Origin of the sequence: uncultured Alistipes sp. (assembly GCF_902388705.1) — a bacterium.
Taxonomy (GTDB): Bacteria; Bacteroidota; Bacteroidia; order Bacteroidales; family Rikenellaceae; genus Alistipes.
Genome location: NZ_CABMQJ010000006.1, coordinates 1 through 115,343, shown reverse-complemented (window position 1 = coordinate 115,343; position 115,343 = coordinate 1). Strand labels below are relative to the sequence as shown.

Genomic DNA, 115,343 nt, shown 5'->3' with positions numbered 1-115,343 from the left:
TTGCTGCATCGCAAGAACAGTACCGTTGCAGGGAAATGCCTGCTGCCGTAGCGTCGGCTCTCCCGGTTTCGGTTGTCCGGAGCCTTGTTTGGGAGCGGACGGCTCCGCTGAAAACAGATTCGGAAAAAGCTGCCGGGACATTTGTCCGCGCAACCTTTTCCGAATGCTGCATTTACTGCGGTTTCCCGCTTCGTATGTTTCCGCGGCGGCGGGTGTGTGTGCCGTCCGCTTTCCGCCCGCCGGAAAATCCCGGGAGCGCCTTGGCTTTTAGTCCTCGAACTTCGCCGCGAGGAACTCGCGGTTCAGGCGTGCGATATGCGCGATGGAAACCGACTTGGGACACTCCGCCTGGCAGGCACCCGTGTTGGTGCAGTTGCCGAAGCCCAGTTCGTCCATCTTGGCTACCATTGCCTTGGCACGGCGCGCACCCTCCACGCGGCCCTGCGGCAGCTTGGCGAGCGACGATACGCGCGCTGCGACGAACAGCATGGCCGAGCCGTTCTTGCAGGTTGCGGCACAGGCCCCGCAGCCGATGCAGGCGGCAGCGTCCATCGACTCTTCGGCGTCGGCCTGCGCGATAGGAATCGCATTGGCGTCGGGCACCGAGTTCGTGCGTACCGAGATGAAGCCGCCGGCCTGAAGAATCTGGTCGTAAGCCGAGCGGTTCACCACGAGGTCCTTGATGACGGGGAAAGCCGCCGAACGCCACGGTTCGATGGTGATTGTCGCGCCGTCCTTGAACTTGCGCATGTAAATCTGGCAGGTCGTGGCCGCCTGGCCGGGGCCGTGCGCATGGCCGTCGATGTGCAGCGAGCACATGCCGCAGATACCCTCGCGGCAGTCGTGGTCGAATGCCACGGGCTCTTTGCCCTGGTGGATGAGGTCATTGTTCAGGATGTCGAGCATCTCGAGGAACGAGGTGTCGGCCGAGATGTTTTCGACTTTGTACGTTTCGAAACCACCCTTTGCTTTGGCGTCCTTTTGACGCCATATCTTTAATGTAAAATTCATAATTCCAAATTGTTATTAAAGTGATACAACGTCAAAATCAGTCTTTGTAGTTACGCTGTGCCGGATGTACGAACTCGAAGTTCAGCGGCTCTTTGGTCAGCTCCGGAGCCTCGTCCATGCCCTTGTACTCCCATACGGCGGCATATACGAAGTGTTCGTCGTCACGCTTGGCTTCGCCCTCTTCGGTCTGGTGCTCCGAACGGAAGTGGCCGCCGCAGGACTCCTCGCGGTTGAGTGCGTCGCGTGCCATCAGTTCGCCCAGTTCGAGGAAGTCGGCCAGGCGCAGCGCTTTTTCCAGTTCGACGTTGAAGTCCTTCTCCTGTCCTACGACCTTTACGTCTTTCCAGAACTCCTTGCGCAGGGCCTGAATCTCGACGATAGCCTTCTCGAGCGACTCCTTGGTGCGGGCCATGCCGACGTTGTCCCACATGATGTGGCCGAGCTTCTTGTGGATGTCGTCCACCGACTGCTTGCCGTTGATTGAGAGCAGTTTGGCAATCTTCTCCCGGACACCCTTTTCAGCCTCGTCGAACGCCTTGGTGTCGGTCTTGACTTTCGGCGCCTGGATTTTGTGCGAGAGGTAGTCGCCGATGGTGTAGGGCAGTACGAAGTAGCCGTCCGCCAGGCCCTGCATCAGGGCCGAAGCGCCGAGGCGGTTGGCGCCGTGGTCGGAGAAGTTGGCCTCGCCGATGGCATACAGGCCGGGGATGGTGGTCATCAGGTTGTAGTCGACCCAGATACCGCCCATGGTATAGTGCACGGCGGGGAAAATCTGCATCGGCTGTTCGTAGGGGCTTACGTCGGTAATCTCCTCGTACATGTCGAACAGGTTGCCGTAGCGCTGTTTGATGATGTCCTTGCCCAGACGCTCGATGGCGGTCTTGAAGTCGAGGAACACGGCCAGTCCGGTTTCGTTTACGCCGAAGCCAGCGTCGCAGCGCTCCTTGGCGGCGCGCGAAGCCACGTCGCGCGGCACGAGGTTGCCGAATGCCGGGTAGCGGCGCTCCAGGTAGTAGTCGCGGTCTTCCTCGGCGATGTCCGACGGTTTCTTGGCGCCCGAGCGGAGGGCTTTCACGTCCTCGAGTTTCTTGGGAACCCAGATACGGCCGTCGTTGCGCAGCGACTCCGACATGAGCGTCAGTTTCGACTGCTGGTCGCCGTGAACCGGGATGCAGGTCGGGTGAATCTGCGTGAAGCAGGGGTTGGCGAAGCCGGCACCCTTGCGGTAGCACTGGAATGCGGCCGAGCCGTTCGATGCCATGGCGTTGGTCGAAAGGAAGAACACGTTGCCGTAGCCGCCCGTGGCGATTACGACGGCGTGTGCGCCGTGGCGCTCGATTTCACCGGTCACAAGGTTGCGGGCGATGATACCCTTGGCTTCGCCGTCCTCGATGACGATGTCGAGCATCTCGTGGCGCGGGTAGCTCTTCACCGTGCCGGCTGCAATCTCCTTGTTGAGCACCGAGTAGGCGCCCAGCAGGAGCTGCTGGCCCGTCTGGCCGCGGGCGTAGAACGTACGCGATACCTGCGCGCCGCCGAACGAACGGTTGGCCAGCAGGCCGCCGTACTCGCGGGCGAAAGGTACGCCCTGTGCCACGCACTGGTCGATGATCAGGTTGGCGACTTCGGCCAGGCGGTATACGTTGGCCTCGCGGGCGCGGTAGTCGCCGCCCTTGATGGTGTCGTAGAACAGGCGGTATACCGAGTCGTTGTCGTTCTGGTAGTTCTTCGCAGCGTTGATACCGCCCTGTGCGGCAATCGAGTGCGCGCGGCGGGGCGAATCCTGAATGCAGAATACCTTTACGTTATATCCGAGTTCGCCGAGCGAAGCGGCTGCGGAAGCACCGCCCAGGCCGGTTCCGACGATGATGATGTCGAGCTTGCGTTTGTTCGCGGGGCTTACGACCTTGATAGCTGCCTTGTGGTTGCTCCACTTTTCTGCGAGAGCGCCGGCAGGAATTTTAGCATCTAATTTAAAAGCCATATCTGTTGTGTGTTTATTGTTGAATTTTAATCTTCATTTTCTGCGCCTGCAATACGGACGGGCCGTGTGCCTGCGCGGGCGAAAATGTCCTGCGACCGGAATTTAGCAGGCTCCTGCGCAGCAGGGGCAAATGCTCTGGATGAAGTAAACTACCACGACGGCAGCGAAGCCGAGGAAGATGAGGGTCGCTACGATGTTGGCGATGCATTTCAGGCGGGGATACCACGTGTCGTTGGCCCAGCCTACGGTCTGGAACATCGACCATACGCCGTGCGTGAGGTGGAACCAGAGGGCGAAGAACCATACGAGGTAGATTACCACGTAGTACCACTGCGAGAACGTGTAGGCGATCAGCGAAGCGCCGTCGGCGGGGCCGAAGCCCAGCGAGTTGACGTGTCCGCCCATGATCTCCACGAGCTGCATTTTAGCCCAGAAGTTGAAGAGGTGGAGCACCATGCCGCCCAGGATGATGAAGCCCAGCACGAGCATGTTCTTCGAAGCCCATTTGACGCCCGGCTCCACGACCGTTACGGCGTAGCGCTGCGAGCCGCGGGCCTTGCGGTTTTCGAGCGTGAGAATCACGGCGTAGATGAAGTGTACGATGACACCTGCCGCCAGTACGGCGGTGCCGGCCAGCGCATACCAGTTGGCGCCCAGGAACTCGCAGATCATGTTGTACGCCTCGGGCGAGATGATCGCCGTGATGTTCATGGACATGTGGAAGAGGATAAAGAGCACGAGGAAGCACCCCGTCACGCTCATTATTAACTTCTTGCCGAGCGAGGAATTAGATAAAAAACAGCTCATAATGATTTAAATTTGTTTATATTTGTTAGTGATTTGTGTTCCCGGACGCAAAGATAGCCATTGTTTGCAGAATAACAATAAAAACAGCCGGGAATTTTATGCCTGAACGGATGGATTTTAGGACGAAAAAAGAACTGCGCGCGGAGATGAAAAAACGCAGCCTTTCGCTGGCTCCCGGAGAGCGTGCCGCGGCGTCGGAACGCATCTTCGGCCGTGTCGGCGGGCTGGCGTCCTTTGCGGATGCCCGGTGCGTGGCGCTTTTCTGCGCCCTGCCCGACGAACCCGCGACCGATGCCGCGCTGGTGCGGTGGAGCGCCGTGAAACGGATCGTCTTACCGCGTGTCGAGGGCGATACGATGCGGTTCTGCGACTACGATCCGGCCGCACTCGGCGCAGGGGCTTTCGGGATTGCCGAGCCGGGTAGCGCTGCTGCGGCCTGCGACCCGACGGAGATTGACCTCGTGGTCGTTCCCGGTACGGCGTTTACGCGCGCCGGGGCCCGGATGGGGCGGGGCCGTGGGTACTACGACAGATACCTTTCGCAGCCCGGATTCCGGGCCGTGAAGATCGGGGTCTGCTATGCCCACCAACTGGTCGGGGAGTTGCCCGTGGAGCCGCACGACGTCTTTATGGATTATGTGATTACCAACGAATGAGTGAGATATGGATGTGAAGGAATTTATCGACGCTTACAGGGAGGCTTTCGGCGAAATGCCGGAATTGCCGCTGCTGTTCCGCTATACCGGCGAGCCGCTGCGTCCGGTCGAAAAGGTCGGAGGATGTTTTTTCAAGGCCCTTGCGGAAGCCCGCCGGGGTATGCCCGTGAGCCTGAACGCCGGGAATATCGGTTGCGGGGGCGGAAAGTTCTATACGGGGTTCAGCCCCATGCCGGAGTTTGTGCCGCAGTTCGTGTCGCTCAAGGAGTGTTATAAGCGCACGCCCGAGATGGTTATGGAGTTCATCGCTTCGCTCGACCTGCATCCTGCGCCGAAAGCGTGGCTCGAGTTCGTACGCGCGGATACGGCCGGGACGTTCGACGGCGCGGAAGGGGTGCTTTTTTTCGCGACGCCCGACGTGCTTGCGGGGCTGGCTTCATGGGCTGCGTTCGACAACAATGCGCCGGACGCCGTGGCGTCGCCTTTCGGCTCGGGGTGCAGTTCGGTCGTGGCGCAGGCCGTGCAGGAGAACCGCAACGGCGGCCGGAGATGCTTCCTCGGACTGTTCGATCCGTCGGTACGTCCGTGGGTGGAGGCGGGCGTATTGAGTTTTGTCGTTCCGATGTCGCGTTTCCGTGAGATGTGCGGCACGATGCATGCAAGTTGTCTGTTCGATACCCATGCATGGAAAAAAGTTCGGGACCGTATTAATAAAATCAGTTTATGAGCAAAAGGAGAGCGGCACTGGTACTTGCCGGCGGCGGAGCGCGCGGTGTGGCCCATATCGGGGCCATCGAGGAGTTGGAAAGTCAGGGATTCGAGGTGCATGCGGTGGCAGGGACCTCGATGGGGGCACTGGTCGGGGGCATGTACGCCTCGGGGCACCTCGAACCGTTCAAGGAGTGGATGTGCGCGCTGGATAAATATAAGGTATTCAGCCTGGTCGATTTTGCGTTGAGCACCGAGGGCCTCGTCAAGGGCAACCGGGTGATACAGGCGATGAAAGAGTTGGTGCCCGACGTGAATATCGAGCAGATGCCGACCCCGTTTGCGGCCGTTGCGGCCGATTTGCTGACGGGGCGCGAAGTGGTGCTCGATAGCGGGGGGCTGTACGATGCCATCCGGGCTTCGATCTCCATTCCCTCGGTGTTCCAGCCCGTCCGCAAGGACGACATGGTGCTGGTCGACGGCGGTACGGTCAATCCGCTGCCGCTCAACCGTGTGCGGCGCGAGCCGGGCGACGTGCTGATTGCCGTGGACGTAAGCGCCCCGTTCGCAGCCGACGGAACGACGAAAAAGTCCCTGAACTATTACAAGGTGCTCACCGCTTCGTCGGAGATTATGCAGCAGCATATCGCACGCCTGATGTGCAAACTCTACAAGCCCGACCTGCTGATCGAACTTCCGGCGGACAGTTTCGGGATTTTCGAATTTTACCGCTCCGGGGAGATTGTCGAAGCAGGGCGGATGGCGGCGCGCGCCGCCTTGGAGCAGAGCCTGGCCGTCGAGGCGGGATAGGCCTGTTTTATCCGGAATAAGAAGGGGCTGTGGTATGATTTTTGCCGGAAGGAAAAAAGATTGCGACGGCCCGTTTTTTTTGAAGAATTCAAAAGTAGTGACGCAACTTCACACAGATTTGAGGGGCCGCCGCAATATTTTAGACGCAAGGGAGATTCGGGTTGGGAAATACCTGTATCCCCGGATAATGCTTTCCGGAAATCTCTACACGACAAAGATAGATAAAGTTTCCGAAAAACCAACGCCATTGTCTGAATATGCCATTCGTGCGCCTAAAATACTGAAAAGCCCTGCGTATTTGTAACGGTGGGCTGTCTTTTTTTCGCATGAAGGGCGGCTGTATGCCCGTTTTGCCGGATTTTCCGGAGCCCTGGCGCGAAAAATCCCCGGCTGGAAACAGCCGGGGATTTTCGTGTGAGGCAGTGTGTTTCATTACCGCCTGTTCCTGCAGCAAAAGTAAGCCGGGCCACGGTGGCTGCGTCTGCCGAGCGGCACGCCGATGCCCAGTGTGACGTTCATCACGCTTTGCTTGATCGGAATGAACTGCGGCGTGTGCTTCACCGTCACGACATCCGTGGCGATGTAGAAGTTGAGCCAGCTGGGATTCAGGTTCAGCGCCAGCCCCATGGCTCCTCCGCGGTTGTCGATCACCGAGTAGCTTCCCGTAACCGTGAACCAGTGGATGGGGTGGAAATTGACCGAGCCGGTGATGTTGTGCAGGGTCTTGTACTCCCAGACGCGGGCCGTGTACAGGAGGCCGAGGCCGATTTTGCGGCGCCATACCTTGTATTCGAGTCCGGCGTTGACCGACGCGCGCAGCATGCGCGACACGCTCCTGGCCTCGCCCTTGTAGAACTCCAGCACATCGATGTCGAAATTGGGCGACTCCGTGCCGTCCTCCGTGACCGTGACGCCTGTGAACGACAGTTCTTTCGACGAAAAGCCCGTGGCGTTCTTGCCTTTGCTCCAGCTGATGAAGCCCAGGTCGTTCACCGCCAGCGACGCCTGCAGGTTGGGCAGGATGTCGTACGTCGCGCCCAGGTCGACGGCAAAGCCGTAACCGGCGGGCGAGGTAGGTTTGAGCGAGATGTCGTCCATCTTGTAAATCTCTTCGCCGGCGTCGTTGAGCTTGGTCTTGATGTCGAGCCCTGCTGCCGTGATGTCGAGTCCTCCTGCGGCCTCGATCAGCCAGCGGTCTTCGTTGTGCGACACGTTGAATTTGTCGAAGTACATCCGGGCCCGGGCCGCTCCGACGAGGAATTTGGCCCGTACGCCGATATAGAGTTTGTCGTTGAGCAGCGGAAACGAGTAGTTGAAACCCGCTTCAAGGTAGCTGTCGGCCGTGATGCCGATGTCGCTGATGTCGCTGCTCGTGCCGCGTTTGAGGAATTCGAAAAGCGAGTAGGGCAGGGTGGCATCGGTGCTCACGCGTGCGTTGAGGTCGAATGACCAGAAATTCTTGTGGTTGCGGGTGAAAGCGCCGAATCCGATGATATTCACACGCGTGTCCAGTCCCAGCAGGTTGTCGGCCTTGAGTCCCGAAAGGGCCTTGGCGGTCGATACCGAGCTGTCCAGCAGCGTGACGAGTTTCCCGTTGCGGGGATAGAGTATCTTGTCGATTGCCAGGTTGCCGCCCGTGCCGATGTCCAGTCCGCCCAGTCCGGGGATGTTGACGTAGCCGCGCAGCGGGGCGAAAGCCGGGTTGAGCTGGCTGCGCAGGGTGTTTCCCTCGATGAAATAGTTCGTGGGGTTTTGCGCCGCGACGCCGTATACCGCTAACAGTGCAGCGAGGATGGAAATTATCTTTTTCATGTGCGTTGCAGGGTTAGAGGTTGAGTTTCAGTCCGCCGCGCTTGATGAGGCGCAGGCTGATTACGATTTGCTGGTCGGGCGTGAAATCCGTTCCGGGGAAATATTTGTCCAGCGTGACGGGCATGACGATGTCCGTACCGTCGATAATCTGCCGCAGGTCGCTTTCGAAAAGCTGCGTTCCGGTGATTGTGTTCGTCTTGCCCGGTTCGACCCTGACCGAGAACCGTACGTCGGTAGATGCGAAGTAGGGGTCTATTTCCAGGCTTATGGGCAGGGCGCTGGTGATTTCTCCGTAGATATGCAGCGTGTTTTTGGCGTTCGCCGTGCCTTCGGGGTCGAGGTTCTCCGCGAGCATGTCCACCACGTCGCTGCCGATGTCGATTTTGCCGATGTCGTATTTCACGTCGTCGACCTTCAGTTCGGTCAGGTAGCCCTGCGCCTGGTTCTTGACCTCGGCCTTTATCTGGTCTTTAATGGCCTCGAGCAAAGCTGTTTCGTTGAGGAACAACTCCTTGAATGTCTTTTTAAACAGCGCTTCGTCCTTGTCGGAGATGTGCGAAAGTGCGGGAATGTCGAGGAACGGCTCCCTGTATTTGGCCCAGATCAGGTCGGTGATTTGCGTGAGCTTGGCCTCGCTCGCGGCCATCTCGTCGAGCAGTTCGTCGAGCAGCGTGTCGGTATAGGCCGAGCCGGGCAGGAGTTGTTTGAGGTCTATTTCTGCACGTGCCGTCGGCAGCCAGATTTTAGCCTCGTCGAAGAGGGCCTTGATGTCGATGCCACCCTCGTTCAACTCGTTCATGCTGACGTAGACCGTGGCCAGCGGCAGGCGGAATTCGGACTCTTCGTCGCCGATGGTGACGTCGTCCGTGTTTATATCCGACAGGTCGTAGGCGTTGTCAATGCACGAAATGGCGAATACGGCTGGAAGGAACAATAGCAGAAATTTTCTCATAGGCTTGGATTAGTTTGCATTAAGTCACAAATATATGCCGTTACGACGAATAAAACAAAAAATCAGACATTTTCGTTGATTTTACAGGTCAATTCAGCCCGCCGCGGCAGCCTCGGCAAGCCTCCGGTGCGGATGCGGCGGGTTTTGCGAAATATTTGTTACATTTGCGTTGCGATAAGTTATGGCCGAAACGGAAAAAAACAAACTCAAGGAGCAGGTGGCGATGCTGCCTCTGGCGCCGGGCGTCTACCAGTTCTTGGACCGTTCGGGTACGATTATCTATGTCGGCAAGGCCAAGAGCCTGCGCAAACGGGTCTCCTCCTATTTCGTGCAGAGCAAGGAGCACAGTGCCAAGGTGCGTGTGCTGGTGCGGCAGATCGCCGATATCCGCCATATCGTCGTGAACAGCGAAACCGACGCCCTGCTGCTGGAGAACTCGCTGATCAAGACCCTGCAGCCGCGCTACAACATCCTGCTCAAGGATGACAAAACCTATCCGTGGATTGTGGTGCGCCGCGAGCATTTCCCCCGTGTGCAGTCGACGCGCCAGCTGACGCGCGACGGCTCGCAGTATTTCGGCCCTTACAGTTCGGTGATGATGCAGCACAGCGTGCTGGATTTCGTCCGCGAGGTGGTGCCGCTGCGCACCTGCAAGCTCAACCTCGACCCCGGGCAGATTGCCAAAGGGAAATACTCCGTCTGCCTGCAGTATCATCTGGGCAACTGCAAGGGCCCCTGTGTGGGATTGCAGAGCGAGGAAGAGTACGGGCAGTTGGTCGACATGGTCGTTTCGGTGCTCAAGGGCGATTTGCGTCCCGTGCGCACTTACCTCGAGGGTGAGATGGCACATGCCGCCGCCGGATTGAAGTTCGAGCTGGCACAGCGCTACAAACAACGCCTCGACGCGTTGGACAACTACGCGGGCAAGTCGGTAATCGTGAGTGCGAAGATTGTCGACGTGGACGTTTTTTCGCTCTTGCCAGACGACGATGTGGCCTACTGCAACTTCGTGCGCATCCGTCACGGATCGATCGTGGGAATTTATACCGTGAAACTCAAGACGGGCGTGGGAGGCGACCAGCGCGACATGCTGACGCTCGCCATCCAGCATATCGTCGAGCATATCGCCGGGACGCTGGCCAAAGAGGTCGTCGTGCCGTTCCTGCCCTCGACGACGCTGCTGTTCGACGGCGTGACGTTCACGGTGCCCAAACGCGGCGAGAAACTCGAACTGCTCGAATTCTCGCAGAAGAGCGCCCGCATCTACCGCGCCGAGCAGCTCAAGAACCTCGAAATCAAGAATCCCGAACGATATACCGAGCGGTTGATGAATGCCCTGCAAAAGGAGCTGCGCCTCGACCGCCAGCCGCGGCATATCGAATGTTTCGACAACTCCAATCTGCAGGGCGCGCACCCGGTAGCTTCGTGCGTGGTGTTCCGCGACGGGAAACCCGCACGCAAGGAGTACCGCCATTTCAACATCAAGACCGTGGAGGGGCCCGACGATTACGCTTCGATGCGCGAGGTCGTCTTTCGGCGTTACAGCCGTCTGCAACAGGAGGGTGCCGGGCTGCCCGACCTTATCATTGCCGACGGCGGAAAAGGGCAGATGGGCGTCATTCACGAGGTGCTGGAGTATCTCGGACTGGATATACCGATTGCCGGACTGGCCAAAAACGATCGTCACCGCACCTCCGAACTGCTCTGCGGCTTCCCGCCCGTTTTGGTCGGCATCCGTCCCACTTCGCCCCTTTTCCATTTTCTGGCGCACATTCAGGAAGAGGTGCACCGTTTTGCCATCGCATTCCACCGCCAGAAACGCAGCAAGGCATTTATCCACAGCGAACTGGAGCAGATCGAAGGCATCGGCGACAAGACGATCCGCACGCTCCTGCAGCATTTCCGCACCGTAGCCAAGGTCAAAGCCGCTCCGGTCGAAGAGCTGATTGCGCTGGTCGGTGCCGCCAAAGCGAAAAAAATAAGGACTTTTTTTGAAAAATAACCGGATTCTTTGAAAATTGGGAAGAATCCACTATATTTGCCATCCCGATTCTACGGAAGAGGCTTGCCCGGATGGCGGAATCGGTAGACGCGTTGGTCTCAAACACCAATGACAGCAATGTCGTGCCGGTTCGACCCCGGCTCCGGGTACTTTTGAAAAATCCCAAATGATTAATACATAACCATTTGGGATTTTTGTTTTGTCTTGTGTGTCCGCAATATGTCCGCATTTCTTATGATGACAGGAAAAATAAATGCATTTTTCATCTTTTTTTCGTTATCTTTGGAGCGAATCATATAAAGAATAGTGCGGAAATACAAATGGAACATAGGTGCGGCATTGCTGCTGGTACTCTTTGCATGGTACTGGAGTTCTGTTACGCTGTTTCCCCATGCCCACAACATTGACGGGCATATCTATGTTCACTCGCACCCTTTCTCCGGCTCCTCGAACAATCCCGGCCACAGCCATACCCCGCAGCAGTTTCAGCTGATCGCACACTTGTCGCTACTGGTAATGATGGCGGCGACGCTCGTTGCATTCGCCTTACGGCTGTTGGGGGTTTCCTTCATTTTCAAAACGCAAAAACCGGCCGTCCGGCAGGACGCTCCGATCCAAATTTACGGGCTGCGCGCGCCTCCCGCTTGCTGATACACATTCCATTCTGAACGGGACGGGCTTGTTGCCCGCACCTGTTGTCATGTATATGTATCAGTAATCATCAAAAAAAGGATTTTTCCATGAAAGCAAGAATATTGGGAGCATTTCTCATGCTCCTGTTCCCCGCGGTATGTTCCGCTGGGGAGGAATCCGCCGTGAAGCCCAAAAAGCAGAGCGACGCGAACATCACCGGCCATGTCGTCGATGCCAAAACCCACGAACACCTGTCCTTTGCGACCATCGCCGTCAAAGGCACGACCATAGGCATCGCTACCGATGCTACGGGACACTATTTCCTGAAAAACCTACCGCAGGGCCGCTTTACGCTCGTCGCCTCGTCCGTGGGTTACAGGAGTGCCGAGCAGACGGTCGAGATCATTCACGACAAGACCATCGAGGTCAATTTCGAACTGACTGAAGAGGCGCTTTCGGTCGAAGAGGTCGTCGTATCGGCCAGCCGGACGGAGACCAACAAGAAAACGTCGCCGACCATCGTATCGGTAACTTCGGCCAAACTCTTCGAATCGACCGCCTCGTGCAACATGGCCGAAACGATGAATTTCCAGTCGGGACTGCGCGTCGAAACCAACTGCGGCAACTGCGGAACGACCCAGCTGCGCATAAACGGACTCGAAGGGCAGTATTCGCAGGTGCTGCTCGACAGCCGCCCGATCTTCAGTTCGCTGGCATCGGTCTACGGACTGGAGCAACTGCCCGTCGCAATGATCGAGCGGGTCGAGGTGATCCGCGGAGGCGGCTCGGCGCTGTTCGGGGCGAATGCCATCGGCGGTGTGGTCAATATCATCACCAAGGAACCGCTGCGCAACTCTGTCACGCTCTCCAATACGACCAATATCTTCGAGGGCGGCACGGCCGACTTAAATACCTCGCTCAACGGCTCATTCGTCTCCGACGACTACAAAATGGGCGTTTACCTGTTCGGCATGATTAAGGACCGCGATTCGTATGACCGCAACGGGGACGGATTCTCGGACATCCCGAAACTCAACTCCGAGACGGCCGGATTCCGGGCCTATTACAAAACTTCGCCCTATACGCGGCTGACGGCGGAATACCACCATATCCACGAGTTTCGCCGCGGGGGCAACGAGTTCGACCAGCCGCCCCACATGGCCGATATCGCCGAACAGCTGAACCACAAGATCGACGGCGGCGGATTGAAATTCGACTGGTTCAGTCCGAACAACCGCCACCGGATGGGCATCTATACTTCGGCGCAAAACATCGACCGTGACAGCTATTTCGGTACGGACAAGAATCCCGACGCCTATGGCGCTACGGACGACAAGACGTTCGTGGCGGGAGCCCAATATACCTACTCTTTCCATAAACTGCTATTCCTGCCCTCGGAACTGACGGCGGGCGTCGAGTACAACTACAATACGCTGAACGATAAATACCTCGGCTTTGGGCGCGACTTCGAGCAGACCACCCACAGCACGGGCTTCTTTTTCCAGAACGAATGGCGGAGCGAGAAACTCAATTTCCTGATTGGCGGCCGCGTGGACAAGCATAACATGATGAAGAACGTCGTCTTCTCGCCGCGCGTAAATGTGCGTTACAGCCCGACGGAAAAGATCGGCCTGCGGGCCAGCTATTCGAGCGGTTACCGCGCGCCGCAGGCCTACAACGAGGACCTGCACATCGACGCCTTGGACAACAAGGTGGCGATCATTCGACTCGCCCCGGACCTCAAACCCGAATACTCGCACAGCCTGAGTGCATCGGTGGACCTGTATCATAATTTCGGGCGTGTGCAGGCCAACCTGCTCGTCGAAGGATTCTACACGATGCTCGAGGACGTGTTCACGCTCGAGAAAATCGGCGAGGATAGCCAGGGCAACATCATCAAGGAGCGCCGCAACGCTTCGGGAGCCACTGTGGCCGGCGTGGGAGCCGAAGCCAAGGCGGGCATTCCGGGACGGTTCGAACTGCAACTGGGCTACACCTTCCAGCGCAGCCGTTACGATGAACCCGAAAAGTGGTCGGACGATGTGGCGCCCCAGCGGCGGATGTTCCGTTCTCCGGATCATTACGGTTACCTCACGGCGAACGTCAATCTCACGCGCGATTTTACGGCTTCGGTGTTCGGCAACTACACGGGTCGGATGCTCGTGCAGCACAATGCGGGGTATATCGAGAGGGATATGGAGCGTCTGACGCCCGATTTCTGGGATATGGGCCTGCGGCTGTCGTACAATTTCCGGCTCACAAAACAACTGCGGCTGGAACTGAACGCCGGGGTGAAAAACCTTTTCGACAGTTTTCAGAAAGACCTTGATTTCGGCCAGAATAAGGATGCTGCCTATATTTACGGCCCGGCAGCTCCGCGCACTTACTTTATCGGCGCAAAATTCGCGCTCTAACCAAGATGTAGTGTGTTATTCGGATGCAGGGACTGGCCCTGCATCCGAATTTGTATTTAGAGCTTGAAGGTCTGCGAACCAGTAGGAATAAGTCTTTGTCGTTCCGTCGTCGAGGCGGATGTCGTAGTTTTGCGAAAAAGGCCGTCCCAGCAGGAACGGCACGGGCTGTCGGAAGATCGGACCGTCGTAACAAAATGTGTGATACTCACCGTTTTCCCCGTTGGGGTCTACCCCGGCAGGCAGGGAGGCGATAAAGCCGTGGTCGATCTCCCGGCCGATGGCGTCGGCGCCGAGTCCGTCGGCCATCGTGGTTACGATGACAGTCCGAAGTCCCGATGCGAGAAAATCGCGCATGACGGCTTCGGAAGAGTGTCCCCAAAGCGGCTCGACGACCGCGATGCCATGCGGTGCAAGCTGCTCCTCCCGGTAACGGCGCACATCGTGCAGAAAAATATCGCCGAAAATAAAGTGGGTCACGCCCTCGGCTTTGAAAAGCTCCACGGCGCGGGACATTGCCGAACTGTAGTCCTCCATATTGCCTTTGGGCGTCAGGCCCACGATATAAAGGGGAATACCGATGCTTGCGGCCTGCGCTTCCAGTAGTGCCGTCGGAATACCGTGCATTGTCGAACGGCGTGTGTCGCGGTTTATGGTGGTCAGCAGGGCCGTGATCTCATAGCGGCCGGACTGCACGGCCCGCAGCAGCGCATGGGCGGAGTCCTTGCCTCCGCTCCAGTTGAAAACGGCCTTTATCCGTTCCATATTACATTTTCCGCATTGTGGAAGAACCCGCAGACAAGCGTCAGGTATTCGGGCAGGCGGCCATCTTTACCCCATTGCAGTTCGATGCCAAACAGTTCGGAGGTCGTTCGCGCGATGTCGAAACCGCACGCTTCGAGCGAAGGTCGGACCAACTCCGGGTGGCGGCAGGGTTTTCCCGAGGGGCGCGTGCAGTCGCCCTCGGGGCAGTAGAGGCAGGTGCCGACATAGGCGAACGAACGACCGCCGTACTGCCGCTCCATTTCGAGCAAACGCCGTTCGAGGCGCCGGCGCTCGGGAAGAATAAGTTGCTTTGCCTCCGAAAACGGAATGTCACGCTCCGCCGGAACGATCTTCGTGGCGGTAATCAACGCCGTGGCATAGCCCGAAAGGTACGCTTCGACGCTGAACCCGAACGGCGGACAACCCCAGCTGCGGCCGTAATTGGGGCACGAACGGCAGTATCCCCCGATGCGCTCCGCATCGCGGAAGCAGGCGATGTAGTCGGCGGCGGGCAGCGTGGCCGTAAAATCTTCGGCGGTATACGGGAGTGAAAAATCCATGTGACAAAATTAGTCGTTTCTTCCGACTTCGGATGCCCTGCTGTGAAAAAAATCACAGTCCGGGGTTGCTTTTCAAAATAAACCGCTATCTTTACCTCCAGATTTGGTTTCCCGCTCTTCCGGGCGAAGAGGGGAATGAAAAGGGAATCGGGTGCAAATCCCGGACAGTCCCGCTGCTGTGAAGCTCCGCAGAAAGTTCCGAATATCTCAGCCACTGGCCGCAAGACCGGGAAGGCTTCGGAACAGGAGTCAGTCAGAAGACCTGCCAGGTCGATTCGATGTCAAAGGACCCCGAGGAATGGGCGTTTGATTTCGTTGTATATCCGGATTTGTAATAACCAAAAGGCGCGGCAGCGTGTAGACGCGTTACTGCCATAACAAGTCAAAGAGATTAGTAGATAGTTGGCTGCGCCTTTTTTTAATACGACAGTTATGAATATCTTACTGTATGGAGTTTCGGCCGATATGGCCGGAGAGATTGCCGGGCGATATGGGCTAAAGGTGGTAAATTCACCCGATAAATTCGAAGCGTCGGGTACAATAGTACTTGTTCCGCCGATCGGCACTCCGCGGTACCTGCTGGCGTTCTACAACGCCATGCTACGCCACGAGGACGATGTCGATGCGGTCATTATCTGCGGCATTGAGTCGTGTGGAGCGGCCAGTACGGTGCAGTATTGTACGCCGCCGGGAAAATTCTTTTCGCTGAACAACGACGTGGGCGAAGAAGAATTGAAAAAGGAGTTGTGTCTGCTTCTCGACTCGCTGTTCGCCGAGGGCAACCAGATCAATTTATAGGCATCGACCGCTGACTATTCGAGCCGCTGGTAGTAGTATAACTCCCGGTCGTCCGCGGCCAGCACCTCGGGGCGCATGATCGCGATCAGGTCGTGCAGGACGACATCGGGCTGCGCCACGCCCGACTCCCAGTAGTCGTTGCCTCCGGCGGGGTTCATCCGCTTGTTGCAGTTGTAGACCGCGCCGCTTCGTACGCACCGCGTCGCGGCGAATTTCGGATACTGCGCTTTCAGTTCCCCGAGCGACGAGGCGCTGCCTGCATTGAGCCATATATCGGCCGCCGAGGTCAGCAGATAGGCCTCTTCGAGGTCGATCGGCAGCGAACGGTTCGAAGTATTCTTCTTATAGATATAGTCCCCTCCGGCATCGGCGATGAGCCGTGCGACGTAACTCTCGGTCGAAGCCATGAACCACGACCCGGCATAGGGCGTGTTTATCATCACGTTGGGATTTTTCGAAGTCGCTGCCGCGACTTTTGCCCGGAGCGCATCGTAGCGTTCGGGGATCGGACCGAAGACCGCTTCGCCTTTTTCGCGGCTGTCGGTGATCTCCGCGACGGCCACCAGCCATTCGGCCTTGCCGAGCGGCGATTCCTCCAGATATTCGCCGATGTAGCAGAACGGAATGCCCATTTCGAGCAGTTTCGACTCCATGCCGCTGGCGCCGCTCACGCCGAACAACAGCACCAGATCGGGCTGCTGTGCGAGCAGAACTTCGTAGTCGATATTGCCGTCGAAACCGATGTCCGCCACAGCCTCGGGATGGGTCGTGACGTATTGGTTCGAAATGTAGTTTCTTCCGGAAACCCCTACGACGCGGTCTGCCTGTGCGAGTGCATCTAACATCGCCACATAGGTCGAGGAAAGGCAGACGATCCGCCGGGCTCCGGCTTCGACGACCTGTCCTGCAAATTCCGCCGGGGCTTTTTCGCCGTTGCGGGCGATAAAGAGCGTGGTCTGGGTGTTCTCGGCGCCCTGCCAAGGGTTGAAAACCCGGAGGATCGTGCTTTGCCGTCCTTCGGCGCCGACGACCTCGAAGCCCGAAGCGTAGGAAGGCGTATAGACCGGCATGTCGAAATCTTCCAGGGAAATGGTCGAGCCGAGGTTGCAAGCCACCAGCAAGACGATTACCGCTGTAAAGAATGCTGAATAGAGATGGTATAAAAAGGTTTTCATTTTTAAGACTCCGTTTTATTGGTTCCGGTTTTATTTTGCTTCCTGCATATCTTTCGGCCACGAAATTTCCACAGCCAGCCGGCATTGGAACGTTTCGCCCGAAAGCATCTCTTTCATCCGAAGATAATGTTTCGCCTGCGCATCTTCAGGTATCGCAGCAGCGCCGTCCCTGAGCAGTGCGCGGAAAAGATCGAGCGACTCGGTCTCTGTGCTGCTCAGGTTGAACAGTACCGGACTTTCGCCGGTGCGAGTAAGCGATAGCCAGATTGCGTCGCCGTCAGCCGTCAATGCGTATCTTCCCTCTTGCAGCAGTTCGTAATCGGTGAATTGGCCCAGTGTAGGTTCAGATTTACCGCGCATAAGTGCATATTCGCAGGCGGCTGTATGTCGCAGGAACAACTCGTCGTTGCGCCGGATGATCGTCTTGTCGTCGTCCGTTCCTCCCGAAATAAACAGGCAGAAATAGAAATCTGTCACCTCGATCGCGATCTCCGCACTTTGATTATAGACAAGGTCGGTAACGGTAATTGTCGTGGTCCCTTTCGAACGCCCCGTTACGGTAATCCCTCCCTGCTCATCGACAGCCGCCGTAGCAATATCCGGATCGACGGCGACGGCGGAATATTGCCTGCTTCCCGTGACATCCATCGATTCGGTCATGCCGAGCCGGATCTCACAGCAGGGAGCCGCCCACAAATGCTCTTCAGAACCCAGGCACCCCTTGCAGGTGCATCCCGAAAGGATGGCGGCAGTTGAACATATTGTCAGCAGGACGAGAAGGATGGAAAATCGTTTCATCAGAAGCGTTTTATTAAATGGTGCGACGAACAAACTGCCGAAAACCTGTTTGGGGAGCCGGAGGTAAATCGTTGTATGGCAGACAACGGTAAACTAATCTCTAAAATCTCCGGCTCCCGCGAACAAGTTGTAAAGAACGGCGGCGGGATTAATTACAGGACTGTTTGCAATGGTTCTCCGTGATTAAAAGGGCCCGCCGCCGTATGCCGCTATTTCCGTTTACCCCATTTAGGTCTTATTTCGAGGAAAATCTCGAAGTTGATCCCCGGCATCGGGCGCTGGAGTACCGACTGATACTCCTCGTTGAAAATGTTTTTCACGAGCGCCTTGACCGAAAAGTCCGCCCAGCGCGCTCCGAAGCGCTTTCCCAGCGTAACGTCGCTCATGAGATAGGGCGATATGCCGTAAATCTTGGTTTTAGTTTCGTTGCTCGATGTCGTGAAACGCTCGCTGTAATAACACCATTTGTAACCCAGCGACCATGTTCTCCAGTCCAGTTGCCCATTGAGCGCAGCCGAAAATTCCGGAACGTAGACGAGCTGTTTGCCGATAGAAGCGTCGCCCCAGCTGACCGGATCGCCGTGGTTGATGGAGGGTGTCCACGAGAAGTTCCCGTTCAGTTGCAGGTGCCAGTCGGTCGCTACGATCCAATCGAGGTTGCCTTTCAGTTCGATGCCATAGGCATGAACCCGCTTGATGTTGGACGGCGACCAGAACCCTTTGAAGGTCGGCAGCCAGACGATCCAGTCGTCTATATAGGAGTCGAACCATGTGACTTCGCCGTGCAGCGAATAGTTGTTTTTGCGTCCGACGGTGAATTCCACGCCGCCGTCATAGGTGAATCCGTGCTCTTTTTTCAGCTCCGGGTTGCCGCCGGGCAGGAAATAGAGGTCGTTCAGCGTCGGGAACCGGTAATTGCGCGAGATGGATGCCTTGGCGATGATGTTTCCTCGCTTCGAGAGGACGACATCGGCGAAAAATGCCGGAATTATGGGGGTCCATGCCGAACCGTACATCTGTTCGCGCAGCGTCAGCGCCAGACCCAGCCGCTCCCATGGCCGCCATTTGACCGACACGCAGCCCTCCAGTTCGATGCGGCCCTCGTCGTAACCTACGGCTGCGAGTTTCGCATCGCCCTCTTCCGGCGGTATCTGCCCGAGGTGCTGGGCACTCAGGGAGTCGAGCACGTTCTTGTCCGTCGTATGTACCAGGTGCTGATGCGCGGAGAGCGTACCCGTGATGAGCAGTTTGCGGCCGATCGAATATTCGCCTTCCGCTTGTGCATAGAACGTGTTTATCCTGCTGCGCGAACGGATCATCTTCTCCCATCGTCCGTTACCCAGGTCTTTTTCGTAGTCGTAGGCCATCCAGGTGTGGATATATCCGGCTTTAACCCCCGTTTTCCAATTTTTGCGCACATGGTCCCAGGAAAGGACGCTGCGCAGGGTTTGCTCGCGCTGCTTGTTGGAATAATCGGCATTTTCCCGGTAGTCGACATCTAGCATGGGCAGGCCGCGGCTCGAATTGAGATACCAGACGTTCAGCCCGAACCGGTTTCCGTCGCCGCGGTTGTAATAAACCTCCTGCAACAGGTGCAGGTCGCGGAAATCGCCGCTTTTGTTCCGTTCCACCGGATTATATTGGCTGATGATGTTGTGGTCATCGTCGTATACGTTCAGTTTCTTGTGGTAATTCTTGTATTTAAAGTCGTTGGGTGACGAGGAGAAAACGACGCGTGTCGAGGACTGCCAGTGCTCGTCGCCGTAGGTGAAACGGAGGTATTCGTCGAAAGTTTTGAACATACCGATGCCCTGGACATATTGCAGGTTGCAGCCCTGCGCGTCGGCCGGCCTGGTCGAGAGCAGCACCGCGCCGCCCAGGCCGCCGCCCGTGATGTTTACGGACGACGTTCCGTGCAGCAGTGACGCATCATCGATGAAATAGGACGGGATCATCGAAAAATCGACCATGCCCAGCATCGGGGAGTTGATCTTCATGCCGTTCCATGTCACCTGCGTATGCGAAGGCGAGGTTCCGCGGAACGAGACGGTCGAAAGCGTGGCGCGTCCGTACTCCTTGACATAGATCGACGTTCCGAATTTCAGGGCGTCGGCCATCTGCGAGGCGATGTTGTCGTGCAGGACGCGCGTTGCGATGGTCGTTTCCTGCGTGCCGATCTTTTTCATCGGACGCGTACCGACCACATCGACCTGTTCGATGCCGATTTTCCAGCCGTAACGCCGGGTCGAGTCGCGTTCGACGCGGTTTTGCGCCGCTGCGCTGAGCGGCATAGACATATAGCAGCACAGTAGGAAAAGCATTTTTAAGAGCCGGTCGCTTCTCATTGCGCTATGTATTTGCCGTCGTTCATATCCTTCCATGTCGGGTTGTAGCCGCACTCCGTGACACTCCATGTCTCTTCGGAAAGTTGCGGGACGACGGCCGCAAAGAACGAAAAGTCCTTCAGCGCTGCGAGGTTGCCGATCCGGACCGAGCGGGCCTGCTGCAACTGTCGAAAATCGAGGCCGGTGGTCACCGAGGTCTTGTAGGCGGTGTTGGTATGGCCGATCTCCAGGTTTCCCGTTACGGTAGCGAGTTCGGGACAGGCGATGCTCGGCACTTTGGTCGTGGCGGCCGTCCAGGTCGAGAACAGGGCGTTGCCGTTCACCGTTTTGAGTTTCGGGAGCGAGAATCCGCCCGTACACCCTACCGGCATAAGCATCAGCGCATAATCGTCCGCCGTGCTTTCCGCGATGGGTTCCCCGTTTCCGACGGTTTCCAGCACCGGAAAATCGATCGCCGAGAGGTAGCTGGCATTGGTGTACATGGAGAGTTGTATGCCGACGCTTTTGAGTTTCGGGAAACTTGCGGACGAACCGGTGTCCATACGGCCCAGGCTTCGGCACAGCAACGTCCTCCGAACCTCGGTCAGGGCAGGCATTTCCAGGCGCAGGCCGGTAGCGGAGTTGCCGCCGCAGCTTTCCAGCGTCAGATCGTCGCAGGTTTCGATCGGAAGTGAGAGTTCCGTCAGCATGGGGAATCCGGCGATATGGAAGGACCGGACCGATTTGAATCCTGTAAGGGCGAAGGGCAGTTTTGCCGGCGACGGCGTGAACCCTGTCCCGTTGATTGAGAGCCCTCCTTCGAAATTGTCCGACCCGGCGATCGTTTTGAGGTTGCTGAGCGTCGTTGCCTGGAGGGTTACGATGCTTTCCGGGCCGAAGGTATAGCCGCTGAGGTCGAGCGTGTTTTCAAGCGACGACAGGTTGCTCATATAGAGGTTGCCATCGATCCGAGTAAGTTTCGGAAAGGCGGTCTTCAGACTGGTGAACGCAACCAACCGGTCCAGGTAGAGCGTTCCGGTGAGCGAAACGAGTTCCGGACATTCGAATTTGCGGACCTGAGTGGTGCCCTGGAACTGGAGCGAACCGGCCGTCGTCAGCACGGGCAGCGATATTTCGGTCATTGCCGAACAGGACGTGAGGGATATGTCGCCGAGTGTCGTGGCTTCCGGAAGTGTGAATGCATTGGCTTTGGGCAGAGCTTCGTAAGTGACGTTTCCGGCCCGGGCAAGCACGGGGAAGATAATTCCCGTGTTGGACAGGCTGCTGAAATAGCTTAGCGACAGGTTGCCGGCGATGGTTCGCAGCGCCGGGAAGTAAAAATAATCGCACGGGGCACTTGGCGTTTTCGAGGTCGAGCCCGAGAGCGTCATGCCGCCGTCGATCTGTGCGAGCAGGTCGGCGGTCATGAGAACCAGCGCATTGGAGCGAACTTCAAGTGTGCCGCCGACACGTTCGAGAGCGGGCATTTCGACGGATTCGAGCGCTTTGCTCACCAGCGTTATGTTGCCTGTCGCGGTTTTGAGCGCCGGCAGGGAAAAGTCGGTCAGCGAAGTGTTCTCTTCCGAAAGGACGATGTTCCCGCGCACCTCTTTCAGTTTCGAGAGGCCCGAGCTTTTCCCGGCCAGCATTTTGCCGGCATAGACGGCTCCGATCGTGAGGTTGTTGCCGACCGAAACGATATGCTCCAGCCCGCCGAGATCCGTGACCGGATCATCGCTCCGGCGTGTTCCGATGGACAGGTTGCCGTCGATGGCGCTGATGCCTGTCTGTCCGAAATTGGTTACTTCCTGCTGCGTGTCGAGGGTGACGTTTCCGGCCGAAACGACATCTGCGTATTCGACCGAATAGAGATAGGCCCGGTCCGTCTTGTTGTAGGAGGTGACCAGGAATTGCCGGTCCAGTTCCCACTCCGTGACGGTCGCCGGGGCGGGTTGTATCGAAGCGTTCTCGGCTATCTCGCAGGTCGCAACCGCATTCGTGAGCGACACGTTGTAGGGAACGGTCACCGTGATCCGGTCTTGCGAGATCGTGGCGTTGTAGGTTACGCCGTCCTTGGTCAGCGCGAACGAGGCGATGTAGTTGTCTTTGCCGGAGAATATTTCGGGATCGGAGTCCTCTTTGCAGCCTGTTGCGGCAAATGCTGCGAAGAGCAGGAGCCATAATTTTTTCATAGGTGTCATTTCTTGCCCTGATTGATGTTTTCATCCGTAAACCCGAATACCTCGGTCGAGTTCTCGCCCAGCCATCCGGCCTTGACGTTCACCCCGGTCTGGACCTTGATGAAGTCGATGTATTCCAGTTCTGCGGGTGTACCGTCTGCTTTCACGGCGTTCGATATCTTGAAATAGGTTTTGCAGGCCCCGGCTCCGGCGTTTTCATCGTTCGAGAGTCGGTCGTCGCCGAAATTGTCGGCATAGCCCCAGTCGTAGGAGTCGTTGACCCAGTAGGAGCCGTTGCCCGACTGGTCGTAGGTCCGGCTCTTGAGGCAGGGACCGTAAAGCACGTAGCTGTCGGCATCGATCCAGTTGGGATAGTAGTACGACTGCGTGTGGAACTGCTCCAGGTAGTCGATGCAGCCTTTGGCTCCGCGGTTGTCCTTCCATTGGACGTCCGCACCCGGATAGGTCGGCCGGTAATAGGTCACGGCGTAATCCTGGATGGTCTCTTCCTTGCCGTATTCCGAGCCTTTGAGTTCGTACCATTCGTCGTCAGGCAGCCTGTTGCCGTTGGTGTCCTGCATCACCCAGACGATGCCGGGTTCGGACGACCCTTTGAACTGGTTGCCCAGGATCGAGAAGTTGTGACCCTCGCGATAACCCTCTTCGGAGTTTTCGATGCTGTGGTCGAAGCCTACGACGATGTAGCCGCCCCAGCCGCCCAGCGATACCCAGATGCCCCTTTCCAGGCGCGACTCGGCATAGGCCACGGCGGCTTCGGGTGTCGTTTCGTCGCCCGTGAATCCGCCCGTAGCAAGTTCGTTGATGAACTGTCCGGGAGCCGGCGTATATTCGAACACCTTCGTCCAGTTCACGCTGCTCGAAGCCGTCGCCGAACGTTTGTAGGTCCCCTCTTCCGGATGGCACTCGACCGTAAATTCCAGCGTCGCCTGCTGGCGGCCCGTGCCGGCGGCATAACGGCCGATCTTGGCTTCCGGCTCGTCGGAGAGGTCCGAAACGGTGAATACGATCGTTTTTGTACCCTCTTCCGTCGGCGTGTAGGTATACATGAGGTCGGTTCCCACTTCTTGTCCGTCGATCGTCCAGGAGCAGGTCGGCTGGTTCGCATTCCAGATGTAAGGCCGGAGCGTAAGCGTCCTGCCGAGGGCCACTGTGCGCTTTGTTCCGTCATATATGTTGCCGATGGGTGCGACCGTTGCCGAAATTGCAAGGGCGTTTACGACCTCGATATCGACTGTTTTCCGGTCGGAACCGTCTTCGTTTTTTGTCGAGAGCGTCAGCTCGTAGTGTCCCAGTTTCTCTTCGCAGAACAGGTATGTGGGTTCCGTACCCACGACCCGCGCCTTTGTTTCCCCTTCGGCGCGCAGGGTCCATTCGAACTCGGATACCTCCTTGGCCCGGACGTCGGGCGTGAATTCGTATTCGCGTTTGCGGACGACCTCGACCTGCTCGTCGATCCGGATCGTCGGAGGCGTCAGTTCCAATACCTCGACGAGTAACTCTTCGGTCGATGTGCCGTTGCGGTTGGTGACCTCGAGCGTGAGGTAATAGCCCGCTTCGTCCTCTTCATTGAGGCTGTCGAACGTGTATTCCAGGGTCGGCTGGGTCGAAATGATCCGGCCGGTAGCCTGGAGCCGCCAGGAGTATACGGCATTCTCCACATACCGGTAACTCGGGGCGATGGTCAGTTTTCGCCCTACTTTCGTCGTATAAATTCCATATTCGTCCGGGTCGGAGCCGAGCGTGATCTGCGGGGGCATCGGCTTTGTTTGCGTAACGACCTCGTCTTTGTTGCACCCGGATGCCATGATCGCTGCCAGCAAAACGGGAAACAGGATTTTTTTCATATCAATCGTTTTTGTCAGCGCCAGCAAAACGCTCCCGGAATGATGCCGACCCGGAACGAGTCGAGCAGCTCCCCTTCGGCCGAGTAACGGTAGACGATCCCCGGCTGGACGTAATCGATGGCGTCTGCAATGTAAACATCCGAATTGACCGGGTTGACGGTCAATCCGTAATAAAGGGTTCTGTTGTATTTCAGGAACGGTTTGACCGGAAAGCGTTCCGCCGTGACGGGTAGCTGCCAGACGGCCTTGTTGATGAAGTAGAGCGTGTCGCGTGTGCCGTTGAGCTGCACTTCGGAGGGCCAGTCGCCGAATTTGAATTTGAACTGCTTCTCGATTTTGCGCGTCTCCGCGTCGATGCAGTAGAGCGACGGGGCTTCATGTCCGTAGGGGCTTCCCTCGTAACCACCGTCGGTTACGGTCCATATCTTATTGTACTTGTCCATGACCAGCGACGTGGGTTGGATGCCGACGGTGATCTGGTCGCAGACCTGATCCGTCTCGGTGTCGATCACCAGTATTCGGTTCTGGTAGGACCAGCAGTTCGTGAAGACGTACTTGCCGTACTGCACCATCTGCTCCGTGGACCCGGTTTCGAAGGTCATGTCCGTTTCGATATACCCCGTGATCCGGTATTCTTTGGGATTGACGATGTAGATGCGCGGGTCCCAGATTTGCGTCACATAGGCTTTCTCGTCGCTCAGAAAATGGATGTAGCGGGGCGATGTGAAGCCGGTTATACGGCCCACCTCCTTGAATGTGTTGATGTCGATGGCGAAGATAACGCCCGAATTGTTCACGACGACCCAGCCGATGCCGTCGCGGATGATCATCGACTGCGCGACATCGCCCAACAGCATACCGTTCGCCCGGGCGAATATTTCGTTCTCGACGCGTTTGTTCACCGGGTCGTAGTAAGACAGCGAGGCGTTTCCATACATGAAATTCCCCTCGTTGGTGATGAACAGTCCCTTGCCGGTCACTTCGCCGTCTTCGCCGTCGATGCTCATGTCGAAATCCACCATGTCCAACGGACCGTAGCCGTCCATGCACGACACGCCTGCCAAGAGCAGCATCAATACGGCAGCGAACTTCACCAATGTTTTTTCGAACATTTCACGACTTATTTATTGATCCATTCTTCCGAGAACCGGTAGGCGAAATCGACGCCTGCCGGACTGGCCTTTTTCTGGTAGAAGCTATCGACCTCCTGGGCTGTGTTGAGCGACACGTCGTAGACATGGATAGCGCTCTGCGTGTAGGTCGATTTACCTACCCAGAGTTGTTCGGTGGTCGGATGCACGCCCATGTAGCCGTAGATGATGTCGCCGCCCGAACGGTCGGTGTCCAATTCCGGCGTGATGTAATCCCAGTTCACGCGCCCCGTCTGGTAGTTGTAGCGCATGGCTTTGGTCTCGCTGAATGCCTCTGTTCCGATAAAATAGAGATAAGGCTGCGTGAAGCTCGCGCACATCTGGATGGTCGGCGATGCCGTGCCGGTGCGGAGTTTTATGATCTCGGGCAGGTCCAGTTCGCCTGTGACTGCACCGTCGGGACCTATTATTACGACCTTGGCCGGGGTTGTGAACGCGGCGCTGCCCGTCATACCAGAATTGCCGTCGAATTCTCCGGTGAAAACAGCATAGATGTTTCCGTCGGCGGCCTTGGCGAGGTCTTTTACCTGCCGGTTTTCGTAGGTGTGAGTTGCGATGACGGCATCGGTTTGGGGATCGATGACGATCACCGAGTTGCCGCGGCCGGCATAGACCTTACCCCGTGAAACGACCATGCGTGCTTTGGTGGCCCCGGTTTTGGTGAACAGGCCGTAACTGCCTTCGATGTCGGTTTGCGAAATGGTATTGTTCGTCAGGTTTACGACCCGGATTCCCGAATAGGTCTCCATTGGGATCGAATACTGGATGTAGGCCTTCGTAGGGCTGACCACCACGATATGCTGGGGCCAGCACTCCGAACTGCTGTGTCCGTAGGCATCGTAGAAGGGAAAATTCTTTTTCACGAGCCGTTTCATCGTATGGGCGTCGCAAATCACGAACCGTCCGTCACCACCGTAAGCCGATCCTTCGTAGCCTTTGGCGCCGTTCTGCGTGATCAGGTAGACCCGGTCATTGGCCATATACATATCCTGCACGACGTTGCCGATTTCGCTTTGGTTTGCATCCTCGTAAAAATGCTGATGATAGCGCATATGCTGGTCGAAATAGAGCAGCGTGCCGTTTTCGGAGGTCATATTTCCCTCCATCAGCACGAAAGACCCTTCGGGATGCGTGAAGTCGAGCACATAAATCGGCTGTTCGTAGACCGTGGCGCCGTCCGCCTCGAATGCGGCCGTGTTCTCCAGCTCCATGCCCGTCGTATATTCGGCGGGCGGGGCGATCGTGAGTTTGCGGCGTTCGATACCCAAGTCGACATTCCATCCGGCCGGGGCCGAAACCGTCTTCACTTCGGATATCCAGCCTTCCGCCGTCAGCGGATACTCCAGCTTTTCGCCGTATTTCATGCAAAGCGGTTCGGTTGCGGCTTTTCCCGCCGTGCCTGTTTCCACCCGGAGCGTGCCGCCGTTGCGTTTGGTGATCTCCGTGGTCAGCCGGTGTACCTTGCTCGCCGTGAAGGCTTTGCCTGGTTTGGTTTCGGCATAGATGCTGCCGTCGGCAAAACGATAGGTGACGTAAACCTCCGCTGCTGAACAGTCTGCCGGAAAAATCACGGCGGCAGCAAACACCCGCGAATCGTCGCTTGCCGCAGGGAGCGCAACGCCGTCCGTGTCGAAAGAGAGGGTTACGGAGTTGCCGCCTGCGAAATTATCGAGCGTCTGTCCGGTAAATGTCGCCGTTCCGGCCAGCAGCGTTCCGTCGGTTGCGGTCAGGGTTACGGAGATCAATTTCTCGGTGACATCCGTCGACCAGGGATTGAACCAGATAAAGGAGGTGGCGTGGCCGAGCGTAAACCGGCCCTCTGCCTCGACCGTCGCATAACCGAAATCGCCGTTTCCACCCAAACTGAGTTCATAAGCCGCGGTTTGCTTTTGATTTTCCGGAATTACGGCATTGGCGCCTTCTCCGGTCAGGTTGTAGTAAACCGGATACGGCGCGTCGGGAAGCGTCGTGAATCCGAATTCCGCGGTGGTTCCGGCATCCGAAGTTTCAGTACTCTTGATGCCGCCGGCCCAGATATAGTCGCCGGGGCTCCACCGGAAATGAATGTCGGCGCCGTCTGCGGGGACGAACTGCGTGCGGGTCGTGGCACCGGATGTTCCGATCAGGGTCGTCCGGCTTCCGGTCGCGATCGCACCGGTGTACTCTTCGATTCCCGATGAACACCCTGCCAGCAATAGGCCGCAAAATAGCGGTAAAAAACGTTTCATAGCGAATTTGTTTGTAATACGGGGAAACGCCAGGACCGTTTCAGGGTCCTGACGTTTTGTCCGTATCGATTGTTTGACAACCTATTCCACGTCGTAAACGAATTGGAAATTGTTGAATGCAGCCGTAGCCAGCTTGTTCCAGGAGGAATCCTCGTAAGCTCCGGGACCGCCGTTGTTCGGGTCGTCCGACTTGGGCAGATGCACCACACGCGTCGCGGCGTCCTTACCGGCGATTACGTTCCACGAACCGCCGAAAGCGATCGTTCCGTAATCGTCCTGCAGGGTCGGGGGCGTCGTCGAGCGACACGTAATGTCGCCCAGCAGCGGACAGCCGCCCGTCCCGTAACCCGTGAAGCTGTAAGCCTTGATCGCGCTCATGCCTTTGCCGAAAGATACTTTGGCCAGTTTCACACAGTCGGCGAAAGCGTTCTGCTCGATCGTTTCTGTGGCGTCGGGGAAGATCATTTCGGTCAGCATCGCGCAGCCTCCGAAGGCATAGCCTCCGATGGTCTTGACACCCGTTCCGAGCGTTACCGAGGTCAGCGATTTGCAGTTTTGGAAAGCATTGCCGCCGATTGAAGTTACCGAGGCGGGTATCGTGACCGAGGTAAGCGGGCATCCCGTGAACATCGAGCCGGCGATGGCCTGTACTCCTTCGTCGAAGGTCACCGAAGCCAGCGACGCACAGCTGTTGAAGGCGCTCGTTCCGTAGGTGATGTTCGCCAAGATGCGAACTGATGTAAACCCGGTTCCCCTGAAGGCGTTGTTGGCGACGGCCGTAACGTTCGCGGGCAGTACGATGGCGGTCAGATTCACATTTCCGTTGAATACGGCCGGGAACGTTGCGCTTTCGTAAACCGCCTCGCTCATATCTACGGTAGCCGGGGCCGAGAGGCCTTTGACAGCGGCCGCTACGGCAGTTGCCTGGGCCGACGTCATCAGCGTATTGTCGCCCGCCGTCTTCACGAAGAGCGAAGCGAACGATGCGGGCACATCCGTACTCCACGAGTCCGATGCCGATGCGCGGTAATAAACGCCTTCGCTCAGGTAGTCGTCGCCGAGCGCTTCGAATGTGTAGCCGCTGCATACCGAAGTCCAGCTGTTGTATGCGCTAACGTCGGGAACATGCACGGTCTTGCTGCCCTGCACCGATGTGCCTGCGCCGGAGAAACTGTCGGACACGATGGCCGGAACCGTTGTCGGTTCGGCATAGATGTCGGCCAGCAGCACCGCGTTTGCAAAGGCTTTCGACCCGATTGTGGTGAGCGCATTGCCCACGATGGTCAGGGTGGTGAGTTTCGACCAGTCTGCGAACGAACCGACGCCGATTTGCGTGATGGTCTTGGGAACGGTCAGCCGTTCGACCGTTGCGTTGCCGGCAAAGGCGTTGTCGCCGATGGCGGTGATGCCCGCACCGAACGTGATCTTGGCGATGGCCGGATTGTTCTTGAATGCGCCGTCTCCCAGCGTGGTCAGTTGGTCGGGCAGGACGAGCGACGTAAGGGCGCAGTCGGCGAAGGCCGATGCGCCGACGGTTTCCACGCCGCTGCCCAGCGATACCGATGCCAGCATGGAACAGCCGTCGAATGCGTTGGCGCCGATCTCCGTAACCGAGTTCGGAACGGTTATGCCTGCCAGCTTCACGCATCCGGAGAATAACCCTGCGGGTATGGAGGTCATGCCGCTGAGGGATACAGAGGTCATAGACGTACAGTCGGCGAATACCCGCTCTCCGATCGCAGTCGCCGAAACGGATGCTTTCGTAAGACCGCTGGCGGCAAAGGCTTCGTCGCCGATGGTTTTCACGCTGCCGAGCGAAATGTCGGCCAGGGCCGTACAGCCGTTGAACGCTTTGTCACCGATGGTCTTTACGCCCGACGGCATATTTATCGCCGCCAGCGCCGCACAACTTTCGAATGTTTCAGCGCCGATTTCCGCCACTCCGGCCGGAATGACGGCCTCGGTCAAGGCCGTACAGCCTTTGAACGCTCCGGCCGCCACGGCGGTCGTATTGTCGAAGAATTTGATAACGCCGAGTTTGTCGTTTCCGGCGAATACAGCCGGAAATTCTGCGGCGGCGTATTTAGCCGAACGCAGGTCGAGCGTCACGGGAGCCTGTTGTGCCGACACTTTCGATACAATCGTGGCGAGTGCCTCCGAAGAGATCGTTGCATTGTCACCGATGGTCCGAACATAAAGGGCCTGGAACGACTGCGGCATCGAGGTCGTCCACTCCTCCTCGCGCGATGCGCGATACCAGACGCCGTCGGTCAGCTCCTGGTTGCTGATGTCCTCGAAAATATAGCCGTTCGTCCCGGAAAGTTCCGCCCACGCCTTTTCGTAGGCGTCGAACGATGCGGCGGGGATGTAAACGTATTTTTTACCTTCGACGGTTCCGCCCACGCTGCCGAAAGCATTGGCGCTGAGTACCGGCGGCGTAACGGCATGGCTGGTGATCGAAGCGACCTTGTTTCCGCCGTTCGAAATGAAGGCGTTACGACCGATGGATTTCACCTTGTCGCCCAGTTCGATGGAGGTCAGGCCCCTGCAGTCCCAATATGCGTATTCGTGTACCTCCTCGATGTTGATCGCGACTTTGGTGAACGAGTTGCATCCGCCGAACGTACGTGCCCCGATCGTTTCGAGCGATGCGGGCAGCGTCACGTCCTGCAGCAGCGCGCATTGGTAGAATACGTCGTCGCCCAGTGTTTTCAGCCCTTCCGGCAGTGTAACCGAGGTCAGGTTGCTGCATTGATAGAATGTCTTGTCGTCGATTTCGGTTATTCCGGCCGGGATAACCACTTCCTCGAGTGCTTTGCAGCCGTTGAAGGCGTTGGGTCCAAGCGTTGTAAGCCCTTTCGGGAGTGTGATGTCCTTCAGCACTGTACAATTCTGGAACGAATAGCCTATAATCGTCGTTACAGTCGAGGGAATTTCGACCGAGGCGAGCGCGGAGCATCCGTAGAATGCGTATTGCGGAATCTCTGCCACTCCTTCGGGCAGTGCGACGGCGGTCAGCGCTTTGCAGTTATAGAAAATACTGCGGCCGATCTCCGTGACGGTCGACGGAATATGGATCTGCTCCAGTTTCGTGCATCCATAGAATGCGTTTTCCACAAGGGCTGTCATGCCTTCGGGAAGCCCGATTTTTTTCAGTCCCGAGCAGTTATAGAAAGCCGAGGAATAGGACCCGCTGCTTGCGAGGGTCTGGATATTACGGGGCAGTACGATATCCTGCAGGGATGAATTGCGGCTGAATATGTCCGGGAACTCCGTGGTAGCGAATTCGGTATCGTCCAGATCGACGATGGCGTTGCCCGACATCTTGTTAGAAATTGCCCGGATATCCTCTTTCGTGAGCGTAGCATCGCCCAATGTTATAGCTTTTACCGACTTGAACGATGCCGGAAGTTCACTGCTCCACCCTTCCGGCGTGAAGTAATGCACGCCTTCGCTGACGCAGTCGGCGGCGGCAATGGCATTGGTCAGGCGTAGTGTCGAACCGGCTGTCAGCTCTTTGCCGGCCTTACTCGTCAGGTAACGACTTCCGTCGGCAAAAGTGTAGATCACCGAAATAACAGTTTCCGACAAATCCGCCGGATAGACGACCATCGCGGCAAATACCTGCTGGTCGCTGCCTTGGGTCGGAAGGCTGACGCCTGCTTCGCCGAAGGAAAGTGTAATAGTCGACGAGCCGTTGCAGGCTCCGAGTTTTTCGCCGTCGAAGGCCGCTTCGCCCGCGATCGCACTGCCGTCGCTTGTGCTGACCGTGATCGAGACGAGTTTCGAGGTCACATCGGCGGAATAGGCGTTGAACCAGATATACGATGTGTAGTGGTTCAGCGAAAAGACGCCCTCGGTATCGGTTCGGGCATATCCGAAATCGCCGTTCGCGCCCAGGTCCACGACCCCGGCCGCAGCCTGTGTCTGTTCGGCAGGGATCGATGCCGTTGCCGGAGTTGTTCCCGTTCGGTTGTAATACACCTCGTAGGGAGCCAATCCCGAGAGCGACCCGAACGTGAACGTCGCCGTACGGCCCGCTTCCTGCGCGGCGTCGCTTTTCGTATCGTTCACCCAGATATAATCGCCCTCGCCCCACAGGAACGGGATCGAATTTCCGTCGGCATCGCCGAGTCCCGTGCGTGTCGTGGCGGCGTTCGATACGCCGGTCAGTACGACCTGTTGTCCCGAATCCGGAACGACCGGTTTGATGTCGTTCTCGATACCCGAATCTTTGGAGCATCCTGTTGCTGCGAGAGCGGCGAACAGGGCTATGCTGTATAAATAGTGTGTTCTCATTTATTACTGTTGTTTTCCGTTCGACCTTATTCTACCACTCTTCCCAGTTGCTGTCGCCTGCACCGGAATCTTCGAGTATGGCATCGGTAGCCGTTACTTCGACTACGGCGATAACGGTTGCTGTAGCGCCTACGGCAACGACCGATACCTTACCTTCGCGTTCGGCATAAGTGTTTTCCGCTACCGGTGCCGTGATCGTCAGTACGTCGCCGTCGAGCGTTGCGCGCCATCCGTCGGGCTTTGCGATCGAATAATTCAATACGCCGTGCTGAGTTACGGCAAGCGCCTTGCTCGTGCCGTATTCCAGGACGAGCGCCGTTTTCTCGATCACGAAATTGATCTCTTTGGCTTTGGGAATACGGATTTCGGTGTCGTCGTTCAACGTGAAGATCACTTCGTCGTCGGTCTCCTGGACATTCTTGAAGAATGAATCCCCGTCTGCGCCGGTCGCTTTTACGGGTTTGCCGTCGGTTCCCGTGATACGTGTCCCGCCGACGGTCCAGTAGCCTTCCGCATCGACATCCAGTTTCGGCGACGCTCCGTCTTTTCCGGCGACAGGGATCTTGTTGCCCGAGCCGTCCGTGATCCAGTTTCCTTTACCGCCTAAGGTCCAGTAATATACGCCTTCGAAAAGATCGATGCCGACAACCGGGGCATTCGTACCGTTCTTGCCGTTGTTGACCGTGATGGTCTCACCGCCGCTGAACGTGATGGTGTACCCGTCATCGGTTTTGACGATGTTCGTAATGAACTTATCGGTGTCTACCGCATTGATGATGGTCTGCAACGAACTGATCTGCGATTTGATCTGTGCCAGTTCCTCTTTGATTTTTTCGATCTCCTTTCGGAGTTCCGAGTCGTCGTAATCGTCCGAGCAACTCCAGCTGACTGCCGCAAAGCAGGTTGCGAGTGCCAATAATGTAAAAAGTTTTTTCATGTTCTATTATTTTGAGTTAATATTTCTGCACAATAAAAAAGCGTTCCCCAACGAATTTATTCCGTTGGCGAACGCTTGAATGAATAAGGTCTTTCGATGTAAATTCAAGGGCTGGATCAGCCCCCCCCCTTACATACTCGATAAACTCATGTGTCATGCTTTCCTGTCGTTTTTCCGGTTACAGAAATACACGGCGGACAGGAATACAGAAATCGACAGAAAATAGTGCGCGGAAAACTACCTCATGTGACTCCGACCCGAAACCCGCGGGTGTAAATCATCGTTAAGGCAGGTCTTCTGACTCGTCCCGTTCATCACGCCTTCCCAGTGATAATCACCAGTGGCAAAGAGTGTGATAAACTTACTCTCCCGAAGGAGGGGACTTACAGCAGCGAGTACTGTTCCGGATTTACACCGGATTCCCTTTTCATCCCGCTCGGTGACCCGAACAGGAACCATAACGGGTGCAAAGATAGACGTTTTTCTTGTTATTGCAATAACAGAAGGTGAAAAATAGTTGTTTTTATAATTTACACGACGTTTATTGTTTTTTCGGAGGTTTCATAACAGCTTGTCTTGCTTTATATTGGTCGCTTTGTCTATACCAGAAAGTCGCTTCTTCCCGCCATTCCTTCCTGTCGCGGAATAAATACCCGGCATAGAGTGTTGTTGCGAGTGTAATGATTGTAAGCCCAGTAATAACTTTTAACACGATAGGCGGCTGTTTGAGATAATATATCTGATTTTGCATTTCGCAGATCGTGCGCCGGGAGAGTTTTTCAAATTCCGAGGTGTCGACCTCGGTTTTTAATTTCATCACGTATTCCTTGAGGCCGGATAGTTCGCTTGACGTTTGCTGCTGTTTCTCCTGGAGTTGTGTTTGCTGCGAACAGATATGCTCGAAGAGCGGTTTTAGTTTTGATAGATCGGGCGGCGGCGTTTGGATGACGGGCCGGAAATTCAGCTGCCCGAAACGGTTGGTTAGAGTCGCAACCTGATCGGCCGTGCGGTCTGCTGCTGCTACTGTTTTGTCGATTTTATGTAATAGCTCCCTATTGTCGCTGGGCTTTCCGGTGGCTGAAATCTCGTTTTTGATAGTTTTGATAATTGTTTCTTTCAATTCTTCGTACATCTCGTACGAAATACTATTGATATTTTCTTTCATTCTGGTAGTGCGTTTTAAAGCCTGAATTTGGGTTTATGGGTTTTCTGTTCGCGCAATCTTTGCTTGTGTTCCATTGCGGCTATGGCCATTGCTTCGGCTGCGGCGCTGAGCAGGGCCGTAATACGGGCGATATACGCTTCGGGGCTTTCACCCTCCTTGCGTTGCATTTGTGCCGCCGATACGCCGATGGGTGAGTCGGTCGGGGCAAGCGGCACGGTTCCGACGTTCCCGCCGAAGTTTAGCGAATAGGGGTTTTCCGTCCCTCTGCTCTCTCCTCCAGTGTTGCCGAACAGCCCCATGAATGCGGATCGGTGGTTTCTGGCCGCAGTGGATAGATTCCCTACGAGCTTTTCTCGCTGTTGTATTTGCGAAAAGCGGCGGTCGAGTTTCGAAAAACTGAATGTCTTGTCGATCTTCGAGCCGGAAAATTCGAAGCCGTTCTTGCTGAACAGTACGCCTTGTTTCCGGTCGGTCGATCCGCAATACTTGTAACGGATGCCGATACCTTGTTCCCGCAGCCGTTTCTCCAGGTCGTTCCAACTTTTGCATTTGGGAAGACAGCCTTTGATGGCGTCGTAGATCTCGTATTTTGTTTTGTCGGGCTCGCGCAGCCGTTCCCTGCGTACCTCATCTTTGTTCGGGGCGATATAAAGCCCATATTTCGCAGTCAACGCCCGGCAAACTTTCGCGTTCCGGATTTTGATATTCTTATCCGAAATGGTCTGCCCGTTATTTCCTACCCGGTTATAGACCAGATGACAATGCGGATGTTGTTGATCGAGGTGGCGGACGAGCAGATGTTGCGTATCGGTAATGCCCATTTGCTGAATATACTCTTCCGCAATTTGTGTCATCAGGGCATCCGTCATCCGCCCGGCATCTTTCGGTGAAAAAGACAAGGAGATATGCCCGACGGTATTTTTCAGCCGGGGATTGAGCAGGGCTTGGTCTTTGAAATCCTCAGCCATGCGTTTTGCATCCGGGGGCATAATGCCTTCGGCTTTCAGTATCCGGGAATCCTCTTTCATCACATAGCCTACCGTCGCTGCAAAGGACGAGGCCGATATTACCTTACCGATCATCACGCAAATGTTTCAGTAACCGCCGTACTTCTTGCAGTACCGACGTAATTTGACTCTCCAGCCGTTCGATCCCTTTGGCGTGTGCCAGCTTGGTCAGTTGATTCAGGTTGCCGGATAGCCCTTTTAACAGATCGAATACCGGGCGGTGTTCTTTCCTTACCCGCTCCTTCACTCACCCATAGGCGATGAGTTGCCGCACGACCTCGACAGGTCGCTGTCCCGATTCCCGGATCAGGGCTTTGAGCTGGAAATGCAGCGCCGTATTGTAACGGATGGTGAGGCGATATTCCTGCCGTTGTGCTTTGTTCATAACAGGGCGTCCGCCTTGCTTGTTATATGTTTTTTCTGTGGTTTTCATCATTTGTAGTTTTAGGTGAAAAGGATAATAATTCGAGTATTCAGACCAGCGGGATCGACTGCCGACCAACGGTAACGGCAGCGGTTTTTGGCTGACAAAAACACAAACTTGCCCTATCCTTATAACTTTACTCCCCGTTTGCGTTCGGGGGCAACGCTCGCCGGCAACCGTTGGGTTTGTGTCCGGTGCGATTTTGCCTGCAAATAGTCGTTCAAATCCTTGTATTCCCGATAGCAATCCGATTGATCGACAACCTCGCTGTCGGGACAAAGACGGATAACGTCGGCCGTTGCCTTGCGCCCTGTCTCGTCGTTGTCGAAGAAAGTATGCACCGTCCGATGCCGTTGCAGGAACGGAATAGCTTTCAGTAGGTTTACGACCGAGTTCAGGACTGCCGCGTCGATCCGTAACGGTTCGGGCTTCTTCAGCGTGAGATAGGAAAGGAAATCCATAAACCCCTCGAACGCGATGCAGGTGTCGGCATGGTTGTCAATGGTCGTGATGTGCTTCGGGCTACTGCCTCCTTTGAAATACTCCGAGCGTAGCTCCCACCCTCCGGCGTTGTTGCGAAAGCCGATGGCGAAATACTCCCGGTTGCCGACGGCATAGCGTACCTCGCGGCAGAAAGCCGATGCAGTTTCCGGGTCGATGCCCCGGCTTTGCAGGTAGCCGACAAGTGCCGGATGACAAAGCGGCGCATCGGTGAGGATGCGGAGTGCAGGAACGGGCGGAGCGACCGGAACCGGGATAACGGAGGCTATCGGTTTTATTTCATCGCTACCCAGTGACCGAATCGCCTGCGATTTGTCGCAGTTCTCCAGTCCCATTACCAGGTCGATGATCGAGCCGCCTTTGCCCGTTCCGAAGTCGTGCCAGAGGTTTAACACATAGTCCACTTTGAAGCTGGGTGTATGCTCCGCGCGAAGCGGTGAAAGATAGAAGCCGCAGCGGGCGTTCTCCCGTGCTGGCCGGATGCCCCGCCTCGACAGATAGTCGCGGATCGAGAGGCGTTTGAGTTGCTGTATGTCGTCCATAAAATTGTCGGTTTGTTGAGAAAATCGTATAAAATACAGTGAAATAAAAAGTTACGGTCTTACTTATCTCTTACGACCGTTTGCTGTTGTTGGGACGTAAGCGATTGTAGGACTTTGTTAGAGAGTTTGTAAGAGGTGTAAGTATTTAGATATAAATAGAATATATCAGTAGACCTTACAACCTTACGGCAAGCAATTCATTGAGAACCTCCCGCGTGACGGTGTAGACCCGCGCTGTTTTGCTGTTCTGCCTTATTATTTCACCGTTGTAGGTAATGGCATAGCGGGTGTAGTAGGTCGGTGGGGCTGGCAGCAACCGCCAATTCTCCGCGAGAATCCGCCTAACAGCCGGATGATCCGAACGAATACCGCGTATCTCCAGCATATTAACCATATCGCTCACGTCGAAACGGTATTGCTCCAGCCCCTCGGCATCCATAACGTCGCGGATAATGGCAATTATCTCCGCTTCGGCCTTGCTGCGGTTGTAGTGGATGATCCGGCGCAGCGCTTCAGTTGCCAGCAAGCGGGGCGCAAACCACATTCGGCTTTCCTCACGGGTAGATAGTTCGCGGTGGAATAAGAAGAACAGAAATCCCGGCAGCTCACGCTGCATATCAGAGAGCAGGTTTTGATTGTCCCGCGTCAGCGGAGGTATGCGCCGCACCCAATAGCGGGTTTCGCCCGACTCGATCAGTACGGGGTTGCGCTCGTTGTTGGAGCAAAGCACGAACTTTCCGAAAAACTCCACCTCGCGTCGATCCTTGCCTTTTGCCTCGGCCTTGTAGCTGCGGGCAGTCGAGAGGTTTTTGATCCGCTCGGAATCTTCTCGGCGGTTTAATAGCACCTCGTCCACGCAGACTAATAATTTTCCCGTCCAGTCGTCGTTGAACTGCGACCGGAAATCCTCGTTGGTGTTGAATGTCACGTTGCCCTCGAAGATCAGCTTCAGGAAATTCAGAAAGGTGGTCTTTCCCGTGTTGCGCTCCTGGGACACCAACAGCAGGATCGGTAGCCGTTGCTGCGGCCGCAGGTAAAGCAGTTGCAGGTAGTCGTAGCCCAACTCGATTTGCTCTCCGAAGATGTGTGCGAGAAATTCCCTGACGTGCGGAAATGCTCCCTCGACGGGCGCGGTTGTGATCGGTTCGTAACGGTTCAGAAAGCCGTGTATTTCCCGGCGGTAATTGGTGTGGCTGGGCACGGTGCAGAATCCGTCGTACTTCGGGATCTTGGCGATGTAGTCTTTGCCGTAGTCCTGCCGCAAGGTTTCCACGTTCCACGGAATCAGTGTTTCGATACTCCGTTCGTTGCTCAACGGCATCCGCACCCGTTTGAGAATGGACGTGCCGACACGCAGAAACGGAATTGCCCCTTTTTCTTTGTTAGCGCCCATCGCGTCCCCCTTTTCTGCCTGTGCGGATCGCCTCGACCTCCTCGCGCCGGTAACGTTTGCGACCGCCGAACGGACACGATTTGATGTACCCGGTTTTCTCCCAGCACCAAAGCGTGGAAGAGTCGATTTTAAGAACGGCCAACACCTCTTTGCGCGAGAGGAACTCTTCGGCCGGCGGCTCATCAGGCGCGAGGCGTAATCCGCCTGCCGCCTCTTTGAAGATTGTGCGTAAATCGTCCAACTTGACTGTAACGCTGACATTCACCCCGGATTCCAATAATTCTCTAAAACTCATAATCGAATTTTTAAGGTTATACATAGATTCGTTTTGTTCCATCCGATTGGAACAGGGGCAAAGAAAATGAGGGATTTCAGGGAGTCCAAAATCACTTTGAATCTCCCTAAAATCCCTCGTTTATCTCTAAAATAGGGCTTTTAGCCTTTCAATCCTGCCAGATATGCGGGTATATTATTCGTGTTCGGAATGATATATCGCTTTGTTTCCGACGTGTATAGTTTTCCTTTGATATAAGACGGTTCCAATTCTTTCAGATTGGTAAAGACCTTCTGCAACCACGGTACGACCTCGTATTTTCTGCCGATACCGAAATACTCGGCCATATTCCACCCGAAGTGAAACAGATCGAAATTCGATAGTTTCTCGGTGCGGATCGGCGTAAGGTCATCCGGCAGCGTTTCTTCCTGGGCATATCGCGCAATGCAGTCGCACAACAACTCCAATCCCTCGGCGGAAACGTATGGCCCGACGACCATGTGGGTGTATTCGTGAAAGATGCGTAGTTTCTCCGCTCTCTTTGCGGCATATTGCATCTCGGCCTTTTCCTTAATCGCTGCGATGGTCGGCATAGCCGGTTCCGACGGCTCTTCGGTTGCCGGTAAAACCGGAGTGTTGTCCGCTGTTGGGGCAGCGGTTTCTGTCTTCGTGAATTTCTTCATAATCCACGGAATAAAGGATTCTCCCACAATGGCCCAAACTACCAGATATAAGACGACGCAGGCTCCCATGACGATCACGAACACGAGATTTGCCGTGCCGCTGTCCGCGCCGCTGGCAAGTGTGATAAGGCGTATAAGCGTAGCAACCATCAGGCTGACGACAGTTACAATCGCCAGCGGAATAATTTGACTGTTGCTTATCTTCTTCTCATCCATACCCATACAAAGATAGTATTTTAATCGAGAAAACCGATCAGCTCCTTTTTCATGTCGTCGTCAATCGTGCGGTAGCGGGCGAAAGCCTTGCTGCCCTCTTTGTGACCACTCAATGCCCCGACAAGGTTCGGGTCTTTCACTTTCTTGTAGATATTGCCGATAAAGGTACGCCGCGCCATGTGCGAAGATGCCACCTCGTATAACGGCCGCTGAACCTCCTGCCGGGTCTGCTGGTCGAGTACCGTTACGGTGCGATCCAACCCGGCACGCCGGAACGCCTCTTTGATTTTGCGGTTGTAGTCCTGTTCTGTGTTGAATGGAAACAAGGTATCACGGCTATAATCCTGATACTTGGCAATCAGTTTCATCGCGGTATCATTGAGTGGAACGCGGACGGTAATCGGGCGATCCTCTTTCGTCTTGCGTGGTATATACTCGACAGCTTCGTTAATGATACTGCGGTAGGTCATTTTGTAGAGGTCGCTCACGCGGCAACCGACGAGGCATTGAAATACGAAAATATCCCGCTGGGTTTCCACCTCTTTGTCATCGGACAGGTCGGTTTCGAGCAGTTGGGTTCTCTCTTCATTGCTTATATAAATCGGCGTTCCATACACAATCTCCCCGATTGAAAAATGCCGAAATGGATTGTTGGCCGTATAGCCGTTGTCGATAGCCCAAAGGACAAATGCCCGAAAACGGGTCAGCATATCGGCCACCGTGTTCTGCCCGCGGGATTTCGGCATCCCTTTCGGTACCTCGTTGCCTTTTTCATCGAGCGTGGGCGGACGCTTCCGTTTGGGCGTCTTAACTGCAACCTTCGCCGAATAGGGATATTGCTCGTATATTTCGGGATATTGCAGGAAGACGGACTTTTCGTCCAGTAGAAAGTCCTCGATTTGCCTTAGCAGTTCCGGTGTCAGATTGGCAAATGAAAGTGTAAATCCTCGGCTGCCGTCTTTTCTCTTGTATAACTCGAAACGGTGTAGGCAGCGTGCTAATACCCGGAAATTCTTCAGGCGATTCTCGGATAGCTTGTGTGCTGCAAGATAAGTGTCGATGACATCGAAAAAAGATTTTTCAAACTCCCGTTTCGCTTTCATCGGCTTGTGAAATCTTTTGACGATCTTTTCGAGATATTCACGGGTTATCGCGGTTTTATCTGTGCTGGTGTTGATTTCTTGTTCCAATACATCGGTTAGAGCTTTCAGCTTATTCCGTTTCTCTAAAAGCAGTTCGCGTTCTTCTCCTTGTATGATCGGAATGTTAATGTCGTTCTTCTTGCCCCAGCGTTTTCGGTCGAGCCAGATTCCGGAGCCGATGCGCAGCCGAATATCGCGCGACACGTAAAGCCGTAAATTGATTTCCGATTCACCTGCGCTGTTGGTCGTTTTTCCGAGATAGTAGTTTGTTTGTGCCATAGCCTTGAAATTGCCTATCCCAAAGGTAAGTCAATTTTAGGATAAACGCAACTTTGTGTGTCCGCGTTGTGTCCGCATTTTGCCAAAACTATCAAAATTGCATTCAAATCAATCCAAACAAAAACAATCGTTATATATTGATATATAGATTATTATAGTGTATTTCCGGTTTTATATAATTCGGCATCTTTCGACGCTTCAAAACCGGCTCCGGGTACGGGAAATGCCTATTAATCACTTGATTAATAGGCATTTTGATTTTATTGAGGTGTAAATAAGGTGTAAAGAATAGCAATTATTTAATCAGAAAGCGAAATATCATTTAGTCAGCACGATATTAGCTACATGATTCATTTATGTAGGTCCATTTGCTAGCTTCGGATTTAGATCTAAACCTTTTTAGAAATTTATTTCTAATTGCACAAGAAGAATGAAAATAACCAATTAATTCAAAAAACTCCTCTGAATGATGGGACTTAATCTGCTCCATTTGGGCTGATGAATATTCTGTAATTCCTATGCCTATTAGTGAGTTATGTTGATTAAATACACCTATGACAGTTCCTTCTGAAAAAGAACCTACAACTTTTGTAATACCAATTGGTAATAGATTTGTCCATGGATGACGAATTGCCATAGATGCGCCTTGATCTATAATAAACTTGCCATAGTATTTTTTATTTGAATAGAGGACTTTCTCAATTAATTTAGTTTTAGATAATTTCTCATTATCTAGTTTCTCTAAGATAGATTCATAATCATAAAATTGTGATTCGAGAGATGTACTCTTTATTAAGTTAATTAGCCGATGTCTTTCCCTCTTATTTGATAGAATGTAGGCTCGTAATATTGACTGATTGCCTTTGGATGATATGAAAGTTTGGACTGTAGATTTCTTTAGCGTATGAATAATATCTAATACGTTGATTATTTTATTAGGGCTTAAGTATTCATCATTTGGATGGCTGAAAATATATTCCCAATTAATAGAATGGATTATTGATGTATCAAACTCAGAAGGGGCATTGTTTCTAAATAAAATGCATAAATGAATTTTTTGTTGTAAATTTTTCCAACCATCAAAACTGGTATTTAAGGAATTTACTAGTTCATTAATGGTATAATATTGTTTAGATATTTCAAAAAATTCATAATTTTTTGTCTTATAGTAAGCTACGATTAATTTGGAGCATAAGGTTACTCTCATGCTAATATTTATTTGCCCTACATCAGTTCCTAAGATTTGTTGAAATAAAAGTAATGCTAGTTCTGGATATTTATTAATATTACGGTTGATTATTGCATATGCTATTTTTAGATCAATTTTTGCCAAACATTCAATAGTAGTTTTGGCTATCTGATTGAAATCTTTATCGCGGCGTATTAATTGTTCTATCGCTTCTTCATAAATAGGATGTATAAATTTATACGCAGATGCAATAGAGCCAAATTGCTCTACGCGGTATCCTATTTGACTTCTTATTTCGACATTAAATGAATAATTTGTTGACCCTATGCGATGTTGTAATTTTGAACAAACATCAATAAATAACGTTGATAAAAATGCTTTACCCTTTACACCAGAGAAAAATATCAAATTTAGGACAAGTTTTGTTATGTATGAGGTCTGTAATAATTCAAATTGAAATGTTTTTACAACCTCTTTTTGTCGATGTTTTAAAAAGGTAATTAATTGGGATTTATCTTTAATATCTTTTGATATGTATATAAAGTCTCGTATTGAAAGAGGAGTTGTTAATTGGTTGGAGTCAATTGCTTGATATACAATGTTTCTAAATTCTTTATTATCGTACCATTCACATATAATACTTGCCAATTTATCAAATATTTCTCGTAATTTTTGTGAGTCATATGATGGTTTACTAATGTTTAGTAAATGCTTTATCGATAGAATTTCATCTTCTAGTAAACTTTCTCCGGAAAAATTCTCAAAAATTTCGGTGCGCGACGTGATAATCACCTTGCTATTAAGCGTGGCAAGTTTATCCATTAATGGTGAGAAAATCTGGAATAAACTATCGCGTCGTTCGAATACAGTTCTACCAAAAGGATCTTCAAAATATACAATTTGATTGTCGCAGGGCGTATAGTCACTTAAAACTTTACTTTGAATTTCTCTCTCTTCTTTTTCTAACCCTGCAAACCAAATAGGCTCAAACCCTTGATTGTAATATGTTTTGAGTAATTGAACTGCAGTGTAGGTTTTGCCGATCCCGGGATCTCCAATGATAAAAACAATATTTTTTTCTTTAAGAGTTTCTGTTATTTCATCATACTCTACAGGAGGAACATATAAATCTTCTATGCGCTTATATCGTTCGTCATCATGGGCTACTTTTTGGATAAAAGCTAGGTCTTTTGATTTAATTTGGTTATTAGATGATATAAATTTTATATTGGGTTTTGTGCCTATATTTCGATTTCTAAATGGTCTTTTGGTGTGTAAATCTAATTCGGAAATTATATATTCGGTCTCTGTTGAAAATTGAAGTGTTTTATTTGAAGGTTGAAGATCAGATAAATGTGAGGCTTTTAGTTTTTCCGTGAAAATTTTATCCATAACACCAAATACGGCTGAACTCCCATCACTTTTTTTACCCAAAAAATTAGAATATAGTATATATATACCCTGTAAAGATGTTTCACATTCGCTTTGCATCCTATTATAGTATATATTAGATTTATTCTGATATGCAGGGACACATAATATATCTAATTCGTTTAAATTCAATTGAGTTTTGATCTGATCATTCAGATAATCAGCACATATCAAAACTGCAAAATTTCCAATAAACGTATTCGTGAACTTTATAATTTCTTTGCCTGGGGTCAGTCCTTCTCCCTGTATTGGCGAAATTTCATACGGAGATGGTGTCAGTTTGTTGATAAAAAATACATCACCTTTAATTATTATAGGACATCTTTGTATATAATGATTATTATTATCTGTATAATAGTGGCTTCCACCTACAACTAAAGTCCCTTGGTTTCTAGACCATTCTTGAATTTTTCCAATTAGCGCCTCTGGAATTGATAATTCCGGAAATATAACTAAGTCAACTGAGTGATGTTTTGCGATTCTTAATAATTCAGATATCTTATCTGTTATTCGTGCATTATTTTGTAAAAAAAGGAGTCCCGATCGATCTTGCCAATTATATTCTTCAGAACATAGCTGACAAATCATAACTCTACAGTTCTCCTGTTTTCTATCATGCAAATCAATGGTTTTAATCATAAAAAGAATAGATTATTATACTAAATTAATTGTAAATTCTTAAAATTCCAAAATAATTACTATTTTTGTATTTGCGAATACTACATGATTGATTGACCTTTTATAGGGTGTACTGTAAGTATACCGCTAAAAATGTGTGCAGAGCTGTTGGGGAGCAATCCCGTGAACGGCACCTTGCAGTAGCCTGTAAAAGGGAGATTGTGTAGTGTTCGCAGCTGCACATTTTTTGTTTTTATATGCGAACACTACACATCGTCCGTACTCCAGTACAGACACGCCGCAAGGCCAGCCGCAGGCGGTTCCCGCCGTGCAACCTCTCAATTCGTTTCCATTTTCACCCGCCGGATTAGCAAGTAACTGCTAATCAAATCTCTATTCTCTTTGTTGTGCGTTGCGCACGATAAGGACAGCCCTCATTATGTCAAATTTTAAACAATCAATCAAATGGAAACGAATCAAAACCCTGTGCAAGAACAATCTGCGCAACGCATAACCCCCGAAAACACCCAAGCCGAACAACAGCCCGTACCCTCTCCGGAACAGCCGACCGGGCAACTCGCTCCAAAGCCAGAACCGCAACCCGAACAGCCCGCCGAACGACTTTACGATCCTGCCGAAGCCGCCCAAATTGTGAATTGCCTGACGGACGGCTATTTCGATCCCGAATATATCCTGCTGTTCGGGAAATTGGTCGGCGGCACACGCCATAGCGACGCCATGGCCTATGACCTGCTGATGGTCGTGCGGGAAACGCCCGAATACGATTGGATTCAGGCAAAACGCATCCTGCGTTACAAAGTGCCGTACAGCAGGCGCGAGATCACCTATATCAATCTCTACATTATGCCTTTGAACTATGTCGAGTCGAATAAAACACCGTTCCTCTACTTTGCCCACTCCGAGGGCGAATTGCTCTATTGCAGCGACCACTACCATTTCCGCCACCCGAAACACCCGATCAACTTTGCCACAGCCTATGCGGATGCCAAATTTCATTTCGATACTTTCCGGATGCTGGGCAACGAATTGATCGAACAGGCGCAGGACGCCTTCAGCGAAAGCCGCAATATGCGTCTGGCGGCCTTGTTCATGGCGCAGGCTACAGTCTACTTTTATCATACGCTCTATTATGTTTATCACGGGCTGGAGTTCGATATTCACGATCTGGTCGTGATGCACGAACGGATGCGGACGCTCTCGACGCAACTGATGTTGGTTTTCGACGATAACCATATCGAAAATATCTTCACGCTGCCGCGCCTGAAGAGTTTTCTGGTAAAGGCTCGCTATGATATTTGTTTCGATGTTGCGCCGCAGGAATTGGAAATGCACCTGCAACGTGTCGAAAAAATGGGCCATATCATCGAAAACTACTGCGGCCTGCGGCTGGAGCTTTATAAAGAGTTGAGCGAACAGCAATAAGCAGTCAATCATTTGAACGAACGGGGGCTTGCGAGATCACTGACAATCTCGCAAGCCCCCGTTCTGTTTATCCTACTTTTTCTTGGCCGTTGTTTTCTCTGTTTTCTCTTTCCCGGCCTTCGTCCGCTCTTGGTTTACGATTGCCGCGCCGCGTTCCTTAATCTCCTTTTCATACTGCCTTACCTCTTGCTTTATAATGCCAATATACTTGTTCTCGCCTTGGTCAAATGCCCGATCGAGGTCGTTGATAAGCGGTACTTCCCCGTGCCAAACGGCTTGCATATATCGGTATTTCCAATCGTTCGCCCGGTATTGGCGGTTGTTTACGGCCTGCCAGACATTCCCCGCAACGGATAGTCCGGCAGTCAGAGCCAGTCATACACACGCCCGAACCAACCGTTTGTTAATATCGTAATTGTAAGGGATACGTTGCAACAGATGATCTAACGTGTTATCTATACGCGTCCAATAGCTGTCCAACATCTCCTTGTATTTCTCCACCTCGCGGCTTACGAACAGCTGTACTGCCTTTTTGATCTTCTCGTCGCTTAATGCACCCTTTACCTCGGCATTTATCCGCTTCATCGCTTCGGCGAGTATCTCCGTGCTGACGTTGATCTTTCCGAAAGCCCTGTTTATATCCGTCATGTCGGGCGGCTGTACCTCGACCACGGGTTTAATCTCGATTTGCCCGATACGGTTGATAAAATTGGTGATCTGCTCCGCCGAAAGATTCTGCACACGGGCTATTTCGTCGATCCGCTGCATCAGGGTTGTATTATCGCCGCCGCCTTGTGTCTTTGCAATCTCGGCCTTGAAAGCCTTGATAAACTCTTCCTTGAAATCTTCGTACTGGTCGCAATCCAATGCGACTGTTTTTTCCTCTGCCATACTTTAATGATGTATTATAATTTGACGTTTCTTGGTTTGCTGTTCCCGGATTCTTCGACTGCGCTCGGCCTGCTCGGCAAGCATCGCTTCGGTTGCCTGCCGGATCAGGGCTGTAATTCGTGCTATGTGTTCCTCGTGGGATTCCCCGATCCTCCGTTGCATCTGTTCCGGGGCGATTGCGTCGCAACACCCGCCCGGCGGTAAAGTTATACCGCCCGCCACGCCGAAGCCGCCCAAATCGACGGATTCGCCCGAATTACTGCGACTGCCGAACAACCCGGCGAACGCCGAACGATAACGACCTGCTGCTGCGGATAAATTCCCGACCGCCTGCGCCGAATAGCGGGGCTGTGCGACGGGAGTAACGATCCGCTGTGCCTGCGAGAAATGACGGTCTAACTTGGAGAAGCTGAAAGCCCGGTCGATCTTCGAGCCGGAAAAGGTGTAGCCCTTCATACCAAACAATACGCCCTGTCGTTGGTCGGTATTCCCGCAATACTTAAACGTTGTCGTAATACCTTGCTTCTGCAATCGCGCCTCCAGATCGCCCCATGACTTGCAACCGGGCAGACAATCCCGTACGGCATCGTAAATGGCGTATTTGGTCTTGTCCGGCTCGCGTAACCGTTCGCGCCGCACCTGCTCTTTGCCTTTCGGATAGTATAAGCCGTACTTGGCTGTAAGCTCCTTGCAAACCTTGCCGTTCCGGATTTTGATATTCTTGTCCGATATGGTCTGCCCGTTGTTTCCGACCCGGTTATAGACGATATGACAATGCGGATGCGCCTGATCGGTGTGCCGGACAATCAAAAACTGCGTGTTCCGAATCCCCATGCGCTCCATATACTCCCGTGCAATCTGCGCCATAACCGGGTCGGTCAGTCGGTCGGCATCTTTCGGGGAGAAGGATAACGATATATGTCCGACCATATTTTTGATCCGGGGATTCAATAGCGTCTGGTCTTTGAAATCGCGCACCATGTCCTGCACGTTCGGCGGCTCAATACCCTCAAAACTCAATATCCGCGACTGCTCTTTCATTACATAGCCGACCGTCGCACCAAAGGATGATCCGGCGATAATCTTACCGATCATGGCGCACCTGTTTTAGAAAGTCCTCGATCTCGGTAATGATTGCCGTGTGGGACACAATTACCGCCGCAAATCCGCCGACATTGGCTGAGCGAGTGAGTTGATTCAGGTTGCGGGCAATACCTTTCAACTGCGCCATATAATTCAGATGTTCCGGACGCATCCGCTCACGCACTCACCCGCGCCCGATAAGCTGCCGGATAATCTTGGACGGACGGCAACCCGATATGCGGGCTAACTTCTTCAGCCGGAAATAGTGTTCGCTGTCGAGCCTTGCGCTGACGATGTACTTCTGTCTTTGGGCGGCTTCCAACACCGGACGGCCGCCCTTGTTCAATTCACGTTTCATAGATTCTTTTTTAATGATTAGACCAACGGGATGACGCGCCGACCAACGGGAGAGGGGCGGTTTTCGTTTACGAAAACACAAACTTGCCACCCTACTTTACCACCCTACTTTATTGTTACCCTATGGGGAGTGCGGGCCGTTGGAAAGATTCGTCGACCTTCGCCCGAAGAGATCCGCAAAATCTCGTAGGGCGAGGTCGGCGATAGTTGCTGATCCCGTCTTTAGGTCTTGGAATTTACCACATAATTGGCTGCGTCCTGCTCGATCTCCGCGGCGGGCTTGATTCGGTTCTGGAGCAGTCAGCGCTCCAACTCCGCCCGGTCGAAATAGATGTTTTTGCCGTTGGGTTTGTAATGCGGGATACGGCTCCCGCAGGTCAGCTTGTACATGTACGTCCGGGAAATCCCGGTGTAAGTGCAAGCCTCGTCGAAAGTGAGGACATTTTTCTGCCCTGCGAGCAACTGCTCGATGCGGTTCAGCCGCTGCTCCATACTGATCTCATGTTCCATAGATAGTTTTTTAGTTAGACATGGAATAAATTATCAGCGGCAAATATAAGGGTGATTGAGGCGGATTGTTCTCATATGCTCACTCTCGCTCACTCTTGGCTGGATAAAGAGTCCTTGCGGGGATGCTGTAAGGGCTATTTGGTGTTTTTTAGGATGCCGATGTAGCTTTTGATAAGGTAGGCTCTGTAGGGAGAGTCGGAATTGATTGCGCAATACTTTGCACTTGAGAGCGTGTTGCGGCTTATGGGCTTGCCGTTGAGCGATACGAAGCACTTATGCTTTGCTGCTACGGCTTGCCAAATAGGAGTAATTAACTGCTCTTCGCCCAAGATGTGGAAAATGTAACAAAGTGTACGGGCATTGCAAACGATCAACGGTTCTTTGAGCCTGCACATGAACAAGGCGGCGACCGTATTTGTATCGACTTCTGGCTGGAATACACGTTGGCCGTTGAACAACTCGGTCAAGGCCGTTAACTGCCTATTGTTGAGTGAAGCAAGAAAATTGATATTCATGTCAAAGAAGCAAGGCCTGTGCTTTAAATGTTTCTTTGATTCCTTGTTTTAAGAATTCACTTTGGGTATCTATTGCTCTTTTTTCCGCTTCTTTTTCTATGTCCGACAAATTTTTTCGACAATCAATTTGTTGTTTATGATGATGAGCAAGATAATCAACTACATTGTTTATTGTCATTTCTTTAATTGGTTGATGTCCACCTAATCCGTTAATAATAAGCGTCTCTGCTAATATTTTGACGGATAAATCTTCTTTTGCAGCCAATAGGATATTAGCTGAAAAGATTCTTATGATGTCCTGTATATTCCCCATAACTTATTGATTTTATCGCAAATATAAATTAAAAACTTAAATTGTCAACTCCGGCAAGGCATTAACCGCCTTTTCTTTGAGCGAATCGACGGCACGGGTGTATTTCTCCGTGTGCTTTAATCCGCTGTGGCCAAGCAGGGACGCGACAGTCTTAATATCGGTGTGACACTCGCCGAGTAGATTCACGGCAAAGCTGTGGCGGGCGCAATGCCATGTAATGTGCTTCTCAATCCCGGCGCGGGCAACCCAGATGCGGAGTGCCTTTAGGCATCCGGTGTGGCTCGGCAACGTGAAGATCACCCCGTCTTTTTCGGGGCGTTCGCCGATCAGCTTCAAGAGCGTATTGCTTAATGGGATCGTCACGATCGAATGCGTCGAGTGCCCGGTGGTCTTGTTCTGATCGAAACGAATTGTCTTGTTGGCATAATCGACATTGCTGTATTTCAGATCGACCACATCGCAATACCTCAATCCTGCGTACAGGCAGAATAGGAACGCCCGGCGGATGTCGGTATTCTGGTACGGGGTATTTGCGAGTTGTGCAATCTCCTCAAGACTTAACACGTCCTTTCTTAATGCTGTGTCATCAACAACGCACGGAACGCCTGTACAGGGATTCTTTAGCAGAATGTCTTGGTCTATGGCATATTTGATAACCTTTTTGAATCGTTGGAAAAATCCCCTTGCCCCCTCGCCGAAAGAGTGCTGTTGCAGATAGTCCACGAATTTGATCATCATCTCCTTGGTCATCTGATCTGGCTTGATATTGGTCTGCATGCTCGGATAGGATTCCGCAAGAAATCCCCGGAACCGTCGCAGGCAACCCTCCATCATCCGAATGTCTTTCTTCTTGTAGCTCTTTACATAGGCATCGAAGAACTCCAGAAAATTGATTTTCTGCTTCACGGGTGCGGCCTTGTCGTACCGACGGGCAACCAACACCTTTTCCTTGTCGATGCGAATTTCTGCGGCGAGGGCTAACGTTTCCTTGTTCTTTTGGCGTTCTTCCGGTGTGCGGGGATTCGGCAGCAGGTAAAGCCCCAAGTATTCTTTCGAGCGGATGTGCTTGATATGCTCTTTACCCGTCACCTCGTCGATCACCTTGTTGTAACCCATGTAATACTCCAGATACAAACTTTGCCGACCGTCGGCCAGCGTTTTTTGCATCAATTTTGGATTTTCTTTGGTCTTTGCTTGCAATTTTGCCATAATCCCGGAATTTAGTAGTTTTGTATCTTCCTGATCTTATGGTGCAAAGATATATAATTATTTTTTAATTCAGGGTGTAATAAAGGTGTAAAAAATAACGAAAAACACTCAAAACAAGCTCAAATGGCAGAGTTGTAAATATTTATAAAATGCTAATAATAAGTATTTTATATTCTTTTGCTTGGATAGTATTATATAGGTTGTGTATCGGCTCCGGGTACTTTTCAAAAATGCCAATGATTTGATTGTCAAATTATTGGCATTTTTATTTGTCTTGAATTGGGCAAATATTGGGCATTTTTTGAATACACAATATTTATTTGCCTGATTTTTCTTTGAAAATCCATATTTAAGGAAGCCGGGCACATATGGGGCGCTTTTGTAAAACACCAAGCAGTTTATTTATAACAGCTTGGTGTATTTATTTAGTCATGCATGGTCGCTGCTTGGACATGTTTTCCGCGAAACCGGAAAATAATTCCGAATAAAATGATACTTTTGTTCCGATACAGCAATGGTATCTGCCTTTAACCGCCGCCCGGTCGGGGTGTGCTGATGATACCTACGAGATAATGGTCCGAACCATTGAATGTAGGTATTATGACGGTAAATAAACAGACTATACGATTGGAAGTTACGAATGCAAGGAGTCGTAACGGGATTTGTTTTGCAATTGTTTTACGATAATAAATACACACCGGACATTATGATTTATTCACAGGAAGTGCAGCACATGTGCTGCGTCAAGAAAGGAGCCAATCACCCGTCGGCTCCGATCCCCGAAGAGGGCAAATGGGTACGGGCGAAAGAGATCCGTGATATTTCCGGACTGACGCATGGCGTGGGTTGGTGCGCACCGCAGCAGGGGGCCTGCAAACTGACGCTTAACATCAAGGAGGGCATCATTCAGGAGGCGCTGGTCGAAACGATCGGCTGCTCGGGTATGACCCACTCTGCGGCGATGGCTTCGGAAATCCTGCCGGGCAAAACCATCCTCGAGGCGCTGAACACCGACCTGGTGTGCGATGCCATCAATACGGCCATGCGGGAATTGTTCCTGCAGATCGTCTACGGACGCAGCCAGTCTGCTTTTTCCGAGGGCGGTCTGGCGGTCGGGGCATCGCTCGAAGACCTCGGCAAAGGGCTTCGCAGTCAGGTCGGCACCATGTTCGGCACGCTGTCCAAGGGCACGCGCTATCTCGAAATGGCCGAGGGATACTGTACCCGAATGGGGCTGGATGCCGACGGCGAGGTAGTCGGCTACGAATTCGTCCATATGGGAAAAGTGATGGACATGGTCAAACAGGGCATGGATGCCAACGAAGCCCTCGAAAAAGCGAAAGGCACCTATGGACGTTTCGCCGAGGCGGTGAAATACATCGATCCCCGCAAAGAGTAGAATCCGAAAAACCGACAGAATCATGGCAAATTTATTTGGAAGTTACGAGCGACGCATCGACCGGATCGATGCCGCGCTGGCAAAATACGGAATCAACGGCATCGACGGGGCCAAGGCCCTATGCGAAGCCAAAGGCATCGACCCCTATAAGATGTGCGAGCAGACCCAGTCCATCTGTTTCGAGAATGCGAAATGGGCTTATGTCGTAGGTGCGGCCATTGCCGTCAAAAAGGGCTGCAAGACGGCTGCCGAAGCTGCCGAGGCCATCGGCGAAGGGTTGCAGGCATTTTGCATCCCTGGCTCGGTGGCCGACGACCGTAAGGTGGGCATCGGTCACGGCAACCTCGCGGCCCGCTTGCTGCGTGAAGAAACCGGATGCTTTGCGTTCCTGGCCGGACACGAGTCGTTCGCGGCGGCCGAAGGCGCCATCAAAATCGCGGAAATGGCGAATAAGGTTCGCAGGACGCCGCTGCGCGTTATCCTGAACGGCCTGGGCAAGGACGCCGCGCTGATTATCTCGCGTATCAACGGCTTTACTTATGTGCAGACCGAATTCGATTATGCGACCGGAGAGTTGAGGATTGTTCGCGAGAAGGCCTATTCCGACGGGTTGCGCGCCAAGGTGCGCTGTTACGGTGTGGACGACGTGCGCGAAGGCGTGGCGGTCATGCACCACGAAAAGGTCGACGTGTCGATTACGGGTAACTCCACCAATCCGACCCGTTTCCAGCACCCGGTGGCCGGTACTTACAAAAAGGAGTGCGGTGAACGGGGAAAGAAATACTTCTCGGTGGCTTCGGGCGGCGGCACGGGGCGCACGCTGCATCCGGATAACATGGCTGCCGGCCCCGCCTCGTACGGCATGACCGACACGATGGGCCGCATGCACTCCGACGCACAGTTCGCCGGCTCGTCGTCGGTTCCTGCGCATGTCGAGATGATGGGTTTCCTCGGTATGGGCAACAATCCGATGGTCGGCGCCACGGTTGCGGTTGCCGTTGCGGTCGAGCAGGCGCGATAACCCTGCTGCCGTCCGGAATACGGGGCGTGCGGGCTGTTCTGGCACTGTATGCCTCGTTTTCCTGTGCCGGGCGCCGGGAAGCGTCAGTGCCCGAACCGCGAGGTATCCACTTTTCGGTGTTTTTTCTCCTTGTAGCTGCCGAAACGGTAGGCGAAATGCACCGTAACCGAACGTGTATACGCTCCGGAGTCCATGTCGAGGTATTGCCCGCGGTAGCGGACTTTTGCAAACGGCAGCGAGTGCTCGAAAATATCGTTGCACCGTACCGAGAGCGTTGCGCGTCCTTTGTCGAAAGTCCACTTGGCCCCGGCGTTGACGCTCCAGGAGGCATCGACGTCGTAGGTGCCCTGGATGGCCGCCGTCTGGTAATGTCCCGAGAGTTCGAGCGTCAGGTCGGGTTTGCGGATCAGGCGGATGGTGTTGTCGAGCTCTCCCCGGCCCAGCCACTTCGAACGGTCGAAGGCCATGTCGTGGAACGTGTCGCAGCGCTGGGTCATCCGCAGCCCGGTCAGGGTCAGGCGCGTGTCGAGCCATTTGCCGATACGCAGCGGGAGGATTACATTCGCGCCCCATTGGCGGTTGGTATTCCAGTTGAGCGTCTGGTAGACGAGCGCCAGCCTGTCCGGCGCCTGCCATGCCGTCTGGATGAAATAGTCGGGCATTTCGTTCCAGAAGAGCATGAAGATGTATTTCTGTTTGTACATATAAAGCGCCTGCCCGCTGTAGCTTTTCGACGGACGCAGCCCGGGCGTGCCGCGGATTTCCGAATATCCGTCGATGTAGGAGGTCGCCTCCTGCATCTCCCAGTAGGAGGGGTAGGTTTTGTCCGAGGAGAGCGAGAACTGCAGGAGGTGCCCCTCGGCCGGTGTCCAGAGCAGCGTCGCCTGCGGATAGAGCGACCAGTTGTCGTAACCGCCCAATCGGTAGTATTCGCCTGCGGCCGAAAACGAGAAGCTGCCTTTGGAGAATTGTTTGCTGAAACCCGCATAGAGGTTGGCGGTGTATTCGTCGAGGTGCGAATCGGTGTTTTCGGCCGCCGTACCGCCCTCGCGGAACGTGTAGTGCTGGTAGTCGTGATCGCCCGCCCAGCCGAATACGCCGCCGTAGGTCAGCTCCCATCCTTTGCCGACGCCGTGCGCCTGGTCGAGGCTGAAACTGATGCGGTCGACGGTCTGGCCCGATAAGACGTCGAATGCCGTTTCGCTTCCGTCGGCGTACCTGTTTTGCATGGCCGCCGACTGCGTGCTGCTGTAACGGGTGTAGTCGAGCGACAGGTCGGGGCCGGAAACCGGGGTGTAGCGCAGCGAGGCGTTATGCATCGCATTGTCGCCGCGGGGCGAACTGACCGAATTGACGAGGCTGCCGGTTGCCCGCGAGAGCCCGTCGTTGCGCGGGGTGAACGAGGCGGTATACGCCGCGCTCAAACGGCCTTTGCCCTCGGGGGCGTATTCCGCGGCGGCACGCAATTGGTGCCAGGTGGCTTCGTTCGTGATATTCTGGTTCTGGATGATTTCGTGCAGCCTGCCGGCGAGCGTATGCTGCGAGTTAAGGTCGATGATGCGTTTGGCTTTGACCTGCCCGGTCGAATAGGTCGCCTCGGCCGACCACTTCGGAGCGGTGAAAACGATGTTTCCGCCCGCATCCCAGTTGCTGTAAAACCGGTTCGTGTAGTTGCCGTGCACCTCGCCCGAGAACGCATGTTCGCTGCCGCGCCGCAGGACGAGGTTGATTGCCGCGCCGCGCACGTGGTACTGCGGCGGTGCGCTGTACATCACTTCGGCCTTTTCGATGCGGTCGACAGGCGTCGACCGCAGCAGCGAGGCGAGCTGTTCGGCGCTCATCGTCGTGGGTTTCCCGTTCAGGATTACCGCGACGCTTCCGGCTCCGGTGAGCGTGAGGGTGCCGTCCTGCTCGCTGACGCCCGGCAGTTTGGCAAGGGCTTCGTAGGCGTTGTTCACCGCCTTGCCTTTCGATACGGCCTCCAGGTCGTAGGCCAGCCGTCCCTGCTCGACCCGCACGATGGGTTTCTCTCCCTCGACGACGACTGCCTCGAGCGAATTCGCGCTTTCGTGCAGCTCGGTTTCGCCCGTGTCGTCGCAATCGGACGCGAGCGTTTGCATTTCGTAGGCGAGATGTTGGAAAAGCAGGCGGTAAGGCCGTACGGCGGATTGAATCGAAAAGCGGCCGTCGGCGTCGGAAGCCGCTGCGGCGACATAGGTGGAGTCGGCGTCGAGCATTACGATTGCCACGCCCACGATGGGTTGGCGCGCCTGGTCGACCACGCGACCCCGTACGCTTTGTGCGGAACTCCGCCCCGCAGCGAGGAGGGCTACCGAATATACGAGTAAAAGCAGGATACGTTTCATAACTTCGCTTGGATTTTTTCGTTTGGTTTTCCAATTGCAAAGTTAAGCGGCAAACCGGCTTGCCGGTGCAGGATTATTCTTGCCGCGTTGTTTGTAAGGCGTTGAATGACAGGTGGGTTTGTGGACGGAGATCTTGCCGGGCTGCGGGGCGGCCTTGCCTATTGGAAAAAACGGATGAAAAACGCCTTGTCGGCGGCCGGCGACTCGGCGAGCCTCCGCTTGAGTTTCGATTTGAGCGTATAGACGCCGTTCAGCGTCATGTCGAGCATGACGCTGATTTCCTGCGGCGAGAAGCCCGCGATGACCAGTGCCGCGAAATCGTAATTGCGCGCAGTCCATCCGGGCAGTTGTCTGCGCAGGCGGGTGACGGCCTCGTCGTTGTAAAGGTCGGCCATGCGGACGATATCCGCGAGCATGGCCGGGCTCAATGCCAGTTCTTTCATCTTCGCCGTCAGGCGCTGGCTCTCACCGTAGGTGTAGTAGGTCGATGCGATGTCGCGGAGCAGGGCGAACCGGCTCTCCAGCGAACGTTTGACAGCGGCTTCCCGTTCGTCGGAGGCGTCGAGCCGCGAGGTGAGGCTGTCGTGCGATTCGCGGTAGGAGTCCAGCAGTGCGAGGTATTCGCTCAACTGCGCGTCCCTGCGGCGGAGTTTGCGGCGGTAGCCGACGACCGCCCAGGCAATGGCTCCGGCGAGCAGCAGGCAGGCCAGCGTGGCAATCCATGCGCGGTAACGCAGGCCCGCTTCGCGCAGCGCCGTTTCGTTCGCCGTGCGGTATTTCTTTTCCAGTTCGGCGACCAGCGCGCCCCGCTGCGCCTGGTCGATTGAATCGCGTTTGTCGATGTATTCCATTGCGTACGACAGGGCACGGGAGTCCTCTCCGCGCTGGTGGTGGATGGCCGAAGCGATGGTGTAGAGGCCGACGTTGTTCCGGTCGAAGTGCGAAATTTGCGCCAGCGAACGGTCGATGTAGTAGCGGGCGGAGTCGGTTTGCCCGGCCCGGTAGAAAATAACGGCCGAGGCGATGTCGTAGAGCGTGCGGTCGTTGTCGTCGGCCGATGCCGCCCCGTGGGTCAGCGGCGCCGTCCTGATTTCCCCGGGGTCGATGCGCGCGCGTTCTCCGAGCAGCTGTTCCGGCGTTAGATCTTCGGCGAAAGTGTGGTATATCAGGTTCTGTAACGTGATTTGCTGGGCGAAGAAACGGAATGCGAGCGTGTCGCGCGCCTCGATTAGCGGGGCGAGCGTTTCGATAGCCTTCGCATAGCGCCCGGCGGTGTACTGGGCCGACGAGAGCATGAAGCGGCTGTATCCCTCCAACTCCGCGTCGTCCCTTTCCTGTGCCACGGCGATGGCCTTCGTGAAAATCTCCTCGGCCTCGGTGTCATATCCCTGTGCGAGGTAGAGCAGCCCCAGCGTGTGGTAGAGCGCGCCGAGCAGTTCGGACATGCCGTTGTTTTGCCGGTGGCGTTCCGCATACAGGGTCGCCTGCGTATATCCTCTGATTGCCTCCTTGAGATCTCCGGCGTTGTGGTGCGCCTGCGCGTAATAGTACCAGGCATAGGCCGCACCGGTGCCGTGTCCGCTGCGCTCGTAGTAGTCCAGGGCAGGGCGTATCAGCGAGTCGCTTTGCAGTTTCTGCCCCGCGCGGTTGCAGGCCTGTGCGAGCATCAGGCGCCGCCGGGCGTCCGTGGCAGGTGCCAGCGTGGCGGCGTCGATGCCCCGGAGTATTTGCAGGGCACTGTCGGGACGGTCGTTGACGAACCGTTCCGCCGAGGATAAAAGCCCCTCTGCGGCCTTGTTCCCGCATCCGGCGGCGAAGAGGCAAAAAAATATGGCGGCAGCGTATTTCATCACCTGCAAAAGTAATATTTCTTTTCGTTCGGTGCATTCCCCACGGATAAAAATGTCGGAACAAAGGGCCTCCGGGAACAGGCGGGACGGCAGAAACCGGTCGCTGCCGGATTCCATGAAACAGGCCCTGCGGTTTACAGGGCCTGTTGTTTCGTTTTGCGGGAATTTCAGTCGGCGGCGGGGATGTTCAGCTCCTGCAGGATGCTTTTGAGCTCGCCGATGTGTATGGCAAGGTCGTTCTCCGTGGCTGCGACTTGCTCCGTTCGTTTTGCAGTGCTTCGGCAACGCCTCCGTTAAGTAGGGTTTTATCGGGCCGGCCGCCTCTTTCGACTGCGTGTGGCGCAAAACCGATAAATTTTGTTACCTTTGTCGTCTGTATGAAAGCATCGCTCAAAAAGATCTGTGCGTCGCTCGGCGCCGACGGGTTGGTAGCCCTCTGGCTCGGCGTATGGTGGGTGTGCAACCTCGTGCAGGCCGGTTTCTCCGAACTGGCCAACGACGAGGCCTATTACCACATGTTCGCCGAAAACCTCGCATGGGGCTATTTCGACCATCCGCCGATGACGGCATTGCTGATTTGGCTCGGAGAGCATCTTTTCGGCGGGGAGTTGGGCGTGCGTTTCTTCTTTACGGCCTTACAGCCGCTGTGCCTCTATATCCTGTGGCGCATTATCCGCCCTGCCGACGCCGACCGGGGCGATGCGGCGCTTTATGTCGTACTGTCGGCCGCAACGCTCATGTTGCAGCTCTACGGTTTTATCGCCGTACCCGACGGCCCGCTGATGATGACAGCGGCGCTGTTCCTGCTGACGTTCAAGTGGTTCTCCGAAAAACGGCGGTGGGCATGGCTTTGGATGGGCATTGCCATGGCCCTGATGGCATACAGCAAGTACCACGGGGCGCTGGTCGTGCTTTTCGCCCTTGCGGCGAATCCCCGCCTGTTGCTGCGTCCGGCCCTCTACGTGAGCGGCGCGGTGGCCGTATTGCTGCTCGTGCCGCATTTCATGTGGCAGTACGAACACGACTGGGCTTCGTTCGCGTACCACCTCGCGGGCCGCAATTCGGTATTCCGCCCCGGTTACGTGGCCGAATACCTGTTGAACCTGCTCGTGGTGTTCAATCCGTTCTTCGTGCCGCTGTACGTCCGGGCATGGATTGCCGTGAAGCCGCAGGATGCCGTCGGCCGGGCTCTGAAATTCCTTCCCGTCGCGTTCATCGTTTTTTTCCTGATAACGACGTTCCGCGGGTACGTGCAGCCCCAGTGGGTGATTGTGGCTGTTTTTGGCCTGCTCTATACGCTCTTTACCTATGCCCGCCGCCATCCCCGCACACGCCGCTACCTGATGCGGGCCGGATGGGTGACCATAGCGCTGGTCGCATTGGTACGCCTCGAAATGATTTTCAATCCGCTGGGTATCCGTTTCGAGGTGTTCGACAACCGCACGAGTTACGGCCGAATCGCCGAAATCGCCGCCGGGCGTCCCGTCGTTTTCCGCCACGGGTATGCCGTCGCGGCCAAATACGCTTTCTATACCGGAGCCGAGGCGTATTGCCAGCCCAATGTCCGCTATCGGACGCACCAGTGGCAGTTCCGGGACGACGATTCGCGTTTTACGGGCCGCGAGGTGCTGGTCGAAACGCCGTACGACCCTTCCGATACGACGGGCCGCGTTCACAGCGTCGTGCTGCCCAACGGCAAACGTTTCACGTGGCTGGACGATCCGCATTTCCATCCGACGCGCCTGGTGGACATCTCCTTCACGGGACTACCCGGGCGGGTTGCTGCAGGCGATACGCTGCGCCTTTCGCTGCGGATTGCCAATCCCTATCCGTTCCGGATCGAACTGGGCGGCGACCGTTCGCTCGTGATGCTCTGGAAACACGGCCGTTTCCGCGTCGAGGAGTTCGACACCGGAGAGCGGTTTATCATCCCTGCGGAGGAGGAAATCGTACGGGATGTCGAATTCGTCGTTCCGGCACAGTTGGCCGGGGCGGATTTCGATGCGGGATTTGCCCTGCGCCGCGAGGGATATACGAACTGGTTTAACGGAAAACCCCTCCGCACGGAGGTTATTGCGCAATGATAGAACAATTCATCAAATTCTGTGTCGTGGGCGGCTCCGGAGTCTTTGTCGATTTCGGAATAACCTATGTCTGCAAGGAGTGGCTGCGCCTGAATAAATACGTGGCCAACTCGGTGGGCTTCCTCTGCGCCTCGACCACGAATTACATCCTGAACCGCATCTGGACATTCCACAACGAGAACCCGGATATTGCGGGACAGTATCTCCGTTTCCTGGGTATCGCCGCCATCGGTCTGCTGATAAACAACCTGACCATCTATGTGCTGCACGGCCGTTTCCGCCTGAACTTCTACCTGGCAAAACTGTTCGCCATCGGCGTGGTCACGTTCTGGAACTTCTTTATGAACTATTTCTTTACGTTCTGATTCTTTTGCCGGGGCACAGCGGAAAACCAGCCCGGTGCAACGGGACGGAACGAAAAAAGGCGGGATTCGAATCCCGCCTTTTTTATGCCGCCTGTGCCGGCCCGGCCAATCGTTCGGGCGTTCGGATGAACGCCGTGTAGCAGATCCGCAGCCACATCGCCACGAGCAGCCACAGGTTGAGTTGGATTCCGTAGAAAATGCGCATCACCGCAGGCGGGCAGAGAATGTCGACGGGCATGACGACCACTACGATGAAAATCGCCCAGTAGAGCAGCCTGTCCGCGCGGGTCAGCGCCCCGGCCCGGTGCATCGTCCAGTACCACAGCTGGTATCCGATCAGCGAGATTACATAGGTGTGCCCCTCGCTCGAATTGCTGAACAGGATGACGTATCCCATCAGGACGGCGAGGCTCGCGATGCGGAAAAACGGGGCCTGCCATTTGCGCCGGTTGGCCAGCACGCCGACGGCCAGCAGGGCGAGGACGCCCGCCTGTACGTATGTCCGGTAGGGAAGCAGGTTCAGCGGCCGCAGGTAAAAGACGTTCATCCACGTGCGGGTGTCCTTGTGCGACATCAGCGCCCCGAACCATTCGCCGTAATAGGACGGAAGCCCGGAAAAAGGCATGGCGACGGCCGGGGCCGCGGCCAGCACGACGGCGATGAGCAGGGCGTAGCCCGCGTTGCGCCAGAAATGCGGATAGAAAAGGAGCATCGCCAGCTGGAAGATGCCGTATATCTTGGTGAATCCGGAAATCATAATCAGCAGTACCGCCCAGAACGCCTTGTCGCGTTCGAGCAGCGAATAGGCGAACAGGAACATGCAGGCGACCGTCACGTTGTATTGGAACGACAGCTGCGTGCAGGCCAGTATCAGGAATGTGAAGAGGAACGACTTGCACTTCTCCTGACGCGTGAAGCGTCCGGGCAGGGTGAAGATTGCCAGGAACCACAGCGTGAAGTTGAAAACGTTCCAAGCGAACGGGCCCAGCCATGCGGGCAGGTAGGCGAACGGCGCGAAGAGCACGTTGAACAGCGGCCCGTAGAGGTAGTAGTCGAGGTGGGGCGCCAACTGCGACCAGTTGTCGCCGTAGGGGGCGATGTGGTTCCAGAAGAGTCTGGTCGATTCGGCGAAAATCATGAAATTCCTGTGCCGTCCGTGTGCCACCTCCGAAAAGGTCAGTCCGAGCACAGCCAGCAGCCCCAGCAGATAAAGGTTGCGCGGGTTGAGGAAGAACGCGCCGATTCGCCGCCAAACGGAGCCGTTCGAACCCGGCTGCGGCCCGAGGTGTCCCTGTTGCATGGCGTTACGGTCTTTTTGCGGCTGCGATTTTGCGGAAAGGAAGCCCCAGTACGCCGAAGAAAGCCTCGCGGAAAATGCCTCCGCTCATTTTCGAAGAGCCTTCGCGGCGCTCGACGAAGATAATCGACACCTCCTTGAGTTTCAGCCCGAGGCGCCATGCCGAATATTTCATTTCGATTTGGAATCCGTAGCCTTTCATCTTCACGGCGTCGAGGTCGATGGTTTCGAGCGCATGGCGCGAATAGCAGACGAAGCCTGCCGTGGCGTCGCGCAGGGGCATGCGCGTGACGATACGTACGTACATCGACGCGAAGTAGGACATCAGCAGGCGCGACATAGGCCAGTTGACCACGTTCACGCCCTCGACGTAGCGCGAGCCGACCACCACGTCGTTGCCCTCGGCCGCCGCCCGGTACAGCCGCACCAGGTCGTCGGGGTTGTGCGAGAAGTCGCAGTCCATTTCGCAGATGTAGTCGAAACCGTTGTCCAGTCCCCAGCGGAATCCCATCAGGTAAGCCGTTCCCAGGCCCAGTTTGCCGCTGCGCTCCAGCAGGTGCAGCGTTGCGGGAAACTCTTTCTGGCGCTCCTTGACGATGGCGGCGGTGCCGTCGGGCGAGCCGTCGTCGATGACGAGCAGTTCGAACGGTTCGGGCAGCGAAAATACCTTGTCGATCATCGCCGAGATATTCTCTTTCTCGTTGTAGGTCGGGATAATTACCAGTTTGCGCATAGGGGCTTGTTTTGGAATTTCTTACACAAAGGTAACATTATTTTGCGAATGTGAGCCGTGCCGCACGATTTTCTGCGGCGCAGATGCCGCCTGCGGCCTGTATACGGATTATTTGCGCCGTTTCATGGCGCGTATTTCCTGCTTGGCTGCGTCGCTCACGCGGTACGATTCGACGATTTTCTGCAGCGACTTGTTGAACGTCCAGTCGTCGAGCGAGCAGCTCTCCAGCCATGCGTGCGTACGCTCCGGGAATTTGATGTAGCAGACCGATACGGCCCATGCCACGCCCATGCGGGCGTAATAGGCTTCGTGGCGGATGCCGTCGAGCAGCTGCAGGAGGTCTTCTATGTGCGCCTGGTCGACGAAATTCCCCAGGGCCATCACTACGGCGAAACGCACTTCGTATTCGGCTTCGGAGCGGAAGCGGGGCCGGATGAACTCCCACATCGGCTGCCGCTCCGCGGCTTTCAGTCGCCAGCAGAAGCAGTCGCAGACCGCCCAGTTGTCTATCTTGGGGATGAACCGGGCCACGTGCTCCAGCTTTTCGGCCGGGTCGCAGCGGGCGTAGCTTATGACCATTCCCTGCAGCATCCGTTCCTCGAAGTAGAAGTCTCCGGCTTGGGCCAGGTAGGCACGCCAGTCGCCGGCGGCGATTTCGCGTGCTATTTTGCGCAGCAGGGGCAGGCGTATGCCCAGCACGTTTTCGACGCCGGGCATCAGCGCCGAGGTGAATTTCATGTACTTCGGCTCGCACAGTTCGAGCAGTTGGTCGCGGAGCGTCATCGTTTGCGGAATTTCGGGGTTATGCCGATGAAGAACGAAACGTTGAGGCGCGGCATCGGGCGCGAAAGTACCGATTCGTACTCTTCGTTGAGCAGGTTGTGTATGCAGCCTTTGAGCGAGAACGAAGCCAGCCTGCATTCGAGGCGCTTTTCGAGCGAAAGGTCGCTCATGAAATAGGGCTTCACGCGGCCCAGCACGCCCAGGTCGTTGCTCGACATGGTGTAGCGTTCGCTGTACCAGTTCCATTTGTAGGCCACCTCCCAGCGGCGCCATTGTACGCGTGCGATGAACGCCGCCGAGTAGACCGGGATGTAGACGAGCTGTTTGCCTACCGAGCGGTCGGCCGGACTGAATTTGTCGCCCCGGTTAATCGAGCGTGTCCATGCGAAATTCCCGTCGAGGAGCAGCCGCCAGCCGCTGCGGGTCGCGGCGTCGGCCGAAAGTTTGGCCTCTGCGCCGTAGCTGTGTACCCGGCGGATGTTGATCGGCGTGTAGATACCCAGTTTGGGGCTGCCGATCCAGAGTATCCAGTCGTCGATGCGCGAGTCGAATACCGTGGCCGAGGCGCGCAGCGAGCGGTCGTCGCCCTTGAGCGCCGTTTCGATGCCGGCGTCGAATGTCCAGCCCCGTTCGGGTTTGAGGTCCTTGTTGCCGCCGGGACGGAAATAGAGGTCGTTGAGCGTGGGGTAGCGGTAGTTGCGCGCCGCCGATGCCTTGATGACGACATTGCCCCGGCGCGAAAGCAGGTAGTCGGCGAACAGGGCCGGAATGGCGGGTGTCGTGCGGTCGCCGTAAAGTTCCCACCGGATGTCGGCGGCGATGCCCAGCCGCGGTGCGGGCCGCCATTTGACGGCGGCGAATGCCGAAAGCTCGAACCGCTCCTGTTTGTACAGCGTATCGGCCCGCAGGCCGTTGCTGTTGATTACTGAAAGGTCGCCGCTGCGCACGCGATGCTGGTGCAGGGCGACATTCGCCGAGAAGAGCCACTTCTCGCCGGCGGCGTATTCCGCTTCGGCTTTGGCGAAAAGGGTGTGGATGCGGCTCCGGGCGTCGGTCATGGCGGAGAAATTGCCTTTGCCCTCCGCGTCGGCCAGCAGCAGGTAGCGCAGATCCGTATAGGTATAGCCGGCCCGTGCCCCGAGCTTGAGGCCGCTGCGAAGCCTTTCCCAGCCCGCGACGGCACGCAGCGTGCGTTCGTCCTGCGTGTTCTTTTTCTGTTTGGATTTGTTGCGGTCGCCGCTCAACATGGCCAGCCCCCGGTGCGAGTCGAGGTACCACGCCGCGATTGACAGCCGGTCGCCGCCCCGCGTGGTGTGGTAGAGTTCCTGCAGGACGTGCAGGTCGCGGAATCCGCCGTTGCGGTTGCGTTGCAACGGGTAATAACTGCCTGTGATGTTGCCGTTTTCGTCCGTGACGAAATCTTTGGTGTCGTAGTTGCGGAATTTGAAATCGTTGTCCGAAGTGCTGTAAAGTACGCGTGTCGAACTGCTCCACCTCGCTCCGCCGTAGGTCAGGTGCAGGAATTCGTCGAACGTGGTGAACGATCCGATGCCCTGTACGTAGCGCAGTCCGAGCCCCTTCTCCGTGGGTGCCTGGGTCGCCAGCGTCACGGCACCGCCCAGTCCGCCGCCGGTGACGCCCACCGAACTGGCACCGTGGTAAACGGTGGCGTCGTCGATGAAATAGGCCGGTATCAGCGAGAAATCCACCTGTCCCAGCATCGGCGAGTTGACTTTCATGTCGTTCCATGTCACCTGCGTATGCGAGGGGGCCGTGCCGCGGAACGAGGCCGTGGCAAGCGTGGCGCGGCCGTAGGATTTGATGAAAATCGTCGAGCCGACGGCCAGCGCGTCGGCCAGCGAAGCGGTGATGTTGTCGCGCAGGACGATTGTGTCGAGTTCCGTGCGCTGTACGCCGATTTCTTTCATCGGACGGCGGCCTGCGATCTCCACCCGTTCGATGGCGATGGGACGCTCCGTCGTGTCGCGCTGCGCGGCGGCAGGCGCGGCGCAGGCGAGGCAGAGGAGTATCGTCGCAGTACGCAGCACGCGGTTAATTGCTTTTCGTTACGGTACGGTAGCAGCCGAGGCCGCATACCTCGGTCGAAATTTCGCCGATCAGCGGCGCCTGGGCGTTCACGCCCGTCTGCACCCGGATGAAGTCGATTTGCATGAGGTTGGCCGGTGCGCCGTCATGCGTTACGGCGTCGCTGATGCGGAACCGGTTGGCCATGCCTTTGCGGTCGATGGTCGAATAATTGTCGGCGTATCCCCACATGTAGGCCTTGGCCGTCCATAAGTCGCCGACTCGTTCGACGTTGTCCGGCAGCCGGGAGCCCGTGAACGTCAGCTCGTCCTGTGCAATCCAGAGCGGATAATAGGTGGCCTGCTTGTGCTCGTCGATGCGCTCGATTTCGCCGCTGTTGCGCTGGTTGTCCGTCCATGCGACGGGTTGGTTGTCGCCTGCGGGACGGGTGTAGGTGACCTCATAGCCGCGAATCGTGTTCGCATGGTCGTACTCGCTGCCTTTCAGTTCGTACCACTTGTCGGGTTTCCCGTCGCCGTCGGCATCCTGTGCGACCCATACGATGCCCGGTTCCGACGAGGTGTCCATCGAGTTGCCCAGCACGTAAATATCGTAACCGCCCGTATTGGGTACGGGTTCGGCGAACGCAGCCTCGATATAGCCGCCCCAGCCGCCGAGCGAAACCCACTCTTTCGCGGCAAAGCGCTTCTCGACGTACCGGCATGCCTTGTCGGGCGTGTCGACGTCGTCGAAGCGGCCCAGTGTCCCGTTGATGAACTGTCCCGGTGCGGGGGTGTACTCGATGATTGTGGCGACAGGTTCCATGATTTCGGTGGTGGTGATCTCCTCGCCGGAGTTGCAGGCGGCGAGCAGGAGCGCCGCAAACGGAAATGCGTATTTTTTCATTTTTCCAAGTGTTTTTACGGTTTGAAACAGAAGCCTCCGGGGGTGACGCCCACGCGGAGCGTGTCGACGGCGGCCCCGCGCGCCGTGAAACGGTAAACCACGCCGTGCTGCACGTAGTCGATGGCATCGGCCACATAAACCTCCGACGTGTACGGGTCGACCGCCACTTCGTAATAAATCGTTTCGGTGTAAGGCAGGAAAGGCGTCGCAGGCAGCGATGTGGCGTCGATTCGCATGCGCCATACGTCGCGGTTGATAAAATAAAGCGTGTCGCGGGTGCCGTTGAGCGTTACGGACGAGGGGTGGTCGCCCGGGGGGAACGCGAATGTCTGTTCGATGCGGCGCGATGCGGCGTCGATGCGGTAGAGCGCCGCCGGGACGCCGGCCGTGCGTCCGTCGGTTACGGTCCAGATTTTCCCGTTGCGGTCTATTGCCAGCGATGAGGGCTGCGGCCCGACCTGAATCGAGTCGACGAGTTGTTCGCGGGCGGCGTCCACCACCAGTATCTTGTCGTCGTAAGACCAGCAGTTGACGAAAACCTCGTCGTTCCACTGCACCATCTGCTCGGTCGACTTGTGGCCGTTGGTGGGGATGCGGTTGCGGATGCGGTTGGTGCGGGTGTCGATTACCGTAATGCGCGGGTCGTAGAGATCGGTTATGTAGGCCGTCGTGTCGTTGGGAAAATGGATGTAGCGCGGCGATACGACGCCCTCGATCAGCCCCGTGACGCGGAACGTCGCCGGGTCGATGACGTATACCGCGCCGGAGTTGTTCACCACGACGTAGCCGCGGCCGCCGTGCAGGGCCATCGACTGCGCCACGTCGCCCAGTTTCATGCCGTTGGCGCGGATGAAGATTTCGTTTTCGACTTTCCGCGCCGTGGGGTCGTAGAACGACAGCGACGCGTTGTCCCAGCCGAAATTGCCCTCTGAAGTGATGAAAACCCCGCGCTGCGGATTGGCGAACGGCTCCTCCTCGAGCGGCCCGTAATCCATGCAGGCGCAGCAGCATGCAGCGCAGGCCCACAAAACCGCCGTATGTCGTAAACCCTGTTTCATCGGATTCGAAAAATCTGCGGCGGAGCGGAACGTGTCGTGTGTTGGTGACGTGTCGACTTGTTGCCTCCCCATTCTCCGCAGGGTGCATAATGGTTGAACGACATCGGCAGGTCTTCTGACTTGTTACCGTTCCGGCGCCTTCCCGTCCCGGGGGACAGTGGCCAAAGAGTGCCGGATCATGTTGCGTAACTCACAGCAGCGGGAACTGTTGCCGGTTTTCACGGCATTCCCTTTTAATCCCCTGCGCCTTTCCGGGGCGCTGCGGGAACCGATGCGATGCAAAAGTAATCTTTTTTCGGAAGAACGCCGCAAGGATTCGTGCAAAAAGTCGGGGTTTCGGAAAAAAGATTAACTTTGTCGGAAATAACAGGCAGTATGGCAGTCGAAATAGGGCAGGTTACGGAGGTTTCCGAAGCACTCGTCGAGGCGTTCGAAAGGCTGATGCCGCAGCTTTCGCCGCGGCTGGGTGCACTTTCGCGCGAGGCACTCCGGCGCGTGGTGGAAAACGATCGGACGGTGTTGCTGGCGGCTGTTGCCGACGGGCGGATTGCCGGGGTGCTGACCCTTGCGTGGTACGACGCACCTTCGGGCCGCAAGGCGTGGATAGAGGATGTGGTGGTCGACGCCGCGGCACGCGGGTGCGGTGCGGGTGAAGCGCTCGTACGGGCTGCCGTGGAGCACGCTGCCCGCATCGGGGCCGGACGGGTGATGCTGACCTCCAATCCGGCGCGCGGGGCAGCCCGGGCGCTCTACCGTAAAGTCGGATTCGAAGAGGCGGAAACCACGGTTTTTGCCTTAAAAGCAGATAAGAGATGAAAAAATTCGTGAAGATTGTGGCCATTGTCGTGGCCGTTTTCGTGGTGGTGGCTATCGTGGCGCCGATGGTGTTGCGGGGTAAGATTGCCGAAATCGTGAAACGCGAGGCAAACGATATGCTCGATGCCCGGCTCGATTTCGAGAAGCTGGACATCAGCCTGCTGCGCCATTTTCCCCGCGCATCGCTCGAACTGAAGGGGCTGACCGTCGTGGGTGTGGAGCCGTTCGGCGGCGATACGATTGTTGCGGCCCGCCGTATTTCGGTGGTCGTGAACCTGATGTCGCTTTTCGGCGACGAGGGGTTCGAGGTGTCGAAGATTATCCTTGCCCAGCCTGCGCTGCATGCGCATAAACTGGCCGACGGACGTGTTAACTGGGATATTGTGAAGTCCCCGGGTGAGGCGCCCGCGCAAGAGGAGTCCGGTGCGGACGAACCCTCGTCGTTCCGCCTTTCGGTGCGTGATTTCCGCATCGGCGACGCCACGATTCGTTACGAGGACGACTCGACGGGCATGCGTTTCGTGGCGACACCCCTTTCGCTGCGCCTGCGGGGCGATATGTCGGCCGACCAAACCGATCTCGACCTGCGGTTGACGGCCGGGGGACTGCGCCTGGTGTCGGGCGGGGTGCCGTTGTTGAGCGACGCCGAGGCGGAACTCAATGCCGTGATTGCGGCCGATTTGAAGAACAACCGCTTTACCTTTTCGAACAACCGCCTGCGCCTGAATGCCATCGAAGTGGCGCTGGACGGCTGGGTTCAGTTGAAAGACGACGCTGTGGCCATGGACCTTACGGCGGGCTGCGACAAGGTGCAGTTCAAGGATGTCCTTTCGCTCGTGCCGGCCTTCTACACCCGCGATTTCCGCAACCTTTCGGCCAGCGGCGAGCTTGCGATGGCTCTTTGGGCCCGCGGCGAAATGCGGGGTCCGGCGCTTCCGGCATTCGAACTGAAAACCGAGGTGCGCAACGGCAGTTTTCAGTATTCGTCGCTGCCCAAGGCGGTCGACGGCATCAACATAGCCGTACGGGTCGCCAATCCCGGCGGCGTGATGGATAAAACGGAGGTCGACCTTTCGAAATTCACCCTCCGCATGGCGGGCAACTCCCTTTCGGCGTCGGCCTACGCCACGAACCTCGTCAGCGACCCGGTGTTCCGCGCCGCAGCCGACGGACGTGTCGATTTGGGGGCTGTGAAAGAGGTGTACCCCCTTGAAAAGAGCGTCGAATTGAGCGGCCTGATTACGGCCGATGTGAAAGTGTCGGGCCGGATGTCGGATGTGGAAAAAAGCCGCTACGAACAAATAGGCGCCGCGGGTACGTTCGTCGTCGAGAAACTCGGGCTGACGATGCCCGGACTGCCTGCCGTGCAGATTCGCCGTGCCGCGGCCACGATTACGCCCGCTTCGATGACCCTCGGTGAGTTCGGCCTTACGGTGGGCCGGAGCGATTTGGCGGCCAACGGCCAGTTGTCGGGTTATATCGGTTACCTGCTGCGCGGCGATGTGCTGTCGGGCCGTCTTTATGTGAAATCCGACCTGCTGGATTTGAACGAGATTATGGATGCCGTGCCGGCTTCGGAGCAGACCCCGGAGGAGGCCGAGCCTGCCGAACCGGCAGCGCCCGTGCAGGTGCTCGAGATGCCGCGCAACCTGAACCTCTCGCTCAATACCGAGCTGCAGAAAGTCCTGTTCCAGAAGATGACCATCGGGGCCGTTGCGGGCGAAATGCGCGTGGCCGGCGGCGTGCTGTCGCTGAACCGGCTGCGCATGCAGCTTTTCGGCGGTTCGGGCACTGCTTCGGGCAGTTACTCGACCTCCGACCCGCAGCATCCCGCGCTCAAACTGGCGCTGGGCCTTTCGGGGGCCTCGTTCTCCAAAACTTTCGACGAACTGGAGATGGTGCAGAAACTCGTGCCGCTGTTTGCCAAGACGGGCGGCGACTATTCGCTGTCGCTCGACATGACGGCCGCGCTCGACGGGCAGATGTCACCCGACTTGCAGTCGATTAACGCCACGGGCGAAATCAAGTCGGCCAACATCCATATACAGAACCTCGAAGCGTTCGATGCATTGGCCAAAGCGCTCGATAACGACAAACTGCGTAAAATCGAAGCCCGGGATGTCGCCATCCGTTTCGCCATCCGCGACGGGCGCATCACCACGCAGCCTTTCGACCTGAAAATGGGCGATATAAAAATCAACATGTCGGGCTCGACGGGCCTTGACCAGACGATTGATTATACGGCCCGGGTGGCGTTGCCGTCCGGCTCGACGGGCGGTATCCTGCAGTCGATCGACGTCGGCATAGGCGGTACGTTCTCGGCGCCGAAGATTACGCTCGGCGTGAAAGAAGCCGCGCAGCAGGCCGTGAAGAACGTTATCGACCAGCAGGTGCAGAAACTCACGGGCAGCGAGTCGCTCGGCGAGGAGATCAAAAAGCAGGCGGACAACCTTCGTGCGGAGGCCAAACGGGCGGGTGATAAGCTCGTCGAGGCCGCCGAGGCGCAGCGTGCCAAACTCGTGGACGCCGCCAAGGAGAAGGGCGCCCTTGCCAAACTGGCCGCCGAAAAGGCCGGCGACAAGCTGGTCGACGAAGCGAAGAAACAGGCCGACAAACTGGCTGCCGAGGCCGACAGGCAAATCGAAAAACTCACGGCAAAGCAGCAGTAGGGAATGCTTGTTATCTTTGCCGTCATTATCGGAGGAATCGTCACGGGGCGCCTGCTTTCAAGCTGGCGCCTCGCCTTCGTCAGCCGTGCGATTACGGTTGTCATCTGGCTGCTGTTGTTCCTGCTCGGGCTGGAGGTCGGCTCCGACCCCGCCGTCGCGCGCAGTATGGCGATTCTCGGCCGCACAGCTTTCGTGATTTTCGTGTTTTCCGTCGCGGGAAGCATCGGCGCATCGTGGCTGCTGTGGCGCTGTGTCCGGGGACGCGGAGCCGTTGCGGCCGGGGCGGGCACTGCAGGAAACGCCGTTGCGCAGGGCGACGGACCCGTAGGCTCCCGTTCGGTAGGGAATGCCCTGAAAGGGAGTCTGGTGATTATCGCCTTTTTCGTGGCGGGATGCGTGGCAGGACTTTGGGCCGTCGTGCCGTTCGATGTTGCGGGTTCGCGCGCCAGCAGCTATGTGCTCTATGTGCTGATGTTCTGTGTGGGCGTCACGCTCGGTAACGACACGACCCTCGCGGGACGCGTCCGGCGGCTCGATCCGCGGCTGGCGCTGCTGCCCGTGATGACGGCCGGGGGAACGCTGGCCGGGGCTGCCCTTGCGACCCCTCTTCTCCAGCCGCTGGGTGTGGGCGATACGCTGGCCGTCGGCGCCGGGTTCGGTTATTACTCCCTGTCGAGTATCTTTATCGCCGACCTGCGGGGTGCGGAGCTGGGAACGGTGGCCCTGCTGTGCAACGTGATGCGCGAGTTGTTCACACTGCTGGCCGCGCCTCTGGTGGCCCGGTGGTTCGGCCCCCTGGCTGCGGTTTCGATCGGCGGGGCGACTACGTTCGACACGACGCTGCCCATCATCACGCAGGCAGCCGGAAAGCCCTATGCCGTGGTGTCGATTTTTCACGGCTGCATGCTCGATTTCAGCGTCCCTTTTCTGGTGACGTTCTTCTGTACGATGTAGTTCCTCCTGGTGAAAAAGCCCCGCCGGAGGGCGGGGCGTAAGTCTGCGGCGGGCTATTTCCGGATGTAGGTTTGCAGCGCCGCGACATATTCCGCGAAGGCGTCCTGTCCCGTGTCCGTGATGCGGCAGATGGTGCAGGGCATCTTTCCGCGGAATGTCTTTTCAATCTCGATATAACCCGCTTTGGCCAGCTTGTCGAGCTGTACCGAGAGGTTGCCAGCCGTCGCCCCGGTCTGTTGCCGGATAAAGACGAAGTCGGCGCTCTCGACTCCGATGAGGATCGACATCACCGCCAGGCGCAGTTCGGAATGGAGCAGGGGATTCAGTTCTTTAAACACGGTCGCGGCGTTCGTTGTAGCGCAGTACGAAACCCGTTCCGAAAAACAGGATTACAGCGGCTGCGAGGGTGAGGATAAACTGTATGACGGCTTCTCCGACAGCGGCAGCCCGGAAAATCCATGCTGCGAGAAATGCGCCCGAAATGCTGGTGAACAACAGTCCGACCAGCGAACCGCTTTGGTTGGACTTGTTGGCTTCGTTGCGTCGGAACAGTTCGCCTGTGACGCCGGTAGCAATGGCGGCACCCAGGGTGAGCAGTCCCATGGCGGGCAGGTGCATTTCGTCGCCCGTGGTGGCGTAAGCCGCGGTATAGAGGCATACGCCGAGGGCATAGCACCAGACGTTCATGAGCGTCCGGTCGTTGGCCGTGACCGTGCGGTGTTTCCGGTAATAAAAGCCGAGCGCCGCCGCTCCTGCTGCTATTCCTGCCAGGACGAGCGCCAGCGTTATATCTTTGCCGGTCGTTCGGCGGACGATGAAATCCGCTGTGGCGATGGCAACGGCCAGCAGGCCGGCGCCGAAGAAAAGCGTGCTGCGCATGAAATGCAGCTTGTGGCGCCGCGCTTCGAGCGTGCCGGTTATCAGGTCGAGAGCCTCTTTTTCGGATAGTTTCTTCTCTTCCATAAGGCTATTCGTTCGGGTGGTTCGATTTGTAATTCAGGATGTGTCCCGGAACGATCATCATCGCCGCGAAACCTGCGATGAAGAGTCCCGGCACCCATCCTCCGGTGACCAGGAGCATGACGGGCGCGAGGGCGATACCGACGATGCCGCCGGCAACACCCGGTGTGAACCGGATAATCAGGCAGGTTAGGGTGGTCCCGATACCCATCAGCAGCAGGATGATGAAAAGAATCGGTATGCGGGTCGCGCCGAACATGGCCAGCATGCCGACGAACCAGGCCGACAGCCCTATGACCAGCCAGATTTTGTTGATTACCCGGTCGACGAACGTGTATACCCGGCCTTCGGCCTGCTTGTCGCGCGTGAGCCACATCAGCAGCGCACCCAATAAGGGAAGTGCGCCCCAGAGAATGTTCCACTGCGGGTTTTGTGTCCGCCATACGGCGAGCCACACGGCGATTGTGACGGCAACGGTCGTATAGCCCCATATGAGGAACGGCCGTCCGGAGTTGCGCACCATGCGGCTGCGGGTATTTTCGATCATGCGGCTGATGAGCGCGAAGCTCTCGGCGGCGTCTAATTTTTTATCTTCCATAGCGGTGTTTTCGTTTTGCTGCTCGGGCTGTCGTCTATCCGAAATGGTGGATTGCGCAGCTAAAGTTACGAATTATTTTTTACAGTTCCGCGCCTTTGGCGGGGTGCCTGCGCCCTCTGCCGGAAGGTCGTGGACGGTGTGTCGTGCTGCTGCCGGTAGGACGGCATGCCAGACGGACGGGGGCAGGCGCAGCATAAGGCTATTCATTCGTTTCGGACGGATAGCAGAGCTTCATCGTCACGGTGTTCCGTTCTGCGGCAAGCCTGCATTTTTGGGTCGCGTATCCCTCGGCGGGGCCGCGTTCGCCCATTTTCATTTTGTAGTCGCCGTCCTCGTCGTGGAAGAGCGAAACTTCGGCTGTTTCGGCGTCGATGCCTTCGAGCGTTACGGCGACTTTGCCCGTTTTTGCGGCGGCCATGCCGTAGACGGGCTGCTCCTGCCCGGCGGCCTTTGCCATGACGAGGATACTGCCCTTGTCGCTGCGGATGTCCGATACGGTGACTTCGAGCGTTTTGGCCGATGCGGCCATGGATGCCAGTGCGAAACCGATGGCCAGCAGGAGTTGCAGGATTTTCATAATCGGGTGTTTTTAACGGTAATTGTTTTCATCGTCGCAGTCCGTAAGGTACCATACGAGCGAAAGAATCAGGTTCAGGCCCCAGCCCGCGGCGACCCAGGCTACCCACCAGCAGTGGGGTGAAGTCTGCCAGTTGACGAATGCCAGGAATGCGCAGACGACCGCGTAGGTCGTGATGCGGCGGGTGAACCAGCGGCCGAAAAGGCGGCGTTTGTCGGAGGTGTTTTCCAGAAGTTCCATAGTCGTTATGCGTTTAAATGCCGTTGTCGGCTTATAAATATATTACAAATATAAAGTAGTTTATAAAATAAACCAAATTTCAAACCGGAAATTTTCGAAAAAAATCGATACCTATATTATAGCAAGGCGGATTTTGAAGCAGGCAGGGGGAGGACGATGACGGAAAAAGTTGTAAATTTGTGAAAATTTACACATTGGAAATGAAAAGAATATTTCTTTTACTCGCCTGTCTTGCCGCCGTATGGAGCGCTGCGGCCAAAGTCGAGCTGCCGGAGATTATCGGCAGCGGTATGGTGCTCCAGCAGAATGCCGAAGCCCGCCTGTGGGGATGGGCCAATCCCCGCACCGCCGTGCGGATTGAAACCTCCTGGGGCGGAAAATGCACGGTCGAAAGCGATGCCGAAGGCCGTTGGGTTGCCGTGGTGAAGACTCCGGCCGGCAGTTACGAACCGCAGCGTATCACGATCACCAGCGGTGAGCGGGTGACGCTGGACAATGTGCTGGTAGGCGAGGTGTGGTTCGCCGCCGGACAGAGCAACATGGAGATGCCGCTCGGCGGATTCAACAACTGTCCGGTCGCCGGGGCGAACGAGGTTATCGCCCGTGCCGGCGCCCGGCGCGGTAAACTCCGCTACGTGAAAGTCCCCCTGACGGCGACATACACCCCGCAGGAGCGGGTTGCCGGGAAGTGGAACGAATGCACGGCTGAAACGGCTCCCCGATTCACCGCTACGGGCTATTTCTTTGCCGCGATGCTCAACGACGTGTTGGACGTGCCTGTCGGCATCGTCGACTGCACCTGGGGCGGAACCCGTGTCGAAAGCTGGACGAACCGCGAAATACTGGAAACCTATCCCGATGTCGACCTTTCGGAGAAGGCCATAGCGACCATGACCGACTGGCTGCGCCCGATGGTGATGTACAACGCCATGCTGCACCCGCTGGCCGGATATACGATTCGCGGCTTTTTGTGGTACCAGGGCGAGTCGAATGTGAACCAGTATGCGGATTATGCCGTGCGGCTGGCCAATATGGTGTCGCTGTGGCGCGGCCTGTGGGGGCAGGGCGACATTCCCTTCTACTACGTCGAGATTGCTCCGTTCAGCTACAACAACAACTGCGCCGCCTACCTGCGCGAGGCGCAGTGGAAAGCGAGCGAGATAATCCCCAACAGCGGGGTGATTTGTACGAACGACCTGGTTGAGCCGTACGAGGCGACCAATATCCATCCCTGCAACAAGCGGGATGTCGGACAGAGGCTGGCGTATATGGCGCTCAACAAAACCTACCGATACGGCAATATCGCCTGCGAAAGCCCCCGGTACGAGTCGATGGAGGTGCGTGACGGCAAGGCTTACCTGACGTTCACGCATGCGAAGGACGGATTCAGCCGTATGGAAGACATCCGGGGATTCGAAATCTGCGGCCCCGACCGGGTATTCCATCCGGCCGACGTGGCGGTCGACCGCAGGAAACTGCAGTTGGTCGTATCCTCCGGCAAGGTGGCCGAGCCGGTAGCCGTCCGATACGGGTTCCGCGATTTCATGCCGGGCAACATCGCCAATCTGCGGGAACTGCCCCTCGTGCCGTTCCGTACGGACGACTTCTGAACAATGAAACCCGCTGTCAGGCGGGTTTCATTGTTCTTGCTTTTTTATTCTTTCCTCGCGGGAACCTCTTTCAGCACGACATCCGCCCATTCGGGATGGCGGTAGATGTATTGCGCGATGAAAGGACACTGGGGGATGATCTGTACCTTTTTTGCGCGGACGTCTTCGAGTACGGCGCGCACCAATTCGGCGCCGATGCCCTGTCCTTCGTATTTCTCGGGTACTTCGGTGTGTGTCAGTACCATGAATCCCTGTGCCTTGATGTATTCGACCATGGCAATGCCGCCGCCGAGATTGAATTCGTAGCGTTTTTCCGCGGCGTTGTCCACCAGTTTGTGTTCCTCTTCCATAACCGTAGTTTTTTGATGTTGCGATTCCTTTTTCAAATATAGTTCCCAAACGGGAAAAATGTTACTTTTGCACCTGAAAGATGGAGAACATTTCCGACATATTGATAGACTGGTACGCCCGCTGCGGACGCGATTTGCCGTGGCGCCGTACGCGCAATCCCTACCTTATCTGGCTCTCGGAGGTGATTCTCCAGCAGACGCGCGTGGCACAGGGCATGGAATACTATCTCCGCTTTACGGAACGCTTCCCCGACATTGCCGCCCTGGCCGCAGCACCCGAGGACGAAGTGCTCAAACAGTGGCAGGGGCTGGGCTATTACAGCCGTGCGCGAAACCTCCGTGCCGCTGCACGGCAGGTCGTGGAGCGGTTCGGGGGTGTGTTCCCCGCGACCTTCGGGGAGGTGCGTTCGCTGCGCGGCGTGGGCGATTATACGGCTGCAGCCGTTTGCTCTGCGGCCTACGACGCACCGTGTGCCGTGCTGGACGGCAATGTATACCGTGTGCTGGCGCGGCTTTTCGAAATCGATATTCCCATCGACACCACAGCCGGAAAGCGCGCGTTCGCCGAGCTGGCGCGTACGCAGCTCGATACCGCCCGTCCGGGACTCTACAACCAGGCAATCATGGATTTCGGGGCCCTGCAGTGCACGCCGTCGAATCCCCGCTGCGGGGAGTGCCCGCTTGCGCGGCGATGTCTGGCACTGGCGGCCGGAACTGTGGCTGCACGACCCGTCAAGCAGGCAAAGGCAAAGGTGCGCGACCGTTGGTTCAATTACCTGCACATAACGTGCGGCGGCAGGACGCTGCTGCACCGCCGCGATAGCCGCGATATCTGGCAGGGGCTGTACGAGTTTCCGCTTATCGAAACGGACAGGGCCGTGGACTTTGCGGAACTTTCCGCTTTGAAGCCCTTCCGGGAATTGCTGGCCGGCAGCGACCTGCACCTCGTGCGGAGCGTCGCGGTGCCGAAGCACCAGCTTTCGCACCAGACCCTGCATGCGGTGTTCCATCGCATCGAAGTGTCCGGCGCAGTGGATTTCCCCTCCGTGCCGACAGCCTCGCTGGGCGATTATGCCGTACCGCGGCTGATCGACCGTTACTTAATCAAGTACCAGATATAGGCGACGTATATCGCCAGGAAAATCGCACCCTCCCAGCGGTCGATTTGCTTTTTGCGGAATGTGAACGCCGTTACGAACAGCAGCAGCGAGCTCAACACCACCATCAGGATGTCCTTCAGCGTGATTCCGCCCATTGTCAGCGGATGGATTGTCGCGCTGACGCCCAGGATTAGCAGGATGTTGGCGATATTCGAGCCGATGACGTTGCCCAGCGCCATTTCGGCTTTGCCTTTGAGCAGCGATACGACGGACGAGGCCAGCTCGGGGAGTGACGTGCCGCCCGCTACGAGCGTGATGGCGATGATAGACTCGCTGATGCCCAGTGACCGGGCGATGGCCGTGGCGCTTTTGAGGAACATCTCCCCGCCGAATACCAGGCCTGCGAGGCCTCCGACTATCATCACGACCGACAGCCACAGGGCCGCGGGCTTTTTGGCGTTCTTGGTGTCGGACGTGCCTGTCTCGGCTCCGGAGCGTTTGGTGGCGCGTATCGTAAACCACATCAGCCCGATATAGAGTGCGAGCATGACGAGGCCGTCGAGGCGGCCGATTTTGTCCGTGCCCCCTGTGCCCATGAACCTGTCGGAAGTGACGGCGAGCAGGACGAGCGACGCGGCCATGCCGAACGGAATGTCGCGGCGGATGTTGCTGGCCGTCAGGGCGAGGGGGCGGATCAGGGCGCAGATGCCCAGGATGACGAATACGTTGAAGATGTTCGAGCCGACGACGTTGCCGATGGCTATGTCGCTGTTGCCCGCAGCGGCCGAAAGAACCGAAACGACCAGCTCGGGAGTCGAGGTGCCGATTGCAACGATCGTCAGTCCGATGATGAATTCCGGGACGCGGAAACGCTGTGCGACGGCGGCCGAGCCGTCCGTCAGGAAATTTGCGCCGGCGAGGATCAGTCCCAGACCGACGAGCAGCAGTAGAATATCCATATTATGAGTTTGTTGTATCGGTTTTTCCGCTTTGCGGCATGGAAGTGTACCGGCGTGCAGCGGGGGCGTCCTGTGCCGGAATCGGGCGGCGCGGATTCATCTGCCTCATGCCAGCATAATCAGGCTGACGGCCATCAGCGCCATGCCCGCCACGACGCCGTAAATTGAGATGTGGGCCTCGCCGTATTCGCGGGCCGCGGGCAGCAGTTCGTCGATTGAGATGAAGACCATGATGCCCGCCACCCCCGCGAGGATGCACCCCATCATCGTCGGCGACATGAACGGCATCAGTACCAGGTAGGCCAGCACGGCGCCGACGGGCTCCGCGAGGCCCGACAGCAGCGAGAGTTTGAATGCTTTTTTGCGGTCGCCCGTGGCGTAGTAAATCGGAATCGATACGGCGATGCCCTCCGGAATGTTGTGGATGGCGATTGCGACGGCGATTGCGACGCCGAGCGCCATGTTGTCGACGGCGGAGGCGAACGTGGCGATGCCTTCGGGGAAGTTGTGGATGCCGATTGCCAGTGCCGTCATCACGCCCATGCGCATCAGTTTGGGGTTGCGGGGCTGCTTGTCCATCTCCTCGACCATGTGTGCCTCGTGCGGATTTTCGAACGAGGGAACCAGCCGGTCGATGATGCCGATGAGCAGGATGCCCGCGAAGAAACTCGCCACAGTGACGAGGATGCCCATCCGTGCGCCCCATTCGGCCGAGAGGGAGATTTGCGCCTGCTGGAACAGTTCGACGAACGATACGTAAATCATCACGCCGCCCGACAGTCCGAGCGAGAACGCCAGCAGCCGTTTGTTGGTGCGGCGTGCGAAGAAAGCGATGGCGCTGCCGATGCCGGTGGCCAGGCCGGCTCCGAGTGTCAGCAGCAGCGGTATGAGTATATTGTGCTCCATAGGATTTGCGTTTGGTTATACTCCGCAAATATAGTGCTTTTCCTGCGAAAGCGAGAAAAAACCGGGCCGCAATGCGGCCCGGTTTTTCTGATATGTATATAGTTGCAGCTTCCGGGACAGGGTTATTCTCCGGACGGACGGGGCTGTCGCTGTGCGAAGCCGTCTGCGCCGTCCGCGCGGAATCCCGTTTCCCGGCTGCCTACTTGCCGTAAGCCTCGCGGAGCAGTCCGCCCAGTACCTCGATGCTGTCGGCGGTGATATGCGGCTGCGGGTCGGCCTTGTCCGCCACGTCGAGCGTCGTTTCGCCCGAGAGCACCAGTACGCCCATGGCTTTGGCGTTGTGTGCCATCGCCACGTCGGTGTAGATGCGGTCGCCGACCATCGCGATTTGGTCGGGCTGCAGGCCGTGCCGCGAGAGGATACCCGAGAGCATGTTGGGGTCGGGTTTGCCGAGCGTAATGTCGGGGCGCCGTCCCGTGGCATGCTCGAGGCACGCGCAAATCGAGCCGCAGTCGACCAGTACTGTCGGCTGGTCGGTGGGACATACGCGGTCGGGGTTGGTGGCGATGTAGGGCACGCCCTGCGACACCCACCATGCCGCGCGGCACAGGCGGTCGTATTGCAGCGTCATGTCGAACGCCGCGACGATTACGTCGGGAACGTCGTCCGCCGAATCCGCGGCCGATTCGAATCCTGCGGCCTCGAACTCCGAAATCATGCTCGGCGTGCCGAGCAGGAAGAGCCGTTTGGCGGCGGGGTGGTGCTCCTTGATGTAGTCGATTGTCGCCAGCGCCGTGGTGTACATTTCGTCGCGCGTGGCGTGTATGCCCAGCACTTCGAGTTTATGCAGGTAGTCGGCGATGGATTTGGAGGGGTTGTTCGTCAGGAACGAGTAGCCGATACCCATCTGCTTCAGCCCCTCGAGGAACGGTTTGGTGTAGGGGAAAAGCGACATGCCCATATAAATCGTGCCGTCCATGTCGAGCGCCACGTGTTTGATGCGGCGCAGGCGTTCCATCAGTTCGTCGTGTGCGTAAACCGAGCGGTATTTGTCGAATGCTGCCATTATTTCCGATTGAGGTTGAGGTTCTGGAACAGGTAGGGATAGTCGGTTTCGATGACGTCGCATCCCGTCGGGATCTCGAGTTCGTAACCTTTGATTTTCTCGGCGTCGGTAGCCCGGCGGTCGTGCGTCGGGGCAAGCGAAATCATGCACATCACACCGTTTTCATGCAGCTTGCCGTAGAGTTCCTGCTGGTCGGGGAGCATCATCGTGCCCACGTAGGCCATTACCTGCGACCAGGGAATCTGCTGGTCGACATACTCGTTGAACTCTTTCATGTTCTTGCACCAGCACGAGAACATCGCCTGCGGGTCGCGGTCGAGGTAGGTGCGGGCCTGTTTGGCGTTGCGCACGGTGTACATGACATTGGCCGGGGCGAGGCGGTTGATGAACGAGGACATGACCTCCAGCGGTACGTCCTTGATGTCGAGGTTGAGAATCGTCTTGCCCTGGCTCCAGGCGATGCACTCCTCGAGGGTCGGGATTTTGTAGGTCGTCACGTTGCCTTCGCGGTCCTTGAGGAAGAACTGCTGCAACTCCTCGTAGGTGTAGTCCGATACCTTACCCGTGCCGGTGGTCGTGCGGTCGAGCGTGGCATCGTGCATCAGCACGATTACGCTGTCTTTGGTCATGCGCGGGTCGATTTCGAAGAACGAGGGCATCATCGAGAGCGTCTTTTCGAACGACTCGATGCAGTTCTCGGGGTAGCCCGTCACCATGCCGCCGCGGTGGCCGCTGATGACGACCGGACGCTGGGGCGAGTAACGGAACCATTCGTGCAGCTGTGCGCGGTCCCTGATGTCAATGTAATGGGGCCCTTCGGCCTTTTGCCCGCCGGAGTCGCATCCGCAAAGCAGGAAGCCGAGCGCGAGGGCAGTCAGTAGTCTTGAAGTTTTCATAAACGGTGTTTTTTATGGATTGAAGTCTGTTTCCGTTTCAAAGACAAAGGCGCACGGAGCGCCTTTGTGCCTGTTTGTCTTTCGTCGGCGTTACTTGTCGATACGGTGCCGCTTGATGCTCTCCCCGCGTGTGTTGACCACGTCTATGTCGATGCCCTTGCGGTCTGCTTTCACGACGAGTTTGTCGTTGTTGGAATTCACGAGAATCGGGAACTTCGTGCCGCGGCTGCCGTCGTCGATGTAGGCGTAGCGGTGGTAGTGGCCGCAAAGCATGACATCGACCGAGGCCTCGTTGAGAATCGGTACGAACAGCCGCCGCAGCTCCTGCTCCCCGTGCCAGCTTCCCTTGCCGCCCGGAATCATGTGCAGGATGACGATGTGGACGGGTGCCGATCGGTATTCCTCGCTTTGGACTACCTGTTGCAGCCAGCGGGCTTCCTGTTCCCGGTAGGCGTCGGTTGTCGACATGCCGTAGTAGCGGATATCGCTGTCGGGTTTGTCCTCACCGCAGTCCAGTACGAGGAAACAGACGGGGCCCTGCCTGAAAGCATAGTAAACCTCACCCGTCGAAGTGGGAAAGTAGTCCAGGAACTTCGATGAGAAGGAACCCCGGTTTTCGTGGTTTCCGCGCGCAGCGACGATGGGAACGCCTGCGGGCGTGAGCAACTCGGCCGCCGAGTTGAGGTAGCCGTCGAACAACTGTTTCTCGGACTCCATCGAACTCAACATGTCGCCGTTGAAGCAGACGAAATCCGGTTTTGCCTTTTCCACGCCTTTCAGCAGCAGCCGGAATACCGAATCCCGGGCGTGAATGTCGTTCACGACCCAGAATTCGGTTTTATCCTTCGATTCGTCCAGCGTGGTGGCCGTATAAGGCTTGTGTTTGAGGATGTCGCTGCCGTAACCTTCGCCCAGGATGACCCGTTTGTTGCCCTCTTCGCAGAGCACGCCCTGCTGCATGATGCGGTAACGGTAGGTCGTACCCGGCTCCAGCCCCTCCACACGCACGCGGTGCAGGCGGCCTATGCGGCGCTTGCCGATGTGCGAGTCGTAATACTTCGGCCGCTCGGCGGCATAGAAGTGCGACCCGTCGTCAGGAGCTACTTCGACCCACGATGCCGCGTCCATGGTGGTCGTCCATACGACGGTGAAGCCGTCGTCGGTGACCTGTTGCAGGTAAGGCCCGTGCGCGATGCGTACCGAGGGTTGTCCGAAAGCGATGCCTGAAAACAGCAGGGCCCCGAGTAGTGTGAGCAGTCGTTTCATATTCTCGTTATGACTTTTGAATCGCAATATGCAAAGTTACGGAATTTTCCACACAATTCCTATTCGCCCACCGGGAAATCTTCGGGCAGGCCCGTCGTATATTTCGATTGGGTATAAGTCGTTCCGAATCGGTCCGTAGCCCGCACCTCGACCGAAGCCGACGGCGACTTGAGCGTGTAGTAAAAGAGGTGGCTCGTGTTCTTGCGGTCGTAGTTGTCGGGATCGCGGCCCTGTACACCGCAGTGGTATCCCGAAGCCCAGGCGTCGCGTTTTGTCGCGCTGCTTTCGTAGGGCAGCATTTCGCCGGTCTTCGTGCCGTTTTCGAATACCTCGATTTTCCACTCCTTGTCGGCGTTCCAGATATTTGCTACGATCTGGTCGTCGCCGTTGTAGTGGAACTGGTAGTTGGGAGTGTAGCCAGTCATGAAAATGTCGCTGCCGCGGTAGAGGCGGATTTGATAATCGGGGTCGAAGCCGGTGGCTTTATATACCCAGTCGGTGATTGTGGCGCCCTTGATGTTGTAGATGGCATAGCCGTTGGGCGTGCCGTCGGTGTTGATCGTAGAGTGCCACCAGGCGCCGCAGGCTGCGCCGTGTACGTGCTCGTAGTGGCTGTCGTAGGCATTGTTCTCTGCATAGTGCGTGTGGCCCGACATGATATGGACTTCGGCGAACGGCTTGAGCAGGTCGAATACCGCCTGTACGTTCTGGCCCGTGCTGGCCCGCATCGGGATGTGGACGCAGAGAATCACCATCTTGTCTTTCGAAACGTAACTCAAATCCTGCTGCAGCCATGCGACCTGGTCGTCGCGGAACCCGAGCGAATAGTCGTTGTGGTTGGGGAAGACGATGTTGTCCATGGCGACGATGTGCACGTTGCCCCGGTTGAACGAGTAGTTGACCGGCCCGAATGCCAGCTCGAAGTTACGCTGCGCCGCGATGTCGTGCGCGACGGTGTACTTGTCCTTGGCCACCGAGATTACCTTGTTGTCGTGGTTGCCCATGACCTGGAAGAGCGGCAGGCCGAGTTTGTCCTGCTGCATGGCTTTCTTCATCAGCGGGAATACGTCGTTCGTATAGTCGGTATTGGCGGTGTTCCAGCCGATATCGCCCAGCGTGATACCGTAGCAGGGCAGCGTCGAAGCGGCCACCTGTGCGGCTACGTCGGGTACCGTTTCGTTGTTGAAACGTGCGATGTTGGTGGTATTCTGGCATTGCGGGTCGGCGATGCAGAAGAGGTTGAACTCGTTCTCGGCGCCTCCGGCCAGCGGAGTGAGCGTGAAGTCGTAGCGTTTGCGGCCCTCCGTGAGTTTCTGCCAGAAGCAGGGCAGACCCGCTCCCATCGGAACCTCGTAGGTCTCGGGAATCGAGAGGAATACATGGTACGAGAATTCATTGCCCGTCAACTGGTAAACGCCGTTTTCGTCGGTGGCGGTACAGGTGTAGCCGTCGCTCACGACCACACCCTGCAGGCGGTTGCCCTGCGTGTCGGTCACCACGCCGTAAATATCCGTCATCGGGTCGATGGGGGTCTTTACCGGACGTTCGTCGTCGTTCGAACACCCTGCAAGGAACAGGGCTGTGAGTGCGGCGATGATAAATATGTATCGTTTCATTGTATGCTGAATTAAAATTTATGTTTGGGCGGCACGTACCCCGGAGGCGGAAATTTCCTCCGGGGTGCGCGCCTTCACCCGTTTTATCTCCAGTAATAGTTTTGTCCCAGGTCGGGGTTGATGTTCAGCGCCGTCTTGGGGATGGGGCGCAGGTAGCGCTTCTCCTCGAAGTTGCGGCCTACGGTGTAGAGCAGGCGTCCGCTGGTGCCGTTCTCCAGCGAGTATTTGCTGTTGTTGAGCACGATGTAGGTCACGCCCGGCTCGTTGCCTGCTTCGTTTGCGACGACGCAGACGTCGTTGATACCGTCGCCGTTGAGGTCATACGGGGTGTCCATGGCCGGGATGTAAATGCCGTACCACTGCTTGTTGAGCAGCTCGCCCGCATGCCAGCGCATCAGGTCGTCGTAGCGGAAACCTTCGAGCAGCAACTCGATGGCGCGCTCGCGGCGGATTTCCAGCAGGTCGCTGTTATCCAGTTTGTAATACTCCTGCAGGTAGGGGTCGGCCGTGGTCGGGCGTTTGCCGTCGACGCCGGCGCGTTCGCGCAGCGGCTTGATGGTTTTATTCCAGATATCGTCGCTGAACTCGCCCAGTTCGGCTTTCGCTTCGGCGTAGTTGAGCAGCACTTCGGCGTAGCGCATGATCGGCAGCGAGTTATAGGAAACCTTGGCCGATTCGTATGCCTTGTCGTCGATGTTGTACTTGATGATCTGGTAACCGGTCAGCGTCACCGTGAAGTCGGGAGGCGTGGGGGTCGATGCGCCGCCTACGAGTTTCTCGTAACCGGGGGTGATGATGCACTGCTGCAGGCGGTAGTCGCGGTTGGCGATCTCCGTCGTGAACTCTTCGCCGGTGGCCGTGTGGCGCGAGCCGTCGAGGTTGAGGTAGGTTTTCACGAAGTCCTGGTCGAGCGACCAGCGCTGTCCGTAGCTGCCCGAGGTGTATCGCCAGGTCAGGTCGTGGAACGTGGTCATGCCGACGCTCATCTGGCGGGCCCAGATCACCTCGGTGGTGTTGACGGCCTCCTGCGTGAAGAGCTGGCGGTACTGGGTCTTGACCTGCGCCGGGTTGTTCACGAGGTTGTACACGCCGGCGTTCATCAGCTCCTCGCAGGCTTTGACGCACTCGCGCAGGAACTTTTCGGAAGCCTGCTTGTCCTCCCAGGCCTTGCCCGTGGAGGGATCTACCGGATGGTATTTGCGGTAGGTGCCTTCGAACAGGCATACGCGGGCTTTGTAGGCCAGTGCGATGTAGCGGTTGATACGGGCGCAGTTGATCCATTCGGCCGAAGTATAGCAGTGCTGGCAGGCGAAATCCAGATCTTCCAGTATGCGCTCCATGACAAATTCACGGCTGTCGCGCGTCTTGTAAAGGTTCACCATGTCCTCCGGGTCGATCGGCTCTTCGTACCAGGGCACGGCGCCGAACAGCTTGACTTTCTCGAAATACTGCCATGCGCGCCAGAAACGGGCCGTGCCTTCGTAGTGGTTGTAAACCGTTTCCGAAAGTCCTTTCGCCTCACGCATGTGAACCAGGAAGTAGTTGATGTTGTAGATCGGCGTCCAGTTGCCGATGGACCAGCTGCCCTGCAGATCGGGCGTCCACGATGCATTGGTCAGGAACGTGAACGACTTTTCCGTCGCCATGATGTCCGAATACCCGTCGCCGAAGCCCAGATCGTCCGAGGAGGGGGTGTACTTGTTGAGGAATCCGTTGACATAGGTCAACAGCGAGCTCTCGTCCGTGAAGTAATCGCCCGAACCGACCTTGGCGCTGGGCTCCCTGTCGAGGAAGCCTTCGCAGGAGGTCAGCAGGAAGCAGGCCGAGATCAGAATATATGTTATCTTTTTCATTGTCATCCGAATTTAGAAAGTTATGGTCAAACCGATCGTGTACGATCTCATGACGGGATAACCGTCGCCGTCGCCGAAGTTGTCGCTGCCGAACTTGTCGGTGCCGTAGTCGGCGTCGCCGGCATAGATACCTTCCGGGTCGTAGTTCTTCGCGTATTTCTTGAGCGGGGAGAACGTGAGCAGGTTTTCACCCGAGACATAGATCTTCAGCGCCTGGAGGCCGATCTTGTTGATCATCTCCTTGGGGAAGTTGTAGTCGATGGTGAGGTTCTTCAGGCGGATGTACGATGCGTCCTGCACGTAGCGCGTATTGGGCTGTGCGAGAATCAGGCCCGAGTCGCTGGCCGAATAACCGACCAGGCGCGGCCAGTAGGCGTTCCGGTTGGTCGGCGACCAGCGGTCGCTGTTGTGCCACGGCAGGGCCATGCTGTACGGGCGTCCGTACTGTCCCCAGAAGTAGCCCGACTCCTTGGCCGGGTACCAGTCGCGTTTGCCGACGCCCTGCCACATCATGCTCAAGCCGATGCCGTTCCAGCGCACGCCGCCCTGGATGCTGTAGCTGTAGCGGGGCGTAGTGTTGCCGATCTTCACCAGGTCGCCGTGGTTGTAGATCGTGTTGTTGCCGTTGTTCACATAGCCGTCGCCGTTGAGGTCGAGGTAGCGCGGGTCGCCTGCCTGCCATGTCGACGAACGGTTGGTGAACTTCGAATAGTTGGCCCATGTCTGCGCCTCTTCGTCGCTCTGGAACAGGCCGTCGCACTTGTAACCCCACATTTCGCCGAGCGTCATGCCCTCGTAGTAGTTGATCGAATAGTTCGTCGGGAGCGTACCCGTCTTGCTGGTGTAGCGCGTGATTTTGCTGACGTTGTCCCATACGGCCACCTTGATGTTGTAGCTCAAGGTTTTGCCGCCTACGGTGTGGCTGTCGCGCCAGGAGAGGCTCGCCTCCCAGCCGTCGGTGCGCATGTCGGCGTAGTTGCCTTTGGGAGCGCTGTTGCCGAATACGGCGGGCAGCTCTTCGCCAACGACGTACATGTCGGTGGTCTTCTTGCGGTAGATGTCGGCCGAGAAGTTCAGGCGGCCGTTGAATGCCTCGAAGTCCAGACCCAGGTCATAGGTCGTGGCCTTTTCCCATGTCAGGCCGTCGGGAATCGGCGACGGGGCCTGCGTGTAGTTGAATACCGCACCGTTGTTCAGCAGGCCCGACTGCGAGATGGACATCGACGAAAGGTATGCATAGGCGTCGCTGATAAGGCCGTTGCCGGCGGAACCCACCGATGCGCGGATTTTCAGGTTGTCGAGCCAGTTGGCGCTCTTGAGGAAATTCTCCTCCGAAATACGCCATCCTACCGAACCCGAGGGGAAGAAGCCCCAGCGCTGTCCGGACGGGAACTTGGAGTTGCCGTCGTAGCGGCCGCTGACTTCAGCGAGGTATTTGCCTTTGTACGAGTAGCTTGCGCGGAAGAATGCGCCGACGAGGCCCCAGTCGTAGCTGCCGTTGTCTTTCAGCGTCATCGCTTCGCCCTCCAGCAGGCTGAAGTTGGGCTTGCCGGGGATGATGATGCCTTCGCGGCTCATCAGGTTGCTCTTGTAGGTGTAGTCCTCGATGTTCCAGCCGCCCAATACGGTCAGCGAATGGTTGTCGCCCAGGCGCGGGGTGTAGGTCAGCGTGGCGCTCGATGCGACTTTCTGGCGGTTGTAGGAGCGCTCCTCGTAGAGCGAACCTGCGGGACGCTCGCCCGAGCTTTCCGGGCCGGTGTAGTAGGTGTAGCTGTTCACGGCCTGGCGGCGGTCGGTCTGGTTGAAATAGAAGCTCACGTCGGCATTGGCGACGAGTACGTCTTTCAGGAGGTCGAGCGTGATCGACGTGCGGTTGGTCATGTCGTATTTGCGGTCTTTGCGCCACGAGTTGCCCTCGACGAAACCTGCCCAGCCGGTGTATACGGCCGCTTCGGTCCATGTGCCGTCGGGGTTGGTGACCAGTGCGACGGGGTAGGCCTGGTGGTTGAGCATGCGCGATACGGTCATCGGCGTGGTGCTGATACCGGTGTGTCCCGTCGGCTGGTGCGAATAGCGGTACATGAAGTCGGTGCTGTTCTCCACGCGCAGCCAGGGTTTCACGTTGACGATACCCTTGGCCTTGACGTTAAACTGCTGGTATTTTTCATCGCCGGCGTTGTAGATGCCGTCTTGTTCGAACATACGGCCGGAAACGTAGTAGGAAGCCACGTCGCCGCCGCCCGTTACGCTGATGTTGTGCTGGTGTCCGGTGGTGTAGTCCTTGTAGAATACGTCGTACCAGTTGGTGTTGCCGAAATATTCGTAGGCGTTGCGGTTGTTCACGCGCCATTTTTCATACGAAGGGTCGCTGTTGCGGCGGGCCAGTTCGTCGTACCAGGTGCGGTTGAACTTGAAGACGTTGTTGATGTTCGCGGGATCCTTGCCGAAAGCGTTGACGTAGGACTCGAGGAACGAGGTGGTATAATCGTAGCCGTTGGTGACCATTTGCGGTTTGGTGGCGCGCTGGTAGAATGTGAAAGTGCCGTTATAGGTCACTTTTGCGCTGCCTTTCTGCGGGGCTTTGGTCGTGAGGAGGATGACGCCGAACGTTCCGCGTGCGCCGTATACGGCGGTCGAGGAGGCGTCTTTCAGGACGGAAATCGATTCGATGTCGTCGGGATTGACGGTCGACATGTCGGTTTCTACGCCGTCGACCAGCACGAGTGCCGAACCGCCCGAACCGATCGAGTTCTCGGCGCCGCGGATGCGAACCGTGGCGCCCCGGTTGGGCTTACCGTCGGAAAAGGTCATCGTAAGGCCGGGGATGGCGCCCTGGAGCGAGCGCGAAATGCTCATCGACGAGCCCATGCGCTCTTCGAGCCCTTTCGTCGAAAGGGTTTCGACGGCGCCCACGATGTCGCGGCGTTTCTGTACGCCGTAGCCGACGACGACGACCTCTTCGAGGCTGGTGTTGTCTTCGCTCATGGTAACGTCGATGGTAGATTGATTGTTTACGTGGATTGTTTGCGGCTTGTAACCTACGTAGCTGAAGTTCAGGGATTCGGAATTGTCAGCTTTGAGCGTGTAGGCGCCGTCTACATCGGTTGTGGTGCCTCTTGTGGTGCCGGGAACGGTGACGGTGACACCGATGAGAGGAGTTCCGGCTTCGTCTTTAACGACACCCGAAACAGCTTTCCCCCCCCCCTTGCGCCAGGGCCGGTAGCGAAAATGTCACATAGAGAAGTGTAACCGTAAGGAGCCTGATGTAAGAGCGTATTTTGCCCTGTACGTCAAGTCCGGTCAGCGTGTAACATTGTTTCATTTTACATCAGTTTAAGTTATTAATCGGTTCATTGCCGGTTTTCCATACCTATTATATATAGGCCGGAATATTCCGGGGATTTCGGCTGGTGCAAGTCATTCCCGATACAACTTCTTCTGGAGAGCGTTGAAAAAAGTGTTTAGGTTTCTGTGTTTGTCAGGTGGTTTTTTTAATTATTTAATAAAAAGTCCTTTATTTTCTTCCAAATATATGTTTTTATTTTCTTTCGTGCAACTTTATGATTGAAAAACATCTAAAAAATAACAAAAAGCAATATTATTATCTCATATTTGCAAATTAATAGCGCATAACGGCTTAAAAATCAAAGCGTATTTGTTTCTTCCTCTGTATGCGCCGCAAATGTCTTTGATTCTTGTCTTAAAGATGTTAGAAAATATTTAAAAAATTACTAAAAGAAATTATTTTTATCTGAATATTGCTTTTTGTGTCGGAAAATTTGCAGGAAAGAAAAATTGTTTTTATGTTTGCCCTGCAAGTTGTTCAAGACATAATCTTTTCTTTTGGGAGTAAGGAGGTGCTTTCCCGCACATCCGTATTGCTATTTATGTAATAGTTATTACTCTAATCAAAATGTTATGAAACTTATGAAAAATTGGATAAAGACGATGCTCGTGGTGTCGGCCCTCTGTCTGGCGGCGTGTGCCGATGATCCGGATGTGGCTCCGCTCAAGCGGGATACCGATGTCGTCGAGCTGACGTACAATGCGAACGCTACGTCCCAGGTGTCCGTGCGCTATGACGGCTCGTGGTCTGCCCGCGTCGAGTGTCTGGACGAGGCCAGCGGAACGCCCGTGAACAACTGGTTTGCCATTTCGCCCTCCGAGGGTGTCGGCAACGGCCGGGACTACCAGTGGGTGACCATTACGGCCGAGCGTAATGCCGGCGACAAGCGTGTGGGATACATCTACCTGAAGCCGGCGAACGGCCAGGAGATGAAGATCGAGGTTACGCAGGCCGACGGCCATTTCAAAGTGAAGGATCCGGTTGTCTCCGGCAGCCTTAAATCCAACACGGAGTCGACTGCGGCTCTTTCCATCGAATACGACAAGGCTTTCGGCGAGGAGATCGTCGAAATTACCGCTTCGCTCTCCGGCGATGCCGCACAGGGACTCTCCATCAAGGATAAATACGAAACGGTTATCGAGCGTGAAGGCAGCGGTACGATTTCCGTGCCTATCACGGGTACGCCTGCAGAGCTGGGCGAACTTGTTTGCCATGTGACGTTCAAACTCGACGGCGTGGTGAAATTCCAGGGCGATGTTACCGGATCGGTAAGCTCTTCGAACGAGGTGTTCAAGATGGGCTTCGAGTTGTTCGTATGGGGCGGCGATTATCCGAACAACAAGAAAGGTCCGGGGCCGAACGGCTCTGCGGGTGCGGGTAAGGATTTCGATGGCACCGAAGAGGCGCTACCCGACCAGATTACGGCGGGCAGCGACGGTACGAGCGACGTGTTCAAAACCATGGGCGAGCAGTACCGCATCAACCGCGGTGTCGAGAAGTGGGCCGGAGAGCGTGTTTACGAGCATCCGGGCTATGTGAAGCTGGGTGTTACGGCCAACGGCGGCTGGATTATGACGCCGGAGCTCGAGAATCTCACCTCTGCGCCGGAAACGGTGACGGTTTCGATCGATTTCCTGCGTTTCGATAATTCGCCGGGTACGTATATCGTTTCGGCCGAAGGTGCGGGTACCGTAACCAACGGCGAAGTGAACAATACCGTACTGCCTGCGCAGACGTCGGCTGCCGGTCGTAAATGGAAGACGCTGACCTTTACGGTAAAGGATGCGACCAACAAGACGCGCATCAAGATTGCGGCCCAGACTATGGGGCTGGAGGGGTATCGTATCAATATCGACAACATTACCGTTATGGCGGCCGATAAGGTGGAGGTTACCGAGAAACTGCCGGCGCCCGAACTCGAGAAGCTTGCCTATGTTCCCGGCGAAACGTCCCTTGTCTTTACCTGGGAGGGTGTGAAGGGCGCTACTTCCTATGAGGCGTCCGTTGCCCAGCAGAGCCGTCCCGATTTCCGCAAGACGATTGAAACGAAAGAGGCCGGCTGTGAATTTACCGACCTGGAACCGGGAATTTATCTCTTTAGTGTCAAGGCGCTTTACGCCGGGAATGCCGAGTTCAATTCCGATGAAACGACCAAGGTTGTCGGTACTATTGGCTTTGCAGTTGAGAAACTGGCGACGCCGACGGAACTGGTGTCCAGCGATGTGACTTCTACCGGCGTTAAAGTTGCATGGGAGGCAGTCAGCGGTGCCGCCAGCTACCGTGTCGTCGTTAAAACCACGGCGGGCGGGCAGGAGGCTTTCTCGAAAGTCGTTACTGCGACGAATTGTACGGTCACCGGCCTTGTGCCGGGTACGGACTATACGGTTTCGGTTCAGGCGCTTGTCGGCGATGGATCGCAGCCGAATGAATTCGACTCGGATGAAGTGACTGCGACGTTTGCGACGCCTGCTCCGGTTCCGATGACCGCACCCACGGTGCGCCTCTATGATAAAACGTACGGCTATGCGGTTATCGAGTGGGAGCTTTCTCCCAAAGCGCTGGAAGAACGCCCCGTTTCCGGATCGGATACCTTCGACTTCCGCCTGAAAGGACCCGATGGAGCCGTTCTCGACAGTTGGACGACCGAAAAATACAATGCCTTTGCTTTCGCGAGGTATAAATTCTATCGCTTTGCATTCGGCGGACTCACTCCCGGAACAAACTATACGATGGAAATGCGCCGTAAGGCGGATGCTAAATCTACGGAATTCGTGGATTCGGACTGGGCTTCCGTGGCTGTGACGACGGATGCAGCTCCCTCGACGGACGGGTATCTGCTCTATGCGGACTTCGATAACTTCCCGTATGGCGCTGAACCGCTGATGTGTGCTTATGGTCGCGCTATCGGTTCGGTGAAAGATTATACGAAAGAGGTTGTATTTACGATTCCCGGTAGTAAGAATACCGTTTATAATCCGACGGCAAAATGGAGCGATGCGACATTCTGTGCTGCTTATGCTCCGATGTGGGATGCTGCGGAACTTACCAATGCAACGCTGAATTCCAATGTCAACCTTGCTATAGGTTATGTGAAATTCGGAGGAGGCTCCAAGCCGGCTTGGCTGACGCTGCCGAAGTTTACGTCGCTTGCATCGCCTGCGGATATCGTGCTTGAACTGAAAGCATCGCCTTATTACGAGCCGAGCAATCCCGGCGGCTCCATGGAGGAGAGTCCGGTTGCCGAGGAGGGTGTCGAATTCTATGTTCGCGTAACGGGCGCCACTGTGACCGAGGCTGATGGCCAGGCGGTCGGAGCGGGTGATGTGAAGTTGGTGAACAAGAAATCCCCGGAGATGGGCGACAATGGTGCTGAAGCCCTGAAGCGGTATGTTTCTACGGGGCATACCCTGAAACTTTCGGGAGTGACTGCTGAAACGCGCATTATGATTTATACGGCCCTCGATAACGATGGCAAGCAACATCGTATGTGGCTGGATGACCTGAAAGCAAAGAAGCAATAGTAGCTGAAATGATGGAAAGCTTGGGACTGCGGGCAACCGCAGCCCCCGGCTTTTTTGTGTGCTGTCGGAGAAACGAAAGGAAAGAAAAGTGGTGTGTATTTCTGCTTGTATTGCAAAATAGGGTTAATAAAGGAAAAAAATATAGCATTATTTGTTGCTGAAAGAGAAATTTTTCTTTATCTTTGTTATGTTTTTAATGCAGGTAGTATACGGAGATTGCCACTCGTTTCCGAGATGGTGTAAATTAAGAGAAATATGAATAAAGTAGAAAGTGCCTTAATGCGCACGACCGACACCAAGGCGTTGGTGATCGGAATCGATACCCTGCCCCGGGTTGCCGATATGTTCAAGGAACTTTTTCCCGGCAAGCGGGCGCTTGTCATTGCTGATACCAACACATGGCGTGTGGCCGGAAACGACGTCCACCGCATCCTGGCCGAAGCGGAAATCCCCCAGGACGAACCCCATGTTTTCACCGATCCGAAGCTCTATGCCGAATGGACGTTTGTCGAACAGCTGGACGCCGTGCTGGAAAAGACCGATGCGATTCCCGTCGCCGTGGGCTCGGGCGTTATCAACGATCTGACCAAACTCTGCTCGCACCACAACGGCCGCCGCTACCTGATCGTGGGAACGGCGGCTTCGATGGACGGCTATACGGCTTACGGCGCTTCGATTACCAAAGACGGCAATAAACAGACGTTCGACTGCCCCGCGCCGCTGGGCATGGTACTCGATCCGACGATTCCGGCTGCGGCTCCTGCGAAAATGTCGGCGTCGGGATATGCCGACCTGATTGCCAAGATTCCCGCCGGCGCCGACTGGATGCTGGCCGACGCGGTCGGTTCCGAACTGCTCGACGACTTCGCCTTTTCGCTGGTGCAGGACGGACTGCAGGAGGCATTGAGCGATCCCAAAGGGGTGCACGAGGGCAATGTCGCCAAGGTCGAACAACTGGCCGAGGGGTTGCTGTTGAGCGGTTTCGCCATGCAGGCCACCCAGTCGAGCCGCCCTGCGTCGGGTGCCGAACACCAGTTCAGCCACCTGTGGGATATGGAGCACCTGAAATACAACGGTGCCTCCGTTTCGCACGGCTTCAAGGTCGGTATCGGTACGCTGGCTTCGACGGCGTTCCTCGAAATGCTGCTGGAGGCTCCGGTCGAGGAGCTCGACATCGAGAAGTGTGTCGGTGCATGGAAGTCGTGGGAGGAAACGGAAAAGGACATTTACCGGATTTTCGACAACGATCCCGAGTTCGTCGCCCGCGGCCTGGTCGAAACCAAAGGCAAATACGTCGACAAGGAGGGGTTGCGCAGGCAGTTGCAGCGCCTGAAAAAGGCGTGGCCCGTACTGCAAGGCCGCATCCGCAGCCAGATTATACCTTTCGGCGAAGTCCGCCGCCGCCTCGAGTTGGTAGGGGCTCCTTACGAGCCGGAACATATCGGCGTTTCGCGGGCCAAATTCCGCGCCAGCTTCGAAAAAATACCCTACATGCGCAGCCGTTTTACGGTCATCGACATCGCATTCCGCTGCGGTTGGATGGAAGAATGGCTCGATAAACTTTTTGGCAAAGGCGGGATTTGGGAAATAAAGTAGTATATTTGCTTTCTGAAACTACTAAACTTTCATTCCGAAATGACTCCAGAACAAACCAAACGCTTCAAGTATTGGCAGACGCGGACTATCATCGCAACGATGATCGGATATGCGCTCTTCTACTTCGTGCGTAAGAACTTTTCACTCGCCATGCCGGGCCTCGAGGCCGACCTGGGCATCTCGAAAACGAGCCTGGGTATCTTCCTGACCCTGAACGGCGTGATTTACGGGCTTTCGCGTTTCGTAAATGGCATCCTGGCCGACCGCATGAACGCCCGTTGGTACATGGCTATCGGATTGGCGCTCTGTGCGCTGGCCAACTTCGCGTTCGGATTCGGCGAGGACGTTTCCTTCTGGTTCACGGGCGAGCACGACGGCACGCAGTTCACCAATACGATGATCCTGTTCATGGGTATCATGTGGGTGATTAACGGTATGCTCCAGGGGACGGGTTTTCCGCCCTGCGCGCGCCTGCTGACCCACTGGATACCGCCCACGCAGCTGGCGACCAAAATGTCGGTGTGGAACACGTCGCACTCGATAGGCGCGGGCCTTGTGGTAATCCTCTGCGGATATATCATGGGGACGCTGGGTACGAACGTTTCGGCCGATCCGCAGGCCGTGGCGACGATGGCCGCAAACCTGGGCGTTGAGCCCGGCGACGCGGAGGGTATGGAGCGCGTCATGGCGGCCGCCGCACACATGGGGGCCTGGAAATGGTGCTTCTGGATTCCCTCTGCCATCGCGTTTGCGGGCGCCATCGGGCTGGTCGTTTTCCTGCGCGATACGCCGTCGTCGGTAGGGCTTCCCGAGTTGGAGGGCACCGAGATCAAAGAGGTGAAAAAGGCGCCCAAAGGCGCCGAGCACCGTGCATTCCTGATGAAGCACGTGTTCAAGAACCCGTTGATCTGGATTCTGGGCTTCGCCAATTTCTTCGTCTATATCGTCCGCTTCTCGGTACTCGACTGGGGGCCGTCGCTGTTGAGCCAGTCGAAAGGCGTCAGCATGGCGCATGCCGGATGGCTCGTGGCGATGTTCGAAATCGCGGGTATCGTCGGGATGCTGTTCGCCGGCTGGGCTACGGACAAGTGGCTGAAAGGCCGTGCGCACCGCACCTGCGTATTCTGCATGGCGGGCTCGGCGCTGTTCGTATTCCTTTTCTGGCAGCTGCCGGCCGACGCTCCCGTATGGCTGTTGTTCGTAACGCTTTGCGCCGCAGGATTCTGCATCTACGGCCCGCAGGCGCTGATAGGCATCGCCGCAGCGAATCAGGCTACGAAGAAAGCGGCTGCGACGGCCAACGGGCTCACGGGGCTGTTCGGCTATGCGAGTACCGTGGTTTCGGGCGTGGGACTGGGTTACGTGGCGCAGCACTACGGCTGGAACTGGGCTTATGTCGGCATTATCGGTGTAGCTGTCGTGGGCATGCTGGTTTTCCTGCTGATGTGGGGTGCCCGCGCCGACGGTTACGATGCCGAGCCGGAGCGGAATTAAACGATGATTTTCTGTCTTTAGATGATGATACGGACTTTCGGGTCCGGAAGTGTCCGGCCGTCAAACGGTTTCGGACACTTTTTTTTGAAAACTGCGAAAAAAATTGTTACCTTTGTTCAATAACTGCTAAAAGGACAGACAGATATGTTGAGCATTGCCGAACGACACAAATACATCCTCGATAACCTGAACAAATACGGCTTCGTGCGTATCACCGATGTGGCTAACGAGCTGGGGGTTACGAAAGTGACTATCCGTAAGGATGTCAAAATACTGGAAAGCAAGGGGTTGCTCTATAAGGTGCACGGCAGCGCCCGTCCGGCGAACCCGCATGTCGCCGATGTGGACGTGCACGTCAAGGACAATATCAACCGCGACGCCAAGCGCAGTATCGCGCAGCGCGCCGTCGAGCTGTTGGAGGACAACGATTCGATTATCATCGCTTCGGGTTCGACGATTTACGCTTTTGCCGAGGAAATCAAGATGCGCCAGTGGCACCACCTGAATATCGTCACGCCGTTCCTGCGGCTGGGCGTGCTGCTCAACGAGGCGGAAAACGTCAACGTCGTGCAGTTGGGCGGCTCGGTGCACAAGAAGTCGCTTTCGGTGCTGGGCGAGGAGGCCGCGCGTTCGCTCGACGACTGTATCTGCTCGAAACTCTTTTTCGGGGTGGACGGCATCGACCTCGAGCACGGCATCACGACCTCGACCATCGACGAGGCGAAACTCACGCGCAAAATGATGAAAGCGTCGTCGCATAATATCGTGCTGGCCGACTCTTCGAAATTCGGACAGCGCGGTTTCGGGCGCATTTGCGCGCTGGAGGACATCGACGTGATTATCACCGACGACGGAATTCCCGAGCAGATGGTTACGATCGTCGAGGAGGCGGGCGTCGACCTGATTATCGTCAAATAACGGTTGCGCATTCCGGAAAGGGCTTCGGAGTGCGCTGCAAGGCCGGTTTGATGCGGGCGGGGTAGCAGTCTGTGCACCTTGCCGCAAAGGGCGATGTGCATTGATTGTTGAAAAAATTGCGGGAAATTTTTGCATGCCCGGCAAAAAAGCCCTACCTTTGTACACAATTATAGCGATTCCGAAGAACCTATGAATTGTAAACCCAACATATCGTCAGCGCAGGCTTTCTGGCAGCAGGACTATTGGTCGGGTGACGTATTTCCTCCGGTTTTCGGAAATTTTGTTTCATTAGGGTAACTGTTTCAGTTGCCCTATTTTTTTATGCTCACGCAGATGAAGACACTTTATACCAATGCCGTAGTTTATGACGGCGGCCGTTTTGCGGCCGGGGAGTTCGCTGTCGAGGCGGGATGTATCGTCCCGGCGGGAGGCGCGATTCCTGACCGGGTCGTAGACCTCGGCGGGCGGCACGTGGTGCCCGGGCTGGTCGACGTGCACGTCCACCTGCGCGAACCCGGTTTTTCACACAAGGAAACCATCGCCTCGGGAACGGCGGCGGCGGCCCGCGGCGGCTATACCACGGTCTGTTCGATGCCCAACCTGAATCCGGCGCCCGACACGCCGGAAACGCTCCGCGTACAGGCCGACCTCATCCGCCGCGACGCCGTGGTGCGGGTGGTGCCCTACGGCTGCATTACGATGGGGCAGCGGGGCTGCGGCGAACTGGTCGATTTCGAAGCCCTCGCACCCGGTGTGGTGGGGTTTTCGGACGATGGCCGCGGCGTACAGTCGGAGGAGCTGATGGAAGAGGCGATGCGCCGGGCTGCCCGGGTCGGCAAACCGATTGTGGCGCACTGCGAGGTCGACGACCTGCTGCGCGGCGGCTACATCCACGACGGCGGATACTGCCGCGCGCACGGGCATAAGGGAATTTGCTCGGAGAGCGAGTGGCGGCAGGTGGAGCGCGATATCGCGCTGGCTGAAAAGACCGGCTGCCAATACCATGTCTGCCATGTGTCCACCCGCGAGAGTGTGGAACTGGTGCGGCGGGCGAAAGCGAAGGGACTGCGCGTGAGCTGCGAAACGGCGCCGCATTACCTGCTGCTCTGCGACGAAGACCTGCAGGAGGACGGGCGTTTCAAGATGAATCCGCCGCTGCGCAGCCGCGAAGACCGCGAGGCGCTGGTTGCGGGAATTGCGGACGGTACGATAGAGGTAATCGCCACCGACCATGCGCCCCATACCGCCGAAGAGAAGTCGCGCGGTCTGGCCGGGAGCGCCATGGGAATCGTGGGGCTGGAAACCGCATTTCCGCTGTTATATAAATATATGGTGCTGCCGGGCGTCATTACGCTCGATAAACTCGTGGCGCTGATGTCCGACAATCCCCGCCGCCTGTTCGGGCTGGAGGGCGGACTGGGCCTCGGCGGCCCTGCCGACTTTACGGTGCTCGACCTCGGGGCGCAGTACGCCGTCGATACGGCGGCATTCCGCTCGATGGGACGTGCTACGCCGTTCGCCGGATGGCAGGTGCAGGGCCGCGCCGTGCTTACGGTCGTGGGCGGCCGTGAGGTATATGAGGATGAAACGATGAAAACCAATAGATAAAGATGAAACCATTTACGAAGAAAATTGTCTTGGAAAACGGCCGGGAATTCTACGGCTACGGCTTCGGCGCCGACCGCGAGGTCATTAACGAGATTGTCTTCAATACCTCGATGGTGGGGTATCAGGAGATTATGTCCGACCCTTCCTACACGGATCAGATGGTCGTGATGACCTACCCGCTCATCGGCAACTACGGTATGGCCGACGAGGATTACGAAACGAAGAATCCCACCATCGGCGGCATGATTGTGCGCGAGTACAACGATTCGCCGTCGAACTTCCGCTACACGAAGACGCTGAACGAGGTTTTCGAAGAGCACAACATCCCCGCAATCTGGGGCGTCGACACCCGTACCCTGACGCGCATCATCCGCGACGAGGGGACCCAGAAAGTAATCGTCACCGATGCGGCCACGCCCCGTGAGGAGGCGCTGCGGAAGTTGCACGAGTACGTTATGCCGCACGACATGGTTTCGCGTGTGAGCTGCAAGAAACGCTGGATGTCGCGTGTGCCCAACCACAAGTACGACGTGGTGGCCGTCGACTGCGGCATCAAGTACAATATCATCCGCCAGCTGAACCGCGTGGGCTGCAACGTCACGGTCGTGCCGTTCGACTCGACGGTCGAGGAAATCATGGCTTTCCATCCCGACGGCATCGTGCTCTCGAACGGCCCCGGCAACCCGCAGGACGTGACTCCCGTGATCGAGTTGGTCAAGCAGCTGCGCGGCAAACTGCCGATCTTCGGCATCTGCATGGGACACCAGCTCATTTCGCTGGCCTACGGCGCCAAGACCGTGAAGATGAAGTTCGGACACCGCGGCGGCAACCATCCGGTGAAAAACCTCGCCACGGGCAAAATCGAGATTACGAGCCAGAACCACAGCTATGCCGTGGACATCGACTCGCTGGCCGGAACGGATCTCAACCTGACGCATGTCAACCTGCTCGACGGTACGGCCGAGGGCGTGGAGTGCGTCAAGGACAACGTTTTTTCGATGCAGTACCATCCCGAAAGTGCCTCGGGCCCGCAGGATAGCGGTTATTTGTTCAGAAAGTTTACCAAAATGATGGAGGAGCGTAAAAATGCCTAAAAGAAGAGATATAAAGAAAGTGATGGTTATCGGCTCGGGCCCGATTGTAATCGGACAGGCCGCCGAGTTCGACTATGCAGGCACCCAGGCCTGCCTTGCACTCAAAGAGGAGGGGTACGAGGTGATCCTCGTCAACTCGAATCCCGCGACGATCATGACCGACACGCACATTGCGGACAAGGTCTACATGGAGCCGCTGACACTCGAGTACGTGGCCAAAATCATCCGTTTCGAACGTCCCGACGCCATCGTGCCGGGACTGGGCGGACAGACGGGACTGAACCTGGCCGTGCAGTTGGCCCGGAAAGGTATCCTGGACGAGTGCCAGGTGGAGATACTGGGCACTTCGTTCGAGTCGATCGAGCGGGCCGAAGACCGTGAGCTTTTCAAGGAGCTGTGCGAGTCGCTCGGCGAGCCGGTAATCGAGTCGAAAATCGCCATGTCGGTCGAAGAGGCTGTCAAGGTGGCCGCGGAGATCGGTTATCCCGTCGTGCTGCGTCCCGCCTTTACGCTGGGCGGCACGGGCGGCGGCTTTGCCGACGACGAGGTTCAGCTGCGCGAGATGATGCGCCACGCGCTCTTCCTTTCGCCCGTGCACCAGGTGCTCGTCGAAAAGAGCATCAAGGGCTACAAGGAGATTGAGTTCGAGGTGATGCGCGACCGCAACGATACGGCCATCAGCATCTGTTGCATGGAGAATATCGACCCGGTGGGTGTCCATACGGGCGACTCGATTGTCGTGGCGCCCTGCCAGACGCTGACCAACAAGGAGTTCCAGATGCTGCGCGACAGTGCGCTGAAGATTATCCGCGAACTGAAAATCGAAGGCGGCTGCAACGTGCAGTTCGCGCTCGACCCGCTGTCGTTCAAGTATTACCTGATCGAGGTGAACCCCCGCGTGTCGCGTTCGTCGGCCCTGGCCTCGAAAGCCAGCGGTTATCCGATTGCCCGCGTGACGGCGAAAGTCGCCGTGGGACTTACGCTCGACGAAATCATGCTGTCCAATACGCCGGCCAGCTTCGAGCCGACGCTCGACTATGTGGTGACCAAGGTCGCCCGCTTCCCGTTCGACAAGTTCAGCGACGCGTCGAACAAGCTCGGCACGCAGATGAAAGCCACGGGCGAGGTGATGTCCATCGGCCGCACGATGGAGGAGAGCCTCCTGAAAGCCATGCGTTCGCTCGAAACGGGCGTCTGCCACATCTACCACAAGAAATTCGACGACTGGTCGAACGATGAGTTGCTGGAGTATATCAAGGAGCCCACGGATGACCGCCTCTATGCGATTGCACAGTTGATTCGGGGCGGCGTCGACCTGGTGCTGATTTACAACAATACGAAAATCGACATGTTCTTCCTCGAGAAGTTCAAGAACATCGTCGAGTTCGAACGCGAAATCAAGGCGCGCCCGATGGACATCGACACGCTGCGCGATGCCAAGCGCATGGGCTTCAGCGACAAGTTTATCGGCCAGTTGTGGGGCATTTCGCAGCAGGACGTATATCACCTGCGCGAGAAGAACGACCTGTTCCCCGTCTACAAGATGATTGATACCTGCGCCAGCGAGTTCAGTTCTTATGTGCCTTATTTCTACTCGACCTACGAGGACGAGAACGAGTCGATAGTGAGCGACAAGGAGAAAATCGTGGTGCTGGGTTCCGGCCCGATTCGTATCGGCCAGGGCGTCGAGTTCGACTATTCGACCGTGCACGCCATCTGGTCGATTCGCGAAGCGGGGTACGAAGCCATCATCATCAACAACAACCCCGAAACCGTTTCGACCGACTATACCACCAGCGACAAACTCTACTTCGAGCCGCTGATGGTCGAGGACGTGATGAACGTCATCCACCTCGAGAAGCCGAAAGCAATCGTCGTGTCGCTCGGCGGACAGACGGCCATCAACCTCGCCGAGCCGCTGGCCCAGTTGGGCGTGCCCATCATCGGCACCGACTGCGAGGCCATCCGCAATGCCGAAGACCGCGGCTGTTTCGAGAAAATCATGGAGGAGCTGCGCATCCCGCAGCCCGAGGCCGAGGCCGTGACCGACATCGAGTCGGGCGTGAAAGCCGCCGCCCGCATCGGTTACCCGGTGCTGGTGCGTCCGAGCTACGTGCTGGGCGGCCGCGCCATGCAGATCGTGTCGAACGAAGAGCGCCTGCGCCACTACCTGCAAACGGCCGTCGAGGTCAACGAGGACTCGCCGGTGCTGGTAGACCGCTATATCATGGGCAAGGAGCTGGAGGTCGACGCCATCTGCGACGGCAAGGATGTATTCATCCCCGGCATCATGGAGCATGTAGAGCGCACGGGTATCCACTCGGGTGACTCGATTAGCGTCTATCCGACGTTCAGCGTCAGCCAGAAAGCCAAGGACAAGATTATCGACTATACGGTGAAACTGGGTCTGCGGATCGGAATCATCGGCCTCTACAATATCCAGTTCATCCTCGACGGAAACGACGACGTATATGTTATCGAGGTCAATCCCCGCTCGTCGCGTACGGTGCCGTTCCTGTCCAAATCGACGGGTGTGCCGATGGCCCATATCGCCACGCAGGTGATTCTGGGCAAGAAGCTCAAGGAACTGGGTATCACGGAGGTCTACGGCAAAGAGAAAGAGCGCTGGTATGTGAAGGCCCCGGCTTTCTCGTTCGCCAAAATCCGCGGTATGGATTCGTACCTCTCGCCCGAGATGAAGTCGACGGGCGAGGCTATCGGCTACGACGACAAGCTCACCCGCGCGCTTTACAAGGCGCTGCAGGCCACGGGCATGAACGTCTGCAACTACGGGACGATTTTCGTCACGATTGCCGACCACGACAAGGAGCAGGCGCTGCCCCTCGTGCGGAGGTTCTACGACCTGGGCTTCAACGTCGAGGCGACGACCGGCACGGCCGAGTTCCTGCGCGAGCACGGCATCCGCACCCGCACGCGGCGTAAATTGAGCGAAGGCAGCTCCGAGATTATCGATGCGCTGCGGCAGGGCCACGTAAGCTATGTCATCAACACCATCGACATCAACCAGCATAACACCCGCCTCGACGGATACGAAATCCGCCGTACGGCCGTCGAGAACAACGTGACGATTTTCACGTCGCTCGAAACGGTGAAAGTGCTGCTGGATGTTCTGGAGGAGATTACGTTCGGGGTTTCGACCATCGACGCAAAGTGATTTCCGATTCGCAGGGTGCCTTTCGCACTTCCCTTTTTGCCCGGACGGGAAATACCTTTTGTACCCGTCCGGTCGAAAAGCGCGAAACACGGGAGCGGCTCCTGCGAATCAAAAACCGGTGGAATGGAAAGTATGTATAAAAGAGGCATCTACAAAGTCCTTGCGAACGAGCCGCTGACGGCGACGGTGTGGCGCATGGTGCTCGGGGGCGATACGCAATGGATTACTGCTCCCGGGCAGTTCGTCAACATCGCGCTCGACGGCCGCTACCTGCGCCGCCCGATTTCGGTCTGCGATTACGATGCCGCGACGCTGACGATCATCTACAAGGTCGTGGGGGAGGGTACCGCACAGATGGCCCGCATGGCCGCCGGTGAGGAACTCGACCTGCTGACCGGACTCGGCAACGGGTTCGACGTTCGCAACGACGCGCAGCGTCCCCTGCTGGTGGGCGGCGGCGTGGGCGTGCCCCCGCTTTACAACCTGGCGAAGAGGCTGCTTGCGGCGGGCCGGCAGGTGGGCGTGGTGCTGGGCTTCAATACGGCCGGGGAGATTTTTTATGCCGAGGAGTTCCGGGCGCTGGGCTGTGACGTCTATGTGGCTACGGCCGACGGTTCTGCGGGAACGAAAGGCTTCGTCACGACGGCGATTGCCGAATGCCGTCCCGACTTCGACTACTTCTACGCCTGCGGGCCCCTGCCGATGCTGCGGGCGCTGTGCGATGCCGTGGAGCAGGACGGACAGCTGTCGTTCGAGGAGCGTATGGGCTGCGGGTTCGGTGCCTGCATGGGCTGTTCGTGCAAAACGAAATACGGGAACAAGCGTATTTGCAAAGAGGGGCCGGTGCTCGCGAAAGGCGAAATAATTTGGTAACCGTCCGGAAATTGGTAATTTTACACGACGGCCCGAAATGCTCTCTGCCGCAGGCCGGTGGAAGTCCCGTGGGGCGGAGATGCGGAGGCAGGACTCGCGGGCATGGTCGGGAAGCCGGCCGGAAGCATGAATTTTAAAGCATTATGAAATTGGATACTTCGGTCATATTGAGTGGTTTGCGGTTGGATAACCCGGTGGTTCCGGCCAGCGGCACGTTCGGCTACGGCAATGAGTTCCGCGAATTTTACGACATCAATATCCTCGGGTCGTTCTCGTTCAAGGGAACCACGCGCGAACCGCGTTTCGGCAACCCGACGCCCCGCATCGCCGAATGCACGGCGGGCATGATAAACGCCGTGGGTTTGCAGAATCCCGGTATCGACGCCGTCATCTCCGGGGAACTGCCGCGCCTGAAGACCTTTTTTCACAAACCCGTGATTGCCAATATCAGCGGCTTCTCGATCGAGGAGTACGCCTATTGCTGCGAGCGAATCGATTGCGAGGAGCAGGTCGGCATCATCGAGGTGAACGTATCGTGCCCCAACGTGCGGCACGGCGGCATGTCGTTCGGCACTTCGCCCGAATGCGCGGCCGAGGTGACGCGCGCCGTAAAGGCCGTGACGACCAAACCGGTCTACATCAAGCTTTCGCCCAACGTGACGGACATCGTCGCGATCGCCCGGGCGTGCGAAGAGGCCGGGGCGGACGGCATCTGCCTGATAAATACCTTGCTGGGTATGCGGATCGACACCCGGTGCCGCAAGGCGGTCATCGCCAATACGATGGGGGGATTCTCGGGAGCTGCGGTTTTTCCCGTGGCCGTGCGGATGGTTTACCAGGTAGCAAAGGCCTGCTCTATTCCCGTCATGGGCTGCGGCGGCGTAACGACGGCCCGCGATGTGATCGAAATGATGATGGCCGGGGCGACGGCCGTGCAGGTCGGCGCCGCGAACCTCGTCAACCCTTACGCCTCGAAGGAGATTGTCGAGGCGCTGCCCGGCGAGATGAAGCGGCTGGGAATCGAAAAGTTGAGCGACATCATCGGGTGTGTCGAATGAAACGGAACACCCGGTCGTCCGTAAGGCCGATAAGGTGAAATGAGGACGGACACAAGGAATACAATAAAAACGAATACTATGCAACACGACGTAATTATCGCCTGCGACTTCAAATCGGCGGAAGATACCTTTAAATTCCTCGACCTTTTCAGGGACGAGGAGCGCAAGCCTTTCCTCAAAATCGGCATGGAGCTGTTCTATGCCGAGGGGCCGGAAATCGTGCGTGAAATCAAGCGCCGGGGACACCGGATTTTCCTCGACTTGAAGCTGCACGACATTCCCAATACCGTGAAAAAAGCGATGGCCGTGCTGTCGCGACTGGATGTGGATATGTGCAACGTCCATGCTGCGGGAACCGTCGAAATGATGAAATATGCCCTCGAGGGCCTTACGCGCGAGGACGGTACGCGGCCCCTGTTGATTGCCGTGACGCAGCTCACCTCGACCAGCGAGGAGCGCATGCAGCAGGAACTGCTCATTAACGCCTCGATTAACGACACGATTGTGAAATACGCACGGAATACCAAAGCCGCGGGGCTGGACGGCGTGGTTTGCTCGCCGCTCGAGGCCGGCATGGTGCACGAAGCATGCGGAAAAGATTTCCTGACCGTCACGCCCGGCGTGCGTTTTGCAGACGGTGAAGTAGCGGATCAGGTACGCGTCACGACGCCCGCCCGTGCCCGGGAAATCGGCTCCGACTTCATTGTCGTGGGACGCCCGATTACGGCTGCTGCGGATCCCGTGGCGGCGTACCGCCGTTGTGTGGACGAATTCTGCGGATAATCCGCAAAATTACTTTTAAAAGTACTGCTTATGAAACCGGTAAAACTTTTCTACCTGAAATCCTGCCCCTTCTGCAAGAAGGCGCTGCGCTACATCGGGGAGGCGAAAGCCGCCCATCCCGAATTGGCTGCCGTGGAGATCGAGATGATCGAGGAGTCGGAACAGCCTGCGCTGGCCGACACGTTCGATTACTATTACGTGCCGACGTTCTACGTCGACGGCGTGAAAGTCCACGAGGGCGGAATCTATCCCGAAGAGGTGGAGAAGATTTTATGCTCGGCATTGGAATAACCGACTGCCACGGCCCATCCGGAGCCCGGTTTACGCGAACCTGTCCCATGAAGAACTTGCTGCGAATATTGCTGGCGGCAGCGGCTGTGCTCGGCCTGCTGCCTGCCGGGGCTCAAACCCCGGCAGGGGTTGCCGTATCCGATTTCGACTATGCCGTCGATGTCGTGGAACGCGCCTATGCCGGCTATCCGGACAAGACCGCGGGACGCGAAGCGGAGTACGCCGCGCTCAAAAGGCGGCTGCGCAGCGAGATTTCCGGCGACCGCGACGTCTACGATGCCATCGCCGAATACCTCGGCTGGTTCGACGATTCGCATCTCGGAACCCCCGGCGTGCGTACCTACCGGCCCAAGTCGATTCACCGCAATCCGGATTACGCCGGGCGGATGAAGCGTTACGCCCCGCAGTTCACCCATTGCCGGGTGGATGCCGACACGTACCTTATCCGCTTCCCGTCGTGCGACCCGGCCGACGCCGGGGTTGCCGGTGTGCAGGCGGCGGTCGATGCGTATCTGGCTTCGGGATGTGCGAACCTGATTCTCGACATCCGCGGCAACGGCGGCGGGAGCGACAGCGCCTATGAACCCCTGCTCAAACTGCTCTACGACCATGAAGGCGTGGAGGACGGCATGGAATACCGTGTTTCGGATATAGCCATCGCCCATGTCCGGGAGTTTGCCGGAAACACGGAGCGGGGACGCAGGAAGATTGCACGGATGGAACGAACCCCGTCCGGGGAGTTTCTTGCCGGGGGCAGTAAAACCTACCGTATCCGCTACGATTCCGTTTCGCCGCGGCCCCGTCGCGCGGCGCTTCTGATCGACGGCGCGGTCGGCTCCTCGGGCGAGCAGCTGGTGCTCGAAGTCCGCGCCAGCAGCCACCGCACGACCGTTTACGGACAGGACAATACGCTGGGGTGCCTCGATTTTTCGAACTGCGAAATCCTGTATTTCCCGCGTGACACGACCCGGTGGATGATGCTTCCCACGACACGTTCCTACCGGGTCGCGGCTGGCCGCGGGATTGACAAAACGGGAATAGCGCCCGATGTGCGTATTCCGCTGCCGCTGCCCGGGACGCTGACGGACAATGTGGACGAATGGGCCGTGTGGGTGGCCGAAGATTTGAAAAATAACCGAAAAAAATGAATATCATGGAGAAATCAATTGCTAAAGACCTGCTCTCTATTGGCGCGGTATTCCTGCGTCCCGGGCAGCCGTTTACCTGGGCAAGCGGTATCAAGAGCCCGATTTATTGCGACAACCGCCTGACGCTGACGGCGCCTGTCGTGCGCGGGCACGTCGAGGCTGGACTGGCCCAAATCGTCCGCACCAAATATCCCGAGGCCGAGGTGCTGATGGGGACGTCGACCGCCGGTATCGCCCATGCGGCCATCACGGCCACGATTCTCGATTTGCCGATGGGCTACGTGCGCAGCGGTTCGAAAGACCACGGCCGCGGCAACCAAATCGAGGGTAAACTCGAGAAAGGGCAGAAGGTAGTGGTTATCGAAGATCTTATTTCGACGGCCGGTTCGTGCATCGAAGTGGTGAACGCCCTGCGCGAGGCGGGCGCCGAGGTGCTCGGCGTGGCGTCGATTTTCACCTACGGCATGCAAAAAGGGCTGGACAGGCTCAAGGAGGCGAACGTCACGAATTACAGCCTGTCGAACCTCGACGCGCTCGTCGAGGTCGCTGCCGAAGAGGGATATATCGAGCCCGGGGACAAGGCCCGCCTGCTGAAATTCCGCGACAACCCGTCGGACGAAAGCTGGATGGATAAATAACTTGTCCCAGCCGCGTGCCGACGGTTGCTCCGGCGGGGCACCTGTGGGCCCGGCGTTCCGCCGGGAACGGCATGCGACCGCAATATAACAGAGGATAAATCGTAAATGAAGGAATCTTTATGAGACATTTGATCGATCCGACCGACCTGACGGTCGCCGAAACCGAGCAGATCGTAGCGCTGGCGGAGGACATCATCGCCAACCGGGCTAAATACAGCGAGGCGTGCCGGGGCAAGAAACTGGCGACGCTCTTTTACGAGCCGTCGACCCGCACGCGGTTGAGCTTCACCTCGGCGATGATGGAACTGGGCGGCAACGTCATCGGATTCTCGGACGCCAATTCGTCGTCGGTGTCGAAAGGCGAAACTGTCGCCGACACCGTGCGCGTGATCCGCTGCTTCGCGGACATCATCGCCATGCGTCACTTCAAGGAGGGCGCGCCCCTGGTGGCTTCGCAGTATGCCGGCATCCCCGTCATCAATGCGGGCGACGGCAGCCACAGCCATCCGACGCAGACACTCACGGACTTGCTGACCATCAAACGCGAAAAAGGCCGTTTCGACAATATGACAATCGGTTTCTGCGGCGACCTGAAGTTCGGGCGCACGGTGCACTCGCTGATCAAGGCGTTGTCGCGCTACGCGGGTATCAAGGTAATCCTGATTGCTCCGCAGGAACTGCGGCTGCCCGATTACATGCTGGCCGAGATGAGCGAAAATTCGAAACTCGAATTCCGGGAGGTTCAGACCATGGAGGAGGTGATGCCCGAACTGGACGTCCTCTACATGACGCGTGTCCAGAAAGAGCGCTTCCTCGACGAGGAGGAGTTCGACCGGGTGAAGAACAGTTTCGTGCTCGACCCCGAGAAACTCAAGACCGCCAAGGAAGATATGATTATCCTGCATCCGCTGCCCCGCGTGAACGAAATCACGCGCGCCGTGGACAACGATCCCCGTGCGGCTTATTTCCGCCAGGTCGAGAACGGCAAGTTCGTGCGCATGGCGCTGATACTGACCCTGCTGCGCTGGGCCGACGAGAACCGGCCGTTCGAAAAGACGCCCGTATTCGGCCAGGAGTACATAATCAATGAAATGGAATGCTCCAACCGCCGCTGCATCTCCGCTACGGAGGATGTCGATCAGTTGTTCCACCGCTCGGCCGACGGTACCTGCCGTTGTGCCTACTGCGAGGCGAAAGCCCGGTGATGAACTGGTAATTCGGGCCGAAAGCTCCCTGCGGGGAGCTTTTTTATGTCCAGTCCGCGAAAAAACGGCTTTTTTGTCAGGGATTTGCCGTGATGGAGTGTTGTCTGTTAAATGGCAGTAATTTATGGATTGAATGCTGTTGTGTTTCCGTACCCGGAATTTCAGGCCGGCGGGTGTTGCCGGCCATTTTTTGCGTTTTGGGGGTGTGGATATTGCAACTCTTTCCTTATATTTGTTCGCCAATGAGTCAATATATGGAGCTGCAATCCGAAACGATTCTGGACTTGAGTGCGTTCAACCGCCTGTTCGGAGAGTATCAGCAGCGGTTTAACCGTTTTCTCGGTACCGCATGCATCGGACGCACGACCCTCGGCGGCAAACCCCTGAAAAAATACCGTGTCGGCCACGTCGAACTCGTGCGCGGCGGACGGCTGGTATTCGACCTGCAGGCAAACCCAAACAAACAATATACACGATGAATTTGAAATCTCTTACAGCATTCGGTGCCGGCCTGCTCCTCGCGGCCTGCACACAGACACCCGGCACGGAGCCGATGACCCGGTATGTCGACATGCGCATCGGCACGGGCGGCCACGGCCATGTATTCATGGGCGCCAACGTCCCGTTCGGCGCCGTGCAACTCGGCCCGACGAGCATTCCCCAGTCGTGGGACTGGACTTCGGGCTACCATATTTCCGACACGACGGTCATCGGATTCAGCCACACGCACCTGAACGGCACCGGTATCGGCGACCTGTTCGACGTCACGGTGATGCCTGTCGTGGGCGACGTGACCTACGCCCGCGGCACGGAGGACGACCCGCAGTCGGGCATGTGGTCGTATTTCAGCCATGCCGACGAACGATTCCGCCCGGGTTATTACGCCACGCGGTTGGACCGCTACGGCATCGACGTGGAGCTGACCGCGACCAAGCGCGTCGGCCTGCATAAATACACCTTCCCGGCCTCGTCCGATGCCGCCGTGGTCTTCGACCTCGAAAACGGCGGTTGCTGGGACGCCCCGACCGAAACCTTCATCGAGCGCGTCGACGACCGCACGGTCAGCGGCTACCGCTATTCGACGGGCTGGGCCAACGACCAGCGCGTTTATTTTACGGCCGAATTCTCGAAGCCTTTCGAATCGCTGTCGATTTACGAGGGCGGCGAAAACGGCGGCCTGCGCGAGGGCGAGCGCTTCAAGGCGGAGCGCCTCTACGGCCGCGTCAACTTCGAAACGGCCAAAGGCGAAACGGTTTACGTCAAGGTCGCCATCTCGCCCGTAAGCATCGAGAATGCCAGGCTCAACATGCAGGCGGAGCTCCCTGGCTGGGATTTCGAGGCGACGGCCGAGGCTGCCGACCGGGCGTGGAACGCCGAACTGGAGAAAGTTCGTATCGAAACGCCGGACGAAGCCGCACGCCGCATCTTCTACACGGCGCTTTACCATACGATGGTCGCCCCTTCGGAGTTCTGCGATGTGAACGGCGACTACCGCGGTTCGGACGGCAAGGTCTACCGTGCGGCGCCGTTCGTCAACTATACGACCTTCTCGCTGTGGGACACCTACCGCGCCGCACAGCCGCTGATGACGATACTCCATCCCGAGAAGATGCCCGACATGGCCAATACGATGCTCCACATCTACCGGCAGCAGGGTAAACTTCCCGTATGGCATCTGATGGGCAACGAAACCGATTGCATGGTCGGCAATCCCGGCATTCCGGCGCTTGCCGACGCCGTGCTGAAAGGCTACGGCGGCTTCGACAGGGAGCAGGCCTACGAGGCGCTCAAGGAGTCGGCGATGCTCGGCGAACGGGGCATGGATTTGCGCATGAAGTACGGCTATATCCCCTGCGACCTCTTCAACGAGGCCGTGGCCTATGACATGGAATATGCGCTGGCCGACTGGGCCGTGGCGCAGGTGGCCAGGGCGCAAGGCAAGACCGCCGACTACGAATACTTCCTCCGGCGCAGCAAGTCCTACAGGCATTTCTTCGATACCGAAACCCGCTTCATGCGCGGCCTCGATTCGAAAGGCCGCTTCCGCACGCCGTTCAATCCGTTCGCGTCGACCCACCGCGAGGACGACTACTGCGAGGGCAATGCCTGGCAGTATACGTGGCTCGTGCCGCATGACGTCGAGGGGTTGATGGAGTGCTTCGGCAGCAGGGAGGCGTTCGTCGGCAAACTCGACTCGCTCTTCACGGCCAGCTCGGCGCTCGAGGGCAACGCCTCGCCCGACATCTCGGGCCTGATCGGCCAGTACGCCCACGGCAACGAACCCAGCCACCACATCGTCTACCTCTACACGATGATCGGCCAGCCCGCGAAGACCGCCGACAAGGTGCGCGAAATCCTCACGACACTCTACCACGACCAGCCCGACGGCCTGTCGGGCAACGAGGACGTAGGCCAGATGTCGGCGTGGTACGTCCTTTCGTCGCTGGGCTTCTACCAGGTCGAGCCGGCCGGGGGACGCTACTTCTTCGGCTCGCCGCTCTTCGACAAAGCCGAGGTGCGTGTCCGCGACGGCGTGTTTACCGTTGCGGCGCACAACAATTCTGCGGAAAATAAGTATATTCAATGCGTAAAACTCAACGGTAAGCCGTATGCCAAACCCTATATCGCTTTCGACGACATCGCTGCGGGCGGTGTGCTCGAATTCGAGATGGGAGCCGAGCCTGCCGTTTGGTACGAACTCTAAACCTGCACTGGAAATGAAAAAAGGAAGTATCGCCCTCGCTGCCCTCTGTGCCGCCGTACTGGCTTCGTGCTCGTGTCCGCCGGCCGCGGAGCAGCGCCTCCGCCCCTCGGAGTATGTTTCGACGCTGGTGGGAACCCAGTCGGACTTCACGCTTTCGACCGGCAACACCTATCCGGCCATCGCCCTGCCGTGGGGCATGAATTTCTGGACGCCCCAGACCGGCAAGATGGGCGACGGCTGGGCCTATACATACGGGGCCCACAAAATCCGGGGCTTCAAACAGACCCACCAGCCCTCGCCGTGGATCAACGACTACGGCCAGTTCTCGCTGATGCCCGTGCGCGGCGGGGACAAACTCGACGAGGAGTCGCGCGCCAGCTGGTTCTCGCACCAGGCCGAGGCGGCGAAGCCCTACTACTATAAGGCATACCTGGCCGATCACGACATCCGTGCCGAAATCACGCCGACCGAGCGTGCGGCCATCATGCGCTTCACGTTCCCCGAGTCGAAGGAGTCGGGTGTCGTAATCGACGCTTTCGACCGCGGCTCTCAGGTCGGCATGGCCGACAGCCGCACGATTGTGGGCTACACCACGCGCAACAGCGGCGGCGTGCCGGAGAATTTCCGCAACTGGTTCGTCGTGCGCTTCGATACGCCGTTCAGTGCCGTCGAGCTGACCGATGCCCCGGACAAATACAAGCCCGGCAGCAGCCTGCTCTATCCCGAGGGCAGCAAGTCGGTCGAGGGCGGGCATGCCGTCGCCAAGGTGCATTTCGCGACCCGCCGCGGCCAGCAGGTCTGCGCCCGTGTGGCGTCGTCGTTCATCTCGCTCGAACAGGCTTACCGGAACCTTGAAACCGAGTTGGGCGAAGACGGCTTCGAAACGGTGAAAGACAAGGCGCAGCAGCGTTGGGACGATGTACTGGGCCGTATCGAGGTCGAGGGCGGCACGGCCGACCAGTACCGCACGTTCTATTCGTGCCTCTACCGTTCGACCCTGTTTCCGCGCAAATTCTACGAAATCGACGAAAACGGAGCTCCCGTGCATTACAGCCCCTACAACGGCGAGGTGCTGCCCGGCTATATGTACACCGACACCGGGTTCTGGGATACGTTCCGCAGCCTCTTCCCGCTGCTCAATCTCGTATATCCGTCGGTGAACGCCGAAATCCAGCAGGGCCTCGCCAATGCGGCCCGCGAGAGCGGCTTCCTGCCCGAATGGGCGTCGCCCGGGCACCGCGGCTGCATGGTGGGCAACAACTCGGCCTCGGTAGTCGCCGATGCCGTGGTTAAGGGTGCGAACGACAAAGACCTCGAGGTACTTTACGATGCGATGGTGCATGCCACCGAGAACGTGCACCCGACCGTTGCGTCGACCGGCCGCTGGGGCCATGCGTATTACAATACGCTGGGTTATATTCCCTACGACGTGAATATCCCGGAGAACGTCGCCCGTACGCTCGAATACGCCTACGACGACTGGTGTATCCTCCAGGTGGCCAGGAAGCTGAACCGTCCGCAGGCCGAACTGGAGAAGTGGGCGGCGCGCGCGAAGAATTACCGCAACGTGTTCGATCCCCAAACGCGCCTGATGCGCGGCCGGCTCGCGAACGGAGAGTTCCAGTCGCCGTTCAGTCCCTACAAGTGGGGCGACGCGTTCACGGAGGGTAATTCGTGGCACTACACGTGGTCGGTATTCCACGACGTGCAGGGGTTGGTCGACCTGATGGGCGGCCGGGAGCCGTTCGTCGAGATGCTCGATTCGGTATTCGTCGTTCCGCCGATTTACGACGACAGCTACTACGGGTTCCGCATCCACGAAATCACCGAGATGCAGGTGGCCGATATGGGCAATTACGCACACGGCAACCAGCCCGCGCAGCACATGATTTATCTCTATAATTATGCGGGTGCGCCGTGGAAAGCCCAGTACTGGACGCGCGAGGTGATGGATCGCCTCTATTCGGCCAAACCCGACGGCTACTGCGGCGACGAGGACAACGGCCAGACCTCGGCCTGGTATGTCTTCTCCGCCCTGGGATTCTATCCCGTCTGTCCGGCTTCGGACGAATACGTCGTCGGCTCGCCGCTGTTCCGCAAGGCGGTCGTGAACCTCGAGAACGGGAATAAGATTGTGCTCGAAGCCCCTGCGAACAGCCCTGAAACCCGCTATATCGGTGCGGTGCAATTCGACGGGAAGGCCTATACGCACAATTTCCTGCGCCATTCCGATTTGGTGAAGGGTGCCGATATCCGCTTCGAGATGCGCCCCGAACCCGACTATATGCGCGGCACCGATTCCGCCGACGCTCCCTATTCGTTCAGCCGCGAATAGCAGGGCGGGTCTAACTGCTGATAATCCGCTGCAGCCGGCATCGGCTGCGGCGGATTATTTCGTTTTTGACGGAATCCCGAAATGTCGATAATTTGTCAATAGAATCTGCCCGGGGATTTTGAAAATCGGCCGGAAAACACTACTTTTGTAGCGTTGTTTTTACAAAAGTTAGGTTAATCCGGACACATCCCATGATCTCTATCGGCAGAATCGACCAACGTGAACGAAAAAAACAGCAGGGCCAGGCCGCTGCGTTTTATTCGTCGTCGCGCCGGCAGCAGGGTCGGGACGCGCAGTCGCAAGGGCAGCAGGTGTCCGGCAGCGGGATGTGCAGATAGATACCAGACCGCCATGACATCTGATGTCGTGGCGGTCTGCTTTTTTGAAAATTTAAAACCAGAGGATATGAAGGTCGGTGTAATTATGGGCTCTGTGAGCGATTACGAGGTGATGGCCGGGGCTGTCGACATGCTCGGGCAATTCGGTGTCGAATTCGAAAAGCGCGTCGTGAGCGCCCACCGGACGCCCGACCTGCTGTGCGAGTACGCCAAGACGGCGAAAAGCCGCGGTATCGGCGTAATTATCGCCGGGGCCGGCGGCGCCGCGCACCTGCCGGGCATGGTGGCCTCGATGACCACGCTGCCCGTGGTGGGCGTTCCCGTGAAATCGCGTGCCCTGAACGGGCTGGATTCCCTGCTGTCGATCGTGCAGATGCCTGCGGGTGTTCCCGTGGCGACGACGGCCATCAACGGGGCGAAGAATGCGGCGCTGATAGCCGTGTCGATTCTCGCCCTGCAGGACGAGGCCCTGGCGGCCCGGCTCGAAGCGTTCCGTGCGAAACAGACAGCCGACGTGCTGGCGGCCGAGATCTGACATTCGGGCGCGGCATCTCCCGGGACAATCCGGGCTGTGTGTCGGAAGCCCGCATCCGGGCGGGATGCGTATGCGGGGCACGGCCCCGGGCCGGAAACACGACGACGATAAATGAGGTAAACAGGAATATGTCAAACGTTACGAAAACGATCGGTATCATTGGAGGCGGCCAGTTGGGGCTGATGATTATCGAGCAGGCGCACCTGCTCGGCGCACGTACCGTGTGCCTCGACCCGGCGGCCGATGCCCCGGCGTTCGCCTTGAGCGACGAGCGTATCGTGGCGGCTTACGACGATGCCGCGGCATTGGAGGAGTTGTGCCGCCGCAGCGACGTGGTGACCTACGAGTTCGAAAATGTCCCGGGCAGCGTGCTGATACCGCTGGAGAAGAAATACAACATCCCGCAGGGCTTCCGCCCCCTCTACGATTCGCAGGATCGCCTGCGCGAGAAGGACAATGCCCGTGCGAACGGATTGCAGACGCCCCGATACGCCGCCGTGGACGACGAGGCGTCGCTGCGGGCCGCCGTGGCGGAAATCGGCCTGCCCGCCGTGCTCAAGACCCGCACGCTGGGATACGACGGACACGGGCAGTTGGTGATGAAGTCGGAGGCCGACATCGAACGTGCCCTGCCGATGCTCGCCGTGCCCTGCATCCTCGAGCAGTTCGTGCCGTTCGACTACGAGGCCAGCATTGTGATGGTCGCGGACGGGGAGCGTGTCGTAACGTTCCCGATCGGCCGCAACGTGCACCGCGACGGCATTCTCGACCTCTGTTTCGTGCCCGCTGCGGAGATGGACGACGACCTGTGCGGCCGGATGGTCGCGGCCGGAGAGCGGTTCATGAAATCCTGCGGCTACCGGGGGATTCTCGCCATTGAATTTTTCATCCGGGACGGCCGGTTCTATTTCAACGAAATGGCCCCGCGTCCCCACAACTCGGGGCATTATACCATCGAGGGCTGTACGACCAACCAGTTCCGCGAATTGGTGCGTTTCCTGCTGGGTGAGCCCCTGCAGGCGCCTGAACTCGTGGCTCCGACCGTGATGAAGAACATCCTGGGGCAAGACCTCGAGGCGGCTGAAAAAATTGCGGCCGAAAATCTCCCGGGCGTATACGTCCGCCTCTACGGCAAGAGGGAGAGCCGTCCGAAACGCAAGATGGGACATATCACATTCGTGGGGATGCCCCCCGCGGAGTACGAGTCCCGGTGGGCCGGCAAATTTGTAAAATAAGTGCAAACGAAATAAAATGGAAAACTACCGGATTTTTGTTGAGAAACACCCCCGTTTCCGGGTCGAGGCGGAGAGCCTGCGCCGGGAACTGAACACCAACCTGAACCTCGATATCCGCAGCCTGCGCCTGCTGAACGTCTACGATCTGTTCGGCTTCAGCGAGGAGCTGCTCGAAAAGAGCCGTTACAGCGTTTTCGGCGAGGTGGTGACCGACAGCGTAACCGATTCGTGCGACCTCGCGGGACGAAAATACATCGCCGTGGAGTATCTTCCCGGCCAGTTCGACCAGCGCGCCGCGTCGGCCGTCGACTGCGTGCGGCTCATCGACCCGTCGGCCGGGGTGCGCATCCGCTCGTCGAAACTGCTGTTGTTCGACGATGCGGTGACCGACGACGAACTGGCGCGCATCAGGCATTATTATATCAACGCCGTCGAGTCGCGTGAAAAAGACCTGGGCGTGCTGACCGATATGGAGCAGGCCGAGGTGAAACCCGTCGCCGTGCTCGAAGGCTTTACCGCAATGTCCGACGCGGAGCTGGAGCCCTACTGCAAGCAGTACGGGCTGGCGATGAACGCCGACGATTTGCGCGAGGTGGTGAAATATTTCCGCGCCGAGGGCCGCGATCCTTTTGAAACCGAGTTGCGTATCCTCGACACCTACTGGAGCGACCATTGCCGCCATACGACCTTTACGACCGAGCTGGAGGGCATTACGGTCGAGGAGTCGTTCGTGAAGGACGAAATCGAAGACTCGCTGGCGCTCTACCTGCGCATCCGCCGCGAACTGGGACGCGAGCACAAGAGTATCTGCCTGATGGACATGGCGACCATCGGCGCCCGCTACCTGCGCGCGAAGGGAGTGCTGGACGACATGGAGGTGAGCGACGAGAACAACGCCTGCTCGGTGTACGTCGACGTCGATGTCGACGGTGCGACCGAGAAGTGGCTCCTGCAGTTCAAGAACGAAACCCATAACCACCCGACGGAAATCGAGCCGTTCGGCGGTGCCTCGACCTGTCTGGGCGGCGCCATCCGCGACCCGTTGTCGGGCCGCAGCTACGTCTATCAGGCCAT

At 56.7% G+C, this 115,343-nt stretch carries 92 protein-coding genes, 1 tRNA gene, 1 pseudogene and 4 riboswitches; of the genes and pseudogenes, 38 read left to right on the top strand and 56 right to left on the bottom strand.

What is annotated here, in order from left to right:
- Positions 1 to 267 precede the first annotated feature (267 nt).
- The 3 genes from QZT71_RS03790 to QZT71_RS03780 form a co-directional block, all read right to left on the bottom strand.
- On the bottom strand, positions 268 to 1,011 hold the full coding sequence (locus QZT71_RS03790) for a succinate dehydrogenase/fumarate reductase iron-sulfur subunit (RefSeq protein WP_295912626.1): 744 nt from the start codon (positions 1,009 to 1,011) through the stop codon (positions 268 to 270).
- Positions 1,012 to 1,048: 37 nt separating this feature from the next.
- The gene (locus QZT71_RS03785; RefSeq protein ID WP_295912624.1) at positions 1,049 to 2,995 is read right to left on the bottom strand and encodes a fumarate reductase/succinate dehydrogenase flavoprotein subunit; all 1,947 of its coding nucleotides are present in this window, start codon (positions 2,993 to 2,995) and stop codon (positions 1,049 to 1,051) included.
- Positions 2,996 to 3,097: 102 nt separating this feature from the next.
- Positions 3,098 to 3,802: a succinate dehydrogenase cytochrome b subunit gene (locus tag QZT71_RS03780; RefSeq protein ID WP_295912621.1), complete on the bottom strand. Its 705-nt coding sequence runs from the start codon at positions 3,800 to 3,802 to the stop codon at positions 3,098 to 3,100.
- 146 nt (positions 3,803 to 3,948) lie between these two features.
- On the opposite strand from QZT71_RS03780, the gene QZT71_RS03775 reads away from it, so the two are divergent.
- From QZT71_RS03775 to QZT71_RS03765, 3 genes are read left to right on the top strand one after another with little or no spacing between them, the layout of a single operon-like run.
- Complete coding sequence (locus QZT71_RS03775) at positions 3,949 to 4,458, top strand: 5-formyltetrahydrofolate cyclo-ligase (RefSeq protein WP_295912618.1); 510 nt, start codon at positions 3,949 to 3,951, stop codon at positions 4,456 to 4,458.
- A gap of 7 nt (positions 4,459 to 4,465) precedes the next feature.
- On the top strand, positions 4,466 to 5,185 hold the full coding sequence (locus QZT71_RS03770; RefSeq protein ID WP_295912616.1) for a DUF169 domain-containing protein: 720 nt from the start codon (positions 4,466 to 4,468) through the stop codon (positions 5,183 to 5,185).
- Positions 5,182 to 5,976, top strand: a complete 795-nt coding sequence (locus QZT71_RS03765) for a patatin-like phospholipase family protein (protein ID WP_295912613.1) — start codon at positions 5,182 to 5,184, stop codon at positions 5,974 to 5,976. The genes QZT71_RS03770 and QZT71_RS03765 overlap by 4 nt, the downstream gene beginning before the upstream one ends.
- 432 nt (positions 5,977 to 6,408) lie before the next feature.
- On the opposite strand, the gene QZT71_RS03760 is transcribed toward QZT71_RS03765, so the two are convergent.
- Both QZT71_RS03760 and QZT71_RS03755 read right to left on the bottom strand, forming a co-directional pair.
- The gene (locus tag QZT71_RS03760; protein WP_295912612.1) at positions 6,409 to 7,788 is read right to left on the bottom strand and encodes a DUF5723 family protein; all 1,380 of its coding nucleotides are present in this window, start codon (positions 7,786 to 7,788) and stop codon (positions 6,409 to 6,411) included.
- Between the two features lie 13 nt (positions 7,789 to 7,801).
- Positions 7,802 to 8,740 carry a hypothetical protein gene (locus QZT71_RS03755; protein WP_295912611.1) on the bottom strand — a complete coding sequence of 313 codons (939 nt, stop codon included), beginning with the start codon at positions 8,738 to 8,740 and terminating at the stop codon, positions 7,802 to 7,804.
- A 181-nt stretch (positions 8,741 to 8,921) separates the two neighbouring features.
- Between QZT71_RS03755 and uvrC the strand changes: the two genes are divergently transcribed.
- From uvrC to QZT71_RS03735, 4 genes are all read left to right on the top strand, one after another.
- Positions 8,922 to 10,742, top strand: coding sequence for an excinuclease ABC subunit UvrC (gene uvrC / locus QZT71_RS03750; protein ID WP_295912610.1), 1,821 nt, complete (start codon positions 8,922 to 8,924; stop codon positions 10,740 to 10,742).
- Between the two features lie 65 nt (positions 10,743 to 10,807).
- A tRNA-Leu gene (locus tag QZT71_RS03745) sits at positions 10,808 to 10,891 on the top strand.
- 190 nt (positions 10,892 to 11,081) lie between these two features.
- Complete coding sequence (locus QZT71_RS03740; protein WP_295912607.1) at positions 11,082 to 11,393, top strand: hypothetical protein; 312 nt, start codon at positions 11,082 to 11,084, stop codon at positions 11,391 to 11,393.
- Between the two features lie 89 nt (positions 11,394 to 11,482).
- On the top strand, positions 11,483 to 13,789 hold the full coding sequence (locus QZT71_RS03735) for a TonB-dependent receptor (protein WP_295912605.1): 2,307 nt from the start codon (positions 11,483 to 11,485) through the stop codon (positions 13,787 to 13,789).
- 15 nt (positions 13,790 to 13,804) lie between these two features.
- Here the strand turns inward: QZT71_RS03735 and QZT71_RS03730 are convergent, their stop codons facing one another.
- Together QZT71_RS03730 and QZT71_RS03725 are read right to left on the bottom strand one after the other, a co-directional pair.
- Positions 13,805 to 14,551: an adenine nucleotide alpha hydrolase gene (locus QZT71_RS03730; protein WP_295912604.1), complete on the bottom strand. Its 747-nt coding sequence runs from the start codon at positions 14,549 to 14,551 to the stop codon at positions 13,805 to 13,807.
- Positions 14,539 to 15,111 (bottom strand): DUF2284 domain-containing protein, encoded by a 573-nt coding sequence (locus QZT71_RS03725; protein ID WP_295912602.1) that lies wholly within the window; start codon positions 15,109 to 15,111, stop codon positions 14,539 to 14,541. The genes QZT71_RS03730 and QZT71_RS03725 overlap by 13 nt, the downstream gene beginning before the upstream one ends.
- An 87-nt stretch (positions 15,112 to 15,198) precedes the next feature.
- A riboswitch (cobalamin riboswitch) is annotated at positions 15,199 to 15,396 on the top strand.
- Positions 15,397 to 15,543: 147 nt separating this feature from the next.
- On the opposite strand from QZT71_RS03725, the gene QZT71_RS03720 reads away from it, so the two are divergent.
- Complete coding sequence (locus QZT71_RS03720; protein WP_295912600.1) at positions 15,544 to 15,909, top strand: hypothetical protein; 366 nt, start codon at positions 15,544 to 15,546, stop codon at positions 15,907 to 15,909.
- Between the two features lie 14 nt (positions 15,910 to 15,923).
- On the opposite strand, the gene QZT71_RS03715 is transcribed toward QZT71_RS03720, so the two are convergent.
- The 19 genes from QZT71_RS03715 to QZT71_RS03630 all read right to left on the bottom strand — a co-directional run bounded on the left by QZT71_RS03715 (position 15,924) and on the right by QZT71_RS03630 (position 43,751).
- Positions 15,924 to 17,084 carry an ABC transporter substrate-binding protein gene (locus QZT71_RS03715; RefSeq protein ID WP_295912599.1) on the bottom strand — a complete coding sequence of 387 codons (1,161 nt, stop codon included), beginning with the start codon at positions 17,082 to 17,084 and terminating at the stop codon, positions 15,924 to 15,926.
- Positions 17,085 to 17,114: 30 nt separating this feature from the next.
- Positions 17,115 to 17,882 (bottom strand): pilus assembly protein N-terminal domain-containing protein, encoded by a 768-nt coding sequence (locus tag QZT71_RS03710; protein ID WP_295912597.1) that lies wholly within the window; start codon positions 17,880 to 17,882, stop codon positions 17,115 to 17,117.
- 209 nt (positions 17,883 to 18,091) lie between these two features.
- Positions 18,092 to 20,173: a TonB-dependent siderophore receptor gene (locus QZT71_RS03705; RefSeq protein ID WP_295912594.1), complete on the bottom strand. Its 2,082-nt coding sequence runs from the start codon at positions 20,171 to 20,173 to the stop codon at positions 18,092 to 18,094.
- A gap of 50 nt (positions 20,174 to 20,223) precedes the next feature.
- The gene (locus QZT71_RS03700; protein WP_295912592.1) at positions 20,224 to 22,398 is read right to left on the bottom strand and encodes a hypothetical protein; all 2,175 of its coding nucleotides are present in this window, start codon (positions 22,396 to 22,398) and stop codon (positions 20,224 to 20,226) included.
- Between the two features lie 5 nt (positions 22,399 to 22,403).
- Positions 22,404 to 24,251, bottom strand: a complete 1,848-nt coding sequence (locus QZT71_RS03695; RefSeq protein ID WP_295912590.1) for a PKD-like domain-containing protein — start codon at positions 24,249 to 24,251, stop codon at positions 22,404 to 22,406.
- Positions 24,252 to 24,265: 14 nt separating this feature from the next.
- Positions 24,266 to 25,297, bottom strand: a complete 1,032-nt coding sequence (locus QZT71_RS03690; protein ID WP_295912782.1) for a YncE family protein — start codon at positions 25,295 to 25,297, stop codon at positions 24,266 to 24,268.
- A 74-nt stretch (positions 25,298 to 25,371) separates the two neighbouring features.
- On the bottom strand, positions 25,372 to 27,630 hold the full coding sequence (locus QZT71_RS03685; RefSeq protein ID WP_295912589.1) for a DUF5074 domain-containing protein: 2,259 nt from the start codon (positions 27,628 to 27,630) through the stop codon (positions 25,372 to 25,374).
- 81 nt (positions 27,631 to 27,711) lie between these two features.
- Positions 27,712 to 31,929, bottom strand: a complete 4,218-nt coding sequence (locus QZT71_RS03680) for a leucine-rich repeat domain-containing protein (protein ID WP_295912586.1) — start codon at positions 31,927 to 31,929, stop codon at positions 27,712 to 27,714.
- Between the two features lie 31 nt (positions 31,930 to 31,960).
- The gene (locus QZT71_RS03675) at positions 31,961 to 32,866 is read right to left on the bottom strand and encodes a PL29 family lyase N-terminal domain-containing protein (RefSeq protein ID WP_295912583.1); all 906 of its coding nucleotides are present in this window, start codon (positions 32,864 to 32,866) and stop codon (positions 31,961 to 31,963) included.
- A 269-nt stretch (positions 32,867 to 33,135) separates the two neighbouring features.
- Positions 33,136 to 33,341: riboswitch (cobalamin riboswitch) on the bottom strand.
- A 66-nt stretch (positions 33,342 to 33,407) separates the two neighbouring features.
- Complete coding sequence (locus QZT71_RS03670) at positions 33,408 to 34,031, bottom strand: hypothetical protein (RefSeq protein ID WP_295912581.1); 624 nt, start codon at positions 34,029 to 34,031, stop codon at positions 33,408 to 33,410.
- Positions 34,032 to 34,045: 14 nt separating this feature from the next.
- Positions 34,046 to 35,113: a relaxase/mobilization nuclease domain-containing protein gene (locus QZT71_RS03665; RefSeq protein WP_295912578.1), complete on the bottom strand. Its 1,068-nt coding sequence runs from the start codon at positions 35,111 to 35,113 to the stop codon at positions 34,046 to 34,048.
- Entirely contained in the window at positions 35,103 to 35,285 is a 183-nt protein-coding gene (gene mobC, locus QZT71_RS12500) for a plasmid mobilization relaxosome protein MobC (RefSeq protein WP_363150284.1), read from the bottom strand. The genes QZT71_RS03665 and mobC (QZT71_RS12500) overlap by 11 nt, the downstream gene beginning before the upstream one ends.
- Positions 35,286 to 35,471, bottom strand: coding sequence for a hypothetical protein (locus tag QZT71_RS03660; protein WP_295912575.1), 186 nt, complete (start codon positions 35,469 to 35,471; stop codon positions 35,286 to 35,288).
- 119 nt (positions 35,472 to 35,590) lie between these two features.
- The gene (locus QZT71_RS03655) at positions 35,591 to 36,505 is read right to left on the bottom strand and encodes a toprim domain-containing protein (protein WP_295912574.1); all 915 of its coding nucleotides are present in this window, start codon (positions 36,503 to 36,505) and stop codon (positions 35,591 to 35,593) included.
- Between the two features lie 175 nt (positions 36,506 to 36,680).
- The gene (locus QZT71_RS03650; RefSeq protein ID WP_295912570.1) at positions 36,681 to 37,898 is read right to left on the bottom strand and encodes a primase-helicase family protein; all 1,218 of its coding nucleotides are present in this window, start codon (positions 37,896 to 37,898) and stop codon (positions 36,681 to 36,683) included.
- A complete protein-coding gene (locus tag QZT71_RS03645; RefSeq protein WP_295912565.1) occupies positions 37,888 to 38,193 on the bottom strand; it encodes a DNA-binding protein in 306 nt (101 codons plus the stop codon). Before QZT71_RS03645 ends, QZT71_RS03650 begins: the two co-directional genes overlap by 11 nt.
- A 140-nt stretch (positions 38,194 to 38,333) precedes the next feature.
- Positions 38,334 to 39,077, bottom strand: a complete 744-nt coding sequence (locus tag QZT71_RS03640) for a magnesium transporter (RefSeq protein WP_295912563.1) — start codon at positions 39,075 to 39,077, stop codon at positions 38,334 to 38,336.
- A gap of 14 nt (positions 39,078 to 39,091) precedes the next feature.
- Positions 39,092 to 40,492: a site-specific integrase gene (locus QZT71_RS03635; RefSeq protein ID WP_295912560.1), complete on the bottom strand. Its 1,401-nt coding sequence runs from the start codon at positions 40,490 to 40,492 to the stop codon at positions 39,092 to 39,094.
- Between the two features lie 337 nt (positions 40,493 to 40,829).
- Positions 40,830 to 43,751, bottom strand: coding sequence for a PUA domain-containing protein (locus QZT71_RS03630; protein WP_295912556.1), 2,922 nt, complete (start codon positions 43,749 to 43,751; stop codon positions 40,830 to 40,832).
- A 444-nt stretch (positions 43,752 to 44,195) separates the two neighbouring features.
- Here QZT71_RS03630 and QZT71_RS03625 point away from each other — a divergent pair, with 444 nt between their 5' ends.
- Positions 44,196 to 45,173 carry a nucleotidyltransferase domain-containing protein gene (locus QZT71_RS03625; protein WP_295912554.1) on the top strand — a complete coding sequence of 326 codons (978 nt, stop codon included), beginning with the start codon at positions 44,196 to 44,198 and terminating at the stop codon, positions 45,171 to 45,173.
- A 72-nt stretch (positions 45,174 to 45,245) separates the two neighbouring features.
- Here the strand turns inward: QZT71_RS03625 and QZT71_RS03620 are convergent, their stop codons facing one another.
- The 8 genes from QZT71_RS03620 to QZT71_RS03585 form a co-directional block, all read right to left on the bottom strand.
- Complete coding sequence (locus QZT71_RS03620) at positions 45,246 to 45,455, bottom strand: hypothetical protein (protein ID WP_295912552.1); 210 nt, start codon at positions 45,453 to 45,455, stop codon at positions 45,246 to 45,248.
- A 93-nt stretch (positions 45,456 to 45,548) separates the two neighbouring features.
- Positions 45,549 to 46,064, bottom strand: coding sequence for a hypothetical protein (locus QZT71_RS03615; RefSeq protein WP_295912550.1), 516 nt, complete (start codon positions 46,062 to 46,064; stop codon positions 45,549 to 45,551).
- A gap of 3 nt (positions 46,065 to 46,067) precedes the next feature.
- Positions 46,068 to 47,159: a relaxase/mobilization nuclease domain-containing protein gene (locus QZT71_RS03610; RefSeq protein ID WP_295912548.1), complete on the bottom strand. Its 1,092-nt coding sequence runs from the start codon at positions 47,157 to 47,159 to the stop codon at positions 46,068 to 46,070.
- Positions 47,149 to 47,295, bottom strand: a complete 147-nt coding sequence (mobC, locus tag QZT71_RS03605; RefSeq protein WP_295912545.1) for a plasmid mobilization relaxosome protein MobC — start codon at positions 47,293 to 47,295, stop codon at positions 47,149 to 47,151. The genes QZT71_RS03610 and mobC (QZT71_RS03605) overlap by 11 nt, the downstream gene beginning before the upstream one ends.
- A gap of 36 nt (positions 47,296 to 47,331) precedes the next feature.
- A complete protein-coding gene (locus QZT71_RS03600) occupies positions 47,332 to 47,505 on the bottom strand; it encodes a hypothetical protein (RefSeq protein ID WP_295912543.1) in 174 nt (57 codons plus the stop codon).
- Between the two features lie 299 nt (positions 47,506 to 47,804).
- A complete protein-coding gene (locus QZT71_RS03595; RefSeq protein ID WP_083810164.1) occupies positions 47,805 to 48,014 on the bottom strand; it encodes a helix-turn-helix domain-containing protein in 210 nt (69 codons plus the stop codon).
- Positions 48,015 to 48,530: 516 nt separating this feature from the next.
- On the bottom strand, positions 48,531 to 48,842 hold the full coding sequence (locus tag QZT71_RS03590) for a hypothetical protein (RefSeq protein ID WP_295912536.1): 312 nt from the start codon (positions 48,840 to 48,842) through the stop codon (positions 48,531 to 48,533).
- A gap of 36 nt (positions 48,843 to 48,878) precedes the next feature.
- Entirely contained in the window at positions 48,879 to 50,051 is a 1,173-nt protein-coding gene (locus QZT71_RS03585) for a site-specific integrase (protein ID WP_295912534.1), read from the bottom strand.
- Positions 50,052 to 50,552: 501 nt separating this feature from the next.
- A riboswitch (Fluoride riboswitch) is annotated at positions 50,553 to 50,623 on the top strand.
- Between the two features lie 134 nt (positions 50,624 to 50,757).
- On the opposite strand from QZT71_RS03585, the gene QZT71_RS03580 reads away from it, so the two are divergent.
- Positions 50,758 to 51,450, top strand: a complete 693-nt coding sequence (locus tag QZT71_RS03580; RefSeq protein ID WP_295912532.1) for a hypothetical protein — start codon at positions 50,758 to 50,760, stop codon at positions 51,448 to 51,450.
- Between the two features lie 22 nt (positions 51,451 to 51,472).
- Positions 51,473 to 52,471, top strand: coding sequence for a GGGtGRT protein (locus tag QZT71_RS03575; protein ID WP_295912530.1), 999 nt, complete (start codon positions 51,473 to 51,475; stop codon positions 52,469 to 52,471).
- Between the two features lie 83 nt (positions 52,472 to 52,554).
- Here the strand turns inward: QZT71_RS03575 and QZT71_RS03570 are convergent, their stop codons facing one another.
- Positions 52,555 to 54,837 (bottom strand): outer membrane beta-barrel family protein, encoded by a 2,283-nt coding sequence (locus QZT71_RS03570; RefSeq protein WP_295912528.1) that lies wholly within the window; start codon positions 54,835 to 54,837, stop codon positions 52,555 to 52,557.
- A 158-nt stretch (positions 54,838 to 54,995) separates the two neighbouring features.
- Positions 54,996 to 56,687 (bottom strand): hypothetical protein, encoded by a 1,692-nt coding sequence (locus tag QZT71_RS03565; RefSeq protein WP_295912526.1) that lies wholly within the window; start codon positions 56,685 to 56,687, stop codon positions 54,996 to 54,998.
- A gap of 377 nt (positions 56,688 to 57,064) precedes the next feature.
- Here QZT71_RS03565 and QZT71_RS03560 point away from each other — a divergent pair, with 377 nt between their 5' ends.
- Together QZT71_RS03560 and QZT71_RS03555 are read left to right on the top strand one after the other, a co-directional pair.
- Positions 57,065 to 58,771, top strand: coding sequence for a glycosyltransferase family 39 protein (locus QZT71_RS03560; protein ID WP_295912524.1), 1,707 nt, complete (start codon positions 57,065 to 57,067; stop codon positions 58,769 to 58,771).
- A complete protein-coding gene (locus QZT71_RS03555) occupies positions 58,768 to 59,136 on the top strand; it encodes a GtrA family protein (RefSeq protein WP_295912522.1) in 369 nt (122 codons plus the stop codon). The genes QZT71_RS03560 and QZT71_RS03555 overlap by 4 nt, the downstream gene beginning before the upstream one ends.
- 82 nt (positions 59,137 to 59,218) lie before the next feature.
- On the opposite strand, the gene QZT71_RS03550 is transcribed toward QZT71_RS03555, so the two are convergent.
- The 6 genes from QZT71_RS03550 to QZT71_RS03525 all read right to left on the bottom strand — a co-directional run bounded on the left by QZT71_RS03550 (position 59,219) and on the right by QZT71_RS03525 (position 65,938).
- On the bottom strand, positions 59,219 to 60,436 hold the full coding sequence (locus QZT71_RS03550) for a glycosyltransferase family 87 protein (protein WP_295912520.1): 1,218 nt from the start codon (positions 60,434 to 60,436) through the stop codon (positions 59,219 to 59,221).
- Positions 60,437 to 60,440: 4 nt separating this feature from the next.
- The gene (locus QZT71_RS03545; RefSeq protein ID WP_295912517.1) at positions 60,441 to 61,166 is read right to left on the bottom strand and encodes a polyprenol monophosphomannose synthase; all 726 of its coding nucleotides are present in this window, start codon (positions 61,164 to 61,166) and stop codon (positions 60,441 to 60,443) included.
- 108 nt (positions 61,167 to 61,274) lie between these two features.
- Positions 61,275 to 61,949, bottom strand: coding sequence for a DNA alkylation repair protein (locus QZT71_RS03540; protein ID WP_295912514.1), 675 nt, complete (start codon positions 61,947 to 61,949; stop codon positions 61,275 to 61,277).
- Positions 61,946 to 63,997: a TonB-dependent receptor gene (locus QZT71_RS03535; RefSeq protein WP_295912513.1), complete on the bottom strand. Its 2,052-nt coding sequence runs from the start codon at positions 63,995 to 63,997 to the stop codon at positions 61,946 to 61,948. The genes QZT71_RS03540 and QZT71_RS03535 overlap by 4 nt, the downstream gene beginning before the upstream one ends.
- 4 nt (positions 63,998 to 64,001) lie before the next feature.
- Positions 64,002 to 64,880: a hypothetical protein gene (locus tag QZT71_RS03530; RefSeq protein WP_295912510.1), complete on the bottom strand. Its 879-nt coding sequence runs from the start codon at positions 64,878 to 64,880 to the stop codon at positions 64,002 to 64,004.
- A gap of 14 nt (positions 64,881 to 64,894) precedes the next feature.
- Positions 64,895 to 65,938, bottom strand: a complete 1,044-nt coding sequence (locus QZT71_RS03525; RefSeq protein WP_295912507.1) for a YncE family protein — start codon at positions 65,936 to 65,938, stop codon at positions 64,895 to 64,897.
- An 87-nt stretch (positions 65,939 to 66,025) separates the two neighbouring features.
- Positions 66,026 to 66,226, bottom strand: a riboswitch (cobalamin riboswitch).
- An 87-nt stretch (positions 66,227 to 66,313) separates the two neighbouring features.
- Between QZT71_RS03525 and QZT71_RS03520 the strand changes: the two genes are divergently transcribed.
- The 3 genes from QZT71_RS03520 to QZT71_RS03510 are packed head-to-tail and all read left to right on the top strand — an operon-like array spanning position 66,314 to position 70,377.
- On the top strand, positions 66,314 to 66,754 hold the full coding sequence (locus QZT71_RS03520) for a GNAT family N-acetyltransferase (RefSeq protein WP_295912505.1): 441 nt from the start codon (positions 66,314 to 66,316) through the stop codon (positions 66,752 to 66,754).
- Positions 66,751 to 69,423 (top strand): AsmA-like C-terminal region-containing protein, encoded by a 2,673-nt coding sequence (locus QZT71_RS03515; protein ID WP_295912503.1) that lies wholly within the window; start codon positions 66,751 to 66,753, stop codon positions 69,421 to 69,423. Before QZT71_RS03520 ends, QZT71_RS03515 begins: the two co-directional genes overlap by 4 nt.
- A 3-nt stretch (positions 69,424 to 69,426) precedes the next feature.
- Positions 69,427 to 70,377, top strand: coding sequence for a lysine exporter LysO family protein (locus QZT71_RS03510; RefSeq protein WP_295912501.1), 951 nt, complete (start codon positions 69,427 to 69,429; stop codon positions 70,375 to 70,377).
- Positions 70,378 to 70,430: 53 nt separating this feature from the next.
- Here the strand turns inward: QZT71_RS03510 and QZT71_RS03505 are convergent, their stop codons facing one another.
- The 5 genes from QZT71_RS03505 to QZT71_RS03485 form a co-directional block, all read right to left on the bottom strand.
- Positions 70,431 to 70,715, bottom strand: coding sequence for a transcriptional regulator (locus QZT71_RS03505; protein ID WP_295912500.1), 285 nt, complete (start codon positions 70,713 to 70,715; stop codon positions 70,431 to 70,433).
- A complete protein-coding gene (locus tag QZT71_RS03500) occupies positions 70,708 to 71,340 on the bottom strand; it encodes a hypothetical protein (RefSeq protein ID WP_295912498.1) in 633 nt (210 codons plus the stop codon). Before QZT71_RS03500 ends, QZT71_RS03505 begins: the two co-directional genes overlap by 8 nt.
- A gap of 4 nt (positions 71,341 to 71,344) precedes the next feature.
- On the bottom strand, positions 71,345 to 71,935 hold the full coding sequence (locus tag QZT71_RS03495) for a hypothetical protein (RefSeq protein WP_295912496.1): 591 nt from the start codon (positions 71,933 to 71,935) through the stop codon (positions 71,345 to 71,347).
- A gap of 199 nt (positions 71,936 to 72,134) precedes the next feature.
- On the bottom strand, positions 72,135 to 72,512 hold the full coding sequence (locus tag QZT71_RS03490; RefSeq protein ID WP_295912495.1) for a DUF2141 domain-containing protein: 378 nt from the start codon (positions 72,510 to 72,512) through the stop codon (positions 72,135 to 72,137).
- A gap of 12 nt (positions 72,513 to 72,524) precedes the next feature.
- Entirely contained in the window at positions 72,525 to 72,752 is a 228-nt protein-coding gene (locus QZT71_RS03485) for a 2TM domain-containing protein (protein WP_295912493.1), read from the bottom strand.
- A 200-nt stretch (positions 72,753 to 72,952) separates the two neighbouring features.
- Here QZT71_RS03485 and QZT71_RS03480 point away from each other — a divergent pair, with 200 nt between their 5' ends.
- Positions 72,953 to 74,362 carry a sialate O-acetylesterase gene (locus tag QZT71_RS03480; RefSeq protein WP_295912491.1) on the top strand — a complete coding sequence of 470 codons (1,410 nt, stop codon included), beginning with the start codon at positions 72,953 to 72,955 and terminating at the stop codon, positions 74,360 to 74,362.
- Between the two features lie 44 nt (positions 74,363 to 74,406).
- On the opposite strand, the gene QZT71_RS03475 is transcribed toward QZT71_RS03480, so the two are convergent.
- Entirely contained in the window at positions 74,407 to 74,712 is a 306-nt protein-coding gene (locus QZT71_RS03475; protein ID WP_295912488.1) for a GNAT family N-acetyltransferase, read from the bottom strand.
- 80 nt (positions 74,713 to 74,792) lie between these two features.
- Between QZT71_RS03475 and mutY the strand changes: the two genes are divergently transcribed.
- Positions 74,793 to 75,833: an A/G-specific adenine glycosylase gene (mutY, locus tag QZT71_RS03470; protein ID WP_295912486.1), complete on the top strand. Its 1,041-nt coding sequence runs from the start codon at positions 74,793 to 74,795 to the stop codon at positions 75,831 to 75,833.
- Here mutY and QZT71_RS03465 read toward each other — a convergent pair.
- The 8 genes from QZT71_RS03465 to QZT71_RS03430 form a co-directional block, all read right to left on the bottom strand.
- Positions 75,809 to 76,771, bottom strand: coding sequence for a calcium/sodium antiporter (locus QZT71_RS03465; RefSeq protein WP_295912485.1), 963 nt, complete (start codon positions 76,769 to 76,771; stop codon positions 75,809 to 75,811). The two genes, mutY and QZT71_RS03465, sit on opposite strands and share 25 nt — an antisense overlap.
- Positions 76,772 to 76,876: 105 nt before the next feature.
- Entirely contained in the window at positions 76,877 to 77,677 is an 801-nt protein-coding gene (gene zupT, locus QZT71_RS03460) for a zinc transporter ZupT (protein ID WP_295912480.1), read from the bottom strand.
- A gap of 199 nt (positions 77,678 to 77,876) precedes the next feature.
- Positions 77,877 to 78,743 carry an HAD-IIA family hydrolase gene (locus QZT71_RS03455; protein ID WP_295912477.1) on the bottom strand — a complete coding sequence of 289 codons (867 nt, stop codon included), beginning with the start codon at positions 78,741 to 78,743 and terminating at the stop codon, positions 77,877 to 77,879.
- Positions 78,743 to 79,639, bottom strand: a complete 897-nt coding sequence (locus QZT71_RS03450) for a glycerophosphodiester phosphodiesterase family protein (RefSeq protein WP_295912475.1) — start codon at positions 79,637 to 79,639, stop codon at positions 78,743 to 78,745. The genes QZT71_RS03455 and QZT71_RS03450 overlap by 1 nt, the downstream gene beginning before the upstream one ends.
- A 90-nt stretch (positions 79,640 to 79,729) precedes the next feature.
- On the bottom strand, positions 79,730 to 80,905 hold the full coding sequence (locus QZT71_RS03445; protein WP_295912472.1) for an FN3 domain-containing metallophosphoesterase family protein: 1,176 nt from the start codon (positions 80,903 to 80,905) through the stop codon (positions 79,730 to 79,732).
- A 59-nt stretch (positions 80,906 to 80,964) separates the two neighbouring features.
- Positions 80,965 to 82,521, bottom strand: coding sequence for a calcineurin-like phosphoesterase family protein (locus QZT71_RS03440; protein WP_295912470.1), 1,557 nt, complete (start codon positions 82,519 to 82,521; stop codon positions 80,965 to 80,967).
- An 83-nt stretch (positions 82,522 to 82,604) separates the two neighbouring features.
- Positions 82,605 to 84,374 (bottom strand): RagB/SusD family nutrient uptake outer membrane protein, encoded by a 1,770-nt coding sequence (locus QZT71_RS03435; protein WP_295912467.1) that lies wholly within the window; start codon positions 84,372 to 84,374, stop codon positions 82,605 to 82,607.
- Between the two features lie 12 nt (positions 84,375 to 84,386).
- Positions 84,387 to 87,524 carry a TonB-dependent receptor gene (locus tag QZT71_RS03430; RefSeq protein ID WP_295912779.1) on the bottom strand — a complete coding sequence of 1,046 codons (3,138 nt, stop codon included), beginning with the start codon at positions 87,522 to 87,524 and terminating at the stop codon, positions 84,387 to 84,389.
- Between the two features lie 777 nt (positions 87,525 to 88,301).
- Between QZT71_RS03430 and QZT71_RS03425 the strand changes: the two genes are divergently transcribed.
- The 20 genes and pseudogenes from QZT71_RS03425 to QZT71_RS03330 all read left to right on the top strand — a co-directional run.
- Positions 88,302 to 91,241, top strand: a complete 2,940-nt coding sequence (locus tag QZT71_RS03425) for a fibronectin type III domain-containing protein (RefSeq protein ID WP_295912464.1) — start codon at positions 88,302 to 88,304, stop codon at positions 91,239 to 91,241.
- 255 nt (positions 91,242 to 91,496) lie between these two features.
- Entirely contained in the window at positions 91,497 to 92,837 is a 1,341-nt protein-coding gene (locus QZT71_RS03420) for a sn-glycerol-1-phosphate dehydrogenase (RefSeq protein WP_295912462.1), read from the top strand.
- Between the two features lie 39 nt (positions 92,838 to 92,876).
- Positions 92,877 to 94,331 (top strand): MFS transporter, encoded by a 1,455-nt coding sequence (locus QZT71_RS03415; RefSeq protein WP_295912461.1) that lies wholly within the window; start codon positions 92,877 to 92,879, stop codon positions 94,329 to 94,331.
- Between the two features lie 144 nt (positions 94,332 to 94,475).
- Positions 94,476 to 95,249 (top strand): DeoR/GlpR family DNA-binding transcription regulator, encoded by a 774-nt coding sequence (locus tag QZT71_RS03410; protein WP_295912459.1) that lies wholly within the window; start codon positions 94,476 to 94,478, stop codon positions 95,247 to 95,249.
- Positions 95,250 to 95,582: 333 nt separating this feature from the next.
- Entirely contained in the window at positions 95,583 to 96,857 is a 1,275-nt protein-coding gene (locus QZT71_RS03405; protein ID WP_295912457.1) for a dihydroorotase, read from the top strand.
- Between the two features lie 2 nt (positions 96,858 to 96,859).
- Entirely contained in the window at positions 96,860 to 97,951 is a 1,092-nt protein-coding gene (gene carA, locus QZT71_RS03400; RefSeq protein ID WP_295912455.1) for a glutamine-hydrolyzing carbamoyl-phosphate synthase small subunit, read from the top strand.
- Positions 97,944 to 101,126 carry a carbamoyl-phosphate synthase large subunit gene (carB, locus tag QZT71_RS03395; RefSeq protein WP_295912451.1) on the top strand — a complete coding sequence of 1,061 codons (3,183 nt, stop codon included), beginning with the start codon at positions 97,944 to 97,946 and terminating at the stop codon, positions 101,124 to 101,126. The genes carA and carB overlap by 8 nt, the downstream gene beginning before the upstream one ends.
- Before the next feature lie 132 nt (positions 101,127 to 101,258).
- The gene (locus QZT71_RS03390) at positions 101,259 to 101,999 is read left to right on the top strand and encodes a dihydroorotate dehydrogenase electron transfer subunit (RefSeq protein WP_363150341.1); all 741 of its coding nucleotides are present in this window, start codon (positions 101,259 to 101,261) and stop codon (positions 101,997 to 101,999) included.
- A 143-nt stretch (positions 102,000 to 102,142) separates the two neighbouring features.
- Complete coding sequence (locus tag QZT71_RS03385) at positions 102,143 to 103,057, top strand: dihydroorotate dehydrogenase (protein WP_295912448.1); 915 nt, start codon at positions 102,143 to 102,145, stop codon at positions 103,055 to 103,057.
- Between the two features lie 78 nt (positions 103,058 to 103,135).
- Entirely contained in the window at positions 103,136 to 103,840 is a 705-nt protein-coding gene (pyrF, locus tag QZT71_RS03380; RefSeq protein ID WP_295912446.1) for an orotidine-5'-phosphate decarboxylase, read from the top strand.
- A 30-nt stretch (positions 103,841 to 103,870) separates the two neighbouring features.
- Complete coding sequence (locus QZT71_RS03375) at positions 103,871 to 104,131, top strand: glutaredoxin domain-containing protein (protein WP_295912444.1); 261 nt, start codon at positions 103,871 to 103,873, stop codon at positions 104,129 to 104,131.
- Positions 104,132 to 104,178: 47 nt separating this feature from the next.
- Positions 104,179 to 105,279, top strand: a complete 1,101-nt coding sequence (locus QZT71_RS03370; protein ID WP_295912443.1) for a S41 family peptidase — start codon at positions 104,179 to 104,181, stop codon at positions 105,277 to 105,279.
- Between the two features lie 5 nt (positions 105,280 to 105,284).
- Positions 105,285 to 105,917 carry an orotate phosphoribosyltransferase gene (gene pyrE / locus QZT71_RS03365; protein ID WP_295912442.1) on the top strand — a complete coding sequence of 211 codons (633 nt, stop codon included), beginning with the start codon at positions 105,285 to 105,287 and terminating at the stop codon, positions 105,915 to 105,917.
- A 119-nt stretch (positions 105,918 to 106,036) separates the two neighbouring features.
- On the top strand, positions 106,037 to 107,122 hold the full coding sequence (gene pyrB, locus QZT71_RS03360; RefSeq protein WP_295912440.1) for an aspartate carbamoyltransferase: 1,086 nt from the start codon (positions 106,037 to 106,039) through the stop codon (positions 107,120 to 107,122).
- A gap of 242 nt (positions 107,123 to 107,364) precedes the next feature.
- On the top strand, positions 107,365 to 107,601 hold the full coding sequence (locus QZT71_RS03355; RefSeq protein WP_295912437.1) for a hypothetical protein: 237 nt from the start codon (positions 107,365 to 107,367) through the stop codon (positions 107,599 to 107,601).
- On the top strand, positions 107,598 to 109,826 hold the full coding sequence (locus QZT71_RS03350; RefSeq protein ID WP_295912435.1) for a GH92 family glycosyl hydrolase: 2,229 nt from the start codon (positions 107,598 to 107,600) through the stop codon (positions 109,824 to 109,826). Before QZT71_RS03355 ends, QZT71_RS03350 begins: the two co-directional genes overlap by 4 nt.
- Before the next feature lie 13 nt (positions 109,827 to 109,839).
- Positions 109,840 to 112,161 carry a GH92 family glycosyl hydrolase gene (locus QZT71_RS03345; RefSeq protein ID WP_295912432.1) on the top strand — a complete coding sequence of 774 codons (2,322 nt, stop codon included), beginning with the start codon at positions 109,840 to 109,842 and terminating at the stop codon, positions 112,159 to 112,161.
- A 405-nt stretch (positions 112,162 to 112,566) separates the two neighbouring features.
- Complete coding sequence (gene purE, locus QZT71_RS03340; RefSeq protein WP_295912429.1) at positions 112,567 to 113,034, top strand: 5-(carboxyamino)imidazole ribonucleotide mutase; 468 nt, start codon at positions 112,567 to 112,569, stop codon at positions 113,032 to 113,034.
- Positions 113,035 to 113,162: 128 nt separating this feature from the next.
- Complete coding sequence (gene purK, locus QZT71_RS03335; protein WP_295912428.1) at positions 113,163 to 114,269, top strand: 5-(carboxyamino)imidazole ribonucleotide synthase; 1,107 nt, start codon at positions 113,163 to 113,165, stop codon at positions 114,267 to 114,269.
- 16 nt (positions 114,270 to 114,285) lie between these two features.
- Positions 114,286 to 115,343: pseudogene (locus QZT71_RS03330) on the top strand (phosphoribosylformylglycinamidine synthase); the annotation flags it as partial.

Coding starts and splice junctions, on each gene's coding strand:
- QZT71_RS03790 (WP_295912626.1), bottom strand. CDS start 1,011: ATGAATTTTACATTAAAGATATGGCGTCAAAAGGACGCCAAAGCAAAG.
- QZT71_RS03785 (WP_295912624.1), bottom strand. CDS start 2,995: ATGGCTTTTAAATTAGATGCTAAAATTCCTGCCGGCGCTCTCGCAGAA.
- QZT71_RS03780 (WP_295912621.1), bottom strand. CDS start 3,802: ATGAGCTGTTTTTTATCTAATTCCTCGCTCGGCAAGAAGTTAATAATG.
- QZT71_RS03775 (WP_295912618.1), top strand. CDS start 3,949: ATGAAAAAACGCAGCCTTTCGCTGGCTCCCGGAGAGCGTGCCGCGGCG.
- QZT71_RS03770 (WP_295912616.1), top strand. CDS start 4,466: ATGGATGTGAAGGAATTTATCGACGCTTACAGGGAGGCTTTCGGCGAA.
- QZT71_RS03765 (WP_295912613.1), top strand. CDS start 5,182: ATGAGCAAAAGGAGAGCGGCACTGGTACTTGCCGGCGGCGGAGCGCGC.
- QZT71_RS03760 (WP_295912612.1), bottom strand. CDS start 7,788: ATGAAAAAGATAATTTCCATCCTCGCTGCACTGTTAGCGGTATACGGC.
- QZT71_RS03755 (WP_295912611.1), bottom strand. CDS start 8,740: ATGAGAAAATTTCTGCTATTGTTCCTTCCAGCCGTATTCGCCATTTCG.
- uvrC (WP_295912610.1), top strand. CDS start 8,922: ATGGCCGAAACGGAAAAAAACAAACTCAAGGAGCAGGTGGCGATGCTG.
- QZT71_RS03735 (WP_295912605.1), top strand. CDS start 11,483: ATGAAAGCAAGAATATTGGGAGCATTTCTCATGCTCCTGTTCCCCGCG.
- QZT71_RS03730 (WP_295912604.1), bottom strand. CDS start 14,551: ATGGAACGGATAAAGGCCGTTTTCAACTGGAGCGGAGGCAAGGACTCC.
- QZT71_RS03725 (WP_295912602.1), bottom strand. CDS start 15,111: ATGGATTTTTCACTCCCGTATACCGCCGAAGATTTTACGGCCACGCTG.
- QZT71_RS03720 (WP_295912600.1), top strand. CDS start 15,544: ATGAATATCTTACTGTATGGAGTTTCGGCCGATATGGCCGGAGAGATT.
- QZT71_RS03715 (WP_295912599.1), bottom strand. CDS start 17,084: ATGAAAACCTTTTTATACCATCTCTATTCAGCATTCTTTACAGCGGTA.
- QZT71_RS03710 (WP_295912597.1), bottom strand. CDS start 17,882: ATGAAACGATTTTCCATCCTTCTCGTCCTGCTGACAATATGTTCAACT.
- QZT71_RS03705 (WP_295912594.1), bottom strand. CDS start 20,173: ATGCCGCTCAGCGCAGCGGCGCAAAACCGCGTCGAACGCGACTCGACC.
- QZT71_RS03700 (WP_295912592.1), bottom strand. CDS start 22,398: ATGAAAAAATTATGGCTCCTGCTCTTCGCAGCATTTGCCGCAACAGGC.
- QZT71_RS03695 (WP_295912590.1), bottom strand. CDS start 24,251: ATGAAAAAAATCCTGTTTCCCGTTTTGCTGGCAGCGATCATGGCATCC.
- QZT71_RS03690 (WP_295912782.1), bottom strand. CDS start 25,297: ATGGACGGCTACGGTCCGTTGGACATGGTGGATTTCGACATGAGCATC.
- QZT71_RS03685 (WP_295912589.1), bottom strand. CDS start 27,630: ATGAAACGTTTTTTACCGCTATTTTGCGGCCTATTGCTGGCAGGGTGT.
- QZT71_RS03680 (WP_295912586.1), bottom strand. CDS start 31,929: ATGAGAACACACTATTTATACAGCATAGCCCTGTTCGCCGCTCTCGCA.
- QZT71_RS03675 (WP_295912583.1), bottom strand. CDS start 32,866: ATGAAAAAACTTTTTACATTATTGGCACTCGCAACCTGCTTTGCGGCA.
- QZT71_RS03670 (WP_295912581.1), bottom strand. CDS start 34,031: ATGAAAGAAAATATCAATAGTATTTCGTACGAGATGTACGAAGAATTG.
- QZT71_RS03665 (WP_295912578.1), bottom strand. CDS start 35,113: ATGATCGGTAAGGTAATATCGGCCTCGTCCTTTGCAGCGACGGTAGGC.
- QZT71_RS03660 (WP_295912575.1), bottom strand. CDS start 35,471: ATGAAAACCACAGAAAAAACATATAACAAGCAAGGCGGACGCCCTGTT.
- QZT71_RS03655 (WP_295912574.1), bottom strand. CDS start 36,505: ATGGACGACATACAGCAACTCAAACGCCTCTCGATCCGCGACTATCTG.
- QZT71_RS03650 (WP_295912570.1), bottom strand. CDS start 37,898: ATGGGCGCTAACAAAGAAAAAGGGGCAATTCCGTTTCTGCGTGTCGGC.
- QZT71_RS03645 (WP_295912565.1), bottom strand. CDS start 38,193: ATGAGTTTTAGAGAATTATTGGAATCCGGGGTGAATGTCAGCGTTACA.
- QZT71_RS03640 (WP_295912563.1), bottom strand. CDS start 39,077: ATGGGTATGGATGAGAAGAAGATAAGCAACAGTCAAATTATTCCGCTG.
- QZT71_RS03635 (WP_295912560.1), bottom strand. CDS start 40,492: ATGGCACAAACAAACTACTATCTCGGAAAAACGACCAACAGCGCAGGT.
- QZT71_RS03630 (WP_295912556.1), bottom strand. CDS start 43,751: ATGATTAAAACCATTGATTTGCATGATAGAAAACAGGAGAACTGTAGA.
- QZT71_RS03625 (WP_295912554.1), top strand. CDS start 44,196: ATGGAAACGAATCAAAACCCTGTGCAAGAACAATCTGCGCAACGCATA.
- QZT71_RS03620 (WP_295912552.1), bottom strand. CDS start 45,455: ATGCAAGCCGTTTGGCACGGGGAAGTACCGCTTATCAACGACCTCGAT.
- QZT71_RS03615 (WP_295912550.1), bottom strand. CDS start 46,064: ATGGCAGAGGAAAAAACAGTCGCATTGGATTGCGACCAGTACGAAGAT.
- QZT71_RS03610 (WP_295912548.1), bottom strand. CDS start 47,159: ATGATCGGTAAGATTATCGCCGGATCATCCTTTGGTGCGACGGTCGGC.
- mobC (WP_295912545.1), bottom strand. CDS start 47,295: ATGGCGCAGTTGAAAGGTATTGCCCGCAACCTGAATCAACTCACTCGC.
- QZT71_RS03600 (WP_295912543.1), bottom strand. CDS start 47,505: ATGAAACGTGAATTGAACAAGGGCGGCCGTCCGGTGTTGGAAGCCGCC.
- QZT71_RS03595 (WP_083810164.1), bottom strand. CDS start 48,014: ATGGAACATGAGATCAGTATGGAGCAGCGGCTGAACCGCATCGAGCAG.
- QZT71_RS03590 (WP_295912536.1), bottom strand. CDS start 48,842: ATGGGGAATATACAGGACATCATAAGAATCTTTTCAGCTAATATCCTA.
- QZT71_RS03585 (WP_295912534.1), bottom strand. CDS start 50,051: ATGGCAAAATTGCAAGCAAAGACCAAAGAAAATCCAAAATTGATGCAA.
- QZT71_RS03580 (WP_295912532.1), top strand. CDS start 50,758: ATGATTTATTCACAGGAAGTGCAGCACATGTGCTGCGTCAAGAAAGGA.
- QZT71_RS03575 (WP_295912530.1), top strand. CDS start 51,473: ATGGCAAATTTATTTGGAAGTTACGAGCGACGCATCGACCGGATCGAT.
- QZT71_RS03570 (WP_295912528.1), bottom strand. CDS start 54,837: ATGAAACGTATCCTGCTTTTACTCGTATATTCGGTAGCCCTCCTCGCT.
- QZT71_RS03565 (WP_295912526.1), bottom strand. CDS start 56,687: ATGAAATACGCTGCCGCCATATTTTTTTGCCTCTTCGCCGCCGGATGC.
- QZT71_RS03560 (WP_295912524.1), top strand. CDS start 57,065: ATGAAAGCATCGCTCAAAAAGATCTGTGCGTCGCTCGGCGCCGACGGG.
- QZT71_RS03555 (WP_295912522.1), top strand. CDS start 58,768: ATGATAGAACAATTCATCAAATTCTGTGTCGTGGGCGGCTCCGGAGTC.
- QZT71_RS03550 (WP_295912520.1), bottom strand. CDS start 60,436: ATGCAACAGGGACACCTCGGGCCGCAGCCGGGTTCGAACGGCTCCGTT.
- QZT71_RS03545 (WP_295912517.1), bottom strand. CDS start 61,166: ATGCGCAAACTGGTAATTATCCCGACCTACAACGAGAAAGAGAATATC.
- QZT71_RS03540 (WP_295912514.1), bottom strand. CDS start 61,949: ATGACGCTCCGCGACCAACTGCTCGAACTGTGCGAGCCGAAGTACATG.
- QZT71_RS03530 (WP_295912510.1), bottom strand. CDS start 64,880: ATGAAAAAATACGCATTTCCGTTTGCGGCGCTCCTGCTCGCCGCCTGC.
- QZT71_RS03525 (WP_295912507.1), bottom strand. CDS start 65,938: ATGAAACAGGGTTTACGACATACGGCGGTTTTGTGGGCCTGCGCTGCA.
- QZT71_RS03520 (WP_295912505.1), top strand. CDS start 66,314: ATGGCAGTCGAAATAGGGCAGGTTACGGAGGTTTCCGAAGCACTCGTC.
- QZT71_RS03515 (WP_295912503.1), top strand. CDS start 66,751: ATGAAAAAATTCGTGAAGATTGTGGCCATTGTCGTGGCCGTTTTCGTG.
- QZT71_RS03510 (WP_295912501.1), top strand. CDS start 69,427: ATGCTTGTTATCTTTGCCGTCATTATCGGAGGAATCGTCACGGGGCGC.
- QZT71_RS03500 (WP_295912498.1), bottom strand. CDS start 71,340: ATGGAAGAGAAGAAACTATCCGAAAAAGAGGCTCTCGACCTGATAACC.
- QZT71_RS03495 (WP_295912496.1), bottom strand. CDS start 71,935: ATGGAAGATAAAAAATTAGACGCCGCCGAGAGCTTCGCGCTCATCAGC.
- QZT71_RS03490 (WP_295912495.1), bottom strand. CDS start 72,512: ATGAAAATCCTGCAACTCCTGCTGGCCATCGGTTTCGCACTGGCATCC.
- QZT71_RS03485 (WP_295912493.1), bottom strand. CDS start 72,752: ATGGAACTTCTGGAAAACACCTCCGACAAACGCCGCCTTTTCGGCCGC.
- QZT71_RS03480 (WP_295912491.1), top strand. CDS start 72,953: ATGAAAAGAATATTTCTTTTACTCGCCTGTCTTGCCGCCGTATGGAGC.
- QZT71_RS03475 (WP_295912488.1), bottom strand. CDS start 74,712: ATGGAAGAGGAACACAAACTGGTGGACAACGCCGCGGAAAAACGCTAC.
- mutY (WP_295912486.1), top strand. CDS start 74,793: ATGGAGAACATTTCCGACATATTGATAGACTGGTACGCCCGCTGCGGA.
- QZT71_RS03465 (WP_295912485.1), bottom strand. CDS start 76,771: ATGGATATTCTACTGCTGCTCGTCGGTCTGGGACTGATCCTCGCCGGC.
- zupT (WP_295912480.1), bottom strand. CDS start 77,677: ATGGAGCACAATATACTCATACCGCTGCTGCTGACACTCGGAGCCGGC.
- QZT71_RS03455 (WP_295912477.1), bottom strand. CDS start 78,743: ATGGCAGCATTCGACAAATACCGCTCGGTTTACGCACACGACGAACTG.
- QZT71_RS03450 (WP_295912475.1), bottom strand. CDS start 79,639: ATGAAAACTTCAAGACTACTGACTGCCCTCGCGCTCGGCTTCCTGCTT.
- QZT71_RS03445 (WP_295912472.1), bottom strand. CDS start 80,905: ATGAAACGACTGCTCACACTACTCGGGGCCCTGCTGTTTTCAGGCATC.
- QZT71_RS03440 (WP_295912470.1), bottom strand. CDS start 82,521: ATGAAACGATACATATTTATCATCGCCGCACTCACAGCCCTGTTCCTT.
- QZT71_RS03435 (WP_295912467.1), bottom strand. CDS start 84,374: ATGAAAAAGATAACATATATTCTGATCTCGGCCTGCTTCCTGCTGACC.
- QZT71_RS03425 (WP_295912464.1), top strand. CDS start 88,302: ATGAAAAATTGGATAAAGACGATGCTCGTGGTGTCGGCCCTCTGTCTG.
- QZT71_RS03420 (WP_295912462.1), top strand. CDS start 91,497: ATGAATAAAGTAGAAAGTGCCTTAATGCGCACGACCGACACCAAGGCG.
- QZT71_RS03415 (WP_295912461.1), top strand. CDS start 92,877: ATGACTCCAGAACAAACCAAACGCTTCAAGTATTGGCAGACGCGGACT.
- QZT71_RS03410 (WP_295912459.1), top strand. CDS start 94,476: ATGTTGAGCATTGCCGAACGACACAAATACATCCTCGATAACCTGAAC.
- QZT71_RS03405 (WP_295912457.1), top strand. CDS start 95,583: ATGAAGACACTTTATACCAATGCCGTAGTTTATGACGGCGGCCGTTTT.
- carA (WP_295912455.1), top strand. CDS start 96,860: ATGAAACCATTTACGAAGAAAATTGTCTTGGAAAACGGCCGGGAATTC.
- carB (WP_295912451.1), top strand. CDS start 97,944: ATGCCTAAAAGAAGAGATATAAAGAAAGTGATGGTTATCGGCTCGGGC.
- QZT71_RS03390 (WP_363150341.1), top strand. CDS start 101,259: ATGTATAAAAGAGGCATCTACAAAGTCCTTGCGAACGAGCCGCTGACG.
- QZT71_RS03385 (WP_295912448.1), top strand. CDS start 102,143: ATGAAATTGGATACTTCGGTCATATTGAGTGGTTTGCGGTTGGATAAC.
- pyrF (WP_295912446.1), top strand. CDS start 103,136: ATGCAACACGACGTAATTATCGCCTGCGACTTCAAATCGGCGGAAGAT.
- QZT71_RS03375 (WP_295912444.1), top strand. CDS start 103,871: ATGAAACCGGTAAAACTTTTCTACCTGAAATCCTGCCCCTTCTGCAAG.
- QZT71_RS03370 (WP_295912443.1), top strand. CDS start 104,179: ATGAAGAACTTGCTGCGAATATTGCTGGCGGCAGCGGCTGTGCTCGGC.
- pyrE (WP_295912442.1), top strand. CDS start 105,285: ATGGAGAAATCAATTGCTAAAGACCTGCTCTCTATTGGCGCGGTATTC.
- pyrB (WP_295912440.1), top strand. CDS start 106,037: ATGAGACATTTGATCGATCCGACCGACCTGACGGTCGCCGAAACCGAG.
- QZT71_RS03355 (WP_295912437.1), top strand. CDS start 107,365: ATGAGTCAATATATGGAGCTGCAATCCGAAACGATTCTGGACTTGAGT.
- QZT71_RS03350 (WP_295912435.1), top strand. CDS start 107,598: ATGAATTTGAAATCTCTTACAGCATTCGGTGCCGGCCTGCTCCTCGCG.
- QZT71_RS03345 (WP_295912432.1), top strand. CDS start 109,840: ATGAAAAAAGGAAGTATCGCCCTCGCTGCCCTCTGTGCCGCCGTACTG.
- purE (WP_295912429.1), top strand. CDS start 112,567: ATGAAGGTCGGTGTAATTATGGGCTCTGTGAGCGATTACGAGGTGATG.
- purK (WP_295912428.1), top strand. CDS start 113,163: ATGTCAAACGTTACGAAAACGATCGGTATCATTGGAGGCGGCCAGTTG.